Genomic DNA, 115343 nt, shown 5'->3' on the forward strand with positions numbered 1-115343 from the left:
GCTGCTTCTTCGGCAGGTGCTTCCTCTGCAGGTGCTGCCTCTTCTGCAGGCGCTGCCTCTTCTGCGGGCGCTACTTCTTCGGCAGGTGCCTCTTCGGCAGGTGCTGCTTCTTCGGCAGGTGCTGCTTCTTCGGCAGGTGCCTCTTCGGCAGGTGCTGTCTCTGCTTCGGCAGCTGCTGCGTCATCGACGCTCTCGTCCTGAGGCTGCCATATACTATCTTCAATTGATTGATTGGATTCTACTTGCTCGAACGCATCTTCTTCTGTAGAAGCTCGAACGCCGATACTGTTGTAATCAGACCCAAAGGTTGTCAACAGTACTACAAAAGCTAAAAATGCTGCAAGCTTTCTTGCGATGTTTTTTCGCATAGCACTTCTCCCCTCGATAAAAAAAATAGTTAATTATTGCAATATAAATTATTATATGAAATAAATTATCGAAAGTAACTACAGAATATGAAACAAATCATTCATAACTCGTACTTGACAATCATAATTATTCGTGATTTATACAAAAATTGTATAAAAAAAGAAGAAAAAAGAACCGCTTTGTGCGGTTCTTAAATCAATTAAATATTATTGTCTGATAATTCTTTTCTGGCTTTTTGAAAAAAACATTCAAAAGATGATTCTATTGCTTCCTATTCCATATATAGCCTATAGCAGCTCCTACAATACCACCAACAATATGCGCAGTGTTCGAGATGTTGTCGTTTAAAAACACCCCTTCAATGATCTGCTGCCCAATGAATATAACCGCAACAAGAATAAATGTCAGCGGGATTTCTCCATCCTTAAATCCTGTGAATGAAGTCATAATAATGAAAGCAAATACAATTCCGCTGGCACCGCATAGTGAAACGCTTGGGAAGAATAATGAATTCACGATACCTGTGATAAGGGCTGTTACAAGTATAACTATGAGAGTTTTTACCGAACCGAATTTTTCCTCAAGTGCAGGTCCAAGCAGAAGAATATATGACATATTGCCAATAAAATGTTCCCATCCACTGTGACCAAGCGCATATGTAAATAATCTGATATATGTAAGCGGTGACTTCAGGTCTGACCTATAGGTCGAAAAGAGCGCAGTTGTGCTGGCTCCTTTTGTGATTATTCCCAAAAGCAGCGCAATCAAGCTAAGCAGCGCGAAACAAAGTATAACAGGTGAATTGAAAGTAATCTTTAGTTTTTTCATTTGCATAGCCCCCTGAATTTGTCATCTATATAAATAATGATATCACATTTTAAGGTTGAAAAATCAGGTTTATGCTGATCCCCTGATTTTATGATGTCATAATCCATGCGCTACACCAACCATTGAATATAACTGAATTTTTCCGTAGAATAGATATTGCTTTGCATACAAAAAAATTATTATTTGCATGCTATAGAATTATTATAAGTGAGGTTTTTATATGAATATCAATCCTATGATCCTTATGGAATTACAGAAAAAATTCGGTACCTTCAAGCAGGAGCATCCCCGTGTGTTTCCATTTTTCAACGCCGTAAGGGATGATGCATTAACAGAAGGCACTATTTTCGATATGAAGATCACCACTCCTGAAGGTTCTTCCAAGCAGTGCAATATCAAGGTAACCCAGAACGATATTGAACTTTTCAGAACCATGATGGAGATGAGCAGACAATGAAAGCAGTAATTTTTGATATGGACGGTACTATTCTGAATAGTCTCGAAGACCTGAAGAATAGTATTAATCATGCACTTAAAGAAAACGGTCTGCCTGAGCGCAGCCTTGAAGAAGTCAGGCATTTTGTAGGAAAGGGAATGGTATATCTGGTTAATAAAGCTATTCCCGATGGAACTCCTTCTAATATAGAAGAATCAGTTCTTGAAAGTCACAAAACCTACTATCCTCTTCATTGTGCGGATAACACAAAACCTTATCCGGGAATCTGCCATTTACTTGCGGAGCTCAAGGAAGCCGGCATCAAAACTGCCGTTGTTTCCAATAAGGCTGACGAAAACGTAAAAAGACTTGTAGAGCAGTATTTTGACGGACTTTTCACAGTGTCTGTAGGCGCCCGTGATGGCGTTCCGAGAAAGCCCTCCCGTGAGCTTGTTGATATTGCTTTGGTTGAGCTTGGCATTGATAAACATGACGCCATCTATGTCGGCGATTCCGATATAGACGTGGCTACAGCCAAGAATTCAGAGCTTCCTATGATTACTGTATTGTGGGGCTTTAGGACAAGGGATGAGCTCGTGGCTGCTGGTGCCGATACCGAGCACTTTGCAGAGACAACTGAGGAACTCAAGAGCTTTATCTTTGGGATGTAACTTGCGGTTTTATATTCGGGATGTAACTTGCGGTTTTATAGCCTTCCCCCCAAGGGGAAGCCAACGTGATTTGCCAATTTTCGCAGAATCACCTTCACCTTCAAGGAGAATATATAGCATGAGTAAGCATGGAATGATAAAGGCAGTAGACACACACTTTGAATATGAGGATGGAACTATCTTCTATCCCTTCGGAACGACCATCTATGCCTTTGCGCATCAGACAGCTGAGCTGATTGAGCAAACATTTGAAAGCTTGAAAAACTCGCCCTTCAATAAGGTCAGGATGTGCGTTTTCCCAAAAGATTATACATATAATAAGAATGAGCCGGAATTTTATCCCTTCAAAAAGAAGGAAGACAGCTCTGACATCTGGGACGTAGACTCTCCATGCGACGATTTCTGGAATCACCTTGAAAGCATCATCGCTCGTCTTGATGACATGGAAATCCAGTGTGACCTTATCCTTTTCCACCCTTATGACAGGTGGGGATTCTCCAGGTTATCCAAGGAAGACGATCTTAAATACCTTCAGCTTTGCATAGACAAGCTCGGACATCTTGATAACATCTGGTGGAGTCTTGCAAATGAGTATGATCTTCTGCTTTCAGGAAAGAGCCTCGAGCACTGGTATGAGATTGAGGAGTACCTCGCATCCCACGATAACAGGCATCACCTCATCTCCAATCACAACTGCTTCATTCCCTGGGATACTTCAAGACCCAATATCACTCATGGTTCCTATCAGACCAAGAGATTTCCTGATGTTGCCGGTCTTGTGAGAAAATTCGGAAAACCAATTATGGTGGATGAATGCTGCTACGAAGGAAACATTCCTGATTTCTGGGGTTCAATATCAGGTGAAGAGATGACAGCAAGGTTCTGGCAGGTTATGGTAAGCGGCGCTTACTGTACTCACGGCGAGACCTTCCTTGATGATAACGACATTCTGTGGTGGTCCAAGGGAGGTCAGTTAAAGGGAACTTCTCCTGCACGCATCGCCTTTTTAAAGGAAATAGTAAAAGAACTCCCGGGACCCATAATGCCGCCAAAGGGAGGAATTCCCTATTTTTCGGAGCTCTCCGCAGACGAGAGAAAAGAGATGGAAAAAGATCCGGTATTTGTGAGCTTTATGAGCGCAATCGACAATATGACACCAGAGAATCGCCACATGCACTTCTACGCAGAACACTGCTATAGCGGCCACTGCAAGAATGACAGCGCCATCATTAACTACTATTATCTCAGATGCTGTGCAAAGGATACTCTTAACCTGCCTTCAGATAAAAAATATAACGTAGAAGTGATCGATACCTGGAATATGACAAGAGAGGTTATAGCTAAAAATGTATCAGGCAAGGTCACTATAGACCTTCCCGGCCACCCCTACATGGCCGTTATAGCAAAAGAAGTATAAAATATCTCTTTTACTTCTTACACCTCTTCCACATAGTTCACATAATCAAGTTCCTGCAATCTCTTGATAATGTCTCTGTGTGCGCGGCCTTTATTGCATTCAATATCGATAAGAAGAGCCACATCAGAATTCTGAAGCGTCTTCTCCTTGCTCTTGGTCATGCTGCTGACAGCCAGCTCTTCTTCAGCCAGGAACTTATTAAGCTTTGTAACACTTCCTTTATTGACCTCGATATAGATGCTAAGGTACTTGCTGTACTCTTCTACGATATTGCTGACATTCATGAGTACTACATTTGCAATAAGTACAAGCACGAAGCAGGTTATACCGACAATTATATAGCCTGCGCCAATCGCCATTCCCATACAGGCGGTTACCCACAGAGAAGCTGCAGTTGTAAGACCTTTAATCTGCTTTTTTCCGGTGATGAGAATCGTTCCGGCACCGAGAAATCCGATACCACTAACAACACCGGCCGGAATACGGCTCACATCCGCGTTTAACCCCGGAAGCATGGCAAGATAAACATTAAGAGCAGTCGCAACTGCGGACCCAAGACTTACAAGCGCAAAGGTCTTGATCCCGGCAGTATGTCCTTTCACAAAACGTTCCCATCCTATAAGGCTGCCACAAAGCGTCGCAACAACAAGCCTTAATACCACAGCCACTTCAGAATTACTCTTTAAAAACTCAAGTATTTCCATTCAGTGCCCTCCGCTTCCTACTAACATGTACTTCTCATTATCATTTTCAGGTGACAATTTCAAAATACAGCGCACTGTAATATCCTCTTATCTATATTATATATCGTTATTATCCCGGATAAATAAAATATATTATTGCCCTTCTGTTAAAACTATTTTTCATAAACACAATTTTCCACTTGTCAAGACTTGTAAAAGGGCTCTCAAAATCATTAAAATGAATTTTGGTGTGAAAAACAGGAGGAGTTTACCATGACTATTGATGCATACACAAATCCAGACTTTACCTTACCTAAAAAGTTTATCTTTTTTCTGGCTGCGCTTGCCGGAATAATCATCTGTGATTTTCTCATTCTCGGAGGCACAGAGATCGTTACGACCTGCCGCAACCGCGAAGAGCGCAAGCGTCTTATATCAGAGCGTTTTCACAATTCAGTTCAGCTTTTATATGAAATGATCATATCAGCTACATCTGTAATGTCCTTTGCATGCGCCTACGTTGTTTTGAATCACGTATATTCACTGATTCAGGGCACACATCAGAGCGGCATACTGGGGCAATTCATGTATGTCTGGGAAAACTGGAAGGATTTCGTACTCCTTCTTCTTATCTGTCTTTCCTGTGTATTAAACACGATTCTTGATAAGCTGATCATTCCTTTAAAACGGCTGTCCCGCGATGACATCGCATCCATCAGAATGCTCGGCATGTTTTATGTCATCCTTATCCTGATGTTTCTTAATGTAATCGGTGATGAGAGCGAATACAGCCCTGTAATGATGTATTATCTCGGTCTTATGATAGGACGCTTTGTTTATTTCGACGCATCCTTTAAGGATTTTCTACTGGCAATGAAGAACATTTTCATAAAGCTTCCCCTCTTGATGCTGGGACTTACTCTCTCAGGACTACTTTGCTTCTTCGGATTCGAAGCAGGCTTCCTTCTTGAGAGGAACTACTATATTGTAGGAGCTTTTTACACACATATATTTCTTCTCATTGCGGTATTTATTTTCCATCATAGTCACATTTTAAACCTGATAATAAAAATTGATAAAAACTCTGAAAAATCCGACCTAACTGATTCTCAGTAGCATTTAATGTGATAAAATATTAAATGGAGAACTAAGTTCCTTTTACAAAAAGTAACCTTATGAGAGGGCACCATGATAAACGGCAAGAAAATTATAGCCTTATGTACATACAGAATATACGACACTCAGGTCTTTGCTTTTATCGAAGCACTCAATGAGCTTTTAAAGAAATCAGACTGTCGTCTTTTCATATATGCAATGAATGCCGAGATTGGTAACATCGGCAATTCTCACATTGCTGAGGCATCAGTATTCGACCTTATTCCCTATGACAAAATTGACGCAATTGTTATCATGGATGAAAAGATCAAATGCAGAGAGCTTGTTCTTAGCATAATTGACAGAGCAAATAAGAACAACGTTCCATCTATCGTTATTGATGGTGATTATGAAAATGTTTCCCTTGTAAAATTCAACTACGCCAAGGGCTTTGAAGCCATTGTCAGACACGTCATTGAAGATCATAAGGTTAAGCGCCCTCATTTCATGGCAGGAAAGAGAAAAAGCGAATTTTCAAACGAACGTCTTGAAATCTTCAAGAAGGTCATAGAGGAAAATGGCTTTACTTTCGATGACAGCATGCTAAGTTACGGCGATTTCTGGTCAATCCCCAGCAGAACTGCTGCCAGAAAGCTTCTTGAGAGAGATGAGCTTCCCGATGCTATTATATGTGCCAATGATATTATGGCTATTAACGTCTGCGATGTCTTTAGTTCTGCAGGAGTGAATGCTCCTGATGATGTTATCGTATCCGGTTTTGATGGCATCGATGAGGCATTTTTATCAACACCCGGAATCACAACGGCTATATGCGACAGCTCAGAGCTTGCTGATACAGTAATGAATGTTGTCTCAGCTGTACTTCAGGGCGAGAAAAACTTAGTCAAATGGATAGTTCCATCCTTCATCCCGAATGAATCCTGTGGTTGTCCTCGCAAGCAGATAAATTGGGTATCAGCTGTTCACGGCTTCAACAACAGATTTTATCATCATCAGGATGATATATATATCATGCAGGACCTCACCTCCAACATCATGGCAAGTGACAAAATCAGTGATTGCCTTTGGCATCTTTCCAATTCAGTCACCAATTCGATCACCAAGAATATGTGCCTCGTTATGGAGGATGCCTGCTTCAACATTGAGCATAACTACTTCCTTGAGGATATGGAAAAGACCTCAAGGAGCGTCCTATATAACGGTTACAACGAAGATAATGTGATTTATCCGTACAAGGAGGAAGAGATACTCCCCCACCTTGACACGGTTATGGCAACAGGATATCCCATCATTTTCAATACCCTTGAGTACATGAGTAAAACTATCGGTTTTGTCTGCTATACCTTTAACAGGTACGATCTCATCGACTATTCAAGGACCCCGAGCCTTACTAACTGTCTCGGAATGGGATTTGGCGGTTATGTAACCATACGCTATCAGAAATACCTTCGTGATAAGATTCAGAAGATGTATCAAAATGATGCTCTGACAGGTCTCTACAACAGACTGGCGTTCCTTGCAAAGCTTGAGGAGCTTAAGGATGCGCCTCAGAACACAGGCCAGAAGCTTACGATCATCATGACTGACCTAAATGGACTAAAGCTTATAAATGATACACTGGGGCACGCTGCGGGCGATCGCGCAATAGCTACAGTAGCCAAGGTACTTAAGGCTGTCTGCCCTGCCGGTTCGCTGTGCGTAAGGTTTGGCGGTGATGAGATGCTTGCTCTGGTTCCCGGCGATTGCAACAGCCAGGATATCATAGCTTCAATGGAAGCTCAGCTTAAGAAAAAGAGCAAAGAGCTCGGCTATACCGTGTCTGCCAGCTACGGCGCTTATTCTACTGTATTTAACGAAGTTCTTGACCTTGATAAGATCATCGCTCTCGCCGACGAAGAGATGTATAAGATGAAAAAACAAATGCAAAATAATTCTCCCGAGCAGTAATACTGCCGGGAGATTTTTTTATCATAGGAAAATCCTTTCCTATGCCTTATTTATTTTACTTTTATCGTAATGGTTGCTGTCACTCCATTGTAGGATTTCACAGTGATCGTGGTAACACCTCTCTTCTTTGCCTTAATAAGGCCTGTCTTACTTACAGAAGCTATCTTTTTGTTTTTGCTTTTATATGTATATTTACTGCAACGCGATCCGCTGTTTACCTTAGGTTTCAACTGGTATGTTGACCCTTTCTTGAGGCTCTTGTTCTTAGCAATTTTCACCTTGGTAGGAGCCTTCTTGATATTCGCTGTAAGAGTTATGTTTACAACTCCGCTTCCTCTGTCCCAGGATGCAGTAACTGTGGCCTTACCCTTTTTAACACCTTTGATTTTTCCGGCTTTTGTTACCTTTGCAACGGATTTCTTACTGGATGCGTATGTACCCTGAACCTTGCTACTAAGATCATTTGTAAAAAGCGAAAACTCATCAGTTCTGGTGCTAAGGCTCTCGCCGGCGCCCATAATATAATCCCAGGGAATCTCGCATGTACCGTTACAGCTTGCCGTATCATCAACATAGATTCCATAAGGACAGTCATGTGTCAGTATGTTTCCGGACATATCGTAAACAATTCCGCCGTGCCTTACTGCAATGCTGGCGTCCTTCTCTCCGCTGAAAGTATTGGAGTTTAAGTTTGATGCCTCACCGCCACCCTGAATAAGTATTCCGTAGCTGTTGTTGTTAAGGGTGTTACCCGTTATTACGGCACCTTTTGTATATAAAGTGTAAACATCGGCAAACACATCGTCCGCCCTGTAGTTATTCCAGTCATTGTAACCATGAATGGTATTGTTACTTACTGTGAAACCGCTGGTTGTATAAAGTCCTCTGGGATAATCATCAGTCTCGTTATCGCTGTAATACCCGGAAAGCAGAATACCGGTCCTGATACTGCTGTCTCTGTCAGCTCCTCCAAGCGTTATTGTATTACCTGAAAATTCCGTATTTGAAACGTAGGATAAGCTATTAACATTCACCGTCTCGTCTTCCGTAGGATAGCCTGTGTACCAGGTGTATGTTGTAGTATCAATTCCTCTTCCGACATTAGTCAATACATTACCTGTTACCTTTGAATCCTTCCACATGGTACACATTACCGCTGTGTTGATGATGTTGGTAAATGTACAGTCATGAACATTTACATTGCTGTAATAGAAGGGACCAACAAGCGCTCCATGGCTTCCAAAGCCCCTGTACAGGTTTGAGAAAGTACATCCGGAAACCTCAACATCAGAACATGGATAATCATCATATACAGGGTCCTGATCGTAGGTAAATGAGCCTTCCTTCATAACATCAATCTGAAAAGCCTCAAGCTCATTGCTTCCATGCATTGTATCCTTAAATGTACAACCTGTCACTTTAACGCTTTTGCAGGCTGCAAGCTCCAACATATGGGGAGAAGCACCGCCCTGCAGTGTCACATTCTGAAGTTCAAGTCCTGTGAGATGTGCAAGCTTAATTAGTGAAGAGGTTGCAGAAACTCCTGCTCCGTCCCAGCAGCCGCCTATAAGCTTGATATTTTTGTAATCGTCATATTTTCCCTGAGCTTCAGCATCATTAAGCTTCGGAGCAACCAACATACGACCGTCTTTCTGGTTAATAATGGTCACATTGTCCATCTGAATAGTAGTATTGGAGCCGATATGAAGCGGGTTGGTATCTGCTTTTTTATAATAAGTTCCTGCAGGAATGATTATCCTGTAAAACTTCGTCTGATCAGTTTTAGTAACAGCCCAGGCTGTCTTTAACGCATCTTCCAGCACATTACGAAAATCTGCCGTAAGCTCACTCGTCATTCCCGTAAGGTTTATTACTGTCTCATTTCCCGAAACTGTTGTCCTGTCATCAAATGAATATCTTAAAGCATTGACAACAGCAAACTCAGAAAATGAATCTGTATCGAAGTCCAGGGTAATGTCCTGATAATATCCCTCAGGCTCTGAGCTCTCAAGAATTTTTGTCTGAAAATCGGCGCCATCCTTAAGCTGCTGCGTCTCAGGATCAATCATATCCTCTGAGACATATTTCTCAACTTCAGCTTCCCTTGGCATCTCAAGGTCTGAATCTTCCCTTGTAGCCTCGCTTGATAGCTCTTTTGGCTCCTCATCATGGATGTGAATAAGCTTAAGCTCTGTATCGCCTTCAAGCTCGCTCTGCTTTATTATCGCTTCATCTGAGAGCTTAAGAGAGATATGTACACTTCCCTCTTGGGGCTGAATCTCTGTACCCGCTTCGTCAAATAGTCTGATGTCAAATACATCTGCAGAAACAACAAGCTTATCAGTTGTCTCCTTAATTCTGTCGATCGCATCACTGTCATTATCAAGGAGCTCGATCTTTGCTGTTGTACCATCCGGAACTACATTCTCTTTTGCCGTCAGAGTGAAATGATAGCCCTCTGCATCCGCTTCGTAATGAAATGCTTCGCTTTTTAAAGGCTCCTTTTTTTCATCTTCAGCAGAAGTCTTTTCTTTATCTAAAGCTTCTTCTGACTCTTTAGCTTCTGAATTATCAGCATCCGCGCCATTACTCTCTGCGTCCTTAACTTCTGTATCCTCAGACACCTTGTTGTCAGTTTCCGAACCATTAGCCTCTGAATTATCAGCCTCTGTCTTATCTGTAGCTGCACTATCGGATGCAGAATTCGTATCCCTTGCGCTCTCGGCTTCAGAATTCTCAACGTCTGAGCTCTGATCTGTTGTCTCACTTGTTGCCGAGCCCTCCGCTGCCTGTTCACTGTCCTCTGAACTACCAGTCACCAAACCTTCATCCTCTGAACCAGCATTTTGAGCTGCACCATCAGAAGCCTGTCCTTCATTATCTACGCTTTCTGAAGTATTATTTCCAGTCGCTGTATCATCTGTAGCCTGCTCTTCATTATCTGAAGAAGCGTTATCAGAAGCATTTTCTTCTGAGTTTTCTACGAATTCACTATCAATCGACACATCATTAGTACTAGCCGCATTTACATGACTTCCGGAGAAACAGGTCGAAAAAGAGACCACGCCCACCAGAATCGCTGCAACAATCCGGTTATTAAATTTCATCTCATACCCTCCAAATAAAAAAATGCATGTTCTCATTTTACAAAAATTTAATGAGTATTAAAAGATTAAATAAAATTTCAGACTTTGTTAATTTCAATTATGATAACCCTTCGGTAAAATAATAATATTGATACTTCTCTACAATTTTGTGTTTTTCTATGAGAGGGGGTAATACTAAATGATAAAAAGATTGTCTATTACTTTATCACTTATGCTGGCTTGTATGATGATTCTGGGAACCACAAGCTTTGTATCCAAGGCTGAAGGTACATCCTATACCGTATCAAGCGGAGAAGAATTGAGGACGCTTTCCCATGAAATCGTTACAGGCATCAAAACGCCCGGAACAATCACGTTATCTCAGGATATCACCATAACTGCTCCTATATGGCTTTCAAGTGATACGACCCTTGATCTTGGCGGTCATACTCTGTCCGGAAATACCGGTAAATCCATGCTCTTTACAGATGCAGACTATGGCAATAATGTAGGTGGTTTTGAGAAGTACTCCAACATAACAATTATGAATGGCACCATAAAAAAAATCGACTCTACATCAACCGGCATGGTAATTTTTGGTCATGCCAATAACCTTAATGTCACAAACGTTACCTTCACCGGCGCTCAGAGCAACCATATGCTTGAGTTTGGTGCATGCAAAAAGGTAAACGTAACAGGCTGCACCTTTAAGGATGGCATTTATAAGGATGATAAGGATCTTGGTACCTATGAGGCTCTCAGCTTCGATATAGCAGGTGATCACTTCTCAGTAGCTCCCATTGACTATACGCCCTGCGAAGATGTCACCATCTCAGGCTGCACCTTCAATAATGTTCGCCGTGCACTTGGCGCTCACAGAATAGAGGGCAACAACCTTTTTAAGAACATGACTGTAAAGGGCTGTACCTTCACAAATATCACAGGTACTGCAATTGAGACCGTAGCATGGCAGGATGCTCTTATAGATGGCAATACTCTTAACGGAGTTGCATTTGGTGTAGACTGCAGAGTATCTGATCAGCAAATCTCAGGCAGCCCCTCTGCATACGATACAAGAATTACCATTTCTAACAATAAGATCAACCTGAACAATTCCAGCGGCAAAAATCCATGCGGTATCCGTATATCCGGTATTGGCAATACCAAGCTTAGCGGTTATACCGTTACAAACAATGAGATTAAGGGACCTCATGCCTACGCAATACATGCGGAAAATGTAAGGAACAGTACTGTTTCCGGCACGACATCTTCCGGTGCTGCAACTAACGGAATAAGAGTTGAAAAATGTGATGGCGTTACCGTATCCGGCAATAAGATAGATAAATCCAAGAGCCACGGCATTGCTGTCATCAGTAGTGAAAATGACATAATTAAAGAAAATACAGTAACAAATACCAAGGCTCATGGAATCTTCATTCAGGAGTCCAAGGGTACTGTAATTAGCCGCAACACCATCAAGAAAGTAAAGAAACAGGGCATCAGTGTCTACAAGAAGTCCGAAGTCGCTGAGATTTCCGAAAACACTATTGTTAAGCCGAAATCAAACGGCATCGATGTTCAGGACAAGAAGAGTAAGGTTTTGGTAACCTTCGGTAATAAGATTACAAAACCCGGCCAGAAGCCTTATGGTGGCTATGGTAAATACTTTGCAGCTGACAGCGCTCTCTTAACACTGAAAAAAGGTAAAACTGTATCAGTTAATACCTTTGGACAGAAGGGCAAAACGAAATGCAGTTCCGAGAATAGTTCCGTAGCAACCGTTGACAAATCAGGCAAGGTTAGTGCAAAAGGAAAAGGAACAACTGTATTGACCTTAAAGAGAGGAAAATTCTCTGCAAAGATAAAGGTTACCGTCAAATAAACCTCTTCTGAACAAGTATAAGGAATTTTAAGGATCATCTCTCTACATATGATTAAAAAAAACACCCCCGACCAGAAATCAATCATTGATTCTGTCCGGGGGTGCTGCATTATTCATCAATCTTTGTTCCGTGAAGTCTGGCATTTATATAACGAATCGGCCAGGTGACCTTCATTCCCACCTTATATGCAAATGAGTTTTTCATTCTTTCATATTTCTTCATAAGCCTCTGATACTTATCCTTATGGGTCAGGATAGTGTTGTCATAGGCTCCGATTTTGTATTGAAGATAATCAAAAAGATACACTTCATAGCTCTCATCTCTGATAGTACTATATTTTTCTTCCTTATCAGACTCATAAATATAGCCGGGCTCAAGATCATCAACTCCAAGCTTCTGCAAAGCCTTGTCTTTCATGTAATCAAATACAGCCTTGAAATTATCGATATTATTAAACTCGCACTGTTTTCTTAGACTGTAGAGATAACCCGTAAGAGCCTTATTCACGAATCCGCGCTTAACCTCTTCATAGATGCCCTTCTCTACCAGATAATCCTTGGCCTTTTCATAAGCATCAAATACATATAGAGGTGAAACATCAGTAGTTCTGGTGGTACTGGTTGCCTCATTTATTCTGTAATGAATGAGCTTTTCATTTACAATCGTAATACTCTTTGCAGCATACAGGGACACCAGTGAAAAATACGCATCATTTATCTTGGGCTGACTCTGGCACCTGATGTTATTCTCCATCAGGAAATCTCTTCTGTAGAGCTTATTCCAAAGCGGAAGTGCCGTCACAAGAATGAAATGATCAGGGTCGCTCTCATAATTGAACGGAACCTTCTCAGGGATCCACTCTTCATTGAGCTTTCTCGTGGTCTCCATTATTCTCTTGGTTGCGCCATCGAAATTATTGCCGTTGCACAGACAGATGTCGGCTTTGTCCATCTCAGCCTGCTTATACATCTTTTCAATGGCATCAAGCTCAAAGAAATCATCAGTATCCCAGAAGATTACATATTTACCCTTAGCAGCTTCAAGGCCTCTGTTTCTGGCATCACCTGCATTGGAGTGCTTCTGCTCGATAAGGCTGATCCTTTTATCCTTTTCCATATATTTTCGGATCTTACTTACCGTATCGTCTGTGGATTCATCATCCACAATAATGATCTCAATATTCTTAAAGGTCTGCTTTATTACAGATTTAAGGCACTCATCAATAAACTCGGAGACATTGTATGAAGGCATTACAATCGATACCTCAGGATCTGAACCGGCCTTCACATACTTTTGAATATCATTACCGAAGAAGTCCATGATAACTCGTTTTGTCGCATTACCATCACAGGATGCCATGAACTTGTTTCTGAACTCTCTGACAACGTTCCTGTCAAATCTCTCATCAATGTGCTTGATGTAATCTATCATCTCATCATTAGTAGAGAACACGGGACCCGGTGTCAGTTCATCGTAGTCATAGTAGAAGCCTCTCCAGTCAAAGTACTCATCAAGGTCAAATGCAAAGAATACCATAGGTCTTTCGAAGATTGAGTATTCAAATATAAGTGATGAGTAGTCAGATATGCAGATATCCGAGACGCAGAGCAGATCTTCGATTGAGAGTGAATCTGTTACATCAAAGGCAAAATCAGCATACTCTGCAGGAATCTGAGGCCTTTCGTGAGTAATCGGATGATGCTTGAACAGAAGGACATATTCCTCGTGGAAGTTTTCATAAAACTTTCCTATATCAAGCTCAGATGGTGAAAATGCCCACTTTGTTCTTCCTCTGAAGGTAGGCGCATACAGCAGGATCTTCTTATCCTTACTTGCAGGAACTTCTTTTGCTACATTCTCTTTTGCCTGTGCTATGAATTTTTCATCATAGAATACGTCTGTACGACTGAGTCCTAAGGGCTTAATGCACTCGGGCTTGTCTTCCTTGCCCATAGCCTCTACGTATGCCCAAACGATCTCAGGACTGCTTACGGTAACAAGATCGTAATCGGGATGTCCGGGATATCTGTCAGCAGTTTTTCCGGAGTCACCGAAAATCTTATCTCTTGTGCTTCTTCCAAACTTCTTGAAGGCACCGCAGCCATGCCATGTATTCATTATGTGCTGGCCTTCGCGCTTCTTTATTCCACCGGCTATATCAGAGCCTTCATTGAGGATGATATACTTGGAAGTCGCCGCATCCTTAAGAAAAGCGAATATCCTCCCGTATTTGTCCTTTCCTCTGGCGAATCCCTGCCTTATATAATGAACCTTGACGTTAAGGTCATATTTCTCAGTAAGCTCTTTATGAAGAAGCTGAAAATTATTGGAAAGATTCGGGAGTCTCAGCTCCATGAATGTGACCTTGTTTTCCTCAATTGGTGCTCTGGAACACATCCAAAAATAAATCTGGAAGATGATCTTTCTCGTTACAAACCTGAAAATGCTTCCATAAAGCTTTTTAAAAAATCTCATTTCATATTTTCCTTAAGATATTTTTTATTTAATACATCCGGACAATTCTTCTGCAGAATATTGATCGCAGCGTAGATCGCAGATGACTTCTCTCCCTCTTCAAGGATCGCTTCAAGTCTTGCTGCTTCCTTGTTGCTCTCCGCCTCAAGTCTTGCCTGCTCCTTTATATGATGCTCTGCTGCCATTTTTTTAATATCTTCTTCATTTTGAGGCAGCATCTTGCTCTCAAGGAATTCCTCATAGGCATCAAGATAGAGGTCTTTTTCATCGGTAAACGCTATCTGGTTACCGTGATCAAGCCACAATATTTTATTGCAAAGCTCTCTGACCTGGCTCACTGAATGAGACACAAGAATTCCCGTAACATCAGACTCAAGTATCTCCATCATCTTGTCCTTACTCTTTTTTCTGAAAGCGCCGTCACCGACACTCAAAACCTCGTCCAGAATGATGATCTCCGGCTGACACTGGCTCGCAATAGCAAAGGCAAGTCTACTCTTCATTCCGCTTGAGAGCTGTTTGAAGGTATAATCTTCAAATTTCTCGAGCTCAGCAAACTTTATAATATCCTCGTATCGATCATCAATATAATCCCTGGTGTAACCAAGCATTGCACCTCTAAGGTAGGTATTCTCTTTAATGGTCATCTCGGGATCAAATCCGCTGGCAAGCTCAAGGAAAGCAGCAATTCTTCCCTTAGTCTTTACTTTTCCCTGTGCAGGCTTCATGATTCCTGTAATAGCCTTAAGGATTGTACTTTTACCGGCACCGTTTGTTCCTATAATTCCAAGCATATCGCCCTTTTCAAGTGAAAAGGTTACATCCTTGTCGGCATAAAATTCCTTAACCGTAAAATTACCCTTAAGTCTTCTTACAACATATTCCTTAAGACCTATTGATTTAAAATCACCGGTCTTATATATAACACTGACGTTTTTACATTCTATAACTGACATATCCTACTCTCTCCAAATAACACTTACAGGTAGTATATAAACTCATTGTTGTACTTCTTGTATACCCATGATCCAAGCGCAAGATAGAAAAGTGCATAGAACAGACAAAGTCCATGATACTGTAAGGAAGGAATTGTCATATCTATAACTATTGTCCTGAAATACTTGATCATTACATATACAGGATTTAGTAAAAACATTGTCTGAACCTGAGTACTAAACCTGTCAACAGGATAGAATATCGCAGACAAATAGGTGAGAAGTGTCAGGAATACATCGTATAAATACCTGATATCTCTGAAAAACACAAATAATGCCGACAGAATCATTCCTATTCCTATATTCATTATAGTAAGACATACTATAGGGAATATGAGCATGAACATCTTCGGCGTAAACTGGATTTTATCCAAAATACAGAACAAGAAATAAACTATCAGCGTCAGCGCAAAATTTACCAACGCTGAAATATTCTTTGACAACAAGAATAAATACTTTGGCAGATTTATCTTTTCAATTATCTTGGCGTTCTTCATTAGTGAATCCATACCGTTTTTGGTAGCTTCCTTATAAAAAGCCATAACAAGGTTACCACTAAAGAGGTATGTTGTGTAATGCTCCATATTTCTGCTGAAAAACTTTGTAAATACAATCTTCATTACAAGCAGTGTAAGAAGCGGTGACAGTACGCTCCATGCCATTCCAAGAGAGGTTCTCTTATACTTCTGCGAGAAGTCTCTTTTTACAAGTTCACTGAAAAGGAACTTATACTGTCTTATAACTCTAATCCATTTTTTAAATAACTGTTTAATCATTTATTATCGCCTTTTTACCTAGCATAGGAACTTATATCAGGATTTAATCCCATTTTCCCATACTTTCTTATATCTTTCCCAAAAAATTCTCTTACTATTCTCTCAGTTGCATGCCCATCGCACGCACTCATGAATTTATTTCTGAACTCATGAATTTGTGATCTGTATTCAGAGTTTTCAAAATTATTTGTAAGCTCGCTTATAGCACCTATCAGCTCATCATTTGTCCTGCATACGGGGCCCGGTGTCAGACTGTCATAGTCGTAATAGAACCCTCTGTTGTCAAAATATGCATCAAGGTCAAATGCAAAGAAGACCATAGGTCTTTCGAATAATGAATACTCATATATAAGTGAAGAGTAATCCGAGATGCAAATATCCGCAGTGCAGATAACCTCCTCCGTAGTCAGAAACTTTGACACATCGAAGGCAAAGCTTTTGCATTCATCCGGAATTCGAATCTTATTATGAACTATCGGATGGTTCTTTATTAAAAGAATGTATTCATCAGAAAACTTCTCACAGAGCAGCTTAATATCAATCTCTTCCGGAGTATGTGCCGTTTTTGTCTCTCCCCTGAAGGTCGGCGCATATAGCATCACCTTCTTATCCTTTGATTCGGGGATAAGCTCATGGAGTCTGTCAAAAGCTTTGTCTATATAATCTTTTCTGTAAAAAACATCTGTCCTGCTTACGCCTGTAGGTCTGATGGATTCTTTTCTGTTTTCCTTACCCATGGCCTCGACATAAGCCCATACTACTTCGGGACTGCTCACAGTCACTATATCATAATCCGGATGTCCGGGGTACAATTTGGCTTCAATCCCGGAATCACCAAAGCCTTTGTCCTTGGTGCTAAGTCCGAATTTTTTGAAGGCTCCGCACCCATGCCAGGTGCAAAGCATATGTGCATTTTTCCGTTTTCTCATACAGCCGAATATATCAGCTGCCTCATTAAAAATGATGTACTTTGCAGTGGCTGCATCCTTTAAAAACGCGAAAATGCTTCTATATTTTTTTGAATTACTGTCAAAACCATGCCTAATAAAGTGTGTTTTGAGTTCAAGGTTATAGTTTTCATCCAGATAGTTATAAAGCTCAATAAAGCTGTCAGATAGCTCCGGAAGTCTCAGCTCCACAAAAACAACCTTATCATCCTGCAATGGTTTTATTGTATTCAGGTTATAGTACAGAGGAAAGACTATCTTCCTCGTACAAAACCTGAACAGCTTATGAAAAACTGACTTAAGCGCCGGCATTTTGATTTCTCCCGCTCATTATACTATCTGCTGATGATATAATCTCCGTTTGCGTTGAGTACAGCTGTATCAACCACTTCTCCTTTATCATAATCATACACTACTATATTAAGTCCAAATCTGTTCAGAGAATAATCTGTACCATTTATGACTATCTTGCAGTCATCACCTGAACGAAGGCCATTACTGGTAATTTTATACTCTGTTCCGTCTGCAAGCTTACCGGAAATATCATTTATACCTTCACTTGCAGGGCTCTCCTGAAGCATTTCAACCTCAGCCTGACCGTTACTAACTACAGCAGCATATCCGCATTCAGCAGCTCCTGCAAAATTTTCAGGCTCTGATAGTCCAAGTGCTTTAAGACCATTCTTTGCAGCATCATCAAGACCCTCAAGGCCACTTGTTTTGTCTGCCAGGATCACAGCGATGTTGTCCTTATTCTTTAAATAATCAAAGTACTGTGCCACATCATAATACTGCAGATATTCCAGAGATGACAAACTCTCTGAAACCCGTACCTTGCCTGTATCACCTTTAGAGTTTATCTGAAATTGAATCCTGTCACTCTTGAAGTTTGAAAGATCCAAAGTTGCAGTATAAATCTTAGTATCCGTGTTCAATGTCATTTTCTCAAAATTAAGAGTACTCTGATCAGCGGGATCGAAGAACTTTATAGAAGTATCATCTTTTCTATCCCACTTCCTGACACCTATAATCTTTGAAACCTCAACAGTAAGCTTCTTGCTCTCTTCGTCATATGAGACCATCTTAAGGTCAACATCGGTATCCTTAAGCTGTGTAACATAACCGTCACTACTTAGTATTCTGCCCTTTTCATTATCATAGATGAAGTAGTTGAAGCCGTTCCTGTTCCTTGTGTAATCCACACCTTCTACTATAATATGGCTCACACGTCCGGCAAAATAGCCTCCACTGTTGATCTTATAGCCAAGTCCGTCCTTAAAGCTTCCTCTGTACGTTAAGTAGTTACGATTAACCTTCTCGGTTACAGTTCCATTCTCTATCACACCATAAAAGCTCTGCATTTCAAGCGCAGAAAAATCAGTCTCAAAGCCAAGCTCATTCATGGCCTTCTGATCGTACTCCTTAAAGGCAGTGGATGATGCGGATTGGCTCGCGCACAATACGGTAATATCTTTTCCTTCATCCAGGTATTCCTTCACTTTATGAAGGAAGCTGAGATATGTCTCTGAAAGCAGATAAATATCTGTCTCCATATCAAGTATCGCAGTCGCGCCACCAAAGGACCCATTTGCTACTGCCTTCAAATGTCCATAATTGCCATCCAATTCCGAAGTATCAATGATGGTACTATATGTAGTAAAGCCATCAAAGTCCATGGTGTATTTCTTCGCCTCATCATCATTTCCGGATGAGATATACAGATCCATGGATTCAATGCCCTCTGCCAGGCCTAAGATCTTCTTTATTTCTACTCTAAGCTCGTTCTCTTTATCTGTCTTTGATACATCAATAACAGCATCGTAGGTTCTCTGGAACTTAACAAAATCCTTTTCACCTGTATCCATCAGTTCATCCAAAAATACGGACTTCTCCTGCAGATACGTATTGAAAGAGTTTTTACCATATTTCTCTAAAAGCGTCTCCTCTGAAGAAAACAGATTAGTTCCAAGACCAAGTCTGTCACCGGGAATCGTAGCGCCAAGAGATGCGATTGCGGTCGGAAACATATCAAAGGTTGAGTACTCTCTTCTGTCGTTGCGCTCGGGCTCTACAGCTGAATTTATAAAGGTCGTATAGACCTTTCTCTGATATGAAGAATCCACATTGTTGCAATAGTTAAGATCCATCGTGGGGTGGTCACCGACTATTACAATAGAAGTATCCTCATAAAAGTCCTGCTGCTGTACCCATTTAACAAACTCGCTTATCTTCTTACTTGAGCAGGCATATACATTTGAGTACTGATCGTCGAATTCATTTCCGCAATCCTCACATACATAACCGTCTTCGAAGTGGGTATCAACCGTGAGAAGTGTAAGGTTAAAGGGCTCATCTCCCTTAGCCAGCTCGGTAGCTTCCTCTTTTGCAAAATCGAAAAGCTTGGCATCCTCAAATCCCCAGAACACATAGTAATCCTTCGGAATCTTACCCTGATCCTGCATGTAGTAATAATCCTGCATTTCAAAATTTCCGTGATCCATGAAATATGTAGCTCTTCCGCCAAATACTACGGGCGATCCCAGCATGAATACCTGCTTGTAGCCATTATCCTCGAGCACATCTCCCATTGTGACAATATTTGGGAAAAAGCTCTCCATCGTAACCATTCCGTTTCGGCCAAGACTTGTCTTTAGGGGGAGTCCTGAAGTCTGACCAAAAATGGCTGCCATTGTCCAGGTTGTATCGTACAGTGCAACTCCTCCGTTGATGGCATTATCATCCCCGGAAAAATCTTCATTTTCCTGAGCAAGTGCTGTCAGCTCCGGAATTACATTCTGATCAAATGCTCCTCCGTTTTCCTTATCGGCAAAAGTAGTCTCTCCTGATTCCATAAAAATATATATGAGGTTTCTCTTTTTCTCAGGAAACTCAATATTTACATGGTCCGGATTAACGTAGTTATCAGCTATAAATGTTCCCGGGAACAGCTGCCCTCTAATATAAGGAACAACTCCCAGATTTCTGCAGGTTATGACAAACATCACAAGAAACAGTCCCACACATAAAATCGCGGAAACCGGCATTATGAATCTCTTTTTATCACTGTTTTTCAAAAAAACAAATCTGCAAAGAAGTATAACAACCAGAACAACAATTGTCGGCACAACACTATTTAACACATACTGAAGAATCATTCCGCTTCCTGTTCCTTCAAGTGAAGCAGTAAGCTGATATAATACCTCTTCGAAAGTAAGCTCCCCCCAAGTAGTCAGCATCCATCTGAGACTGAATCCAAAAAGGGCCGCAACTATTATAAGTACCCACAGCAGAGCTTTCCCTACTGCTTTCAGTCGTCCTCTATGTTTTCCCATAATAATATCCTCAAAAATCCTGTTTTATACAATCTAGTTATTTTATCAATAATTGCTATACAAAACAAGTCGACCAAAATAATAATGCAAATTGCATATTTCTAAACTATAATATTCTCACATAATAAATAAGGGGAAGCCTCTATAAATAAGTAAATAGAGCGAATTCAGAATGAAAAAATTCAAGAAAACAGTCAAGAAAGTAATCATGCCGTTATTTGGCATTTACGCAAAATCGCTTCGAAGCTCTCAAAACAAGACCTTTGATAAATACGCAGCAAAGCTCCAAGCAGATTCATCCGCAACCGGGCAGGAGTCCATCGCTCTTGTACTTATGCCGGGGTCAGATGTATCAGAACCTGCAATAAAGAGAATAACCGACCGTCTTTCAGGACAGTATAAGCTTAATCTCATTACTTTTCCCAAAAAAGAGCTTACCTTTAAAAAAATCAACGATGCTATCATAAGCTCTGATTCTGACTATGTATTTTTGCTGAACAACATATATGATGTCACTTCCGGATTTGATCTGTCTGTTATTTCAGAGCTAAAGAGCAGTGACAATATCGGAGTTATAGGTATTCCTTCCTATTATTCTCCTCTTTCAGGAATTACTCGTTCATACCTTGTAAAGCAGGAAGGTCTCTTTACTGAAAAACACACCAAAAAGAACAGCTCATTTTCTGAGTACTCAATAAAAACGAAAAACAATCAAAAGACTGATTGGCTAAAAAAGCAAGGATTCACTAATGAGCTTATTCCTTCAACGGATTTTCTTTTTATGTCCATGAATACATTTAAAGATATTGGAGCTTTTTCCATTTTTTATGATGTGAATTATCTTACGTTTCCTTTATCCGATCTGTGTATCACGGCAAATGCAAAGGGCTATGAAACAAGACTCTCAAGAGCTGCGGTATGTGCTGCCAATTCGGCAACTGCTGATGCAGACGCCAAGAAAACCAACAAAGAAGTTTTCCGCGGCAGATGGTATAGAGATTTATCTGAAAAATCTAAGGACAAAACAGGAGTAACACCTGTCAAAAGGCAAAGTTCCGATGCCTCCGATAATAATTGCGCGTTAGATCCAAAGAGCATAGATATCCTGGGACCTATGCCCGACAATGAAACAACAAAAAACTGGGGCGATTATCATTTTGCCGTAGCTTTGAAGAAATCCTTTGAGAAAAAGGGCTATAAGGCCAATATTCTTCCCCGCGAGCGCTGGTATGACAGATCAAATTCAAAATATGTCCTTGTTCTTAGAGGTCTAAGGCCTTATTACAAGAGCGCACTTGGTTATGATCAGGTTCTTATGTACTGGCCAATCTCTCATCCCGCTGAAATCAGTCACGATGAACTGAGGCAGGCTGACTACATATTCTACCCTTCCGAAAAAATGAGAGAACACTTTGAAGGTGACGTCTCTGTTCCATCCTGCATATTGCCTCAGTGTACGGATCCCGAGGTCATGAAAAATGAGGAGGGCTGTACTATGTCCCCCGAGCTTTTGTTTATCGGTAACAGCAGACATATTTTCCGCAGAATCCTTAAGGACCTCTTACCTACAGATCATGAGCTTAAAGTATATGGAAGACACTGGGATGATTATCCTCAGGTAAAAGAGCACCTTGTAGCCGAATACTATGATAATTCAAAAATCTCTACAGCGTACCACAATGCTGCGATACTTCTTAATGATCACTGGGACGATATGCTCGAATACGGAATCATCTCAAACAGAATTTTTGACGCTTTGTCAGCGGGTGCTTTTGTTATCAGCGATGAGGTTTCGGGAATTCACGAATTGCTGGGCGATAGCGTAGTAACCTATAAGGATAAACAGGATCTGCATGACAAGATAGAATACTACCTGTCACATAAAGATGAGCGAGATAAAATCGCCGCCAGCGGATATGATAATGTAATAAAGAATCATACCTTTGATAACAGAGCAGAGCTAATAATAGAAAAGATGGGTCAGTTTTGACCCATCTTTTTTAATCATTATAAGAACTTTTAGTTCTATTTGATCTAATCTTGCCTTATCAGCTTCATATTCTCTTATTTAGTCCAGCGTTCTTAAAACATCGATTGTTCTTACAAGTCCGCTCTTCATATCATAATCAGCCTTCCAGCCAAGTTCCTTAAGCTTTGCAGAATCAAGCATCGCCTTCGTAGCCTTGGAGTAGCCTGCTGCCTCTGTGGCATCGGGAAGCTCGAAGATTACCTTGGTACCCACATAGTCGGCTATGGCCGCAGCCATATCCTTTAGAGTGATATCGGATGCCGGATCTGCAATATTGTATGCTTCACCATTTTTACCATAGAATAGGCAGTACAAAAGTCCTGTCACAGCATCAGAAACATAGCTATATGAGTAAAGCTGATTGCCCTCTGACTTAAGGATAATATCCTCTTTATCGACGCCCTTTTTGATGAACTGTGAAATAGCCTTGGTATCTGTCTTAAGCATTGAAGGGCCATAGGTTCTTGAAAGTCTTGGAATGACCACATCAAGTTCCTTCTGCTTCTTATATGCCTGACAAAGAGCCTCACCTGCGCGCTTACTCTCAGGATAGCCAGCTCTCATTGTGTTGCAATCGATATAGCCGAGATAGTCCTCTGCGAATTTCTCGGTATCTCCGCGATTTTCGCCATAAATCTCAACAGATGAAGCAAAAACAAAACGCTCAGCCTTTTTATCAGCAGCGTAATCAAGCATGTTGCGAAGACCAATAATATTGGTGATGATCGTACCGATAGGATCTGTCGAATACTGAAGCGGATGCGTATTGCTTGCAAGGTGAAGAACAAAGTCCGCATCTTCCGCTAAAAGCTCAGGATTAAGATCATCGTTTACATCCTGTACAATTGCCTTAAATAGCTCTGTGTCTCCGGAAAAACCAAAGCGGCTATATATCCTCTCCTTGTTTCTTCCGAGAGCTATGATTTTAGTCTTACTATCTAATTCATTATTGCGGTAATTGAGTACATCTATCAGAAAGCTGCCGATAAGTCCCGTTGCTCCGGAAAGCATAATTGTTTTTCCGCTGAGCTTCTCCCAGGGGAGATCCATTGTTGCGACGCGTTTGATGTCTTCCTGATATAGGTTATTTTCCAGTAATTTCATGTGTCCTCAGTTCCCCTCATCCGGCACTTCGTGCCACCTGTCTCCGTTCCACTTCGGTCCGCGCAAAACAATCGTCCCCCGGACGATTTGCGCCCCCTAAGGGGGAAGGCATTTTTTTGTCGAAGCTACGCTTTGAGGTGTCGTTAATATTTTTGATTATTTCTAACTCTTTCAAATTACTTAAGCCAATTATCTTTATCTGCCTTGAGGTATGCCTTGAACATCTCAAGGTCATCCTTGGTTGTAAGCTTGATGTTCTTGTCTGATCCTGCAGCAAAATAGAGCTTTTCGCCAAGATCAACCATCATTGTGTTGGTGTAGGCACTTCCCTTGATTCCGATTTCCTTCTCAAAGGCTTCATGATATGCCCAGTCAAGCTTGCCGAACTTATAAGCCTGAGGTGTGGACACACGTCTCAATGTTTCTCTGGGGATATACTTTGTAGTTGTTCCCTCTTCCTCATTGTCCACAACAAAGATCTGCTCGTTATAAGGAAGTGATGTAACCGCATTGCCATGCTTTTTGCAGACAACTATTACATCAGAAAGAACCATCTCATCCACAAGAGGTCTGATTCCATCATGAATAATTATGATGTCGTCATCATTGGCCTTTCCTTCGAGGTTGTAAACGCCGTTTCTGATGGATTCCTGGCCGCTCTCGCCGCCGGCTACGATCCACTTCAGCTTAGTGATATTGAACTGCTTGGCATATGCCCAGACCATATCCTGCCATCCATCGATGCAGACAAGCTCAATAGCATCGATCTGAGGATGCTTCTGAAAGCCCTCGAGCGTGTAAATAAGCACAGGCTTATCATAAACATTGATAAACTGCTTAGGAATGTCCTGCTGCATGCGGTGTCCTGAACCACCTGCGATAATGATTGCAATATTTGCCATTTTTCAACCTCCTGATCCAAAATCAAGCTCTACTGCTGAATGTATTTCTCTGTCCTCTATAGGCGGAATATCCATATAATGCGGTCCGTAAAGAACTTCCATGTACCTCTCGGTTCCTTTTGGAATCCTGACCTTCATGCCTTCGAAAACCGCCTCGCGGGATTCGCACATATCTTCACGTCTGTACATCTCGCCAAAATAGTGCTTTCTTCCGCTTGGAATACATACGTATTTCGAGTCGTTATGACCACAGTAAGAATACCAATATCCAACCCTTTTTGCAACTTTGTCGAGGCTCCTCCACTTGAAGAGTCTGCCAATTTTCATCTTCTTTGCAAAGGCTTCCTTAAGCACTTCATTCACTGAAAGATAGGGCTTAAGCGCATCCCAGTCCTCTGCTGTTTTCCTGCAGGTAAGTATATATCCCTGCATCAAGCAAAAGGTCCCGTGGATTTTCCTTAAAAGCGCATTGTCATAGGTATTTTCAAGAACAAATATGTCTATGAATATTCCGGTATCTTCCATCGTTAGCTCGTTGAACGCCTTGTATACCGTGCCCTTTTTCTTGATCTGAACATGGCTCATTCCGTAGCCCCTTCCGAAATCAGGGCCGCACAGAACATATCTGTCTCCGAGTCTCTTATCAAATACTTCCTTTAGGCGATCGTAGTCCTTCCTTGGCATATTGATGTCTATATCATCGTCCCAGGGAATGAACCCCTTATGCCTTATGGCTCCAAGTACTGATCCGCCGCTTAAGGTGTAGAAGATTTTTTCCTCTTCAAACACTTCTATAAAGTCCTTAAGCATATCAAGAAGTGTTACCTGAAGCTTTTTCAATTGTTCGTCGCTAAGTTCAAATGTGCCCGGCGCTCCGCGAAATCCTGTTTTAAAAAAATGTCGCCTGTCATCGGCGCCTATGGCCTTACTATTTCCCATTCTCAAGTTCCTTTTTTACTTCATCCCAAGAAGCAACATCCGAATAGAATCCATCCACTCCCTCGGCAATATACTGCTTCATTTCCTCCGGGTCATTTATTGTATGCGTAAAAAGGATTCCTCCGTTCTTCTTTATCTCCTCAGCAAATTCCTTGCTTATAAAGCTCTTCTTGGCTGTCCATGCGATGAAATCATGATGCTTGGCTGCATATTCGATCGCTTCAGGAGTTCTCTCCTCCTCCTCGGTGCGATAGAGCGTGAAAATAATGTTTTTAAAACCCATAGCTTCCATCTCACCCGCTTCCTGCTCATGATAGACCTGAATTATAAAGCGGTCCATCATATCAGGGGCAGCCTCCGCAATGAGCTTTGCACCTTCTACATTATAGTCCTTTTTGATATCCGTCACGATATAGAAGTTCTCATGACCTCGTAAAAAGTCCACAAGCGTAGACAGTTCAAGCGGCGTAAACTCGCCTTCAATTTTACAGGACAGTGCCTTCTCTAAGGAAACCGCTTCAGTAAGGGCTTCGCCGTTATCATAAAACTGCTTCCAGGAATGTGCGCAAACGAGCTTTCCATCCGTAGTTTTAAGAAAATCCAGCTCGCAGAACATGTTTCCATTAGCGTAGCAGTTATTCAATGCTTCCACGCTGCTTGTATAGTTCACCGTTTCTCCGTCAGCCTTAGTTATAAATCCGGCGGCATGAACTATATGTCCCTCAGCAGCCAGAGCCTCGCGAACATATTCTATCTCGGCCCGGTCCTCATCTGAAAACTTCACGCCCGTTCCTATGCCAAAGGGAAAATTCGAGAAAACAAGAACTGCTACCACCAAAGCACCGATTACTACTACAGCAGCTTCTATGGCAACTCTTTTCTTTATATTATCCTTGGTGAAATGATTAGTCAGAGCAAACAAAAACGATAGCACATCGCTTTTTAAAAGCGATATGCCGTAAGATGATGTTAATGCGAATGTCGCAGCTTTTTCTGGTTTATTCACAATATATTTCTCACTTGTCCCCTAAAGTTAAAAACTGTGACCATATTTTTTATGAAAAATCTTGGCCGCAAGAAATGCTCCACCCTTTTTGATCCAGTTGACAGTCTCAATATGCACGCAAGGCAGCTCCTGTATCTGATATCTGGGAATAGAGCCTGATGTTATCTGATAGTCCAGCCAAACATTGAAAATAAGCTCAGCTATTCTTCCTACATATCTGCCCTGATAAGCTCCGAGATTTTTCTCAGGATATCTCTTCTCAACCTCAGGAAGTATGGTAAAGAGCCACTCACAATATTTGTCAAAGAGATCCTTGCGCATGACCATCATATTAAACATATGTCCCGAGGTCTGTGTCATAACTCTGTCAAATGACTCCATATACTCAGGAAAAAGTTCCTTTATGACCTTACCTGTCTCATCGAGCTGCTCTACATAATGTGTGTGGGCATAATGAGATTGCAGTGTCTCTATGTAATATCTTCTTTTTTTAGGGACAATAATACTGCTCTTTTGCAGAAGTCTCTTTACTTCCTCACCGCCAATGATTCTGTTGAACGGATCATCCTCTCCCCTTGATTCCGGAGAAGCAAAGTATCTTCTGTAATGAACAAGTCCTATATAATCAGCCTTGAGATTCTTCCACGCCCAATACATACCGGTAAGTTCACAGTAGCTACTGTTCTTTTCGGATATGTTATCACCCGTATTGTCTTTAGTATACGGAGTATTGGCCGCCTTTTTCATACCCGCTCCCACCTGCAGCGGCATATATATCGGATCATCAGGCATTCTGTATTTTTTTGTTGTCGCGATTATTATCTTGATATCGGGCATCCCCTGTTCCTTTTCCTTATACCAATATCTAAATGCTAATTTTACCGCACTTTGCCATCTTTGTCCACGAGTACCCACCCCGGCCAGTATTCATGCATCAGCTCGGGAGTGACAGGTTGATTGTTTCTCATAACCAGTGTCCTTACAGGAATCCTGTCCTTTCTCCTGTTAAGTCTCGCTCCCCAGAACGAAAACGTAGAATTCGCGCATATATTTCCCTTGCAATGACTCATTAGCTGAATATCAAGCAATGAGTACTTTCCGGTATTGTGATCCACTATCGTGTATCTTCCGGGATCGGAATATCTCTCCCTTGCATAGTCAGGATCATTTGTAAAAATATAGAAGTGTGTATCCTTATCAAGTGCTCTGAAATAGTCCATAGCACTGTCATAGTACTCATCTGTGGCTATATTTCCGAAAAGAGCAGCATTTTCAGGATCCAGATAATCTCCTCTTCGAATATGGACACTTACACTGGGAGTCAGCTCCATCTCATTCATAAGATCCATATTCTTAATATTTATCTCCGTGTCAGGATGAGTGGGAAATACAAACAGGTCCCGCAATTCATCCATAATGTCATCATAATATTTCTGACAGGCAAAATAGCCTTCGATATACTTATCCCTTAGCTCATAAATCTCAGGATGATACATACAGCTCTCGCTGAATGTCCTAGATGCGGAAGGAATCACCTTCTCAAAAACCTTCCTCGCGATACTTCTGTCTCTAAAATACGCTCTCTCCTCATCAGTGCATATATTCATGGGAAGATTCGTAAAATATGACAATTCAAGCTTTCTCTTTGCAAGCACTCCGCTCTGATTGGTCTCGTCAAACCAGCCTATATCCAGCTTAACATTTTTATCCGCACCGGCTCTTAACAGCTTCCTGTACATGGCATACTGCTGCATCTGGTTGCCCAGACCACCGGCTATCTGTATTATCAGCATTATCAGGTTAACTCCTTTATATATCGCACATTATCGGCAGCTCTTTTGCTGTACTCAGGCATGATTTCAGATAGTCTCATTTTGATCTCATCTTCCTTCGCTGCTATAAACTCAAAGGCTTTCACAAGATCATTCTCGGACTCCAGCTTCTGCACCGGCACAACATAGTTCTCATCAGTGCCGAAAAGGTCCGTTGCTATTCCTCTCGATTTTACGGAGTATCCAAGGACAAGTGTGGGCACGCATGTCGAATAGGCAGCAATCGTTGAATGTGTTCTTGCACCTATGAAAAATCTGCACGCACTTATTATTCCCTTAAGTTCCTGTGCGGAAGTATCTTCTATAAGTATTACCCTGCCTGTAGCCTTGAACTCTTCATATAGCTCCTGCAGGGGTTTCCTATCGTCGTTACTTTTCCAGACAACATGCGGTATCAGCGCAACCTTCATTTCACCAGGTATGGATAATACGTGCTTTATGAGGTTTTTATAGTTATCCATGGTGATACCGGGGCGTGATTCCTTACCCTGAACCATAGGACTCACATTAAGGCCTACAGTATTTCCTTTTTCAAAACCAGTAGGAAGCTTAACCTCTGCCCTCGGAAGTAAAAACGCAGGATCAGGGCACAGCTTCACCTTAGACTCTGGTATTCCGCCATCTATCATTCCCTTATAGGATATGGATTCTCTGACAGTTATAAGATCAAACTTCATCAGATCATCCTTAAGATCAGAAACGGTGTCGGGCTCGATGGAGCAGCCCATCAGCACCGATTGCATTCCTTTTTCAAGAAAAGCCTCATGGGCAAGCTTAAGATCGCCCACCATCTCGGGATAACAATAGTTGTCCCCGCCAATTGACACTGCGATGGGTCTTACAAAGTCTCCTGACTTTGTAAGAATATCCTTAAACTGATATCTGAGAAAGGAAACTGCATCTCCTGTTATTTTCCTGTATACATAATACAAAACATGAGGTATAAAATCCTCTGCTATATGTCTCTCTTCAATGATGCTGCACTCGCCATCGGAAACCCTCTTGCCAAGACCATAGCTTAAGTCCTGTTCCCTGTTGTTGGTGACGATGATAGGTGCTATTTCATTTTCTGTCCTGCCCACGATCCCCATTGCATGAAGCGTTGCATCTACTATGGCTTCGCAGCCGTGATTACCGCTTCCCGCGTGCATATAAAAAATCAGTTGTCTCTCCATTATTTCCCTCATCCGTCAGCTGCGCTGACACCTTCCCCCAAAGGGGGAAGGCATAGACTCTGTTCATCAGCTTCGCTGAAACCTTTCCCCAGTGGGGAAGGCATAGACTCTGTTCATCAGCTTCGCTGAAACCTTTCCCCAGTGGGGAAGGCATAGACTTTGTTCATCAGCTTCGCGTGTATCTTCTTAATCTAACCTCACGATGGTCACGCTATTCCTCTTCACCCCATATGTCGGGGTCGACTCCCATCACGGTTTTAAGTCCGTAGTACTCAGCAAGAAGCTGATTTATCCAATAGGTATCACCGTCGGTATCATCGGTGACATCACAGTTGTATGCTGCAGTATATCTGTTCCTGAACTGCGGATAAAGCATCGGAATATCCACATCCTCACAGCCCTCGGCTGCCTTCTCTTCAAGATAACTGTATCTCTCCTGCATCAGTCTGTTTATTCGTGCCAGGTTGGCACCGCACTCAATATAAGTAAAGGCCATATATATAAGCATTGCAGCTACTATTCCAAGCTTCATAGTCTCCAAGATCACATATCTTATTGATTCGGCATCCTCCTTTCCGGGATCTATATTTGCATATCCCTGAACCAGAGCAACAATAAGGAATATCCCGGGTGCAAAGAACACTCTATCCTGAGGCGTAGCCGTAAGAACCAGGCAGTAGGAAGTAGTAAAGAAAATGAATGTGAACAAAAGCATCTCTTTCATTTCTTCAAAGCGTTTTCCCTGAACCCACAGAAAGATCAAAAGAATAGCAAGTGCGATCAAAAGCACCATAAATTCTTCCTTTAAAACAAGCGTGATCTTTAGTGATCTTGCGGCTATAGCCATTATGCCTTCATGCTTTTCTTCCATGTACTGCATTCTGATCCTGTTACCGGGAGCCAGAACCATGAAAGCAAGCCCTGTAGCGCATCCTATAACAGCAGATATGGTCCATACGAAAACTCTCCTGTAGTAGCAGATAAGAATGATCATTAAAAGCAGCAACCCGCCGCTTGTATTCTCATTGCACCATCCGGATATGAGTCCCAATATGAAAAATCCAAGGGTTTTCTTTAATCCCGTGGCATTTTCACCGGAAATACTCTTTCTGTAAGCTCTGCGGAAAGCAGTCACCATGGCCATTACAATCGTAGTTGTAAAAAGGTAGTTACATGCACCATCTTCCCAAAGTACCGTCTCACCAAAGGATATGCCAAAGAGCCAAATCAGAAGCACTCCCAGTGCATAATTCTTAACGTTATACCGCATCTTGCTATCGATATTCAGATATACCAAAACAGTGAGAAGTGTAAATACCGCTGCTGCTATGAGATTGAAAAAGGCCCTTCCGCCAAGTGTATGCATATCAATATACATGCATACCCTGAGCATAAAATGGGCAACAGAGCGACCTATCCATGTCATATACTGATTATATTCCTGCGCAAACAGGTCGAAAAAGCTACCGGCTCTTCCAACCTCCCTGCTATATGGCAGATCATCCATGAGCATGGGTGTCAGCGTCTCATAGATAAAAATGGTCACAAAGCAGACTATAACTGAAAAAATGAACAGTCTTTTTCTTGTGTTTTCCTCTCTAATCATAAGCTCTTCCATTGTCCGTAAAGTTTCATATACAGATCAGGGCTAAGTGAAAATATAAATACCTTGATCTTATATCCAAAAGAAAGTCGTCCATATGCGCCCGAAGTTTCTTTGGCGTTGTCGATCATCCCGGAGGCCCTTGTGACAACTTCTTCTTTCATGGCCATAAGCATAGCTCTGTCCTTATTTTCACTCATATTAAGGATTTTCGCAAATTTGCCTACTACCAAAAGAGCAGCCATTATCTTTATAACAGAAAGGCGTCTTACCGTTTCAACCGATACCTCAGGAGTCATGGTGACAAGCAGCTCTCCTGCTCTCTCCCAGCAGATTATCTGATCCATATAAGAAGGCGTAAATGTCTTCAACATAGCTCCGTCATCATTAAGATTATAGTGATATCCGTTGCCCTCTATGCAACTTACGCATTTCCTGTCGCCTAAGGCAATAAGAAACTCCATAAAAAACAACATATCCTCACCGATGGTAATCCCCTCGGGAAAACGTATATGGTCTCCATTGATTATGAGATCCATTCTTCTAAAGAGTTTTCCCCATACATGTGTGTCTTCACAGAGAAGTCCGTCCTCAAGATATCGGCGCCCTGTAATGACATCATCTGTTACTATTTTCCCATCCATGATAACAAGTGCTGCATCGTTATCAATCGCACACTCCAAAAGGTCGGATATATAGGTCTCTGATACAGTATCGTCTGCGTCAACAAAAGCGATATATCTTCCGCTGGCATTCTCAAGTCCGAGATTCCTTGCTTTAGACACACCGCCGTTTTTAACATGAATTACCTTGATATAAGCATATTCTGATGATAATCTGTCGCAGATTTCCGCAGTTTTGTCTGATGAACCGTCATCGATTATGATTACCTCCATGAATGATCCGGAATGAGCAAGACAGGCCGAAACCTTTAAAGACACCTTCTGATTGCACACTGACAAGACACATTCTTCAATGTGATCCTGTGCATTATAAGCAGGAATTATAATGCTGATTAGTGGTAATGCCATGTAATTGTTCATAAAAGTGCCCCCGCTGTGACTCTGTCAAAGCTCTTTATTATCATCCTCGTAATAATCACCACCGGCGCTATAGGATGCTTCATACAAAAATAAATCAGCTTATTTGATTTCTCCGATACTGAAACCGGTGTATTTTTTATTAATGCTGCTATAGGATCCGTAGCGAAAATATCACGAGCCTTATTTATCAATCCGGGTACATCTGCCCTGAGCAGGTTTTTCATCACAACGAACAAAAGCCTTACATACTCCCTGTCCATCTGCTCCTTCCAGTTGCCGACGCCCTTGTCCTTCATAATTCCGGAAAAGGTTTCATAATTCAGTCTGAGGTTATCAAGAAGCCCGTCATCAAAGCCGTGGGCCATTGAATCGACCACGGTTCTGTAATGATAGAAAAATCCATCATTCACAACAGTAAGCCTGTCTACGTCAAGCAGGCATGGGAGCATAATATTTACGTCCTCTGCCATTCTGATGTCATAATTCAAATATACCATGTTATCCAGAATAAGCTTACGGGTTATGAGCTTCATACACCTGGACATTATCACAGGTCTGTTCTCCTCACCAAGGAGCCTTGACCTGATATCCTTAAGCTCATGCCCTGCGTATGTGCCGGAAGCAATAGGATGAGAAACCTTACGTCTCTCATTCTTTTTCTCGATGATATAATTGCTGCTGATTATCTCTGTAATCCCGGACTGCGCTAGTCCCTCATCTGCATATTCAAGGAGACTCTCTATCATATCCGTGTCGACCCAGTCGTCGCCGTCAATAAACATGACGTAATGTCCGGTTGCTTCCTTAACTCCGGTGCTCCAGGCAGACATAAGACCGCCGTTTGCTTTGTGAATAACACGGATTCTCTCATCCCTTGAAGCATATTCATCACAGAGCTTCTCACTTCCATCACTGGCCCCGTCATCCACAAGAATGATCTCTATGTCTTTATAGGTTTGATCTATAACGCTTTCTATGCAGTTGCTAATGTAATCCCGGATGTTGTATACAGGGATTATGACACTGACTAATTTTTCCGGCATGAAGTACCCCTCATCCGTCAGCTTCGCTGACACCTTCTCTCTGTGAACACCATCTTCCCAGAGAGAAGGCTATGTTTTGTTATCTCTTAGTGTGCTCCTCTTCCAAAAAGTACTACCCCGACAGTCTTTATAAGTATTCTTATGTCAAGCGAAAGTGACCAGTTATCAATATACTGAAGGTCGAGCTTAACAACATCATCAAAATCCTCAATATCACTTCTGCCGCTGACCTGCCACATTCCTGTAAGTCCGGGTGTCATGCTGATTCTTCTGCGGTAGTACTGATTATACTTCTCGAATTCATCCTCGGTGGGTGGTCTTGTTCCCACAAGGCTCATATCTCCCTTAAATATATTCAGAAACTGCGGAAGCTCGTCTATACTGGTCTTTCTTATAAACGCACCAACCTTGGTGATTCTGGGATCATCCTTCATCTTAAACATGAGACCGTTCATCTCATTCTGATCTTCAAGCTTTTTCTTAATCTCCTCGGCGTCAGTTCTCATGCTTCTGAATTTGTAGATCTTGAATCTTCTACCATTCCTGCCTATTCTCACCTGTGAGAAGAATATAGGGCCGGGATCATCAATCCAGATTGCAAGAGCCACAAAAGGAGTGACAATAGCTGTTATCAAAAGTCCGAAAAGCGACCCTATTATATCCATCAGACGCTTTATCATGAGCGCTCTGTATCTCTCTGTTCCGTGAATATATGAAATAACTGAATATGTACCGATATTGCCCACAGAGGTACTTCCCGCAATGTTAGGAAGTTCTACGCAGTAATGTACCGTAACACCCATATCTCCGAATGCCGCAATAGTCTCATTGAGCGCCTTCTGGCTGATGTTAGGAGTGTAGATAAAGATCTCATCCACTGCAAGAGAGGTTACAACATCAATAAGATTCTCCCTATTGGCGATAACCTTAACTCCCCTGATCTCATCGCCTTCCATATCCTCATCAAGACAAACTGCGCCCTCTATTGAATAGTTGAACTCCAGTCTGTGCTGAAGGTGTCTGATGGTAGGCATCATTATCTCTTTTTCGGAAACCACAAGAAGCTTGATGGCTGCATCTCCGCTCTTCCAATACTGCTTCAGGACAAGCTTCAAAAGCTGATGTAATACCAGCATCAATGCTGAATTGATAATGATGAAATATAGCATTACTAGACGTGAGAAAGGCTGCGCAAGCTGCAGAGCATAAGCGATGGCGATTGTTCCAAGAATTAGCACAAACTCAGACTTAAAAACAACCGTGCCCTCTTTCCACACCGTGCGCTTTAAAAATCCTCTGTTGGAATCAATAGCAAAGGTATAGACTGTGCATACCAGAACCATAACAATACACACATAAAAGTGTAATGCCTTATCCTCCATGTCCCTGAAATTCAGGAAACGGATATAGGTGGCAAGCACAAAAGAAACAACTATGGATACAATATCAGCTATCCATAGTATGTAATTTATCAGATACTTTGTTTTTCCCTGCACGATTTTCCTCCCATATATCGCCAAGCAGATATACCCCGGCTATGGGAAGCAGATAATTCCTCCCGATAAATGAAGAAACGAAGCTCGCTTCTACCAGAGTAAATAAGCTGATAGAGATTAACATGATCATCACCCCAAAATCTCTATTCAGATATAAGCGATATATTAAAAATAATACAACTAACAATATAAGGACAGCAGGTATTATTCCATACCAGTAAAACAGTCTGACCCATCCCATATCAAAGAATGAGTTTCCACTGAATTCATCCCCAAAAAGACTCCAGGTCTCAAGTGCCCCCTTATGCAGCTTAGTATCGTAATAAAGAGACTGTATGCGACCGGTTAATATCCTGTCCAATTTATAGTAAAACGGATATTCCTCATCTCTTGCAAATTTACTTATACTTGCAGCCCATACAGACACAGCCACTAAAGCTCCTATAAACAATGCTCCGAACATGTATAAAAGCTTTGACTCCTTAAGCACATCAAACTGATATACCAAAAATGCCAGTACTATAGTAAAAACCGTAAGCATAATTCCTGTCCTTGAACCTGTTACAAAATACACAAGTACGTTGAGGACAAGGATAATAGTCATTATAACATTTCTTTTGGTCTTATCATAATCTCTGATAAGATATATGAACAGCACAGTAATGGAAAAGATTACACTCTGCAGAGTGTTCGGATGTCCAAAGCCAAAGGTATATCTGACCTCGGAACCTGCCTCTCTTCCAAAATCATCTATAAGCTTTACATCGCCCGCTATACCAAGTACCGAAGCTCCTGCAATCACAAGGCTTCCGATAAGGGTCACCGCAAAAAAATAGCGAAGCATTTTCTTAAGATCCGCATCCTTACAAGCTACCACAAAGAGGGAAAACCTCAAAAGATCATTATTCCCTGTGATCTTATACCCTAAAACGCTGACTGCCACGGCAATGCCGATGAATATCCATTGCTTTACCGAATACCTCGTAAGCAGCACTGCAAATACCGTAAAAACGAAGCTGACACGAAATACAAGCTTAGGGCTTGAAAGAGGAAGCACGCTCCTCTCATAGATCATCAAAAGAAGCTCAATGGTAAGTGCCGCATATAAACATATATTACGTAGCTTTGTGATAAACGATCTTTCCATCAAGACTGGTCTCCACGATCTTTTCATCTCTGACCTCATAGATCATGTCGCACTTTTCAATGGTGTTAAGTCTATGGGCGATTATTATCATTGTCTTCTTGCCGTGGAAGCTGTTGATAGCCTCCATAACCGCTGCCTCTGTTTCATTGTCGAGAGCGCTTGTCGCTTCATCAAATACAAGGATCTCAGGATTGTGATAAAGCGCCCTGGCGATACCTATACGCTGTCTCTGGCCGCCGGAAAGTCTCACACCTCTGTCTCCGATCTTGGTATCAAGTCCCTCCGGAAGACTCTTAATGAATTCCGATAGCTGAGCCTCTTCACAAACTTTCCAGATTCGTTCTTCATCTATCTCGCTCGCATCAATACCAAATGCAATATTATCTCTTATTGACTCGTCGATCAGGTAAATGCTCTGCGGAATGTATCCGATCTGAGCAAGCCATGACTCATAATTACTGAAAATGTTTTGTCCATCACAGAGTATCTCACCCTTTTGTGCATGCAAAAGTCCAAGAAGGATATCCACAACTGTGGACTTTCCTGCTCCGGATGAGCCCATGATACCTACGGATTTTCCCTTCGGTATCACCATATCTGCGCCATTAAAGATGTTCTTATCGGAATCGGGATAAGCAAAGGTTATGTCCTTAAGCTCAATCCTGTCGTTAAGTTCAAGAGCAGGTCCTGCGATGGCACTTCTCTCAGCAGCCATCTTTTTATCAGACTTCATGGACTCGGAAAGATTATTAAACACAAAGTCCAAAGCAGGCATCTCATAAGCGATCTCTGTAACATAGGTATTTATACGTGTGGCACTGGGGATAAGTCTGACCGCAGCAACAGCAAATACAGTAAGTTGAGCCGCCAAAACCTTGGTATCTCCACCGCTTGATATAAACCAGATCATAAACCCGAAAATTGAAACCATGAATACTGTCTCAATAAGGGATCTTGGCGTGTTGTTGAGGAATGTATATCTTATGTCAGTCTCTGCACCAATCTTACCTGACTCATAGTAATTTCTTATAAAGAAATCCTCGCGGTTTAATACCTTAACTTCCTTTAAGCCATAGATTGCCTGAATTCTCCACTTGGCAATTCTTGATGCAATGGACTGGTTTTTCCTTCCAATATCATTCATTCTGGGCTTTAGAACCTTTGTGATAATAATCGTCATACCGCCTAGTACAACCATGATAAGAAGCGCCATCTTCCAGTTTTGATAAATAAGGAAAATGCCCAGGCATGTTGAAACAACCAGCTCTGTACAAAGATTAAGAAGGGCCAGCATAAGTGAAAAGGTCTTGGGGATATCTCCATCCGTTATTCGAAATACAGTCGGAATATCTGCTCCAAGATAATCCTCGTAGGGCCTGTTCAAAAACTCCCTCATTACGCGGGAAATCATATCGTTACGTGTTTTAGAGATAAAGCTGTTCTGAACATATACCAATATCAAAAGATATATGTTTTTAACTATGTAGATCGCGATCAGGAGTACCAATATCGCACATATAAGCTTGGCATTGGTATCAAGACCGAGAATCTGTGGCATCCTGTTCACAATAGGAACATTCTCGATCTTTTTAAATACCTCTTCGGGATCAAGAATAACCTCTGCAACAGGAGCCAGCATTCCTACTCCCAGGGTCTCGAAAAGACCGCCGATAATTATCATGATTCCCAGAACTACCAGCATTCTTTTCTGTTTTTTATCAAAAATATAATTGATCTTAGAAAGAAGATTAAGGCTCTCAGCCCTGTTCTCCTTCGGATTACTTAAACTCATAAAACTTCCTTTATCAGATACGCGTCATGCGATCAGTGTATATATCATCCATGGGCTTGGTGTTAAGCCACTTTTTAGGCACGATTACCGTCTTCTCCGGTGAATCATTCATCCATGCACTCCACCAGCTATAGCTTGAGTTTGCAAGAATATGATGCTTGCAAAGACTCATAAGAAGAAGATCAGCCGCATCATCGTTTTCCTCACGGGTATCCACTATGCGGAACTTCTTGCCGGATACATTTTTCTCGCACCACTCCTTATCGCTTGTGAATACATAGAAAATAGCATCCGGATGCTTCTGAACCATTGTGTCAATTGCCCGTTTATAATAATCGGTGTCACAGATTCCGCCAAAGGTCTCAACAGTTCCCGGAAGAAGATAATCTCCTCTTCTCACATGGATACTCACAGACTCTGTCTCACGAATCTGTCTGAAAAGCTCCCAGCTCTCCTCAGAAGTAAACACTTCATCAGGCATAAGAACAAACTCCTTGCGAAGCTGCGCGAGAACATTCTGATCCTTAAAGTACTTGTCACTTTGGAAATATCCATTAAGATAGGCATCTTCAAACTCGAAAACCGCCGGGTCGAAAATTCCGGTCTCCTCTATGTATTCCTTGGATTTTCTGCCAAACAGTTTTCTTCTGATCCTGCTGAAAATATCAAGATGAGAATCGGTTATATCAATAACCTCGGCATCCGTAGCCTTGTCGTAGGTGATGCCATACATCTCTTCTAGAACCGGATCTCTCTGGGGATCATCCCTGAATCCGTATACATCATCAATCTTAACTTCTTTACCCAGAGCCTTGAGCTGAAGGTAAAGAGCATACTGAAACATCTGGTTCCCCAGACCACCCATCATTCTTATTATTATCATTTTTCCCCCCATACCTTTTTATTATGTAAAATCATGCTGTTTAAATGTAAAAATGATCGTAGATGAAGCGATGCTCCAAAAATTTCTGCATTCGCTTTTTCTCCTTTGGATCCGCGATCCTGCTTTCATAAATTTTGTCAAAGGAGTCTCTCGCATCCATAATGCATGAAACAATATCCGGAAGATATTTATCCTTATCCCCTGTTTTATCGCGCTTTGCCTCCGAATAGTAATCAAGAAGCTGTTTATACATCAGATAATCCTGGGAATAGCAAAGATCCTCTCTGCCAATGCTGTTTAGATACGCTTTTGCACTTTTGAGTGAAGGGATCCATTCGGAAAAAATGCAGAAAAATCCCTCCTGTGTTTTGAGACCATCCTTTCTGTCTATTATATAATGATAAAGCGGTGTGTCAATTAACACAGCCTCTCCCGCATCATTAAGAACATGGAGCGTGAACAGCTTATCCTCATGGAAAAAAACAGCAGGAAAATCATTCCCCGCCAAAAGGCTCTTATGATAAAGCTTATTCCACACCATGCTTCCTGCAGGAAGATCCTCTGATTCCTCAACACATGCTGTAATCAGCTCGTCCTTGTCTACAATCCTTAAAGGATTGGCCCTCATGTTTTCAGTAAGCCTATGAAACTTTACGGGATCATCCTCGCCATTTTCAAAATAATGACATATTGCAAGCCTGCATCCAGATTCCAATATGGCACTCATCATGTATTCATAGGCGTATTTTTCAACGTAATCGTCACCATCCAAAAAGGCAACATAATCACCCTTTGCCATATCCTTCAGGTAGTTCCTGGCATTCCCGGGACCCTGATTACTCTGATGCACCACTCTGATCCTTGAATCCTGAGTTGTGTAATAGTCACAGATGTGGCCGGTTCTGTCTCTTGAACCATCATCTAATATAAGAATCTCCAGGTTTGTATATGTCTGCGCCATTACAGAATCTATGCATCTGGCTATATATTTTTCCATGTTATAACAGCTGATCGCTACTGTAATTAGCGGCTGCTGCTTTGGCTCTATTCCTTTGAAATAGAAGTGACTTATGTCCTTCATATATAAATCCTCATTTGATCAGTGAATTGTAATCAAAGCTATTTAAGAGCATTGCCTCCTCAGCAAGATATCTGTCTGCATTTTCCTTTGTTATTCTGTCAGATACAGAAAAGATATCCGTGTTTTCATAGCCCTTTTCATATTCCATTATAAGATCCATGATCATGCAGTTCACATTGTAATCGTAGTGTGCCTGATCTCTGTATCTGTCCAGGTCTGCGGTTATTTCAGTATGTGTCGTGAAGCTGTAGATGTGAATATTCTCACACTCCAGCATCTGCTCTATGGCCTGTGCCTTGAATGTCCTGATATTATCCAAAACGCCCTGCTCATAAAGATCACCCCAATAAGCCATGGAGTAAGGCGGGAAGAAATATAAAAAGGTGGTCTCAGGATGCATTCTTGCAAGTGCCACAACATTCTGCTCGATGTTTTCCGATAGCATCAGCATGTCTTCTCCTGAGGGAAGGTAATATTCTTCAGGCTCCTTAAAGCTTTTTCTCCCCAAAAGAACCCTGTCCTTTCCGTATATGTTGTTACCATCAGTATAACTGTACTCATCAAAGCTTGTATATCCCGGATTTTTGCCCTGAAAATATCCGATGACCGCTGGAAGCGCATAGCGCACCACAACATCCTTATTGAGAAGATATTTCACATCGTCCCATATGATATCGTTGGTTAGCCAGTAAGGGTATTCGCCCATGTCATCCCTGAGCTCGTCCTTATCCCTTACAAGAAGCGAATAATCAAGCGGTCTGAGAACATATCTTGGATGGTGACCGCTCTTGAAGGCCACCTCAAGGTTGTCGTTTATTTCCTTGTAAGTTGCCCCGGAGTAAGGCACCTTTATGGCATTTACGCTCAGCCCCTCATTAAACTGTGAAACGCTAAAGTTCTCAGCCATTGAGGTTCCCGTGATTATGGCATCATAGTCGAATTTTCTGGTAATGCCGTCATTTTGGGATCGCTGGTCGTATAGCTTATAAAACAGCTTCTTATTGGGCGCTCTGTAATGAAAAAAGGGGTCCACAAAAAACACCAGTCCTGCGATCAGGATCAGTGATGAAATTGTCAGTATTAAGATGGAGAAAAACCATTTTTTGGATGTCATAGGGCCTCAAAAATTAAAATATAAAAATGTTGAAATTGAGCTCATTGAAACGATGCACACCACAAGCAATACCCAGGTAAAGGCAAGGGATAATGCATTCGTTTTGTACTCTCTCTCGTAGTTGTTTTTACAGCAAAGGCAAACGATAAGTGCCGCGGCCATAGCAATGCCGCACCCTGTAAGGAGCACATTTAAATCCTCGGAGGGGAGTCTCAAAAAGGACAGAACATATCTGAATCTTGGAATTCTAAAGGTCTCCACAAGCTCAGATCTTACATCCAGATTAAGCACGAAAAGGCGCTTTAATATCTGAATCCACTGGCTTACACTGTCTGCCCTGAAAAGAAGCCACAGCACGTTTATAATTCCAAAGGTCAAAGTCCAGCTTACGGCTTTTATCACTGCTGCGAGCACCCTTCCAAGGGGACCCTTCTTAACAGAATCACACGCACGGACATAGCCTTCATGGGTGAGCTTATTAATGCACTGGAAGAAGCCGTGGAAGACACCCCAAAGGATGAACGTCCAGTTTGCTCCATGCCAGATACCGCTTACAAGGAAAACGATGAAAGTATTTATATAAGTTCTCACCTTACCCTTGCGGTTTCCTCCAAGAGGAATATAGACATAATTCGTAAGGAATCTGGTGAGCGTCATGTGCCAGCGCTTCCAGAAGTCAGCAATTGATATAGCCTTATAGGGCGAGTTGAAGTTCATGGGTATATCCAGGTTGAACATTGCACCAAGGCCCGTAGCCATATCGCTGTAGCCGCTAAAGTCAAAATATATCTGGAAGGTATAGGACAGCATCACTATGATGATCTCCGGTCTAGTGAGTGCTCCCTCTCCCACAGGGATAAGAGCAGCCTGTGAAAAGCCGAAGTCCACCGCTCTTCCGAACATATCCGCAATCAGCATCTTTTTACCGAGACCTCTTGTAAAGAGCATGATTCCCCGGCAAAGATTATCAAAGTTTACCCTGTGCTTTTTTTCATCACGAAACTGCGGAATGAGTTCTGAATGAAGAACTATGGGACCTGCCACCAACTGCGGGAAATAGGACACAAAAAGGGCATATTCCAGGAAAGAATAATCCCCCGTCTCACCTCTGTATGAATCCACAATAAAGGATATCTGCTGGAAGGTAAAAAAGCTTATACCAAGAGGCAGTACAATATGCTTTAAATTAAACCCTGTCCTGAAAACAGCATTAATGTTCTCGATAAAGAAGTCGTAATACTTAAAGTAGAAAATTAGTCCTATATTGAATAATAAGCCTGCAATGAGGCAGACTTTTTTTCTTACATTTGCAGAACCTTCCTCTGATCCCTTGGTTGCCATAGCTCTGGACAAAAGGAAATTCACTATTATACTGCTGCAGATTATCGCAAGATAATAAGGGTTGAAGTATCCATAAAACCAAAGTGACATGACAAGAAGCGAGCCATAGGCAAGCTTTCTTTTCCCAAGATCATGAAACAGGAAGTACAGGATCAGAGACAGCGGTAAAAAGCACAGTATGAAAATATATGAATTAAACTGCATCCACTGTCACTCCTACATCAATTCTTCAAAATAGTCACGCCACTTTTCGTTAATAGCACGGGGATTGTATTTTTCCCTTACTTCAAAAGCTGAAGCCGCCAATTTCCTGGCCAGCGGCGGATCATCCATAAGTCTCTCAAGTGCATGAAAAATATGCATCGCCATATTTACATCCGTATCCATCGGAATAAGAAGTCCGTTTCTACCTGTACTGATAAGGTCCGCCGGACCTCCGCAGGGACAATCCGTGGATATGCAACAAAGACCAAGAGCCATGGCCTCAATCAGCGCATTGGGCATACCCTCTGTCCTTGAAGTCAGAACGAAAAATTCCGCATCAGCTATTCTGTCAGCAATTTTGTCGACACTTCCCATAAAGGTAACCTTTCCGGGTTCACCTTTTCCGGATTCATCCAGAATACCAAGATTCCTGCAAAGCTTCTCCAGAAGACCCCTTGAAGGACCATCTCCGTAGAGCACAAGCCTGTATTCAGGATATTTCTTTATCGCATATGAAAATGCGTTTATAAGAATCTTCTGATTCTTGTTTTCATCAAGTCTTCCAACTGATACTATTACCTTTTTTCTATCGTCAAAGGGAATAATCTCGTGGTTCATGAATTCCTCATTGACCGCATTTGGCAAAACCTTACATTTCTGTCTGACAATAGGGCTAAAGAAATCCATCGCTCCGTTTGTCTGAACGACTACGCCTGCTGCTGCCGGAAACAGTACTCTCATAGCGAGCCTTAGTCCCCTTGATGCGTATTCCTCAGAAGGGGTCGCCCTTACTGAAACCACGACCGGTATATCAAGGCCTGCAGCTGACTGTATCGCCATCACATTATTTTTACCAAGGAAGGATAAAATAAGATCCGGCTTTATCCTCTCCCAAGTGTTTGTAAGCTTCTGAATACGTCTGTGGAAATTCTGCGCTCTGTTCCCCTGTTCATAGGGCATAAGGGCAGTGAAAACACGCCCGATTCCCATCGGTACTCCGCCCTTTAGATCGACATAGCGCTCCTTCTCATCAGGATTTAGTACCTTTGTGGCGTTCTCTTCATCTTCGCTCTTAACTACGCTCCACCCGGCGTTGGGAAGCACATACTCATCGTCCGAGAGATAAGTCGTCACAAGTGTAACCTTGTATCCGATACTGAAAAAGTACTCGGCCAAATTGCACATAACACGCTCAGCTCCACCCTTATTGAGTGAGCCTATATACATGGCAATATGCTTTTTCTTCAGCCTACGGCTATCTGTCATAAGTACTCCTCATACCACTGCTGAAAATTCAAAAAGCTCCAGGAAAGTCTTGAGAAATTGGCTCCGGTAGATGAACCGGCATCGCCTTTTTCAAGATAATTCCTGATAAATCTCGATGTGTAGCCGGGATCAAATATCCCCTGTTTTTTAAGATAACTCTCGTTACTAAAATCAAGGAGTCTTTCGCGAAGCGGTCCACGGAGCCAAGCGTCCATCGGAACGCTAAAGCCCTTCTTTGGCCGCTCTAAAAGTTCTCTTGGAATATAATCATAGGCGATATCCTTCAGGATATGCTTTTTATCGCCATCTGCATACTTAAATCTGTGTGGTATGGAAAAGCTGTATTCCATAACGCTTGTATCCATAATAGGGCATCTGCACTCAAGGGAATACTTCATTGAAGCCCTGTCCATCTTCACAAGTATGTCAGCAGGAAGATAGGTATCCATATCAAGTAGCATACGTCTCACCTGCCAGTCGGATACTCCGTAGGAGGACTCCACAGGATACTTACAGGGGAAAAGGCCGCTATCCCCAAACTGCCCATTTATATACTGCTCGTAGGTAAGCCTTTGGTCCGGCTGTTCATGTCCTGTCACAAATGCGTGGGCACAGCGGATATATAGAGGCGATGAAATCTGTGTCTTCGTCTCGGGATCTCTGTTTTCAGCAACTGACTGAACCTTTATCGGAAGCTTTCTGATAAGCTTATCACTTCCTGCAGGAATGTTACCTATTGCACTTACAATGCCTCCTGCAGCATCAAGTGCCTTAGCCTTTGCCACATGTTCATATACATTGTATCCGCAGAAAAATTCATCCCCTCCGTCACCCGAAAGGGCCACTGTCACCTTCTGCCTTGCAAGCTTGCAGACAAGCATGGTGGGAATATCCGACTCGTCCGCAAAGGGTTCATCGTAATACTTTGGAATGCTGTCAACGAGCTTAAGCATCTCGGATTCATCTATATACAGCTCTGTATGGTCAGTACCAAGATGATTGGCCACCTTTTTAGCATATTCAGCCTCATTATACTCAGGGACGTTAAAGCCTATACTAAAGGTCTTAACAGGCGTATCACTGTGCTCCTGCGCAAGGGCCGTTATCAGTGAGGAATCATAGCCTCCCGATAAAAATGCGCCAAGCGGAACATCTGCTATCATCCTGTCAGCAACCGACTTTTGAAGACGTGCCTTTAAGCCAGCCTTGGCTTCATTATAGTCCTCAATCTGCGTAGCTGAATTCTTCTTATAAGCTTCCTTGATATCCCAGTACTTGTACTTATTTATTTTTCCCGAATTAAAAATAAGAGCCTGACCGGGTTCCACCTGCCATACATTCTCGAAAATACTCTCAGGTGCATTTATATACTGCTGGTAGAGGTATCTCGGAATTATCGACTTTCTGATCTCTCCCTTAAAGCCCGGGCACTTCATAATAGGCTTAAGCTCTGAGGCAAATACAATGTTTTCACCTTCATCCCAGTAATAAAGCGGCTTTTTACCTATTCTGTCCCTTATAAGGAAAAGGTCCTCTGTTTCCCTGTCATAAAGTGCTATGGCAAACATTCCATGAATATGATCAGGGAGCGATTTTCCCCACTTTAGATATCCTGCAAGTATAACCTCCGTATCACATGTGGACTTGAAGGGATAACCCTTTAGTTCTTCCTTAAGCTCCAGGAAGTTATATATCTCACCATTAAAAACAACCGATATCCTTCCGTCCGGGGTGGACATAGGCTGATGTCCAAGAGGTGAAAGGTCGTTAATTGACAGTCTCCTCTGCGCGAAGCCAATGTTATATCCATCCTTTCCGGGATATATCTCCACTCCGCTATCATCAGGTCCTCTGTGGACCATGGTGTCATTCATTGCCCGCAGCTCATCTTCAGTTATTCTGTTTATGGAAAAGTATCCGCAGATTCCGCACATGGGCTGCTCCTTTTTACCCTCATCCGGCACTTCGTGCCACCTTCTCCCAAAGGGAGAAGGCCTAAAGCTCTTACCCCCATCCCCAAATTTGAGAAATCCATAAAGTAATCACTATGTTTTAAATCAAAACTTCCCCGTTAATAAATCAAAACTTCCCCGTTAAATAGAAGCTCTGCATACGCTGAGCCTGAGTTTTAACATCGAAGCCCGCAAGCTGAATCATCTCAGTGATAGGCTGTGATGATGCTTTTCTGTCTCCGATGGGAAGGGCGTTCTCATCCTCGCCCTCAGCATAATCACGAAGCATAAGATCATTAAGTATTTTTCTCGCCCAAACTGCAGGCTGCTCCTCAATACTCATTCTGCTTACAAGGGGTGTAATATCAACTTCGGGTGTTATCGAATCTGAAACAAGGCACTGTAGTCCTGCTGTCTGAGCCTCAACGACTGTTCCCGGAAGTCCCTCGTATCTTGAAGGGAAAAGGAAATAATCCATCGCCTGATAATACTCGTTGGCATTGCTCTTATTTCCGCAAAATATCACATGCTTTTCAATATGAAGGTCAGTAGCAAGCTGCTTCATGGTCTCCATAAGGGAGCCCTCTCCAAGCATAAGGAGTCTGATTCTCATTCCGTGAAGCATGCTGAAGGAATTGGAATCATCATGGCTTAAAATCCTCAAAAACTCAGCAAATACCTTAAGAAGATACTCGTGGTTTTTTGCATAATGGAATCTTCCCACATGCCCTATGATGATGGCATTGGAAAGCCCCAGTTCCTTCCTTATCTTGTTTCTGACTTCCTGATTATAGACAAATCTGGTTAAATCTATAGCGTTCGGAATAATTCTCACAAGGCCTTCGTCAGTGAGCGTATCTCCAAACACCGATCTTGCGGCATTTTCAGTGCAGGCAAATCTAAGATCACAGGTATCTCCCTTACCAAGGGGTCCTCTTATTATTCTGGTCACAACACCCTTAAGTCCCGGATCCACTCCGGCGCTTCTGGCATGGGCGATAGTTGTTCCTATTCCACAGGTCTTGGCAATCGGCAGATAAATGGCTGCGGTGCTTGTCATATGCCCCTGCACCATTTTCCACTCTCCCCTGTGCTGCATGAAAAACATTCTGATAGCGTTCTTGTAATCTTTTAAATTGGTTCCGTGAAATCTCGGAAGGGCATAGATGTTGCCCCCAAGCTTTTTTACAGTCGCGTCAAAATAGTCAGGCTCCCTGACTTTCATAAGCTCATCTGATGAAGGGCACTTTTTACCTGTGGCTTCCGGATCTGCGTGCACCAAAAAATCGAACTGCACACGTTCTCTGTCAATATGTCTGTACAGATCCATGATGCGGCTCTCCGCTCCTCCAAGTCCCAGTGTTCCAAATACATGTAATATTCTTATTGGTTGCGCCATTCTTACCACCTCTTATGCACGGCGATATATTTAAAGCGTGCCATGAGATACTCTTTAATTCCTTGAAAATCGGAGGCTTCCACCGGTTCCTCCAAAAGCCAGTCATCCCAGCTAACTACTTTTCCACTCTCAAACACCTTCTCATAGTAAGCAAAATCATCCCCATTCAAGGTATTTGTGTGAACAACAAAGGTTGTGTAGCCCTCGGAATCATCCTTCAAAACTGCATCCTTTTTAAATGAAATCGGGTAAAAGGTCATGTCGAATCTTCTGTATGCCTTTTTCCCAAAACCATCTGTTATTCGTCTAAAGCCGTTCTCCGCAAGGGCTGTCATAGTGTTCTTATCATAGCTGTGGCTCGGAGCCATAAAAAAGTCCGTAGCAATACCATGTCCGCCAAGGATCTTCTTTCCTTCAGCTACCATTTGAATCTGCTTCTCCAGATCAATTCCGGCAAACTCCGACTGTTTATTAAGAGGCAGCAGGCCGCCCTTCTTGGTGGTATATACATGGTGAAGTCCATGCATGGCTATGATCCACCCCTCAGTCTGAAGGTTTCTCACAAGATGCCAGAAGGGATAATCCTTTTCCTTTATCTTGTCATCAGGGATAGTCTCTCTTCCTTTGGAAGGGCCGGAGTCTGACTCCTCTTCATCCCTGTAGGAATCCAGTTTAGGATCCTGATTCTCCGGAACCACACCAATAAGAGGCTTTATATGATACTCATCAAGAAGCCTCTTAAATCGTCTAAATTTCCCCATATCCATTCCGGGAGAAATATCATCCAGTCTTATTACTATCTTCATACAATAACGCCGCCACTTTTAGGTGGCGGCATTCCCCCATTTGTTTTTTGCTTATAATCTCCAATAACTGAACTCTGATGAATCGAAGCTGTTCTTATCAAAGATTCCCTTTACATCAAGGAAAACTCTTCTCTTGTGTTCAGGGTTATACCACTTCTTGATATCCTCAGTAGTTATTCCAAGGAATTCCTCATGAGCTACCGCAACGATAACAGCATCCATATCCTTAAGATCACTCATGTTATCGAATGAAATGCCATAGAGACGCTTTGCCTCATCGCTGTCAGCTTCCGGATCCACAACGATAGGTGTGATTCCGTACTCCTTAAGCTCGTTATATATGTCGATTACCTTGGTATTACGGGTATCAGGGCAGTTCTCCTTGAAGGTAAATCCAAGGATTCCCACTCTCGCATGTCTTACGTTAAGATCCTGTGCAATAAGGTTCTTTACGCAGGACTCTGCGATATATTTTCCCATGTCATCATTGATACGACGACCGGAAAGAATTATCTGGCTGTGATATCCAAGCTCCTCAGCCTTGTATGTGAGGTAGTAGGGATCAACACCGATACAGTGACCGCCTACAAGACCCGGCTTGAAATTAAGGAAATTCCACTTTGTTCCCGCTGCCTCAAGAACGCTCTTGGTATCAATTCCCATTTTGTGGAAGATCATTGAAAGCTCATTCATAAATGCGATATTGATATCTCTCTGGCTGTTCTCGATAACCTTGGCAGCCTCGGCAACCTTGATGGTCTCAGCCTCATGAACACCTGCCAGAGCAACAAGCTTGTAAACATTTGCAACCTCTTCCAGGGTCTCCTTATCCATACCGGATACGATTTTTACTATAGTCTCAAGTCTGTGTACCTTGTCACCGGGGTTGATACGCTCAGGTGAATAGCCCACCTTGAAGTCAACTCCGCACTTAAGTCCTGATTCCTCCTCAAGGATCGGAACACAGATATCCTCTGTCACTCCGGGATAAACCGTTGACTCATAAACTACGATTGAACCCTTTGTGAGATATTTTCCAAGAGTTCTGCTTGCTCCCTCAACAGGAGTAAGATCAGGTGTGTGGTCATCATTTACGGGTGTCGGAACCGCAACGATATGGAATTTACACTCCCTGAGTTTTTCAGGATCAGCTGTGAAATCAACAGATGTCTCCTTGATAGCAGCGTCACCGACTTCCCTTGTAGGGTCGATTCCGTTTTTATAAAGAGCTACCTTTTCAGCATTAAAATCGTAACCCACTACTTTAATCTTCTTGGCAAATGCAACCGCGATGGGCATTCCTACATATCCAAGACCTACAAGTGAAAGCTTCTCCTCACCTGCGAGGAGTTTCTCGTACAAACTCATTTTATTATAATCTCCTACATCTCATTTTCTTAAAAGATATCAGCTTTGCTGTCGGATGGGGTCTTCCCATCATTACTATTATACATTCTTAAATCAAAGATTCAAGAATGCTGCAAATTGGCCATTAAAGGCGACTTCGTCGCAGGGCCAATTTGATTACTCAATCATATTCTTACGGAAACCGCAGTTAATGCGGTTTCCTGTTTTGACATCTACGATGCCATATACTCTTAAATCAAAGATTCAAGAATTCTGCGAATTCTCACTAATGCTGTCAAGTTCTGCCTTGTATGCATCTATTATGAGCTTTCTGTCAAAGTTGTTCTCGATAAACCTTCTTCCTGCTCTGCCCATTTTGGCACGCTCCTTCTCAGAAAGTGCAAGTATGCGCTCAATGGCAGCTACCAGAGCGTCCGTACTTTTGGGTTCAAAGGCAAAGCCATTTTTCTCCCCGTCAAGAGCCTCTATGCAGCCGTGAATATCCGAACACAGAATAGGTCTGCCACAGGCATCCGCCTCAAGGAGCACATTAGACATACCCTCATGATATGAAGGGTGCACCACGATATGACATTTATCCATGTAGGGCTCCACATAATCCACATGTCCGTGATATGTGAGTATTCCCTCGTTTTCAAGCCTTGTAATCCAGGGCTCATAGAATGCCCTCTCGTCCTCTTCGTATTCACTCACAAGGTCGAAGTGCACATTGTCGTGTGTTTTGGCAATTCTCTCAGCCGCTTCAAGGTACTCGGAGGTTCCCTTATCCTTCATAACTCTGATAACCGCAAGGATATGGATTCCTTCATTCTCCAGGGGATACCCTCTGAAAGGATGCTCATCGAGATTAACGCCTGATCCCGGCAGAAGCCCGCTATTTTTAACAGCAACACCTCTCTCCTGCATGAACTTGCGATTTCTCTCGTTCTGGAAAAAGACCCTTCTTGCATCCTTCGTCGCACCTCTGTAAAGAGCAACCAGAATTTTACTCATTATGCCGCCGTTCTCAATGCCCATTCCAAGCCCCGTAATATTGCAGATATACGGTATTCTCTGAAGTCTGGCCGCGCATCCGCCGTAAATATTGGGCTTTACAGTGTAGGTCAGCACCACATCGGGCTTAAGCTCCTGTAATAGCTTATAGTATCTGTGAAACAGATCAATGTCCTTGAAAGGATTGATGCCGTGTCGCTCAAGATGCGTATCAATAAGCCTTGTGCAGTACTTTTCCAGCTTTTTGCAATTTTCATCGTAAGGCACTGAAATGAGTACGATATGGCCTGCATCCATAAAGGATTTGAGCAATTCCTTTCTGAAAAGCCATAGCCCATTTGCCCAGTTTGTCAGAACCAGTATTTTCATTCTTATACTTCCTGCATACGATTCTTGAGATTGGCGAGTTTTTCAATTACAACGCTGTCATACATAAGCATGCAGACGTCTTCATCATATTGCCCGATGATCTCATCATTGGCTTTTTTCTCAATTACATTTTTGTATATAAGTGAAGGAAAATCAACTCCGGCTCCAAAGGCATGAAGATACGCACCACCAAAGCGGGGGTTTATCTCAGACAGATAATACTGTCCATCCTTGTAAAAAAGATCCATGTCCAGAGGTCCATTGAATTTGAACACCTTCATCGCATTTTTCACAAACTCAAAGAGCGCATCGTCCTTGAAAGAGATGGTCTTATTGGCACCACCTATGGTTGTTGAAATCTTCTTCTTGGAAAAGATCGCAACCGGCTCATGTGTGATGGTATCTACGTAAATATCCGCATCCATATCCTTGCCATCCATGAATTCCTGAATAATAAGCGAAGAATCTCTGGCGGTAAGTTCCTCTAAAAGCTCGATATTTTCAACCTTCCTGGCACCAACGCTTCCGCTTCCGGTTCTGGGCTTAACAAAGACAGGAAAACTTATCTCTCCCTTGTCAAAGCTCTCCTTGAAATCAGCAAAGCTTCCAAATGTAAGAACGGTGGGAATGCCATTTTTACTGAGGTATTTAAACATCTCATATTTGTCAAAGCACAGATCCGCAGTCTCCTTGTAGGGTGCAAGCACGGTAACGCCAAGCTCTTCAAACTTATCTCTGTTATCCGCAAGAATTGAAATCTCAGGATCAATAAGAGTTGTTATGGCATCTATTTTTTCCTTTTTGCAGATCTCAAGAATCTTGGGTATGTAATCCTCATGGTTTATAAGCGGAACTCCATATACCGCGTCAGCAAAGGCAGGTGCAGGAGCAAAAGGGCTGTTGTCCGTTACGACCATCCTCACCTTATCCCCAAGAGCCTGTCTAAAGTCCTTTAAAAGCTCACAGCGTCTACCAACACTTGTAAAAAGTATATTCATTATAAAAATCTCCTAAATAATATTGCTAATAATATCTGACTGCATCCATGTGTTATTTTTCATTCCGGACGCATGCTATCTTTACTGTTCGTCTTTGGGAGGTGTACCCTTGAAGGCCTCCATTGTAGCATCTGTAGCACTGTTTATGTCATCATGCTTGAATACGACAGCTACTGTCATAAAGATTATATTCAGATCCAACAGGAAAGACTGATGATCCACATAGTAGACATCTTTCTCAAACTTATCCTCCCAGCTAAGAAGATTCCTTCCATTTACCTGGGCCCAGCCTGTGAGACCGGGGCGAACATCATGACGTCTTCTCTGTTCATCGTTATATAACGGAAGATATTTCACAAGAAGAGGTCTTGGTCCGACAAGGCTCATATCACCTTTTAAAATATTGAATAGTTCAGGAAGCTCATCAAGACTTGTGGCACGAAGCTTTTTACCAAACTCGGGAAGTCTGTCCTCATCGGGAAGGAGATTACCGTTTTCATCCTTCGCATCAGTCATGGTCCTGAATTTATAGAGATTAAAGATCTTCTCATCCTTACCTGGTCTTGGCTGCTTGAAAATAACCGGACTTCCAAGCTTAACCCTTACGAGAATGGCAACTATAGCATAGAGCCAGCAAAAGCAAACAAGTACCATTAGTGACAGCAATATGTCCAGAAGTCGTTTGATGAAAAGGACATAAATCCCTTTATTATTCTTTTTTGTCATATATCACCCGTTATGAATAATTTATTTAATCGCGCACGCATTTTACGTGGCTAAATGAATGTCCAAGAATAAGCAATCGCACAAACAGCGCACGCTCAGAACGCTTGCTAAGCCTTGTTACAATAATGTATTATAACCTATAGAAGTGTTATTTCAAATATGGTTTTGTAGGGAGTTTACTATAATGAAAATAGAATTAAGAAGAGGCGGCATAAGACTGATCGTAGTATTGTTTGCTGCTTTTTTGATGGCTCTTAATATTCAGACCTTCGTAAATGCAGGCGGACTGTATCCCGGCGGTGCTCAGGGTATTACCATCATCATACAGCGTATTGCGCTCAAGTACTTTAATACGCGCATACCTTACACCCCTATAAATGTCATCCTGAACATAATTCCCATTTATATCGGTTTTCGTTATATCGGTAAAAAATTCACATTATATTCCATGATAATGGTGCTCTCAAATGGTTTCTTTGTTGATATGATTCCGTCCCATGTTATCACCAATGACCCTTTGCTTATCGCGATTTTTGGCGGTCTTCTCTCAGGTGTTGCACTGTCCATCTGTCTGATGGTTGATGCCACAAGTGGAGGAACGGATTTTATCTCAATCTTTTTATCTCAGCAAAAGGGAATTGATGCCTTTCCCATTATACTGGCGGGCAATTGCGTGATCCTTACGGTTGCTGGTTTCCTGTTTGGTTGGGACAAGGCTCTTTATTCAATCATTTTCCAGTATGTTGCAACTCAGGTTCTTCACATGATGTACAGAACCTATCAGCAGCAGACTCTTTTCATTATTACTGATAAGCCCGCCGAGGTCTGCGAGACAATTTATAAGATTGCCAACCACGGCGCTACTCTTATGCATGGTGAAGGTTCCTTCGAGCACAACAACAAGATGGTGGTCTACTCTGTTGTAAGTGCCTCCGATACACGTAAGCTCATCCCTGCCATCAAGGATATTGATCCCGGCGCCTTCATCAACTCTATCCGCACCGACCGTGTCCAGGGTAACTTCTACCTTAAGCCGAGGGATTGAGGATATGGGAAAAGGTATGCTTTTCGGTTAATCCGTGTCTTGACGATCTTGATGAACTTCGCAGTAGCAAGTTGTCGGAATTCTTGCAGGCATCTATAAGCTTTGCTCCAACACCCTGACTGCGCATTTCCTCCGAAACATCAAGATCCTGTAAATAAAGCACCTTTTCATTTTTTAAACACGGAACCTTTTTTTGTTCAATAATCATAACATGAGCAAAACCAATTATTTTTAGTCTCCACCATAATATAATCTAAGGCAATATAATGCGCCTATCATCCTGCGATTTATCAATTGATCATATTATAAAATCATTACACAAAGTGAAAAACATTTCTATTTAATGCCAATCTTAATTTTATATAGCTATCATAAATTCATATTATGCTTCCAATTCTGGTTTTCAGAAGCCTCTTTCTAAGGTCATTGTTCAGATAATATATGTTTTCTGATTCCTCATACGCTTCGAGGCAATCGTCTGGCCAACCATATCTTTTGCAAAGAGCCTTATTGAAATCATAGTGGGAAACCGGTTTTTCTTCTGAAACGTTTATTATTCCGATATAATCACTATTTGCCAGTTCAATAACTGCATCAGCAAGTTCGTTCACTTCCACAACACTAAATATTATGTTACTTGCTCTGATGTATTTTTCTCCAGAATCCACATGCTCTTTTAGTAAGCGGCTTCTCATATCCATTTCACCATAAGGATCGGTTCCATAGATGCTGCCAGGTCTCACTATGCAATAGTTTTGCATAGTCTTGATCACATTTTCAGATTTTATCTTCCCATTGAAATAGTGATAATTGTACATATCCTCTGATCTGAGATAAGGCTGCACATCCTCAGACATGTTTTTCTCATATGCAACAGAAGTAGACATAAAAATAAACCTGATATTCCCTATTGTATCGCGGATGACAGGCATTACCTTTTCTGCTATTTCTTCTTCAAGCTCATGATTCATGACAGTCCAGATGATGACATCGGGGTTATAGTCTTTTATTAGCTCAATCAGCCTACCCGTATCCAAAACATCAAGCTTCACATACTCGCCTTGTTTCTTTTGACTACTGTATGTCCCCAGTACATTCACTCCAATATTATTCAGTTTGTAATAGATTGTTCCGCCCAGAAATCCACTGGCTCCTATAATAAGTGCTCTTTTCATTTAATTCTCCAAGCTGGAATTGACCGAGCTCTTTAGAGCGAGGGATGCTTCTTGACCGTAAGGTCAAGAAGATGGGCTCAACTCTACAACTCAAATTTATCTCTTTGCTAACTGTTTCTTTAGTCGTTCATTTTCAGATCTAAGTTCTTCATAATTAACTAACTGTATAATATGTTTCTCTTGTCCAAATTGCTATCAAAACACTAAAAGACAACAAATCAAAGAAATCCATAAGAATTGTTGTCAAATTCCCTATGAAAAAAATTAGAGTGGCAACAAATCAATACTCCTTAAGCATTTTTATTGCTCAAGCGTTTTAAAGTGCGTGTCAATTCTCATATAATACAGTTATTATCTGTGAATATCAAGAATTTGTTGACTACTTGACTTTCAAATATCCATACAAGGCAACAACAATTTTACCTAATGACTAATTTGTTGCCGTACTATTTTTCATGAGCTTCTTGTTGGCAACAAATGTCATCCTTTACACCTGATTTGTTGCTTATAGTCTGCCTACCTTTTTCACAAGCTCCTTGTTGACCTCAAGTTGGCAATAAACTTTAGCCTATATACTACTTTTGTTGCTTATCATTATCTTACATATCACAAACCATCATCAGCAATGCATAAACTTTCCACAACAAGCCATAAACCATCATCAAAAAGGCCTATCCCATCAGCAACAAGACATAACCCACCAACACCACCAGCAACAAGGCATAATAAAACCCGCAGGCCACAACTGTAGCCCGCGGATCAATATCTCAAGTACCCCACGCATAACAAGGAATATTTTATTTTGTCTGCTCGCCTTCCGGGAAGATAATCTTGTTAATCCCTCCCGAAGATTAAGAGTCATATTGGGAAAAGGCTGTTTTTACTCGCTTACTTTCCTATCGCACTTCTTTTATATTATTCGGTTGATCTAATGAATATTCCGATGTTTGATGCGTACCGTGATGCAGTTCTTGCACTGGCGATAATACCATCACTCCCGATCCTGTATGATCTTTTCGTAACTACAGTTGAGTCCTACGAGGAGCAGAGAAAGCTTGATATTGCCCTGACTGAGACCAAGGCCCAGATCTACAGATACCGCTATTCCCTGGAGATTGAAGAACGCATAAAAAAAGAGCGCCACGAACTGAAGAACAACTATCTTCTGATTCAGACACTCTTACATGAAAAAAAATATGATGAATTATCAGCTTATCTTAATGAATCTATCGGTGAAAAAATGGATAACATCTCCAATGTCTCCACCGGCAATATGATGATAGATTATATATTGAACAGGAAAATATCAGAAGCCAAGAAACAACATATCAAAATTTATACTGAAATAACAATTCCAAATAATCTTACTGTTAATGATGAAAGCTTCTGTACTATTTTCCTAAATCTGTTCAATAATGCCATGGAAGCCTGCCAGAATGTGAGCTATCCGGATATTCACATACTTCTAAGAGTCGTGCATGATTACCTTTGCTGTGAAATAAAAAACAAAGCAAACATGGACAGTGTGCTGTCAAATCCGGAGCTTGCAACCACAAAATCCGACAGTGAAAATCATGGGCTTGGGCTTAAGATAGTTAAGGAAACTATCTCGCACTGCGATGGAATCTTCCAAACCTCTGTTGAGGGCAATTATTTCATCGCCAAATTTATGATACCTACCATTGATATAAATAAGTAAGATCAAATTGAGGCCTTTTCAAGAGCCTCGTCGATATGTGCTGCAAAGTTCTCTCTGCCGACTCTGTCTACAAATCCGTCCTTTTCCATAGTTCTCATGGGCTGCTCATTAACGTGTGAGAAAATGACTCTGACACCCTTCTTCTTGCAGTCCTCAAAGAGCATCTCAAGTGAGCGCATTGCTGTAGCATCAAGTGCAGGTACGCTTCTCATTCTGATTACCAGACACTTGGTGAATTCCTTGGTCGTGATGTTAGCAAGAGCATCTGCATCGCCAAAGAACATGGGGCCGCTTATCTCATATACTCTGACATGCTTGGGAACTACCTTAAGATCAATGCTGTCAGGATCCTCAGTATCCACATCATCAGGATCGATATAAGTCCATCCGCGAACAGTTGATTCCTCGCTCATTCTCTTCATGAAAAGGAGACATGCAAGAATCATACCAACCTCGATTGCAACAACAAGGTCAAATACAACTGTGAGAATGAATGTTGTAACAAGAACTATAATATCGCTCTTAGGTGCAGTCTTGCACAGATGTGCGAAGGGTCTCCACTGACACATGTTATACGCAACCTGGAAAAGGATTGCGGCTATAGTGGGCATGGGGATAAGTGCTGCATAAGGCATAAGCACTACAAGCACAAGGAGAAGAACGATTGAATGTACAATACCTGCGATAGGTGTTCTTCCGCCATTTTTAATATTAGCTGCTGTTCTTGCGATAGCACCTGTTGCAGGGATACCGCCAAAGAGAACTGATCCGATGTTACCACAGCCCTGAGCAATAAGCTCCATGTTTGATCTGTGGTGTGAACCGATCATTCCATCAGCAACAACGGCTGAGAGAAGTGATTCGATCGCAGCAAGAATAGCGATTGTAAATCCGTTTGAAAAAGAACCTCTGATCAGCTTAAAGCTGATAACCGGAGCATGGAACTTAGGAAGTCCTCCGTTAATTGTGTAAAGGTCTCCGATTGTATTAACCTTAAGGCCAAGAACCTTTACCATAACAATTCCGGCGATAACGGCTACAAGGGATGCCGGGATCTTTTCAAAGAACTTAGGCCATATAATAAGGATTGCAAGGCAAACCACTCCGACTATCACAGCCTGGAAATTGATGGTCGAGATGTTTTTGGCGATTGCCTCTACCTTCTCAATTGTTTCAATGGTCACTGTTCCCTTGGGATAAGTAAGTCCCAGGAAATCCTTGATCTGTCCGATAAGGATTGTGACAGCAATTCCCGCAGTAAAACCTGTTGTAATTGTATAGGGAATGAATTTAATAAGACTTCCGAGCCTCAAAAGTCCCATCAGGATCAGAAGAATTCCGGCTATGATGGTAGCCATCATAAGTCCTTCCATTCCATCCTTGGCAACGATTCCTGCAACGATTGTTGCGAAAGCCGCTGTGGGACCTGCTATCTGAACTCTGCTTCCTCCGAGGAATGAGATTATAAAGCCTGCAACAATAGCTGTGTACAGACCCTCCTCAGGACCGACGCCCGATGCAAGCGCAAGAGCAATTGACAACGGAAGCGCAATAATAGCAACGATGATACCTGAAATGACATCAGTAGTGAACTGCTTCGCCGTGTATTTTTTTATCACGGAAAAAAGCATTGGCTTAATTTTATCCTTTTTCATAATAAACCTCCTGAAAAAACCGACAAAATTATAGCACAGTTCGTCAAATCACAATATTATCTATTTGTAGAAATCTGACATATTATCAAGCTCAGTCTTGTACTTTTTGACAACAGAAGCAGGTGCGGTTATTTTTACCGAATCGCCAAGTCCAAATATCCATCCGAAAAACTGGTCACTGACAGCCACCTCAACTCTTGTCTCAGTCCAGCCCTTTTTCTTGGCAGGTTTTATTGCAATATCCTTACCAAATCTGTCAATGATCACACCGATCATTTCGTCCTTAACAGAAAGAGTAACCATAGTGGAGTCTTCACTGCCGAACATTCCGAAGGTGCGATTCTTATATGCAACAGGATCAGCCTTAAAGTGTTCTTTTCCTTCTCTCTTCTCATCCAAAATGGCGATCTTTTCCATTTTATCTACGCGGTAATGTTTCATCTTACCTTCTTTGGAATCAAAAGCTATGAGATAGTAGTTTTCATCGTTCCATGTAAGTCGCCATGGACTTACTACATAAAGCTCTTCCTTCTTGGGAACCAGCTTTTTGTTGGTATCCCAGGTCATATATCTGAAGCTGATCTTTTTATTCTGTGAAATGGCGTTGTGAATATCATCTACAGAGTAGTAGATGCTTTCGTTCATAGTCTTTACACGGCCCTGGACAGAGATCTGTCTCTCAAGCTGTGAGGCTTCATACTTACTTGCAAGAGTTGTAAGCTTTTTGATAAGCGCGTTTGACTTTTTCTCTGTAATGAATTTGAATGACTGAATAGCATCCACCAGGAGCTTTAGCTCCGCCAGCTCAAATTGTCTACTCGCAACATGATAAACATAGTACTTTCCGCTCTTTTCTCCGACAATATCATAACCAATGTCATTTAGGGCCTCGATGTCATTGTAGATACTCTTTCTGTCGGCCGTGACATCGTACATTTCAAGTTCTTCAATTAACTCCGGCATGGTGAGTCCATGCTCGTCATCTGTCTGTTCCTTAAGAATTTTAGCAAGATAGTAAAGCTTTAGTTTTTGATTAGTTCCTTTTGGCATAATCGATAAACTCCTCCCACTCTCTGCATATTTTGTCTGGCTGCACTTTATCAGTAATCTTCAAAGCATTCCTTGAAAGCTTATCCGAAAGCTGTTCATCAGAAAGAACTCTGTCCATCGCATCTGCGAGCGCATCTGCATCTCCAACGGGAACAAGAATCCCAGAGTCCTCCTGTTCCATTAAAAGTCTTGATCCTCCACATGGACAATCAGTTGATATTGATGGAATACCCAGGGCCATCGCTTCTATCAGGGAATTTGGCATACCCTCAAAATCCGAAGAAAGAACAAAAAGGGCTGCATCACTGATCTTCTCTTTTAGCTTATTTGTCGGAGGCATTATTACGACTCTGTCATTAAGTGAGTTCTTTTCAATATATGAAGTGATTTCATCTAGAATGTCCTGCTCTTGAAAATCACCGTAAATCTCAACCTTATAATCGGGATATTTATCAGCTATCTTTTTAAAGGACTTTAGCAATAACAACTGATTCTTTTGTTTTGATATCCTGCCTACATTAACTATTCTCTTTGAGCGCGCGGAGGCTTCAGGCACCATATCAGCAGATATGTTTAAATATTCCTCATCAAGCGGATTAAATATGATTCTGGACCTTTTCTGAAAATCTTTTGAGAAGAAACTCATGGCATCCGGGGTCTGAAATACACAACCACATGCTTTCTTTTCCATATACCGGGTAGCGATTCTGTGCCCTGCGTAATCCTCTACCGGATTGTTCCTTACAGATACAATGAGAGGAGTATTCATTCCAAAGAGACTGAATGCACTCCTGAAATTAGCCTTTGCACAAAAGGAAATGACAAGATCGGGCTTTTCAACTTTAACGCAATCCCTTAGTCTGAAAAGTCTCCTAAAAGCTTTGCTTACTCTTCCCGCCTTCTCATCCTCTTCTGTCAGGCCCACATTTACCCTCTTTACTTTATCTCCAAGGGGATATTCATTTTCCGAGTACCACTGGGTTGCAACAATAACATCATGACCGTTCTTCGAAAGCTTTCTCGACAGAGTGCTAACTACATGCTCTGCGCCACCTCTCCCCATGCTGTTTAAGTGGAATAATATTTTCATAACTGTAGTTATTTCCTTTTTGCTGTTTTTCAGTCCACTAATTTTGTCAGAAATTCTTCATACCATCTGACAAGCTGCTCCAGGTCATAGCCGTGCTCCCGGATGTTCTCGCGCTGGCAGATTCTATGAGGACTCTTTGTATCGGTAGCATTTTCAATGCTTTTAGCAGTACCTTCTGCAGTATCTTCCTTATTAGCATCATTCCTTAACTGAATAGCTGCTTCTGCCCAGCTCTCCGCTGAATCCTGAATCGATTTGGACTCCACAAGTCCTTTTGTAACAATAACATTTGGTGTGATTGTATCCGACATCAAAATCGGAAGAGAGCTCACCTGGGCCTCTATAAGTGTCAGAGGCAATCCCTCAAAAAATGATGGAAATACCATAACATCAAAAGCTGACATGAAATTCTCAGCATCATGCCTTATTCCGGTAAAGATTACCTTATCACCGATTCCGAGATCTTTTGCCTTTTGCATAACTTCAGGCTTCAGATCCCCTTCACCGAGGCATATAAAAACAGCCTTTTCATCAAGCCTTGCTATTTCCTTGAATATCTCCATTAAAAACAGATGGTTTTTTGAAGCAATAAAGTTTGCGATATGGCCGTAGATATGTTTCCCTTCAAGATGAAACTCATCTATTACCTTTTGCCTTTTTTCAGCCTTATACTCAAACTTATTAAGGTCAATAGCATTATTGATCACCTCAAAGCTCTTATCACCATACATCCATTTGCCTGCATTTTCAGAGCATGCAAGCCTCACATCAGTATTGGGAAGAAGTAGTAGCCTTCCGAGAACATGTGCTATTTTTTTAGGATCGGTCTCGTTGTGAGAATGGCATATTGTGATGGCTCCCGCTTTTTTAGCTGCTAAGAGCTGCGGTGCTACAAGCGCATTTGCCGTATGCCTTACGACAACATCGTAGCCTTCTTCCTTAATATGTCTCCCCAACTCCGTCATGTTTTTAATGGGGTGCTTGGTCATTCTGGGAAGCAGGAACACTTTCCCACCAAGCTCTTTGATTCTCGGCTCGTAGCCGTTTTCCTTTATATCATGAACAGCAAAATCAAAAGAAAAGCGCTCCCTATCGATGTTTTCATAGATATTCATTATGAAATTTTCCATTCCGCCGGGATACATTGCGCCTACGATATGTAGAACCTTGATCTTTCTGCCCATTATTTCCTCTGGTTATATATTTTTCATCTACTGACGTAGAGATATTTTATCTGCTCATGGCTGACCACACAGATACAATCCTATATGGTAAATCATATCGTTAATAATATCAAACGATATCAATTGGTGCGAGTTCGTCTGTCCATTGCAGGATTAGATTCATAGAAACGCTTTTTGTCAGCATACATATCTTCATCAGCTTTTCTTAAAGCGGTTCTGATTTCGCGATAGTCATCCACAACGCAGCTTCCTATAGCGAAATTCACATTCCCATATTCTTTAGATAACTCGCGTATTTTTAAAACCTTACTTAGAATCTCTTCTTCCGATGTGGAAGTCATTATCACACAGAACTCGTCACCACCTGCCCTGTAGACCTGGTCATCGCCAAATACATTAACAAGCAGATCAGCAGCATTTTTAATCAGGTTATCACCAGCCACATGACCTTCTGTATCATTTATAGCCTTTAAACCATTGAGATCCGCAAAAACAATTCCAAGAGAATCGCCCTTCTTATCGGGTTTCTCAGATAGCTTAGCCACAACATTATTCATGATGTTACGATTTAAAACACCTGTAAGCATGTCTCTGGAACTCAGAATCTCCATCCTATCCAGAAGTAGATAATTACTTATTTCAGATCCCAAAATAAGGGTTGTTATTCTAAGAGTTTCTTTTATCCTGTCTGACTTTTCAGGATCAAAATTGTCTGCCCAAATATACCCTATAACTTCATCACCGGTTTTTAACGGGAACAGTACCAATGAAAAGATCCCTTCATTTTTCAATGATTCATACCAAGGCAGGTTCTTTTCCTTGAGGTAACCCATGTCATTCTCATTTTTGATGATCAGACAATCGCTACCTGCAATTGTATCCTTCCATGTAGAAACGATATCGTAAAAGCCCATGTCAAGGTGATTTCTGAAGGATTTAAGCTTTGTCGCCTCTGTTCTATCCTCTCCCAAAACTCTGCAGTTGTGGTTCTCGTGATCTACCAAAAGAACCACGCACATCTCCGCAACGCACATTTTTCTGATGGATTTTACGACATCATTCATTGATTTCTGAAAATCATTGTTACTCCTAAGAACAACACAGGTTTCCAGAACCTCACTCGCAATGTCTCCTGAAATCTTAGAAAATGCTTCGTAATCTGCTTCAAAATCCAGCTCCATGGTATACATGCAATAGCATATATTTCCCTCATCGCACACAAGGGGCATAAAAACCATATTGATCCATACATCATGCCTTTCAGGCATTACATATGAATGAATCATCTTTTTCTTTACTGCAGCCTGATAACATGCAGTCTCAAAGTTCATATCTTTTGGCAAATAATCAGTATATAAAGAATTGGGAATAAAATGGCGCTTCTCCAGATTAAGCTCATCCACCGGATTTTCAACGTTATCAATATATGCCTTATTACCGCTCACAAGGCGGATTTCACCATATTCTCCATTTGGAAGCTTTTCAACTGATATGACGCATGTCATAGCGCCCATGCTATTAGCAATCGCATTAAAATCCATAGCCATGTCACCCTCATAGAAATGTTTTGTTTTAGAAATCAACAGGAAAACATTATTATTTTAATTATATCAAATGGATAAGAATGAGGGTGGATTTTTTTACGGGATCAGACATTAAACAGGGGGGCAGCCCTACACGAGAACAAAGAGTCGCTCGCGACTCTTTGCGCGCTGGTGCGCGCAAGCTTTAGCTTGCAAAATTCATCTGCGCACCAGTCGCATCCTTAGCGGAGCGCTTTTTATTCAATAGGAAATCCAAAGGAATTTCCTATTGAACAAAAAAGGAGGCCGAAGCCTCCTTTAAAAATCAATCCTCGCGAAGCACTGTGACTCCATAGGAATTACAGCAGATGTGCTCTAAGCTCCTCGCCGCTCTTATCTGACAGATAAGCCGGAGGAATATCAAGCATTGTCTTGCAGCCTGTCTGACCTTCCTTCTGCATGCGGAATGCTGCTCTTGCAACAGCTACAAGTACGCTTGTTGTGAACTCGGGGTTAGAATCAAGCTTTAAGCTGTACTCGATGATGTGATTGTGCTCCTTGTCAGCACCTGTCTTACCGCTTCTGAATACGAAGCCGCCATGTGCCATTCCGCTGTGATTCTTGAGAAGCTCGTCCTCGCTGATGAAATGAACTGTTGTGTCATAATCAGCAAAGTAGTTTGGCATCTCCTTGATTTCCTTCTCAACCTTTGCTGCGTCAGCGCCATCCTCAAGGACAACGAAGCATTCTCTTGTGTGCTTATCTCTTGTTGTGAGCTCGGGATTTTTACCGCTTCTTACAGCTTCAAGCGCGCTCTCTACAGGAATTGTGTACTGCTTTGCATTCTTAACGCCTGCGATTCTTCTGATTGCATCAGAATGCCCCTGTGATACACCTTTTCCCCAGAATGTATAATCATTTCCGTCGGGAAGTATTGCATTTGAATATACTCTTGCAAGTGAGAACATTCCGGGATCCCAGCCACAGGAGATAACAGCAACCTTGCCTGCTTCCTTAGCTACCTTATCTACGTTAGCAAAGTGCTCCGGAATTCTTGCGTGTGTGTCAAAGCTGTCTACTACGTTGAAAAGCTTACCAAACTCAGGTGTCTGCTCCGGAAGATCTGTTGCGCTTCCTCCACAAAGGATCATGACATCAACCTTATCCTTCCAGTCTGCAACATCCTTAACAGAAACCACAGGAACACCTGCTGTCTTTATTGATAATGAAGCGGGATCTCTTCTTGTAAAAACTGCAACCAGCTCCATATCAGGTGCTGCCTTTACAGCGAGTTCAACGCCTTTACCAAGATTTCCATATCCGATAATACCGATTCTAGTGCTCATACTTCCTCCTTTTCTTAAACAAAAACTCTTAATGGGCATTATACGCTTAAACTGGTGAAAAAATCCACCCTCATTAGAATAAGTCTATGAAATTAAATACTTTTTCAAAATACAAATCAGGATCCAGATACATCGCCTGTCCATGTCCCGCACCCTCAACTACATAGATATCCTTCTGTGTGGGGCAGGCATCATATAACTCGTAGACCATATCTGCATTAACAAAGTTATCCTTTGACCCATGAATGAACATAATCGGTATCTTTGTCTTCCTTACCTGATCTATGGCCGAAGCTTCCCAAAACGTGTATCCGGCCCTTAGCTTGCTGATCAGGCTTGCTGTGTGCAGAATGGGAAACTGTGGTATGTGGAACAGATATCTTGCTTCATCGGTGAACTCATCCCACACTGAAGTATAGCCGCAGTCATCAACGATTGCCTTCACATTTGCTGGAAGTTCTTCACCTGACACCATCATGACGGTCGCGCCGCCCATGGATACTCCGTGCAATACAATCTCTGCTTCAGGGTCAATATTCACAATGTAATCAATCCATAGTTTTATGTCGTCCTTATCAAGCCAGCCCATTCCGAGCATTTTGCCTTCGCTCTCACCGTGAGCCCTATTGTCCGGAGCGACCACGTTATAGCCTCTCTTGGCATAATATCTTGCATAGGGATACATATGCTGGCGCTTACTTGTATAGCCGTGAACAGCTATGAGCCACTTATGGCTGCTCTTATCCGTATTAAAAACGTCCCCTACAAGCTTAAGCCCATCCTTAGACGTTAATGATACTGTTTCCTTTTCAGCAGACTCTACCCATTCATCAGTAAGAGAGCTTATACTCTTCCACACTTCATCGACTTTATCCTGCGTATCTTTTGTTGTTACCGGTTCTGGCGCCACATCAACTCCTGATGCCGATGAACGCATAAGTGCAAATGAAACAAGATAATTTCCTGCTATGATATCAAGGATAACCAGTACTGCAGCTATGATGATCAATATACGCTTTACGACTGTGCCCTTATTCTTTTTTGTACCACTTTTCATATGCCTTAATTCACTTTCTTAAAATAGTTCGTGTTGAATCTTTTACTATTTAATTGCTTTCAATTTTATATTCTCTTTTGCCTAATTTGTCAAGCCCACTATGTTATTATCGGCACATCTTAAATATTTTTTTGTATAATAAATTTATATTTTCTGAATATTAAGACTTGGAGGTTTTTGACTATGAAAATTCTTGTGATAAACGGATCCCCAAAGGGCGAAAGCAGCATAACCTATCAGACCATGCTCTATATTGAGGCATTTTTCGAAAAACATGACTACAAAGTCATCCATGCCGGCGAAAAAATAAAGCATCTGGAAAAAGATTTCCAAGGCGCTGAGGAAATGCTAAAGTGGGCAGACCTCCTGGTCTTCTGCTATCCTGTCTACACATTCCTTGTTCCGTCACAGCTCCACAGATTCATTGAAATAGTAAAAGAAAAGAAGATTGACCTTTCCGGGAAATATGCGACTCAGATTTCGACTTCAAAGCATTTCTACGATACAACGGCTCACGAATTCATTAGAGAGAATTGCCTTGATCTGGGTCTGTCTTATATAAGGGGACTAGCCGCTGATATGGATGATCTTCTGAAAAAGAAGGGACAGTACGAAGCGAAAGCTTTTTTCAAGCATATCTTATGGTCAGTTAAAAATGATCATGCAGAAATATCAGCTAAACATGAGAATACCGATCCTCTATTTACAGCTACGCATGGTAATCATCCTGCCCCAGAAGTAAAAGATCAGCACATTGCTCTGGTAACCGATTGTGGAGAAGATGATATCGTTCTAAAGTCCATGATTGATAGGTTTAAAGAGACTGTTCCGTATCATGTGGATATAGTAAATCTCAAGGATTTTAACTTTTATGGCGGATGCCTTGGCTGCTTTAACTGCGCTGCTTCAGGCGAGTGCATATATAAAGATGGCTTCGATGTATTTCTGCGGGATAAGATTCAGACGTCAGCTGCAACAATCTATGCTTTCAGGATAAAAGATCACTCAATGGGATACAGGTTCAAGTTGTATGATGACCGCCAGTTCTGCAATGGCCATCGTACAGTTACCATGGGTAAGCCTGTAGGATACCTAATTGACGGGCACCTTTCATGTGAGAACAACTTGAAGACACTTATTGAAGGCCGCTCACAGGTTGGAGGAAATCCTCTGGCCGGAGTAGTATCAAACGAGAAGGACGTAGACAGACAAATTGACATACTTTGCTCAGAATTGGACTACCTTCTCACAAATAAATACATTCAGCCCGCAAACTTCTACGGAGTAGGCGGCATGAAGATTTTCAGGGATCTCATCTACAAGATGCAGGGCATGATGCGCGAGGATCATCGTTTCTATAAGGAGCATGGATTCTACGACTTCCCGCAAAAGGACAAAGTCACAATCCTAGGCATGTATCTTGTCGGTGCTATGATGAAGTCAGGTTTTGCAAAAAAGAATACAGGCAAAATGACACAGGGAATGCTGATGCCATATAAGGAAGTGATAGATAGTGCAAAGAAGAGAACCTAACGTACTTGCGGCCGCAATTGTCTCTTCTAGCTGTTTGCGGCTGCAGAATTGACTTTCCATAACTAAAATCAAAGAGAATTTCATTGCAAACCGCGGCCGCATTTATCTCTTCTTGCACCTTTCGGCCGCGGAATTGTCTTTCCATAACTAAAATCAAAAAGAATTTCGTCGCAAACCGCAGCCGCATTTTTCTCTTTAACCCTTTGCGGCCGCACATTCCATTGCACAGCAACCGTTGCGCAACAACATTCCCCCAAAACAACTGCCCAATATGACTTCCACAAAACAGAGGCTGCCATACAGCAGCCTCCATCAAATAATCACTCTATATCAAATTATCATCATTTATTAAACAATCATCATTTATCCATCATCTAATATCATATACACTTCTAAGTCTCAGCTTCGAAGCATCTCCTGAGATCACCTCCACAGTAACCTCTCCGGCATTCATGTCGAAATAGTTGTCGGAAAGAACCAGGTCCTCATTTTCATTCAGAATCTCGACGCCTCTCGCGTAAGCCTCGGCCTTAACCACAATTTTATTTCCATCAACCTTAGCGGTAAGATTAGGATTCTGATACTTGAAGTACTTCGGCATTGTAAAGATAACTGTTCCTGATGAAACAACCTCTCCATCAACCACAGCCTGATAGCTTACATAATTACTGAATCTGTCAGCATCCTCAAAGGTAACCTTCTGTGTCCATACACTTGTAAGTGCAGGAACATCAAGCTCCTCACTGCCTTCTCTTATAACCTCTGCCTTGGCATTTCTAAGCTGCCACTTAACCGTAGCTTTGATAGCCTTTCTGGTCTCGTTCGCCACATTGAACACAGCCTCCTGCTTAACCTCTCTGGGAAGCCAGTTAAGCGGTACTCCGCAGGTCATCTCGCCCTCCTCCTGACAGGAAACGAGGATAGGTGCGAAGAACCTCTTCTCAGCATAGTGCAGAGCCTTAAGCCTTCCGCTGTAATCAACACTTGCCCAGGAAGCAACCGGCCAACAATCGTTGAACTGCCATACTACAGCTCCCATGCAGCGACCACGGTTTCTTCTGAAATGCTCTACGCCGTAGCGGATCGCATCAGCCTGAAGCATCTGGGATGCATATATTACTGTTGAAAAATCGTTCGGATACAGATATGTCTGCTGCATATAGTTCATGATCTTACCGTTTGCAGCGCCGTTCCTCTGATGCCTCTCCATAATATATGAGAATACATTCTTATCCGCAGGATCATCCGTGAAGCTCTCAACAGTCTTCTCAGCAGGGAAGGACTGGAATCCAAACTCTGAAAGGAACCTGAAATAGAACTTCCTATATTCAGAGAAGGGCTGATTACCATGCCAAACCTCCCAGTAATGCACATCTCCGCGGTTTTCATCATTGGGCTCATCGAAGCATCCGCCTGAAGAAGGTGATGCAGGCCAGTAGTATACGTCAGGCGCATACTGCTTCATCATTCCGGGAATGATGTACTCGTACATGATTGTGTAGTCGCGCTTCTCAGACTTCTTGGATACCCAAACGCCATAATCAACGAACATCTCCATCTCGTTATTACCGCACATAAGGCCAAGAGATGCGTGATGGCGAAGTCTTATAAGGTTGTCTTTAAACTCAGCTCTGATATTTTCCTCAAAATCAGGTGTAAGATCGTAAACACCACATGCGAACATGAAATCCTGCCATACGAGGATTCCGTATTCATCACAGATGTCGAAGAACCAGTCGTCAGGATAATAGCCGCCGCCCCAAACTCTTATGGAGTTGTAATTAGCAAAAACAGCTTTATCCAGGAGCTTCCTTGTAACATCGGGATTCACTCTTCCAAGAAGATGATCCTCAGGAATATAGTCAGCTCCCATTGCGAATACTTTAACACCGTTCACAACGAAGCAGAACTCACTGCCCCACTCGTCCTTCTCTGTACTTACAGTACAGGTGCGAAGTCCGATTCTGCGCTCCCAGGTATCAAGAACTTCTCCGTTTTCACCTTTAAGAGTAACCTTAACGTTATATAACGGTTGTTTCCCATAACCGTTAGGCCACCAAAGCTGAGGGTTCTCTATGCTGATACTCAAAGAAGAATCATCTTCTCCTGACTGAGCAAGGTTCTCCTTGCTACCCTCAAACACCTTTCCGTCGGGGGATTCAATTCTTACCTCATATGAAAGTCCCTCAAGATCCGATTCCGAAATAACAATCTCCGGATTCCACGCATATCCGGTTCCACCGCTGATCTCTTTTCTTCTGAAAATATGATTCATATCAGCAATTTCAGGTGTTATCTTAAGTTCTACTGTACCTGTCTCATTTCCGTCAGCATCAATCTTCACATTGTCATGATTCTGATTTATAAGCACAGAATCCAGCCTTGCCCTGTTATAACATCTGATTGAAATCGGTCTGAAAATTCCGGCATCGGGAAGATGTGCGCCCCAGTCCCATCCAAACATGCAATGAGCTTTTCTCAAATAGGTAAAGCCCTGCATAGCGTCCTCACTTCCCTTGGAAGGAAGCTCACGGCTCTCGAAGGCCTCTTTGATAAACCTTGTGGGAGAATGGAAATAAACCTTGAGCTCATTATCAGCCTTCAAGGCTTCCTTAATGTCAAATTCCCAGGTTCTGTGCATGTTATTCACATTGCCAAGGAGTATTCCGTTAAGGTACAGATCAGCTACGGTATCAAGACCATCGCAGTGAAGCATCACCACATCGAAATTCTCTGCGTCAGCAGGCGCTGCAAAATTGCAGACATACTCATAGTCGTTATCCATGAGTGCAAGCGCCTTATCCTCATTGTCCTTAAAGAAGGGATCTTCCATCTCTCCCTCTCTCAAGAGATCCGTGTAAACAGATCCCGGGACAACTGCACTTATAAACCTGTCTTCTCCGACTTTGCGCAGCCTCCAATTCTCATTCAGTTCAATTGTTTTCATACTATACTCTTCTCCTTTTAAATATATTGTTTTGACATAAATCCCCAATATGCCAAAAAATAACGCCCTCTCTCTTATTCAAAACAAGAGAGAAGGCGTATAAATCACTTCAGTACCTTTTTAATCTCCCGGATCACGATCTTCAATGCCTTTAATCTGGCATATTTCTTATCGACCGACTCAAGAACGTACCAGGGCGCGAAGGTAGTGCTGGTCTTCGCGATCATCTCATCAATAGCCCCCTCGTAGAGATCCCACTTCTCACGGTTTCTCCAGTCCTCATCAGTTATCTTCCACTGCTTCTCAGGAGTGTTCTGCCTGTCCGTAAAGCGCGCAAGCTGCGTATCCTTGTCTATCTGCACCCAGAACTTGATGATAACCGCTCCCCAATCCGAAAGTTCCTTCTCAAACTCATTTATTTCATTATACGCTCTTTGCCAATCATTTTCAGAACAAAATCCTTCTAATCTTTCAACCATTACACGACCGTACCAGGTTCTGTCAAAAATGGTAATATGCCCGGTCTTTGGAAGTCTTGTCCAGAATCTCCAGAGATAATGCCTTGCCTTTTCATGGGGCTCAGGACTCGCAATGGGCTCCACAACATAATCTCTTGGATCAAGAGCAGCTGTTATTCTTTTAATATTACCACCCTTACCGGCAGCATCCCAGCCTTCATAGGCAATGATAACAGGTATTTTCTTTCTATAGACCTTATTTCCAAGCTCCCTGAGCTCCTTTTGAAGCTTTTTAAGCTCTAGCTCATATTCCTCATCTGTTACGAATTTATCCGACAGATCGATATCAGAGAGCTTCTGAACCTTCTCCATAGGGAAAGTGTTCTGCAAAATCGGGACATTGAGGGAATGATTCTTAAGGGCAATATCTATGCCCTGATTAAGAAACTGAAGCACCTGAAGCTCTGCCCATTTCTTGTCGGAGGCATCAATTATATACCAGGGAGTTCTTGACTCATTGGTATCACTCAGATACTTATCATAGACATCCTCTATTTCCTCATAATGCTTATTCTGTTTAAGATCCGCATCGGTTACGCGCCAGCTTGTATCCTTGCTGTCAAGAAGGTTGTCCAGACGTTTCTTCTGCTCCTTCTTTGATATATTCATGAAAAACTTCACCACAAGATAGCCGTTGTCACAGAGCTGACGTTCTATAGTATTTATGGAGTGCACACGCTTAGCGTAGGTTTCTTCATCCATTGTGCCCTGAAGAACACCGTCAACTATCTCCTCCATCCAGCAGGTATCGAAGAACCTGAATTTACCTGCCTCCGGTATCTCCTTGATATATCTGTATAAAAACGGATAGCGCTTTTCTTCATCGCTGGGCTCGCGATCAAGCGTTGCCACCTTAAAAAATCTCGGATCGATGTTTCTTATAACTTTGCCGATAACAGCTCCCTTTCCCGCTGTATTCCACCCTTCAAACAGCACCATTACAGGCAGTCCTGCCTCTTTTATCTTCATCTGGGACGCTGACAGCTTTGCTCTCTCTTCCTTAAGCTTTTCCTTTAGTTCTTCCTCTGCCGGTATTTCAGCAGCAACAAAATTCTTAAGCATAATAAACCCCCTTTAAAGTGAAAAAACACCGTATATGGTCATAATACCATATACGGTGCTCACTTTAATATGTTTAGAAAAGTTTAATTATTATCGGCTTTTCGAATTATTATATTAGCTTGCAATGTTGTTGAAGCTTACGCCACGGTTGATATCACCCTGGTAATTCTCACCGAATTTGTAATCATTTCCGGGAAGGATTGCATTAAGCACGATACCGAAAATAGCCGCAAGAGCAAGTGATGTAAGTGTTATTGATGTCTCACCGATCTGGAATGTAAATCCGTTTGAGAAACCAAGACCTGTTACAAGAATAACTGCTGCTACGATAAGATTTCTTGACTTTGTGAAGTCAACCTTATTCTCAACTACATTTCTTACGCCAATAGCTGAGATCATTCCGTAAAGCACGAAGCTGATACCACCGATGATAGCTGTTGGCATTGTACCGATAACATCTGCAATCTTGGGAATGAAGCTTACAACAACTGCATATACAGCTGCGATTCTTACAACCTTGGGATCATATACCTTTGAAAGCTCAAGGACACCGGTGTTCTCACCGTAAGTTGTATTTGCAGGGCCTCCGAACAAGCCTGCAAGTGCTGTTGCAAGACCGTCTCCCATAAGAGTTCTGTGAAGACCGGGCTTCTCGATAAAGTTATTACCTGTTGTAGCTGAGATAGCTGAGATATCACCTACATGCTCCATCATAGTAGCGATTGCGATGGGTGCCATTACAAGAATAGCTGTGATATCGAATTTAGCAATTACAAACGGAGGAAGCCCCACGAGGCTTGCTGATGCGATAGGTGCAAAATCAAGGATCGCACTTCCGTCTACGTTTGTCATTCCTGCAAGGTGCATTACAAGAGCAACCACGTAGGAAATTACAACACCCATAAGAATAGGTATGATCTTCCACATTCCTTTTCCCCAGATGTTAAAGATGATAACAACTGCAAGTGCGATGATAGCAAGAAGCGGATTAACAGCTGCATTGCTTACTGCTGAAGGAGCAAGTGAAAGACCAATGCAGATGATGATAGGTCCTGTTACTACCGGAGGAAGGAAATGCATTACCTTCTTTACTCCAACAACTTTTACGAAGAGTGCCAACACGAGATACAAAAGACCTGCAACTACGATACCTCCGCAGGCATAAGGAAGCTTCTCACCATATGTCATATCAGCGAATTTTCCGGTATTAAGCTCTGCGACGGTAGCAAAACCACCAAGAAATGCGAATGATGAACCAAGAAATGCCGGTACCCTGAATTTAGATAAAAGGTGGAACAAAAGTGTTCCTATTCCGGCAAAGAACAATGTTACCTGAACTGAAAGCCCCTCACCATGAAAATAACTGTTTACCAGAATCGGTACCAGTATCGTTGCTCCAAACATTGCAAACATGTGCTGCAGTCCAAGAATCAGCATCTTCGGTTTGCCAAGCGTTGTAGCGTCATAAATTGCCTGTCGTTTTTCTCCCATTACCTTCTCCTCCGTTATGGTTTGTAGAAATATTAATACATAAAAAAAGCTCCTGGGGATTTCCCAGAAGCCCTAATGATTATATCATGCAAGCGTTTGTAATTAAAGAAATTAATCATTATACATTAGCATTTTTTTCTGATTTATCTGAAGACCCTCCAAACAGGATCATTGCAATCAGCGGAGTAATTGTACCGGTGTACAGAGGATCAAGCTCATGTCCGGTCTTGTTGCAGAAAATATTAACTACTACCAGAACTACCAGTATTCCTAATGATATTGCCACTGCTCTAATAATGTTTTTCATAACATTTTTCCTTTCGTAGACAAATCATACCGCCCACAGGTTTGCAGGCGGTATGTATATGATCAGCTCACCGAATTAGCACTTGGATGTGCACTTAATTGTGGGGCAAAAAGCTGTAGAAGCTGCGATTATGATCGGAACTACAGGTGCTACACCACCAGCCTGCTCTGCGTTTGTAAGTTCCTTAAGTTCCTGCTCGTTTACCTCACCCTCGGGTGCGTTTTTGATTTCGTTATTAAATTCTCCCATTTTTCCTTCTCCTTTTTCCAGTAATTGATTTCCTCTTAATATTCAGTTGTCAAATTAGTTGCAGCAAGCCTGACACTCTTTTGTGATTGTGCAGTAGCTGCCTCTGTTACCAAGTGAAGCACTGAGGTCTGCATACCAGCCTGCGCCTGCAAGGGCTTCCATATCCTGCTCTGTAAGCTCGATAGATACACTTGCCTTAGGATCTGTAAGAATCTCCATCTTCTGTCTTAATACTGGATCCTTGATGTCCTTTACGTTTGCCATTTCTTTTTTCTCCTTCTCTCTTAAAAATTTGTTTGTGTGTTCCTTACAAATACGATTATATGCGACTTTTCACCATTTCTACGTTTATGTAACCAATCGTTATTTTTATGTCCTTGCCGTAAGTTATTCGTTTCAAATAATACGTTTATGAATAATAAGCGTTATGTTTTCTTTAATTACAATGTGCATTACAGTCTCTGGTACATGATATGTATCTTAAGTCCCTATGCCCAAAGAAGTGCTCCAGATTTCCATACCATCCTGCTCCTGAGAGAGCTTCCATATCCTGCTCTGTAAGCTCAGCGAATACACTCTCCTCCTGCGCCTTCATTACCATATCCAGCTTGCTTCTTATCTCCGGATCAATAATTTTCTCAAAACTTGCCATACCTCTTTTCTCCTTTCCAGAATTGTTATTGGTTGTTATAGCCTAATTTTAGGATGGCAGCGGTATTTCCCCGGTATTCGATAGCAAAACATCATTTGATAGTCATTCTCGTTATTTTCCATCTCTTTTACACGTTCGTGAAATCGTAAACGTAACGCCTTATATTTTTCCTTCACATTAAAGAAACACTTGCTATAAAATAAGACAAAAAAAGGACCAGACTATACAGTCTGATCCAAAGGAGTGATATATGTATAAATGTTAATTTGCTTTCTTAAAAAAGCCCCTAAGCCCCTTGGCCTGGCGATATGACAATAGGCACTGATCCCCATTTACCATATAGATAACATTATTCTGAAGGTCTACCTCCTTAATGTTATCCTTATTTACCAAAAAGGCCCTGTGACAGCGATAAAATCTGTCATCAAGTTCTTTCTCTATCTCTTTTATCTTTCCCAAAAATTCCATCTGCCTGTTTTTGCAATGAAGAATAATCTTGTGCACATTAGCCGAGGTCTCAAAGAAAAGAATCTCGTCGTAGTCCACAGTATATACTTTATCCGCAACCTTAATGGAATAGTTGGTCTGAACCTTATTATTTGCAGACGCAAACCTCTGATTGGCCTTCAGAATACACTCATATATCCGCTTATCCATATCATCCGGTTCGTCCTTCAATATGAAGTCAAGGGCTTCCAACTTAAACATAAATGTCATATAGCTCATCTCGGAATGAGTCGTGACAAAAATGATAAAGCCCCTGGGATCGTATTTCCTGATTTCCTGCGCCAAAACAAGTCCTGTCATATCGGAATTCAAATCTATATCCAGAAAATATATTCCTACATTTTCCGAAACCTTAACCTTCTCAAGAACCGTATGTGGATTCTCTGTGACACATTCCAGCTCCATATCGTAATCTTCCATCAGAACTATGTTCTCGATCACTTTCTTGATATGATTCCTCTGTTCAGTATTATCTTCGCATACATATAGTTTAAGCATTACACGTTTTCCCCTAACAAAACTGTATAGTTCCCCCAAAGCATAATATCATTATTATTATATTGAGCCGTACTGTCAATATAATGCATGTTATGCTCTCATCAGTTCAAGGAACGTATCCTCAAGGGTCTCGCATGCCTCGTACAAACCGGTCATAACGATCTTATGCTTATAGAGAATCCTTGCTATGTCGTTCTTCTCATTGGCACCGATCTTCACCCTTACCTCATTTTCATTCGAAGAAATGATATTATATCCGGCTTCCTTAAGAATTGCTGCCGTCGTTTCGGTATCAAGAGTTTCAATAACAAATGTAATTTGTCTTTTCTTCACATCATTTGCAAAATCCATCACTTGGATGACTTCGCCCTTTTTGATCATGATCGCTCTGTCACACATTTTTTCCAGCTCGCCCAGAAGATGGCTTGAAATAAGAACAGTGATATTCTTCTCACTGGCAATTCTTCTGATATATTCGCGCACCTCATAAATACCCTGAGGGTCCAGACCATTAGTAGGCTCATCAAGAATAAGAACATCAGGATCCTTAAGAAGTGCCTGCGCGATTCCAAGCCTCTGTCTCATACCAAGCGAATAGGATTTTACATTTTTATTTGCAGCATCGGAGAGACCCAAAAGCTCCAGAAGCTCTTCGACCTTCTTACTTCCCACGCCGTTAAGTCTGGCAAAATACATGAGATTCTGATAACCGGTGTTATAAGGATAGAAATTAGGCGTTTCGATCATACTTCCGATATCTCTTACTCTGCTAAGGTCAACTTCCCCGGTGTAATTGCGTGTCAGGCCCACAAGTATTTTCATAATGCTGGTCTTACCTGCTCCATTTGGTCCGATGAGGCCGACAATTTCACCTCTTTTAAGCTCAAAAGAGACATTCTTTAATATCTGAAAATCCTTTACCTTCCTATTAATATTATTTACCTTTAATACATATTCCATACCATTCACCTCACTACTCCAAATCCAAAATAAACGGAACCTCATCAGAAAGCTCTGAAAGCAATGAATACCCTATTCCGCTGAGTCCCAACATTAGTCCATAGGGCAATAACGGTCGTTCTTTTATATATTCGGGTATAATAGCTGCCATCTGCTTATAAGTGCATTCACACTCCTTTAGAAGTTCATCATCACGGACTGTACGTGCGATTCTACGAATCAGCTCAATATTACCGATGTCGCCATGGCAATAGCATATGTTATTGCCGACAGCATTTTCCTTCATATGCTTTAGATCTCTAAGGAAGTCTTCCCTCTCAAACCTGCTCATACTATGGTACCGGCTAATCCTGCCATACAGTACTCCGGGAGCTCCATGACACCACGCATTGGAAAATGCGTCCCTGCCCATGATGGTCTTCCAGTTACTTACCTTCTTTACGTACATCTTTTTTATGAAAACATCAGTGTCTTTAAGAACTTCTTTGATCTCCTCGACGTGATACTTTTCATAGACATCGTATAAAACATCCTCTATTCCGCTGCACCCGTGTGCATACCCGGTATAAACCACGCCATTTATTCCGGCTCTCCAGGCTACGCCGCCATCCTCAAGAACAATCTTATTTCTAAGAAGATGCTGCGTAAGGAGCATTACAAGCTCTTCTGCCTTACTTCGTATCTCCCCTTCGAAGTTTTCTATAAGGCTAAAGCAAACCTTGATCGCACCGGCAGATCCGCTAATTACATCGAAGTTCGTATCCCTGAAATAAATCTTCTTCATTCTGGACAATCCATCTTCTATGAGTTCCAACATCTCCTCATCTTTTGTAATAAGATAGAACTTACTCATAACATAGATGTATCCACTAAGACCATTGAAGGGTCCAATCAGATAGCAGGAATCTTCGCCTATCCTTTTCATCTCTGCAATAACATCATCCATACATGCATATGCAGCATCCAGATATCGCTTATTTTTCGTCTCTCTCCACAGATACAGGAAAAACAGCCCTATTCCTGATGTTCCGCTATATAAATTGCCCACAACCGGGGTGTACTCATAATTTATCTGATCATCTCCGATAGGAGTAAAATTAACCCAGGAAAGCTGCTGCCTTCCGTTAACTTCAGATCTATAGGCCTCCCTAAGAATTTTCTCGCCTATATCCTCAGCCATCTTAAGGTACTCATCTCGTCCCACGTCAGAGCCACTCTTAGACCACTTCGTATGTGTCATGCACAATTCTCTGTAGTCCTCCATGAGCTTGGACAAAAAGGAGTTTTCTATAATAAGCTTCTGGCTCTTAAGATCCTCATAGCTGAATCTGTCTATTTTTTCTTCGGCCTTCTCAAAGGGCGTCATCTTAAAACTGATAGGTAAAAGCTCACCCTCTGAATTTTTCATCTCTCCGGAGTGTATGCCCACCTCGAAAAATGGCACATCTCCTCTTAAAATATCCCTGATCTCGGAATCTACCACCGTTTTTTCCACTGCCTTTACCTTATAAAAAAGGCGATGCAGCAAAATATATCTATGAACCTTCTCTCTCATAAAATCCGGATGGTTGCTCGTAAACATGAGCTTCGTATATATATATGTAGGTCTGTAAATGATCCTGGTGCTCATTTCCCCAAACCATTCTTTTAATCCGCATTTCAGCTCTGACTTATGCTCCATGATATAGATGTATGCATCATCAAAGCCCTTTATAATAAATTCCTTATAATCAGTGGCGTTAGCTGCGCGTCCTTTATATTTAGCAACATTCTTCTGTGGCTTGATAATATATGTAGATTTTTCAAAACAGATCTCATCCGTATCCCTGTTCTGAATCATCAGCACCTTAAAAGGTGACACCTGCTGCTCGGTTCCGCCAAATCCGCTGATATCCACAGTTCCGTTCTCTTTATCATAGGGATTTGTCAGCTTCATAGATAAAAGCCCTATTGAATAAACGGAATCCTCTATGCTCTCCAAGGCTACTTCATAAGCTGTTTTATCACTGTTAATGCCCTTGTGCTCCAGCCTGCAATGAAAAAGCGCCTCGAGATCGATCATCACCGGATACTCACCATGAGATATCATGTTCTCATGGTGTATATCCTTTGCATTTAGCGAATACAGCATTGCCATTATTACGCCCGAGCGATAATAATATCTCTGAAGCTGCTCCCTGGTAGTGCATTCTTCCTGGGTTATATACTCGATAAAACCGTAGTCATCATGTGTTATGGCCTTTATCTCATACAGCGCGGCATCTCGGAGGATAAGACCCTCGCTGATAGCCTTGGAATAAGCTGCGAACCCTATTTCAGCATTTAGATTCCTGGGCTTGTATATAACCTTCTCTCCACTTGAAAACACTACCAAAGATACTGTTCTTCCTAAGCGATGAGAATCTCCAAGTCCCGTATGAAGTTCACTTATCAGAGGCTCTCGTCCCTTAGCATCTATCATATTCACAAGGTCCTGATAGTTCTCGGCAATCCTGTCTATCATTTCCCTGATTGACTTATAAGCATTATCAAAAATGATAAGCTGCATATTAAGTAATTCTTTGTACTCTGAGTAGAAGCTACTCACATACTCTCTTTTTGCCCAAATGTTATCCGTATAATAGAGGTATCTTTTGTTTGAATCATCGCCTTTAAGGTTGCCGCGCTTTTTCTCAATTTGGATTTCCCCGATGAGTGTCCTTATTGATATTTCCCGCAGCCTTAGGCAGATGTCCTCTAAAATATCCTCATAGATTTTCTCAGGGTCCAAAAACAGTTGGCTCTTTTCAATAATCCCCTTAAGCTCATCCATTCTATCCTTCTCAAAAAGAAATAGTGGAAAAAAAGCTCTGTTCATATGGTTCTCATCATCAGACGTGCCCCACTCCGTTTCCGGATAGAAGACATCGTTCTGCATTTCAAGCCAGTTCATGAACTCATGATTATCTGTTTCCTGCGATTTCCATATTTTCAAAACATCTCCATCACAGAGCCCCTGAGAGAAACCTATCATGCTCTTTATTTCATCTTCCCTCTTAACTTCAGGAAACAATGTCTTCCAATATTCCCAAATGTCTTTCTCCGATACGTTGTCGTAAACCAGCATAAGTACCCCCATTAACCGGATTTATTTGTCCAGCTCAAGTTCCTTTGCTCTCTCCCTGTCAAGCTTCTTTAGACATTCAGGCCTCTCCACCTCATGGAAAAATATAAGTGCGCATTCATTCGGATTTTCAGCCTTCTTAATCAAAGCATCCCCAAGCATCTTAGCAATTTCTTTTTTCATTCCTACTGCTCCTTCCCATTTGAAAAAATTGTTATCAGTTCCCCCCTGTGTGAGTATACTATATTACATTTTTATCTCATATTTTTTTTCATGTCTTAAACGACGTTTTTCATAGCATAAACGTCATTTTACCTTTACTGGTTTACATATATAATTTATAATCACATCTATAATTGACGTACAAAAAGAGGTACTCCTATGCTGGAATATTGTATATTTAACTCACTTTTTACTTCCATTCTTCTTACAACAGGATTGTTTGTGCTTTTTACCCGAAGAATAAAGATCATTAATTATCTCTTTTTCTTATGCGTTTCTATAATATCCACATTTTGTTCCACATATAATGATAAAAACTATTTAATCCTTGTCTTTTTAGGCCTTGCTTCAATATACATTGCCTGGGTCACAAAGCAAAAGGAGACAATAATTTCTATTTTTCTTATTTACATAATAGACTGCATATCACTTTACATTGTGATTTATATATTTAATAAACTGTTTAATTATTCTGTTCAGGATGTAAATTCAGACCCTTCAATTGCAATTAGAGTAGTCATACCTTCTATTGTTATATCATCCTTGCTTATTCTGGCACTTAAATATCTGGGCCGGAAGTATTTAACAATGAACATAGACGCTATCAGTAAAAAGGTATTGCTTTTCATTTCTCTGTTGTTTATTTCATGTGCTTTTCTAATCTATGAAGTATTAATCACATACGGCAGTAATATCCAGTCATCTCACTACGTTCCACTGATTACGCTGATCGTTCTCTTCTTTTTGCTGACAACAATCTCAGCCGTTTCAATACTTATCATCACCAAAAAGAATTATGAAAATCAGCAACAGTTAAACAACCTTAGAACTCTGCAGGAATATACCGATAATCTGGAGGCCACCTATAACTCTCTTCGTTCATTTAAGCATGATTACATCAACATCCTATCCTCTATATCACTTTATATAGACGATAAACGATACGATGAGCTGGCTGATTTCTTCCACGACAAGATAATGCCAATGAAGGATGAGCTGACACACAAAAACGCTGCACTTGCAAATCTTTCCCGTGTAAAAAATCTGGAGATCAAAAGTATTCTCTACACCAAGTTTTTGATGGCCATAAACCAAAACATAGACGTAACCATAGATATTGCTGATGAAATAGGAACTCTTAAGATTGATTCAATAGATCTTACAAGAATTTTAGGAATTTACCTTGATAATGCGATTGAAGCAGCTGTTGAAACAGAGCATCCTGAAGTATGCTTCCATTTAGGAGTTACAAATAACAGTACTGTTTTCATTATTTCCAACTCCTATGTTGATCACGGTCTGTCCATATCGCAGATGTCGCAAAAGGACGTATCTTCTAAGGGCAGTGATCATGGCCTTGGACTGTACAACGTATCAAAAATCCTTAGCAAATATGATAATATCTTCACTGATACCTCCACGCATGAAGGTTCATTTATCCAGCAGCTTCAAATAGTGTAAGATAAGAAAAAGCTTCCCACACCACCTTAAAAGCATTTAACTTTTGGCAGTGTGGGAAGTTTTTTCATTTATTTAAAAAGGGCAGAATTGTAAGTGATTCAAGTGTCGCTCCAACAACAGCACATTTTCCATATGGATTCGGAACTATAAAAAACAGTACTGCCGCAATGCAGACAACTATTATGCTCTCCCATTTTCTGATAATCTTATAGCGCTCTGTTGTGGGCATATTATCCGTAACCTGAGGGGAAAACATATCGTTCAATATAATATCAGCTATTATCATCAGAATATATATGCTATCGGGAATGTCTACATAATGTACCAGCATTCCCCCTGATATTATGGTAAACGCCGAGAGAACCGCACATCCAATAGCGCTCTTTAGGTGGAAGCCCCCGGCAAATGTACGCAGTACCATGAAGGCCACAAAGCAAATTATTGATTCATCAAAATTTCCGATAAGCTTACAAAGTATAAATACTGCGATCAGAATAAAGTATCGTGATATTGTTCTCTCTATCATATACTCTATCTTGATACAATCCTCTTCCGATCTTTGGTATATTGAATTCAAGAAATTTGTGATCTTCCTGGATATTCGTTTTGCAATCATTATATGTCTGTTCCTTTATGCACTTTTTTTGTTAGCCTGATACAACTTAGAGTATATTCCTCCCTGTTCCATCAGTTCATCATGGCTACCAATTTCCCTTATCCTGCCATGATCCAGCACTACTATCTTATCCGCATCTATAACGGTTGACAACCTGTGTGCTATTACTATTCTTGTGCAATCCTTCTCTCCAAGATAATCGCTTATCTTTCTCTCATTTTCATAGTCAAGAGCACTTGTAGCTTCATCGAGGACTATCAGATTATTATCATGCACAATAGCTCTTGCCAGTGCTATTCTCTGCCTCTGTCCGCCGGACAAATTCATACCCATATCGGAAACCATCGTGTTGTATTTCATGGGCATCTGCTCAATCTCTCCGCGGATCTGAGCAACCTCTGCTGCCTGCTTGACCTCATCGAGTCCAAGATTTTCCTGACTCATCCTGATGTTCTCATAAATACTCTGGTTGAACAGCACCATATCCTGAGGGACAACACCGATCTGCTTTCTTAGCTCGTTCTTGTTTATATCCTTTATGCTGACTCCGTCATAGAGAATATCTCCCTTTTGCGGCTCATATAGTCCAAGAATGATCTTCGCCAGCGTACTTTTTCCTGAACCTGAGGTGCCGACTATAGCCACCTTTTCGCCCTTCTTTATATGAAGGTCAATATCTGAGAGCACCTCCTCAGAGTTCTGAGTATATGCGAAGGAAACATGATTTATATCAAGATCACCTGATACCTTCACAGTTACAGGCTTCTCGGGATTCTTCTCATCCTCTGCATCAATTATGTCATGCAGTCTCTCCATGTAGGCTCCTGCAACAACAAAGTCGTTCCAGAAATTATAAAGCGATATACCGGTGGAGAAAAAGCTTCCTGCCAGTGAATAAATGGCCATGCTTTCACCAAGTGTCATCTTTCCCTTCGTCGATATATAAATACCAAGTCCCAGTAAAAACAGAGGCGCAATGTTTTGAACAAAGGACAGGACAGATGTATATAGGTTAATTACACAGTTTTTTCTTCTAAATGACTGAAGACACTTATCATAAGCCTTTTTCCAGGTATTCCATGTCTCTGTCTCCATTCCTGCTGTCTTGATTGTGAACATAGAATATACTGTCTCAACCTGGACTGTCTGAAGAATGGTGTTTTTCATCATTTCATCCTGATTTACTTCAGTGATCAGAGTTTTCATCGCCATGATAAACACTCCTGAAACCAGGAATATCACACCTGCAACAACGGAGATTGTCACTGATTTCATAAGCATATAGGCGAAGATAAATACCAGAACTCCGGCCTGCATCACAGTATGTATGAATTGTTCTGACAGAAGATCCCTGATATTTCTTACGCTGTACATCCTAAAAAGAATATCTCCGGGGGCCCTTCCTTCAAAATACTTATAAGGAAGCCTTAGAATCTTGGAAAACACTGACTTTGATAAATGAAAATCTGCGTCAATCTGCAAAATTATCAGCTTTCTGCCGCGCAAATAATTTACCAGTCCAAGAAGTCCCGCAAGTACCATAACGATTCCGCCACTGATGTTAGTACTTTCAGAATCAATAATCTTCTGGATCATAATAGGTACGCTCATCTGTAATCCATAGACAACAAGCGACATAATGAATATCTTAAACAGCAGCATCTTATTCTTTTTAAGCTGCTCAGTTACTATGCTCCAGTTATTCACCTTATCGGTGATAGGCTCAAACTCCTCCGTAGGCATGATAACCATGACAACTCCGGAATAGCTCTTTTCCATTGTCTCGCGGTCCACCTTCCTTCTTCCAAAGGCAGGATCCACAATACTAGCCATTCCATCATTTATTTTTTCAAGGACAACAAAATGCTCATTATCCCAGAAGATAATTGCAGGCAACGGCAGCTTTTTCAAAGCATCCAGCCCCGCCTCGTATATCTTTGTGTTCATGCCTCGCTCTTCGAGATAGCCTGCTATGTATGACAGCTTCAGACCGTCACGTCCTGCCTCAAGCTTTTCCCTGATCCTGGATATGCTTTCCCTGCTTTTATAGTAATTCAAGATCATGGTAGCACAGCATAATCCACACTCTGTCTGTTGCATCTGCTCCACATAAGGAACATATCTTCTATGCGTCATGTTTCCCATATTTCCTCACATTCATATTATTTGTTATAGTGAGCGGCAAATTTCTTGGCGCTTACTAAAGCTCAAACTATTTCAAGTGACAATACTAAAGGCAGACCCTTCGTTATCTGCCTAAGAAGTCCATAGCCGATTCCCGGCATTCCAAGCATAAATGACATAGACCTCTTAAGCTGCGGTATTCCATATACTGCGCCTTCCCTTTTTAGCTGCTGCTCCTCTTCCACAAAGAGCGTTCTGCACAGAGAAAGTAATTTCCTGTCACCAATGTTTTTGGCTATTGTGCTTAGCGCATCAAGATTACCGACTCTCCCATGACATAAGCTGTCATTAAAAGTACCCCTGGTATAAATGTTTAAATCCAAAATGATCTTATGTATAACTTCCCTATATCTGCTGCGGAACAGATTTTTCTCCATAAAATAGCTTCTCGCAAGCAGTATCCCCGGAGCTCCGTGGCACCAGAATGAACAGCAATTCTTCTGATCATCCCTCAGATCCAGCCAGTTTCTTTGGTGTTTATTGAAAAATTCATCCTCCAGCTGCTCCATCTTTTCCGCATATTTCAGATACTTAACTTTTTTGGTCGCTTCAAAGGCTTTTGTAAATGCATATTGATAACCTGCATAACCATGCGAAAAGCCTGTCCAGAGAGTCTTATTTTTTTTGACGCTTCTGTTAAGGTGACTTGTGTATCTCTCTATCATCAACAGTAACTTGTCGCTTTTTTCATACTTATATATATTGGAAAGAACTATTATTGCCCCTGACACGCCCGATATCACATCAAAATTGTTCTCACAGGTCACATCATACTCATAAATCATGTCCAGAGCTTTCTGATATTTCTGAAAATACATGGCGTTTCCGGTCATTCTATAAAGGTTGAAATAAAGATAGATGTATCCGAAAAATCCCCCAAACACCGACGATGAAAGTGCTGCCTTCTCCAATGGAGCGATTTCCTCCATACCTGCCAGAGCAGCCTCCGCAAACATCATGTCCTCATCATCTTTTGTGAAAAGCGCATAGGCAAATAGAAAAAGAATGAGACCAAGTCCGTCGTACAGCGTATATGAGATTACTCCGATATGAGGATTCTCGCCCACGTTAGCATCCATAAAGGTGCACGCTGTCTTTTCCGAATTCCAGACTGCACTGCATTTTATATCTTTTGCTATATCCCTTATCAGATTTGCCCTGCTGCCACTTTCTGTAACCCTTTCAGGCTGCAAAACGTCATCCTTCATAAGCTCTTTACCGGCAATCCTTACCCCGTTATGTATAAAGGATAGCTGCCTTTTCTTATCTTCAGGGCTAAGCTCATTTACGTTTCTGGTTATTTTTTCATATATAGACTCTTCAAAGTAATCCTTCTCAACCAACGCATTTCCCGAATACAGAGCCTTGTCATCGAATTTCGCATAGAAATACGGGACATCGCAATTTGCCATCTGTTTGATTTCCGAATCACTCTGGTTACACTTTGTGGGACTTATTATCTCAAGGAGCCCACGGACCTTATCGTCCGATACGCAATACTTAGGATGGAGCGAAGCCTTTATGAATCTGGCATATACAAAGGTTCCCCTAAGAATTTGCCTGTAAATTCCTCCTCCAAAGTACCCGGGAAGAATTGTTATGAGGTACTCCTTTTTTTCCATAAGTACTTCATATGCTTCATCAAATCCCTTCTCTATATCTTCAAGATAATCCGAATAACGCACCTCTTCGCCATTTAGTCTAAGTGTGCCCGGCATCTCCTCTGTAACAAAATACTTTTCTTCGTAGTGAATATTGGTGGTTCCTTTATCTTCCAGCACCAGGCACTTAAGTCTGTTTGATTTCTGGCCTGCAGTCGCACCAAGACCACTCATATCTATATCAAGCTTGTTGCCTGCAAATACGCAGGGCAAAAGATTTGAAGTAAAAACAGTATGCTCGAATTCCTTGTAAACGTTATATATAAGGCTTCCTTCCTGAGTGTTATCTTTTTTCCTCGGTGCATATGTCAAGGACTCAAGATCCACAAATATCGGATATTCCCCATGCGGAATTATATTCTCAGCGTGTATATCCGTAGTGTCCAGAATATAGAACAGCGCCATAGATCTTCCAATCCTGCGATAGTAGCTCCTTACCTCTTCTACCGTTCTGCACTCTTTAGACTCAATAAATTCCTGGAAGCCATATCCATCTCTAAGTACCAGCCCCGGATTTATCAGTTTGTAACCAAAGAGCCATTCATTAAGCAATTTGCTAAGACTTACAAATGCATTTTCCGGGTGCATATCCCTTGGCTTAAAGACCAGTTTTTTATCCTTATCAAATGTGAGAATCGCTACTGTTCTTCCGCCGTTATGAGTATCGCCTTCCCCAAAGTCGATACTCTTTATATTCATGACTTCAACCCCAAATGTATTTCTTATCTCATACCTGCATTCAAGGAGTGCAGCTCCTATCTCCCGTATGTTTTTTGCAATACTTTTTACTTTTTTCTCAAGTCTTTTATATAAAACCGGATATTTTCGATATATCATGTCAGGATCATTTGCGATGCTTTCACAAAACTCTTCATATTCCTGACCACTTCTATTAAGCTCATATATCAAAATCCTGGCAGAATACTCCATAAGGTTTTCCTTGGCATATCGCAGGATATCCTTCCTTATATCAGTAATAAGGGGTATTTTGATTTCGTTCTCAATCTTGTCCAATGTGTCTTCTAATTCAAGTAAAATAGGATTATAAAACTCATCAAACACCCCTTCATTACCCAGTTGTACTGTCAGCGGATCTGACCTGAGACTTTTAAATATACCCATTTCATTCCCCATTAAGACCTTCTCTAAAAATTAAGATGCAACATTTTTAGAATATTCTTGGTTTCCCTAAGCTTTACGTCATATTCGGTATCCCATATTTGTTTGGAAGTGTAATATCCGGTTGCAGCAATCTTATCCACTTCCTCAAAGGACATCTCCCTAACCCCATCGATTTTTCCCAAATCAATTGTCTTGCCTTTACGCATACATCCTCTTCCTCTCATTTTTGCTGTTATACAGTTCCGTATAATACCCGTTCCTCCTCAAAAGTTCGTCGTGTGTTCCCTCTTCAACAATCTCGCCGTTATCAAGCACTATGATCCTGTCCGCATCCTTAATAGTTGAAAGTCTGTGGGCAACAACCACCTGTGTACATCCATTTCCTGCAAAGAAATCAGATATCCTCTTTTCATTTAAGTTATCAAGCGAGCTTGTTGCTTCATCCAGAATCATAAACTTATTCTTAGATACAATAGCTCTGGCAAGGGCTATCCTTTGCCTCTGTCCACCTGACAGGTTCATTCCCATATTTGAAACCACGGTGTGGTACTTCATTGGCATTGCATCTATCTCATCATGAATCTGGGCAATTTTCGCCGCATGTATTACTTCATCCAGCGAAATATCCTCATTGTTCATCCTTATATTCTCAAGGATGGATTTATTGAAAAGGTATATATCCTGAGGAACAATACTTATGCTCCTTCTGTATTCAACCTTCTTCACCTTCTTAAGATTCAGATCGTTCACCAGAATCTCACCATCACTGGGATTGTATAAGCCCATCATCAGCTTTATCAGACTGCTCTTTCCGGAGCCTGATTTTCCGACAATTGCCACCTTTTCTCCCTGCTCGATTTTCAGGTTTATATTCTTTAAAACAGGCGGTGTGCTCTTGGAGTAAGCCATGGTCACATTCCTGAATTCTATGGTGTTAACCTCATTTATAGAAAGACCTGTCTGAATATCCTTCTCTTCTTCAGCGTTCAAAATATCATTTACTCTGTCCAGATATGAATTGGCGATGGTAAAATCATTCCACATGTGGAACAATGAAACCGCTGAAGCAAAAAACGTTGTAGACAGTGAATAGCAGGCAACTGCCTGACCTAATGTCATACTGCCGGCTTTTATCAGATTAAGTCCCACCCACAATACCAGAAAGGGGCCTACTACCTGAAACAAAGTAAGTACTGTTGAATAAGTATTAAATATCTTATTCTTTACCTGAAAAGCTCTCATACCTCTGCAGTACTTGCTGAGCCAGTTTGAAAAAAACTGCTGCTCAATTCCCGCAGTTTTTATATTAAAAATCGACTGTACGGTTTCCACCTGAAGAGTCTGAAGCTTTGTGTTCTCTACTATCTGAATCTGGTTTGCCTCAATGATCTTTTTTCTCATAAATACGATAAACAAACCGTTTAACACGAAAATAAATAATGAAGTAAGTGCAAGATACACTGAGTGAATCGCCATGTAGGCCATGATCACTACAATGAATCCGCATTGAATAATGCCATTCATTACATTGTCAGATAGAAGCTCCCTAATTACCGGCAGGCAATTCAGCCTAAAGAGCAGATCTCCGTTAGTTCTTCTCTCAAAAAACTGATACGGAAGTCTTAGCATTCTTTCAAAGGTGCTCTCAGTCAGATGTCTATCGATTTCAACCTGCAATCTTATCTGGCTCTGTTTTCTTATGAATGTAGTAATGGCAAATACCATTCCCACCGCGACTACCAACATAAGATAACTATCCAGGCTCTTCATCTCATAGCTTCCTGCACTATTATCAAAGATCTTCTGCACAATCACAGAAAGAAGCAGCTGTAAGCCATATGATACAAGTGATATCAATGTCGTTATATAGAACAGTTTTTTCTTTAAAACCGTTTCTTTTAGCATATTATTCCACTTATGATCCTTCTTCTTTAAAGGAACAAATTCCTCAGTCGGAACCAGAATCATGACTACGTTGGAGTACCCATCAGCGAAGTCATCATAGCTAAGCGGAAGTCTTCCTGTGGCAGGATCGACTATAGTGATCTTTTTATCAGTAATTTTTTCAAGCACTACATAATGCTGATTGTTCCAGAATAATATCGCCGGAAGAGGAAGTTTTTTAAGTCCGCTGATTCCGCAAGAGAATACTTTGGATGAAAACTTTCTGTTTTGAGCATATGTATACATCTGAGATAATTTCAGCCCATCACGTCCTACATCGATCTGCTCGCGGATCTCTGTCAGCGTTTCCTGGCTCTTGTAATACTGGAGTACCATCGCCAGGCAGCAGAGACCACATTCAGCCTGCTGCATCTGCTCTATGTAAGGCACTTTGGACAAATGTGTTTTTGCCAAAACTTCTCCTCCTTATAAATCCTTCTTTTCAATGATTCCAACTGCTGCTACGGAAAATATAATACCTGTTATCACAAACACCAGAACATTTCTGGTGCTCCAATCCTGATACATAAGAAACTGATCAGCCACACAAAAGATCACATATTCCAGAACAGATCCCAGTATTGTTATCTTTTGAGATATCATCTGAAGAATTCCGGGCATTACCCAAAACAACACAATACTGTATATAAAAGGTGTGATCGTATTTGGCTGCAGACAGGTAATCATTATCGCGATAGCCCCGATTGCAAATCCATATAGCATGTACACCAGGATTTCATCGCCAATAGTTGTAAAAAGTGATGCAAAAGTCCATGGCTGCTTGCAGATGACAAGTGCAACATCATACAGGATTCCGCCGAAGAATCCGATTATCATATTGATAAGAACAAGACTGATTATCTTAGCTACAATAATCTGGCTTCTACTGCTCCTTGATGTAAACAAAAAGGTTTCAGTTCTTAGGTCAAACTCCTCGCCAAGACTCTTAGCTGCCAAAAACATAAGAAGAATACTTGCAAAGTTTCCATAGAAGGCAATGACGTTATGGGTTCCGAAGCTATCCGGAAATTTGTATGCGCCATATACCATACCGCCGCCCATGACAAGCACCATCAACAAGCCAGCCATAAACTCTTTCTTTTTGAGTAATTTAAATAATTCCAATGCTGTAATACTAATTATTCTCTTCATCTCCGTGCGTCTCCTTTCGCGTTAGTAAAATTATAAGTGCTAATGGCGGCTGCATATGTTTTGCTCGCAAACGATATTTAAAATGTCTTAAACGCAAAAAAGGACCTTCAGTCATTAACTGAAAGTCCTTCCTGATTTATCCTTATTTGATTTTCACATGCCATCATGGACGGAGCTAAGAAAACGGCCCATTATCCATTTAATTCTTGAAAGTCCAATAGATTCCATAGCATTCCTTATACTGATTAAAGTGTGTCGTAAATACCAGGTCTCTATCCGTCCCCTTAAGGTCAAATTCCATCTCACCCGATCTCTTTATAAGATGAGAATCAATATCCTTCATGAAATCATCCACTGAAATATCATCAGTAATTTTTATATCATCATTCTCCACAGCTCTCTCAGCAGGTACAGACACCTGGACGCCGTGGAACTTCGTCTTCATCTTTGCGGTTCCAAGTCTTGCTGACAGAAGGTATGGCCCATATAAGAAAGCATATGTATTTTTTCCGTCAGGAAGATTCTCATAATGAAGTCCCATAGGAAGTGCCAGCTCAATCTCTCCGCCGTTTTCTATCAGCTCTTTGGAGACAACAATGAATCCACCCGAAACACTATTATCTTCATTAAGAACATCTCCATTAACTCTTACTTCCGGAAATTCCTTTGCCCACTCAGGAATTCTTAAATAAATATCGTCAGTTATCTTTTTGCCGCTATTCGGAGTGATTGTTATTTTAACCTTCTCGGAATCGGTGAGGTCACACACCTGCACCAATCTATAATCATCAGTCTTAAGCTCTGATGCAAGGTAGAGTGCAACTAACAGCTTACCCTCTTCTCTGTAATAAATTCCTCTCTGGAGCTTTGTAAAGTTCTCATAGCCTGTTCCTGTGCAGCACCAGAAATTCCCATCCAGAGTATTAAATACCTTGTGATACCCTGTTGCCATCGGCTGGAAGTATGTTGTAAAGCCTGTCTCGTGATTCTGAGATGCCATTATGGCATTTATAAGTGTGCGCTCCGAATAATCCAGATATTTCTTATTTCCTGTTGCAGCAAAGAGTCTTCTTGAAAACTTCAGCATGTTATAGGTATTGCAGGTCTCGTTATTCACATGAGTTCTCTCCGCATCAAGGATATTATCCTTACCGAAGTGCTCATTTTCACTGTTACCGCCTGTTACATAGGTATGCTTTCCTACCACCATATCGAAGAAGCTCTCAGCATATTCAAGATATTTAGTTTCAGAAGGATCAGCCTCATATCTTGCAAGGGCTCCTATAAATTTCGGAATTGTTGTATTCGCATGAGTGTTATCGAGAACATCTTTTTCTCCCGATAATATCTTCTCAAAGAGCTCCACCTCATCAAACCTGTGAGCGGCATTAAATATTCTCTGAGGATCATCCACCGCCAGTTCACTGCCCTCATCCTTAAGCTTCTTATTAATCAGATACAGCTCATAAAGGCAGTCATTCATTCCGCCATATTCAATACCAAGCACTATTTTATTTGTTTCCTCAGACCACCCTTCAGTACGTCTTGCCGTCCACAGCCCCAGGCCATTTGCAAGCTTAAGGGCAGACTCCTTACCTGCGATTATGTATGCCGCATTCAGTCCTGTAAATATCTTATGCATGGTGTACCACGGAACCCATGACTGTGTAAAAATCTCTCCAAGTCCTTTTTCAACATTATCAAACTGAAGGAGGAGATTATCAGAGAAATCTTTATTGGGAAAATCTGATCCGAAGATATATCCCTCAAGCTCTGTTCCCTCTGTGAGTTCCTGGCAAACAGTAAGCGCCTCCAGAACATAATCAAGTCTCTCGCATACAGCCTTTTGCTCCTCATCGCTAAGCCCCGGGTTCCCTGCTGCCTGAGCAAGCGCTGTAATATAATGTCCCATGGTATGACCGCCAATAAGTGAGTTTTCCCATCCACCGCCGTAGCGCTCTTTGTTTTTCATGAATTCGCGCTTGGCTTCCGGAGTCATCCCTGCAATAATAGCAGCCGTTTCTCTAAAGCCCGCAAGCAATCTGTCCGCATCCAGAGCGAGCATATTCTTCACATCGATGTGAAGTGCTTCATCGTAATACTTATCAGTAACCTTTACTGCATCGTGTTTAACCAAGGTCCAATTATCCCTCATAGCATCCTCCTTTGATAACATTAGTTTTTAATTAAATCCATAAGACTACATTTAATAACAACCACTTTCCTAACAGTGGGTTTCTTATTCTGCTTATTTAAATGCAAGCTGTGCGAAATTGTAGAAACCAAGGTACCATACCTTAAAGTCATGTACGCCCTTTACTTCCTGCCACATATAATTCTCATCAGGTGTTATCTTTTCACTGAGTGCCGGTACAGTCTTTGCTGCGGCAGAAGCAGCTGCATACGCCACCTTATCCTCTGTTCCGCAGATATTATAAAAATACCCTATATCATACTCACTCTTATCAATTGAATCTGCAACCTGAACCGCTTTATTACTTGTGGGTGCAGCTGAAAATACCCCGAAGTAATCAAACAGATCCATGCACTCACAGATTCCGATATTGATTGTCTGCATACCGCCCATTGAAAGACCTGCCATAGCGCGGTGCTCTCTTGTGGCAGCCATATCGTATCCGTCCTCGCTGTAATCCGCATAGGTGCTGTAGTTAGCTTCTATATAAGGAATAAGATCATTCCTTAGCTCCTTCCCAAAGCAATAAAATGAATTATAATCTGAACCCTGCGAGGCATGATTCTCAGCGGAACGTCCATTGGGAGTAACAACGATAAAGGGATCGATGTCACCATAATAACTAAGGTTATCCATTATATTCTTAACCCTTGAGTCAGCCTTCGAAAGTCCCCATTCATCCTCATCGCCGCCGATTCCATGCATAAGATAAAGCACGTTATATTTCTTATCCTCGCTGTAATCTGCAGGAAGATATACATTTGCTTCCTTCTCGATTTCTTTTCCGTCTCCGAAGTAATCATGAGCAGTGTAGGTGATTCTTTCAACCTTACCGCCATCCTTAACTCTCATGCTCACATATTTTCCGGGAATGATATCGCTTGATATCGAAGCAGTAGGAACTCTCTCCTCATCCTCTGATGCAATCTCGGAAGCCTCATCTACATCTGATGTCTCCTGAGCAATTGCCTCCTCTATTCCCCCATTCTTAATCTCTTTATCTTCTGCCATTTCTTCTTCCCCATTTTCTTCTTTGCTTTCAGAAGTCTCTGCTTCCTCTTCATTTTCAGTCTTCTCGCTGGCTTCTTTGTCAGCATCATCTACTTCCTCAGTAGTTTCCACCGCTGCAACATCGGCATCACCGGACTTCTCTGCCTCCTGGCCGGCACATCCGCTTACCGTCATGCCTGCTATCATAAGCCCCATAATAATTCCCAATACCCTCTTTTTCATTTTTTCCTCCAAAATTAAAAGTGTGCTATTCTCATCCTCTGAGTAATAGCACACTTTCACTATAAATTCTTAATTCAACCTATTCTATTCGAATATTGCTTAATTCTTCTAATTTTTTGCTTTAAATATCATTGCGCATTTACACTAAGTTCATCCCTGTATTGACTGGCGCTCATATCATAGTACTTTTTAAATGCCGATGAAAAATGCTCAACCGAAGAATACCCAAGCTCATCAGCTATTCTGGTAACAGTTATATCAGGGGATCTAAGCATAATCGCTGCAGCACTCATCTTGGCTTCCGTCCTTTTGCTCTGGAAATTCATACCATAATGCTCCATAAGAAGCCTCTGGGTCTGCCTTGTACTAAGGCTAAGCCTGCCTGCCAGAGTCGTCAGCGTAAGTGTGGCATATTCATATAGGAAGGCCTCCTCAATTGTGAGATACTGATCGTCATTTGACTTAAAGCCCTGATAATCCGTTTTTCCCTCATTAACCGCATAATCCCTGACGCAGGCAACAATTATCTGCTTAATAAGAGACTCCACAGACTCCCTGTAACCGATATTCTCATCCTTAAGCTCCCTGAACAGAGATTTCATAAGTGAATTGATCCCATGCTTATCCTTGCCATACCAGATTTTTGTAGCTCGGAAAATTCTAAGCGGCGACAACATCCTCTTATCATTCTTTAAATCAGGCGAGAGCTTTAGGTAAACACAATACTCAGAAAGCGGATCCTTTTTATCCGGAATCATGGAGTGCTTTACCTTGGGACCTGTAATGTAAAGTGTCCCCGGGCCTGTTTCATATTCCTTCCCGCTTATCGTAACCTTCCCATATCCAGAAGAAATATAGTGTATCTCGTAGCTGTTATCAGAATGGGCATGCAAAGGAATCGATCTGTGGAAACACTCATACACAATATTTCCAACGAAAACCGATTCCCCTTCCATCATGAAACCGATATTTCTATCATGGTATGCAATTTTATCTATGCTATTTTTTTCTTCCATTCCAGATATATTCCCCATTTTCGGTAATCGAAGCAAAGTTTTAAGCTTTTCAATTAAGGAATGTCCTCATGCGATAATAGTAACACATTATATGCGCTAATACGACATTTCATGTCCTAAATTGTCATCAAAATCTCTTATTTTAAAATTCCGCCAACCCTATAATTTTCTTAAGATAAACAGTCTCGACCATGAAAGGAGGAGGAAATCATGGCTGTTAAAATGAGAGGTGCTATTCTACCGGGTAATTCAACTGTTGAACTTAAAGACTTTGAGGTTCCAAAGCCTGGATTCGGCCAGGTACTTATCCGTACAAAGGCTACAACCATTTGCGGAAGCGACATACGTTGCATTTACAGAAAGCACACAGGTAAGGGGGCTGAGGGATATATCCCCGGAATGATCGCAGGTCACGAGCCCTGCGGGCTTATTATTGAAGAGGGAGAAGGACTTAAGCGCTTTAAAAAGGGCGACAGAGTCATTGTTTACCACATTTCTGGCTGCGGTGTCTGCAACGACTGCAGAAGAGGATATTACATCTCATGTACGAGCAAATTCCGCGCAGCATACGGATGGCAAAGAAACGGCGGTATGGGTGAATACATCCTCGCTGACGAAAAGGATCTTATTGCCCTTCCCGATGAACTCACATATAAAGATGGCGCGCAGGTTGCCTGCGGTTTCGGTACTGTCTATGAAGCTATAGAAAAAATCGGCGTAAGCGGAAATGATGCTGTTCTTGTAACAGGTCTTGGCCCTGTAGGCCTCGCCGCACTTATGCTCAGCAAGGCACTTGGAGCAAACATGCTCATTGGTGTCGAGATGAACGATTACAGAATAGATCTCGCTAAGAAGCTTGGCCTTGTAGATTACGTATTTAAGCCGGGCGATGATACTCTTGATGAAATCTTAAAACTCACCAGAGGACAGGGCGTTGAAAAGGCCATCGACTGCTCAGCCTCCGATCCCGGAAGGCAGCTTGCAATAAGGGCAACCCGCTCCTACGGTAAGATCGCATTTGTCGGTGAAGGCGGAACCTGTACCTTTAATCCCAGCCCTGATATCATCCACGGACAAAAGACCATCTACGGCTCCTGGGTAACTTCTCTTTGGAAAATGGAAGAGCTTGTAGACAAGCTTGTTCGTTGGAACATCCACCCCGACAAGCTGATCACACACGAATTCCCTCTGGATCAGGCTCCCGAGGCCTATGCTCTCATGGCATCCGGAGAATGCGGCAAGGTAGCTGTTGTTTTCGGCGATCAGGATGAAAAGTAGGAGCTGCAAACTGTACTATCCGGCTCCTGTCAGATAGTAAACTCTATGAGGAGAATGACAATATGAGTGAATTTATATCCGGTGTACCTTCTTATACCTTGAATACCGGTGCAGTCATGCCTGCTGTGGGCCTTGGTACCTTTGGTTCCGATAAGTACTCGGCAGATCAGATCGCTGCTGCCGTGTCCGGCGCTGTAAAGGCAGGCTATCGCATGCTGGACTGCGCATCCGTCTATCAGAATGAGGATCAGATAGGAAAAGTGCTTGATGGATTATTTAAGGAAGGCGTCGTGAAAAGAGAAGATCTTTTCATCACTTCCAAGGTCTGGAACGACCAGCACAGAGAAGTAAGAAAAGCCTGTGAAAAGAGCCTTAAGGATTTAGGTCTTAATTACATCGACCTCTATTTTGTTCATTGGCCTTTTCCCAACTATCATGCTCCCGGGTGCGATGGTGATTCCAGAAATCCAGATTCCAAACCATTTTCAGTAGATGAGTTCATGGATACCTGGGAACAGCTTGAAGAGCTCTACGATGCAGGTCTTGTAAAAGCAATCGGAATGTCTAACATGACTATCGCAAAGCTCGAAAGAGTTCTGCCCTTATGCAGGATCATGCCTGCTGCCCTTGAGATGGAATGCCATCCATCCTTCCAGCAGCAGTCACTGTTTGACTACGCTAAATCAAAAGGGATTGTCCCCATCGGCTTCTGTCCTATCGGCTCTCCCAGTAGACCGGAGAGAGATCGCACAGACACTGATGTTGCAGACACAGAACTCCCGGAAGTAATTGAGGTAGCAAAGAATCACGGTGTCCATCCCGCTCTTATCTGCATCAAATGGGCAGTACAGCGCGGAATGTGCACAATACCCTTCTCTGTAAAAGAGCCTCAGTACATCTCCAACCTGAAATGCACAACCGAGGATCCTCTTACAACTGAAGAAATGGAACTGCTAAAAAAGGCTGAACGTGACTGTCGTCTGGTAAAGGGTCAGGTCTTCCTATGGCCCGGCGCGAAAGACTGGACACAGCTATGGTCTTGCTGATTGAACTTAGCGAGGTTCTTTCGAGCTTAGTTCAATCGTGTTCTGGCGAACGAAGTGAGAGCAGAACTTCCTTAATATAACTTGGCGAGGTAGAAAAAATGCTAAAAGGAATACCAAAAATATTATCACCGGAACTACTTAAGGTTCTATGCGAGATGGGTCACGCAGACAGAATTGTCATATCAGATGGCAATTTTCCTGCCGAATCCATGGGGAAAGATGCGATAGTTATCCGTCTCGACGGCCACGGTGTACCCGAAGTCTTAGATGCAATCCTTCAGGTCTTCCCCCTCGACACCTATGTGGATCATCCCGTAAATCTGATGGAAGTAATGAAAGGTGATCCCGTTGAGACTCCGATTTGGGACACCTATTCAGATATTATCAAGAAGCACGACGATCGTGGAGACTCAACTATTGGTCACATTGAGCGCTTTGCATTTTATGAAGAAGCTAAGAAAGCCTATGCCATCGTAGCAACAGGCGAATCCGCCCTCTATGCAAACATAATGCTTCAAAAGGGCGTTGTAATCTGACGCTTCTAACTTCAAGTAAGTAAATTAACTTTTGCTCCCATAACATAACCACTTTCTCTATATTATTAAAGCAGGCCTCCAATCGTTAGTCCCATAATCTAACGATTGGAGGCCTGTAATTTATGCCAGAATTCAGCATCCCTTTCCATCTACTCTGCAGGCAGCACCTGCTTCTCTGGGCTTTTCTACCGCTATTCCCTGTTCTGTAAAATAGCTCTCCCAATCAGGACACATTCCACTTCCATATACTTGCAGCATATTACACCTCAAATCTTTCTATAATCGTATCAACTACAAAATCAGCCTTTAGCTCGCCAAGCCTTTTATAATGAGGCTGCTGACCATGCTGCGTTATGGCATCAGCGTTCTGCCATTTTTCAACAAGAAGTACTTCATCACTGTCAGCTACAGGTAAATAGTACTCATACTTGACGTTACCCTCTTCTGCTCTGCTTGCCTCATCAATCCCTTCCTTTTGGATAACATCCAAAAAATCATTTCTTTTTCCGGCTTTACATTTGTATGTCACATTCAAAACAATCATTTTTGCCCTCTTTACTTGATGATATATGCGTCAACTATTTCACCAACATACATGGTATGAAAATCCTTTATAGTTTGGATTTCTTCGTTCTGTCTTAAACGCAAGTTAAATAGCAAGCTCATACACATAGCTGTCGTATTCAATGTTCATATGATACTTCCTGAACTTTGTTTCTTCCTTTACCTTGAACCCTAACTTTCTTAATAGTCCACAGGAGGCCTCGTTTTCCTTTGCAACTTCTGCGGTTACAGTTTTAACATTATGTTCTTTTGCCCATTCAATAAGTTTTTGCACTGCTTCTGAGGCATATCCGTTGCGCCAGTACTTTTTGTTTATGCAGTAGCCGATGTCGATATTGCTCCTGTCCTCATTAGAGAAAACACAGCAGCTTCCTATGCTTTTCCCTTTTTCTTTATCATCGATCACAAGGTAATAGCCATCTTCATTGTCTTCCATTTCATCGATAGCACTCCGGTATACATCATCAACGTATTCCTCTGTCGGATCGCTGAGATACGTGCCGTTTTCTTCATCGAACCACATTCCTGTACAAAACTCTTTATCAGATATCTTATAATCCCTAATCAGAATTCTCTCGCAAGTTAAATCATTCCCAAGTCGCATTTTTTCAAATCTCCTCAATCTCTGTTGCTAAAACTGTATTCCAAAATAAAATGAAGAACCACTTCTCACACGAGAAATGGTCTATTTTGCACCGATTTATCTATTTAAAATTTTCCTCAAACTATTCTTTTGATTTATGCCGTAATTAAAATCTTCTATAAAGAATCAACTACATATCTCTTTCTTCATACCATCAAAAGATATGACATAAGAACTTGCTTTAGGCTCCACAGAAACTCCATTCCAGCGAGGCTCCGCAAGACCAAGTTCAGCCGGTGTTACCGACTCATAATCACCATTCATACCTTCAATTTGTATCACACCCGAATGCTTTCTGTCAGCATCACTCTCTATCGTTACTACTGCACTCAGTGCTCTATCATAAGGCACATAACCGTGGAGATACTCATACTTTTTCATCAAAGCTCCATCATTGTTCGGAAAACCGATCCAAGGTGCGTAAGCAGAATTCATCGTATAAAACGGCACCTGATCAATTATTTTAAAGTCATTCCCATGGTCATGTCCATTCATGCAAAGAAGGATATTTTTCCCTTTAAACAGCTCAAAGACATCCTGTCTATTTCTGACAGCACGATTCCGGAATTGATTCGTAAAACTATGATGAGAAAAAATCACATAATCCTTTTCATCCTCTAATTCTTTTTTTAACCACTCCAGTTCCTCCCGTGGAATAATCGGTGTGTCCACACCTTCACCTTTTATCTCAGGAAAGGAATGTTCCTCATTTCCCTGCCTATAATAACAAGAATTCAAAACCAGGAATTTAATTTCGCCATGTGTGAAAGAATAATATGGTTCCTCAAGCCCCAGGAATTCCATAGTCTGATGCAGGTCCACTTTAACATCATGATTTCCAAGTACTTGATAGAATGGAACCCCGCAGCTTTTCACTTTTTCAATCACATGGCTATATTGCTCGAATGGAGCCGTGATATCTCCCAGAGATACAACAAAGTCAACTTCTTCACTCTTTGCTCTGCTCACAAGCTGTCTGATACGTTCATCACCTTGAGTAGCATAATCGTAGTGTAAATCTGTGAACGCCAAAAATTTGATCATACCCTACTCCTCTTTCCTCTTTGAATAGTATACGAACCCTCTGTCCCGTTTTATTTCCGTGTATCCCAGTTTTGTATAAAAAGAATTTGTTCTTATATTCCATTCGGGTGTGTCCAGGGTAAACTCTTTTACTCCGGTAAACATTGATTCTATTTCTTGCATTATATAAGATCCATAGCCCTTACGGAAATGCTCCGGCGCAACAAAAATCCTGCCGATGTTCAGTGCGTCTCCTTGCAAAAACAGAATTGCTCCACCCACAATCAATCCATCTTCTGTCAATTTATACAGATGCCCTTGTCTTGCCATCTTCGTATGAAATGAAACCGACATATACCCGGGCGGACCTCCTGCCGATGGTCCTCCAAAGGAAACATCACTGTCAAATGCACGCTTTGAAATCCCGTTCAGTGTCAATGCATCTGATGTACCCGCTTTTAATAACTGTAAACCCATAATCTGCACCTTACTTACATGCTATATAAACATCCATGTTCTCACCATCCGTTTCAAAACATGGTATCACTTCATTTCCTGCCCGTTCGAGGCCATTGGTCCTCATGAAATCATTCAGTGTTTGATAAGCGCCCGGTATTGTAACGAATGGATTATCAAATGGTCTTTCTATATGGATCGCAACATATTTATGAGTGGGTTGCTCTTTAATCTCATGATTAGCAGGTGTGCTATCTTCCGGGAGTATCAACGCAGCCGTATATCCATGCATATTAAAGACATTCATCTGCTCAAGTGACAGATTAGGGAAATCCCAGCCAATCACTCTCGGGTTATCGATGTTGTTTTCCTTTGCAATTCTATACATTCGACCTATTGCATCACTTTCCGGCTCCGTACTGATCACTGTATGCTCTATGTACCGAAATCCGACAACTTCTTCTACTCGCAGGTTTGAATATGCATCACTGCGCTTATCCATCTCCTCCCTGAAAAGATTATCCAGAGAACAGTTAAAAATCTTACATATCTCAAGTGCCTTATCCATTTCCGGATTTGCCGCATCTACTTCCCACTTTGAGATAGTCTGACGACTTACACCAAGTTTTTCCGCCAAAGCCTCCTGTGTCATATCCTTGCTAAGTTGGCGTAAATACTGAAGGTTCTTCCCAAAACTCATATCATTTCTCCTTTTTCATCGACATTTGCTTTTTGCCCCGTGTTGCAAATACAGAATACCTACCAAATGAGTATTTCTCCACCAACCCGAAAGTGCTTTTTATATGAGATTCGCAACTATAAGTAGCAAGATAATTCTCTTCCCTTAAGGCCTATTTTCTAAAATCATTTACTCTATTTGTTCTGGGATACACGATCTTTTATAGATTTATTCTTTATGACGTGTATTACTTCCCTCCAGAATCGGCCTTGGATACACGGCCTTTTATGAATTTGTGTCTTATGACGTGTATTACTTCCACTTAAAAATGGTTAAGAATATGCCTTGGATACACGGCCTTTATGGATTTTGGCCATATGACGTGCCGTACTCACCTCCAGAATTGCTAAAGTCTACACGACTTTTGAGGATTTTAGCCTTATGATGTGTTGTACTTCTGAAAATAGCCTGGACTACTTGTCTTTATATTAATCTATACCTTTTGACAAGTAGTAATCCTAATTAAAAATCAGCCTATATACTTGCTTAATATTGATTTATACCCTCTTCACTGCGGACATCCGCTATTATTCTGTTAGCTTTTTCTTCTATAGTCATAGATTAGGTTCTCCGTAATTGTCATATAGTGTCAACTTATCCTCTGCAAAATTCCTGCTACATCAACACCGGGATGAGTAAGATACATTCTGCAGATACTTTCTGCCAGTTCTTCTGATATCCTGAGTTTCCTTGCAATCTCGCCCGGTGTCTTACCCTTGTCAGTAAGAGCCATCGTTTTAGATATGATTTTGTCGATATCTTTTGGTAGCTTTGAATCCGGACCTGCATTATCAATCACCTTCTTTTTAAACTCGAACTCCCCTGATCCCGATATCTCAAGAAGAGCATAAGACACTTCCTGTCCGGGTTTCCTTTTACCGCAGCATCCAGGATTAAACCACGTCTGTCCGTTTTTCTCTAAAAGGCTGTATTTATGACTATGGCCATATATGATTATCGATATATTATTAAGGTCATCACGGATCTTCCCTCTGTTGTGAATGACATATATCTTATTCCCCATGAACTCCATGGTTGCATTTTCCGGTAGATAGTTAGCCCACTCTTTATCCGCATTTCCTCTGACCACCGTCACAGGCGCAATCTCTTCAAGGCGATCAATCACCGACTTATTGTCTATATCTCCGGCATGAATGATATGATCCACGCCCTTTAGTCCGTCAATCACTTCCTGTCTTAACAATCCATGTGTATCTGAAAGGATTCCTATAAGCATAAGTCTTTTTACCTTTCCATTATTATCAGATAAATCCGATTGAAGCACTATTTCACTTTTATTCTTTATCATAAAAATCCATATTGTTAAGTATATCACGCCCCAAGCGTGGTTGAACTATAGATCGCCGATTCGCCCCAAAACAAAAACGGCCCGATCCTAAGATCAGGCCATAATAATCTTGTTAAACTATTAAAAGGTTTGATTTCCCTTCAAATGCTGATATAGCGATGTATCCATTTTCAACAGAATACGCATTTCTTTGGCAACAATTCCCCTCTCAATTCCCCTCAATCTTCCTCAAGCAAAATCGCAACTGCATCAAAGGCTTCCTCAAACTCCACTATCAGCTCTCTGCCTGAGACAGCAGCATTATGATCCCCTGTCTCGTATTTGTCAGCAATCCTGTAATCACCTTCAAGCGGCACAACTACTCTTTGCACACCATCATGTTCAAAGGAATGCACCAGCACGAGCACCTTCCCGTCCTTGCCATACCTTACGCTCGCCTGATAATCCTTGAGCTCTCTGTTTGATTTCTGAAAAGGTCCAAATCTCTCCGACAGACCATCCACAATAACAGGCGAAACCTTCTTATAGAAATCCACACCCTTAAGTGCAAACTCCCACTGCTCATCGGTAAGATCAAACACATCTCCTGAAATACACAGAACACCATACATTCCTGCGCAAACCGAATACGCGATTCTCTTAAGCTCATCTGTTTTCCTCAGAACCGCCCATATCTGGCTCTTCTGTGCCAGCACGAGATGCAGCAGATCAGCCGCTATAACAGGAATTTCTTTCTCTTCATGTGCATCCGAAAATGACAGATAATCAGCGCATTCCATAAACGAAGGCTCAAGCCTGTGTCCACCGGATGAGCAAACCTCAATAGCAATTCCAGGCACCTTCTCCCTGATCTTCCTATAGAATTCCTTTGTGGCATTTACTGATGCTCTAAGGCCCTCGCCCGGGCTGTCCGCGCCATCACACCCAATTCCAATCGTATCGTTGTAATCAATTTTGATGTATTTAAAACCGTTTTCATTAAGAAAATCGATGACCTTCTTACTAAGATATTCCGTCACCCACTCGCTTCTCATATCCCAGAATCTTCTGGTTCCGGACACGATCACCTTACCATCGCGAGTGAGAAGATGCGCCTTATCACTTACCCTGTCAGAATCCTTGCCGACCACCTCAAGCTCGAACCAGATACCTGCCTTCATGCCGGCATTATTTATCATCTCAACCGTTTTCTTAATACCACCGGGGAAAAGATCATCCGCAACGATCCAGTCTCCCATGTTGTCCTGCCACCCCTTTACAGAGTCCGCGTACCAGCCCGCATCGATCACAAAATAACCAAAATCCTTACCGGTTATCTTAGGAAGAAGTCGACCAATCACTTCCTCTCCGGGATTCCCCCAGGTAGTGCAGTACTCATTGAAAAGAGCAGGCAGCTCAGATACCCTCTGCTCAGGAAGAAGCTTACTTCTCTGCACGTCGAGAAGTCTGTCACAGGCCACATTGAATTCGCACTTACCGGTCGTTAGATAAACCTCCGGCGTAGTGAACTCCTCGCCTGCCCTCAAGGTCTTCCTCCAATGACCGAACTCATAATCCGCAATGCCTGCACTTACGCTAAGTCCCTTGTCTATTCTCACCGCCTCTATCTGCCATGATGAAGAGCATGCACAGGAAAGTGCCCAGAATACTCCGGCTTCCTTGTCCTCTATCGCCACAAACGGGAAAAATCCCCTGACAGGCATTGATCCTATCGCGCCAAATTTCTCGCATCTCACACTAAAATTAGCCCATGAAGGTTCAAGCAGAAGATCTTCAATGCTTCTTACCTCATGCCTTCCCTCAGCACTCCAGCGGCTTCTGAATCTGTGCAGCAAAAGTCTGTCTCTTCCCACATCCTCAGTGTAGGGTGTAAGCGTACTTAAGTTTACAGAAGAAATTGCCTCTATGGTGACAGCTCCGTCCCCACTTTCTGCTGCCGAATTACCTGCATTAGCATCCTCACATCCGCCATTACCCGCTGCGCCTGAATTATTTATCACTCTGGTAAAAACTCTCAGTCCCCTGCAATTTTTTGTTGCGATAAGAACATGCTCCGCCCTTATTCCACCAGCTCCCTCAACAGTAGTAGTAATCTTCTTTTCTTCCTCTGTCTCCACAATATCCTGAGACACATATTTCATTGCCATCGTCATGGCACTGTTATGTCTTGTCTCCCCGGCTTCAAAGCCCACAGATGTAGCATCTCCGGTGCAGGATATCTGCACCATGGGACTTGCTCCGCATTTTTCAAAATAAAGTTCATCACTCCCCGCAGGTACTACAGTAAATGAAACCTGCTCAGCCTCATTTATGATATAGACAGCCTCCATATCATTCATGATTTCTCTTATTATTCTTACTTTTTCCATTCCATTATCCCCTTTGTTACATGTATAAAATAATAGCTTCCCCCTCATCCGGCACTTCGTGCCACCTTGTCTTCGCTCCGCTTCGGTCGGCGCAGAGCAATCGTCCCCCGGACGATTTGCGCCCCAAGGGGAAGGCTATTGAAGGGGAAGCCATTTTCATGAACCACTAAATGTTTAAACCCTTATATTTCATTTTTCCTCACGTTCTTACCTATTCCTCCATTTACAATTTTCCCCCCGATGTTGCGATACCTTCAATGAACTGCTTCTGGAAGAAGATATAAATAATGATCATCGGTACGCAGGAAATAAGTGCCGCCATCATCAGCTCAGGATATTTTTGCTGATACTGACCATTCATCTTTGCAAGGGCACTGGCCAGCGTCGTAGCCCTGTTATCAGGGCATACGATCATGGGCCACATAAGATCCTTATACGCAAACACTGCAGTGAAGATACCCAGTGCCACCATGGAGGACTTGGTAAGCGGCGCCATAATATAAAGGAAGGTCTGCGGGATATTGCATCCGTCAAGTCTTGCAGCCTCCTCAAGGTCTCTTGGCAACTGCATATATGCCTGCCTCAGCAGAAAAGTTCCGAATGCGGACACAATACCGGGAAATACCAGTCCGCCGATCGTATTTGTAAGATGAAGCTTGCTGACCATAACATACTGCGGAATTATGAAAATCTGAACCGGGATCATCATCTGCAAAAGCACTAGGGCAAACATGAAGTTTTTACCCTTGAAATTCAATCTTGCAAATGCATATCCGCTCAAAGTAGCTGTAAGTACCGCAAAGAGAATACGAAGAGCCACCATGCCGAGAGTATTGGCATAAAGTCTCACAAAATCCATTGCCTTTATAACATTTCCAAAGTTCTGAGTCTGCCATACCTTTGGAACTATTACAAAGGGATCCACCTGCATTGTCTCAGCTACTGTTTTAAAAGCAGTGAGGAACATCCACAAAAAAGGAACCAGCATAGTGAACGAAACCAGAATAAGTATGATGTACATTAACGTGTTGTAAATTGTTCTCTTCATCGCCGCTCCTTTCTATTCGTAATGAACCCATTTCTTCTGACCGATAAGCTGCAGAATAGTAAGCATCAAAATAACAGCCAAAAGAACAACAATTACGGTTGCACCATATCCCTTCTTACTTTGTTCAAAGGAATATTTATAGAACAGGAACACCAGAGATTCCGTCTTTTTCCATGCGGGATTATTAAGATCTATTAGCATATAGATAAGATCGAAAACCTGCATTGCCGCAATTATCCTCGTAACAAGTACAAAGAAAATTGTAGGGGAAATCAGCGGAATGGTTATATTGATAAGCTGCTGCCATCCACTGGCACCATCAAGCGCGGCAGCCTCGTAATAGTCCCTTGGAACCTCCTGCAGACCCGCAAGAAACAGTACCATGTTATAACCGATAACAGACCATATACCTATGACTGCTATTGAATAGATAGCGATCTTGGGATCGGAGATCCAGTTAACCTTTATATGAAATGTGTTGTTTATCAGTCCAAAATTCGAGTTATACAGCCACTTCCACACCATCGCTATAGCAGCAGGAGCTACTACCATCGGCAGGAAAAATATCGTCCTGAAAACATCACGACCCTTTATTTTTTTATTAAGCATTACTGCAAGTAACAGAGCTATAACTATTGAGAACGGCACCTCAACGATGGCATATTTAACAGTATTCCAAAGAGCCTGCCACACCTCGCTATCCCCAAGTACCTTCTCATAGTTCTTCAATCCTACGAAAACATTGCCTTTTCCGAAATCACCGGTCTTATAAAAGCTCTGCCTGATCGTGTCTATCATAGGATAGATGTTTAGCACAATGAGGCCCAGCATTGTAGGAAGTATAAAGATCCAGCCCCATATAAATTCACTTTTCTCCCTCGATGAAGCTTTTTTCTTCACATAAACCTCCTTAACTAATCCATTTTTCTTAAAAAGGCACACCCAGGGATAATCCCTGGGCACGCCCTTACTCTTAACTTTTAATTGATTTATAAAGAATAATTACTCTTCTGCCAGGTCAGCATTCATTTCAGCAGCGATATCCTTGCAGACATCCTCAACAGGCTTCTCGCCTGTCCAAGCATCCTGAAGCTTCTCGATCATCATGTCTTCCCAAACTGTTGTATCTCTTGAATAAGGTCTGAAAACGAGCTTAGCATCAAGCATCTTCATATGACCGTTAAGATCAAATGCGGGTACACTGTTAACCCATGCATCAGATGTTCCCATATAAGCTGACATTGTTACACCGAGCTCTGCCTGCTTGATCTGAGCTTCCTTGGAACCAAGATACTCAATAAGTGACCATGCTGCATCTGTATTCTTTCCGTTTGCAGCTGCTGCCCATCCAAGTCCGTTGTAGATAGATACACGGTCAGCGGGTGTGCTTGTGTAAGGAAGAACTGCTACGTCACAGTTTGCTGCTGCATATTCGTTGTCACGATATCCTGCAAGCATCCATGAACCGTTGATTGACATTGCAACCTTGCCTGCGCAAAGAAGCTCGTTGGGAGCTGTCTCGGATACAGTTGCAAGATCAGGGCATGAACCGTCAGCTATCATATCTGTGAAAAGCTTAACTGCCTTGATACTGTTAGGATCATCCATACCGGATGTCTTCTTGTCTTCACTGATTACATATCCGCCCATTGAGTAGATAGTGTTGTAATAGCCTTCCTGGTTATTACCGGGAGCAATTGCATATCCCCAGTGATCATCATTTGTAAGCTTCTTTGCATTTGCTGCGAAATCTTCCCATGTCCATGTATCATCAGGATAAGGAACGCCCATCTCATCAAAGATTGTCTTGTTATACCAAAGAGCAATTGTATCGATATCCTTCGGTACTGCATACTGTTTTCCGTCAGACTGATACAGCTTTACAATACCATCGTAGTAATTAGCCATGTCGATCTTATCGCTTGCTGCGATCTTATCGGTGAGATCAAGAAGAAGATCATTTTCCATGTACTTCTGAGCAACATTTGAATGCATCCAGAATACATCGGGAAGCTCTCCGCCTGTAGCACCTGCTTCAAGAAGTGTCCAATAATCATTCCAGTCAACCACCTGAATTGTAGCCTTAACACCTGACTGTGCACTCCAGTCGTCGATGATTTCCTGAAGTCCGGGTCTTTGTCCTTCATCCCATATTGTTACGGACAATTCACCTTCAACACTCTTACCGATGGACTGCGGAGCTTCTTTCTCAGCAGAAGCTTCTTCAGCAGCGGGTGCCGGCTCCTCAGCTACAGTCTCTGTGTCCCCTGCAGGTGCTGCAGCGCCACCGCCACATCCCATCATAGACAGTACCGTAAAAGCACTCAGCATAATGGCAACTACCTTCTTTTTCATAACAAGTGACCTCCTTTTTTTAAAAATACCTTCTCTTTTTGCAACCTTAGTTTCTACCCCAAAACCGATTACGATCATAAATTAATCATAATCAAAGTATCGTTTTTTTGGCATGGTATTTCGTGCACTCTTAATGTCAAAATGTGATATTCCATCCGATTAGCACATCTCTCATATTGCTTAAGCCTCTTTTATCACCTCAACATAAGATACAAAATCCTGCCCTGTTGTCATTCCGTCATCCTTAAGCTTCTTAAGAGTAATACCCATGTTCATCAGCTCATCCCCATAGTATTTCTCTCCCAAAAGCTCATACTCTGTATTTTCATCAAGCCCCGCAAGCCTTATAAAGCCAGGCAGTTGGTTGACGTTTGACCTCATGCAATAGAACCCGAAAATAGCTTTCTTTTTGTCCTTTGAGACAACAATCCACGAAGCCTGATCCTTTTCAAAAGGTGACCTCAGCCTGTAGAAGGTTCCAAACTGCAAAAGTTCTCTATTTTCCTTCATGAATACTATCTGTTTCTTAACCTGTTCAAACTCCTCATCAGTTATGTGGTTAAGATCCAGTTCATATCCAAATGTCCCGAAATACGCCACGTTCGCTCTCGTAGTTATTGAAGCGCTGCGCCCTGTCTGAAGGTTCGGTACCGCCGACACATGCGCGCCAATTGAGGAAACAGGATACCCATAGGAAGTTCCATACTGTATCCTTATTCTGTCTATGGCATCGGTGTTGTCTGAGCACCATGCCTGGGGCGCATAGTAGAGCATACCTGCATCAAATCTGTTTCCTCCCGAGGAGCACGACTCGAACAATATCTCAGGAAAATCGTTCCTTAATCTTTCATAAAGGCTGTAAACGCCCATTATATATTTGTGGTAAACCATCCCCTGTTCATCAGCGGACAATTCCATGCTGAAGACTTCGGTAAGAGACCTGTTCATGTCCCATTTGATGTAACTTATCGGTGCATTCGTCATCACCTTTTTCAACATACCGTATACGCAATCAACAACCTCTTCCCTTGAAAAATCAAGTACATACTGATGTCTGCCAAGCGACGCCTTTCTACCAGGAGTAGACAAAACCCATTCGGGATGCCTTCTGAATAGATTGCTATCAGGATTTACCATCTCTGGCTCAATCCAGAATCCAAACTTCATCCCCAGGGCATTCACTTTTCTTGCAAGCCCAAGCATTCCCTGCGGAAGCTTTTTCGGATTCTCAATCCAGTCTCCAAGTCCTGCGTAATCATCGTTTCTCTCGCGGAACCATCCGTCATCCAAGACAAACATTTCAACCCCTGCCTCTTTGGCCTTCGATGCTATCTGAAGAATCCTCTCCTCATCAAAATCCATAAAGGTAGCTTCCCAGTTGTTTATCAGGATAGGTCTCGGTGTATTTTTCCATTTTCCTCTTACAAGGTGATTATTGTATAACTCATGATATGTCTGGCTAAGAGCATTAAGGCCTTCATCCGTCCTCGCTATTACCACCTCGGGGGTTTCAAATGAATTCCCCTTCTTAAGAAGCCAGGTGAATCTGTCGGGATTTATACCCATGAGAAGCCTTGTCCTTCCAAAGGTGTCGCACTCAGCCTGGGCGATGAAATTCCCGCTGTAAACCAAAGACATACCTATGGCCTCTCCCATGAAATCATCGGTCCCCGGTCTTTTCACGATCACAAAGGGATTCTGATTCGCACTTGATACACCGCGCTTACTCTCTATGGAAACAGAGCCCGCGGAAATCTTCTTAACCTCAGGAATCCTCTCCCTTGCCCATGCCCCAGAAAACTGCATCCACTCATAGTCCTGATCCGGCAGATCAATGCATGCACTAAGTGCCCTGGTTAGCTTAATATCTGCTGTGCAATTATTTGTAAAAACAGCATGCCTCGTTATGACAGAGTACTTATCAAAAATGGTGTATGACAAAGTAAGTGATACCTTTGCAACCTCATCCTCGAGATATACCTCCAGGGTCATAGCCTCGTCTTCTGTCGCATAAGTCGCAGGAAGTCCATTAAGCTTCGCTTTTCCCTTAAATATCTTATGATCCTTGCAAATAAAAGAGCTCACTCTCGATCCATTTACCAGTTCGATCTCATAGGCCTGAGTTCCGAAATCAGTTATGCCAAAGGAAGGATATTCCTGCCTGTTCAGCTCCATGGAATATGACTCGGTATCCGGATCCACAACTATATTCGGCAGACCAAAACGGTTTACAACGTATGACATGTCCTCTTTATCATGAATACGCTTGCCAAAATATATGCTTCCCAGATCACCAAGCGGAGTGACGCCCATAATATAGCTGATCTTATCGTTATACAAATGATACTGTTTTGATTTGCTGTGCCAAATAATATTCATTCGTAAACCCTTTCGCTACTGCTTGCACCTTGCGGTGTGAACAGTAGCTCCTTTTCAACTATCCGTTAGCAGTTACATATAATCGGTTTAGGTTGATTTAAGTATATTCGAATGTTTATCGCCTCTTGAATGGCAATGTTTGATTTTGAAATGTCATAATGTGACTTGCGCTTAGATAGATTGTGTAATATATAATTAAGTATGAGGGGATGTCACTTTTTAAATAGCAAGCTTCAAAAACATATGTCGTTTACTGTACATGGGTGGAGGGATTGGTATGGCAGATAAACCAGATAAACTTGAAGGCTGTGATTTTTGCAAGTTCGTTAATTACGAGGATTCCGATGATTTCTATCTCTACGAGGTTGGCAGAAACAAATGTGAGCCTCTGTACTCTTATGAGCATTTCGTAAGAAATCGCATCATCCTGCATTTTGTACTAAAAGGGAAAGGCATCCTGCGCATCAATAACCGACAGTATGACATTCATGAGCATCAGATCTTTTTGATTCCCGAAAACACCAAATGTTTTTATCAGGCCGATGAAGAAAAGCCCTGGGAGTATATCTGGGTTCACATCGGCGGCCCTAAAATTCCGCTTATTTTAAAGGAGGCAGGACTTACTCCCGAGCATCCGGTTTTCACACTTTACGACAGCTACAAAAAAATCGAAGACCTTGCCATGGATATTCTCAAGCACTACAAGAGGCAGTACTACTGCATCGGCACGATATATAAAATCTGTGACTACATAATAAAGAACTCCCCTGCAAAGGAAGAACGGGAACAGAATAACTCTCTGTTATATGTGAAAAATGTCATCTCATACATCCAGCTGAAATACGCCGAGCCTATCAAAATTGACAGTATCGCAATCTCTCTTGGGCTTAACAGAAGCTACCTCACGAGGCTGTTTAAGGATGCCACCGGCTATTCTCTGCAGCAGTACCTTCTCACCTACAGGATGAAGGTTGCAGTCAAGCTCCTTGCAGATGATTCGCTTAACGTTAACCAGATTGCAGCACGGGTTGGCTACAATGACACCTTTACCTTCTCCAAAGCGTTCAAACGCCACTTTGGAAGCTCACCTTCAGATTACAGGAAAATTCATGCTTCATGATAAAGACATAAGGGAGCCACTTTTTGACTTCCTTGAAGAAACATACGGAAAAATAAGAATAATCGAAGAAAAGACCATGGGGAAATCCCGGGCTGATGTTGTCATGGTAACCGAGGACAGCATCATTGGACTAGAGATAAAAAGTGATGCCGATACCTATGCCCGCCTTGGAAGGCAGGTAAAGGACTATGACAAATACTATGACCGCAATATCGTTGTAGTCGGTACAACACACGCCCTGCACACCCCGGAGCATGTTCCCGATTACTGGGGAATCATCACTGTTGAAGTTGTTGATGGGGAGCTGGATTTTTACTTCTTTAGAAAACCCGGTATCAACCCTAAATTAACCCTGAAGAACAAACTCAGAATCCTCTGGCGACCTGAACTCTATGAACTTCAACAGATTTTCGACATGCCAAAGTACAAAGACAAGAGCAAGGATTTCGTCATCCCAAAGCTTGCAGAGCGCGTTCCCGATAAAATCGATCCTGACGAACTCTCTTTTCACATGTGCAGAATCCTCTTCGAGCGTGACTACACAACCATTGGCTCCACCCTTAAGGAATATCGAAAAGGCGAACTTCAAAAGGCAATTGAATCAGAAACCGATCCTCAAAAACGCCTGGAACTTATGATGGAGCAAGCAGAGAAGGGACAAAGCTTTAAACGAAAAAAGCATTTCTAAATAATTTACACAAATATCCTGTGACAATAATAGGCGGCCTCCCGGTTAATGGGAAGCCGCCTTCTAACCATCCGTCAGATGATGATACGACATATTATTTATAGACTATCTTAACTTTCTTGTTAGCCTTCTTTGCAGCTTTTTCGATCTGCTTTGCAATCTTGGAACCCTTTTTGACTCCTGTGATAGTAACCTTCTTTAAATTCTTGGCACCCTTAAAAGCCTTGGCATTAACCTTCTTCAGATTCCCTGCAGCTATGGTTACATTTTTAACCTTATTACCTGACACTGATTTACTCTTAAGTTCAGTTACAGGATATTCTTTTCCATTGGCTGTTACAGTTGCTGCTATCTTAACTGTCTTTTTGTTTGAAGTCTTCTTTACAACAACAGAATCTCCTTTGGCAGATACTACTGCAGTAACTCCGGATTTATCCGTAACTTCCTCGTTTGCCTTGAGCCCTGTCTGAACCTCAGGTTCAGCTGCAGGCTGTGTTTGATCTGCAGGAGTTGCAGGATTAGAAGGTGTTGTCGGATTCGTGGGTGTTGCAGGATCTGTAGGTGTTGTAGGATCCGTGGGTGTCGCAGGATCTGTGGGTGTTGTTGGTTCTGTGGGTGTTGTTGGATCTGTAGGTGTTGTCGGGTCTGTGGGTGTTGTTGGATCTGTAGGTGTTGTAGGTTCTGTGCCGGACTGTGTATCACTCCATATTGCATACAGAATTCTTTCCTCGCCCTCATTTCCCAGATAAGATACGCGTCCAATATCTGCCTCATCCTTATACTTTACAGGTCCATTTTGACTTAATCCCCAACCTAAAAATGTAGCACTATTTGATTTTGAAAACTCATTCTTCGGTAGTCTGATAGTTCCCTTAACATAAGCAAATGTATCATCCATCGTTCCACTACCGCCATTTGCGTCAAACCTGATCTTTACCTTTCCGAAATTTCCTGCAAGAAGATCAGCAATATTCATTGACATGAGAGGTCTTCTCATACCAATAGCTATGAACAAATCGCTCTTACTGTCTGCTGAGAAAATCTGTTGCCAGGAAGATTCCGGCATTTCACTTATATTATAATGGTAAAAATCCCCGGTCGGATATGCAGTCAAGCCGGAAATCACAGGAGCTATTGTGTAATCACTGCCGGGAGCAATTACCTGAAACGTCCTCGTCACTGTCCCACCTGTAATCTCTGGAACCTCCTCCATTGCCGGTGTTGAATAGCATGTAGATAGATTTGCAAATGTGCCTCCTGAAATCTTTGCTGCTTCCAAACTAACTGCCTCAAATGTTCCACCTGTAATCTCTGAACGCTCATTAGCCTGCACCTCTCCAGTAAAAGTGCCTCCTGAGATTTTTGTGCCATACATCGTAACCGTGCCAGGAAAAGTTCCATCCTTGATTTCACCGCCGGATCCCCAGATCACATCTGTAAAGTTTCCACCTGAGATTATTCCATCATCCCACAATTCAACCTTTTTAGAAAAAGTACCACCCTTGATTTCGCCACTAGCACATGTTACCTTCCCGTTAAAAGTTCCATTTATAATTTCAGGATTACTAGAGAATGCTATACCAAGAGAAACCTCTCCGCTGTAAGTTCCACCTGTGATTTTCCCACCACCAACTTTAAATTCCCCGGAAAACTCACCACCGGCGATCTCGCCACCACTTATTTCACCAGGCCCGGAAAAAGTTCCACCTGAAACTTTTCCACTACGTACATCTATTTTATCTAAAAAAGTTCCGTCCTTAATCTCACCTTGCCAAAGAAACACTCCCTTTTTAAAGGTTCCACCTTGAATTGTAGCAGCACCATCAAAGTAGATATAATTCGAATATGTTCCTCCGGTTATAACATCCCCATCATATAGTGTTATTTCCTCATCGCTTCCGGCATTGTACTCCTTTGCATCCGCAGTAATATGTACTGTTGTAATTACTGCTAATGCTGCCAGCATAGTTAATAGATACTTTGGTTTCTTCATACCCTTCCTCCTTGATTCTGAATATCCGATATCTCTTATTTGAAAATATAAGAGTCCCTTAATAATCAGTATTATAACATTTTCTTTTTGCTGTTTCACTTATGATTTTTCGTTTATTTTCGAAGTTTTTATCCCTAAATAACATTTACTTTATATCATTTTATTGCTAATATAAAACCCGAGGGAACGCATTTAAAATGCAAAAAGAAAAAAGTTAAAAAGGGGAAATCAAATGAAGAAAATAAGACTCAGTTTTTTTAAGGTCATGGCACCCTTGGTGCTTATGATAATCTTATTTGGATGCTCATCCATAGTTTCCAATGCAGCTACTACAAAAAAGGTTAGACCGGCACACGATATTCATACCGACAAGAAATGGCTTACGTATACCAGTGGATCTGCCGGCTACTACACAGAGCTTCTTGTTTGCAATAATGACACTCTGAAAGATAAGGTAATAGACTGCATTTCGCTCAGAAAGCTTGGTTCAAACGAGCCTGTTCATTTCTGGAACGGCGGTATTGTTTGTAATTACAGATACATCGGCAAATACACATTTTATGTTATTCATTCTCCCGTAAAGCTGCCCGATTCATATGATACGCTTGAAGAATTTAAGAATGATGACAGATGCACCTTTGCTTCCCGAACCTACAATGTAACAAAGCGTGAAAAAAAGCCCAAAGTTAACTCAAAAGCAATCAAGAAAAAGAAGAAGCCTTATTACAGATTGAGCTGGAAAAACGGTGATTATGATATTATGGTTCAGGATCCGGAACATAACAAATGGTTCAGATCTGGTTCCTGCATTAACTCAACATATTATGATATAGAACAGCTGGATTATGATCAGAACATTGAAATATACACGATGACCAGCAACCTGGCTAAGTTTGCAGCCTCCGAACCAATTTACATAAAGGTTCCCGGCCTTAAAAACGACAATGGCGGTTCAGGTGGTTCCGGTGGCGGTTCAGGCAGTGGCGGTTCAGGTGGTTCCGGTGGTGGTTCCGATAGTGGTGGTTCCGGCGGTTCTGACAATGGTGGTTCTGGCAGCTCAGGTGGTTCTGATAATGGCGGCTCCGGCAGCTCAGGCGGTTCCGATAACGGTGGTTCCGGCTCCGGTAGTGACAATTCCGGTACAGGCTCCGGTGCTTCAAATACCACACCTGCTCCAACAGTATCCGAAGCCAAGCCCGCTCTTCCTCTTACAACAACAGTAGATGGAATTACATACTACATCGACATCAATGGTAATGCTTCAGTAAAGAATATCAGCAATACCAAAAAAGCTTCCATAAACACTGTTACTGTAGAAGGCAAAACCTACCCTGTTACCAGCATTTCATCAAAAGCCTCTAAAGGTAACGGAAATCTATCTTCACTGACAGTAGGCTCTAACGTTACAAACATTGAAAATAAAGCCTTTTTCAAATGTAAAAAGCTAAAGAACGTCACAATAACTTCAAATGCTTCCCTCAAGATTGGCAAAAATGCATTTGGAAAAATAAATAAAAAAGCTGTTATCAAGGTTGATGGAGTAAAGGGAAAGTCCAGAAAGAAACTGATTAAAAAGATTAAAAAACAAACTAATGCAAAAGTAAAATGACAAGCTTCACTAAGCCCAAGAATAACTCGTAATACTATACTCAATCAATTTAGGCGGCCGCATATCTATAAATATGCGGCCGCCCTTTCTTTTCGTATTTGTAGTTATTTAGCTGCAAAATTTAATTATTCAATTTTCTCTGCTTTCATCTTTCTTCTGG

The 115343-nt window shown here is 41.8% G+C and carries 94 protein-coding genes (1 of these 94 running past the window's edge); 17 read left to right on the forward strand and 77 right to left on the reverse strand.

Annotated elements, in window-relative coordinates:
* The coding region (locus G586_RS26710) for a hypothetical protein (protein ID WP_196811648.1) at window positions 1–368 on the reverse strand (368 nt) is incomplete at its 3' end.
* A gap of 262 nt (window positions 369–630) precedes the next feature.
* Entirely contained in the window at window positions 631–1197 is a 567-nt protein-coding gene (locus G586_RS0118725) for a rhomboid family protein (RefSeq protein WP_026528935.1), read from the reverse strand.
* A 220-nt stretch (window positions 1198–1417) separates the two neighbouring features.
* Here G586_RS0118725 and G586_RS0118730 point away from each other — a divergent pair, with 220 nt between their 5' ends.
* The 3 genes from G586_RS0118730 (at window position 1418) to G586_RS23890 (ending at window position 3721) form a co-directional block, all read left to right on the forward strand.
* Complete coding sequence (locus G586_RS0118730) at window positions 1418–1654, forward strand: hypothetical protein (protein WP_026528936.1); 237 nt, start codon at window positions 1418–1420, stop codon at window positions 1652–1654.
* On the forward strand, window positions 1651–2304 hold the full coding sequence (locus G586_RS0118735; RefSeq protein WP_026528937.1) for an HAD family hydrolase: 654 nt from the start codon (window positions 1651–1653) through the stop codon (window positions 2302–2304). The genes G586_RS0118730 and G586_RS0118735 overlap by 4 nt, the downstream gene beginning before the upstream one ends.
* Window positions 2305–2422: 118 nt before the next feature.
* Window positions 2423–3721: a DUF5605 domain-containing protein gene (locus G586_RS23890; RefSeq protein WP_051204924.1), complete on the forward strand. Its 1299-nt coding sequence runs from the start codon at window positions 2423–2425 to the stop codon at window positions 3719–3721.
* A gap of 17 nt (window positions 3722–3738) precedes the next feature.
* Here the strand turns inward: G586_RS23890 and G586_RS0118745 are convergent, their stop codons facing one another.
* Entirely contained in the window at window positions 3739–4425 is a 687-nt protein-coding gene (locus tag G586_RS0118745; RefSeq protein ID WP_026528938.1) for an MgtC/SapB family protein, read from the reverse strand.
* Between the two features lie 252 nt (window positions 4426–4677).
* Here G586_RS0118745 and G586_RS0118750 point away from each other — a divergent pair, with 252 nt between their 5' ends.
* Both G586_RS0118750 and G586_RS0118755 read left to right on the forward strand, forming a co-directional pair.
* The gene (locus G586_RS0118750; RefSeq protein WP_026528939.1) at window positions 4678–5520 is read left to right on the forward strand and encodes a hypothetical protein; all 843 of its coding nucleotides are present in this window, start codon (window positions 4678–4680) and stop codon (window positions 5518–5520) included.
* 72 nt (window positions 5521–5592) lie between these two features.
* Window positions 5593–7467, forward strand: coding sequence for a diguanylate cyclase (locus G586_RS0118755; protein WP_026528940.1), 1875 nt, complete (start codon window positions 5593–5595; stop codon window positions 7465–7467).
* 50 nt (window positions 7468–7517) lie between these two features.
* Here G586_RS0118755 and G586_RS0118760 read toward each other — a convergent pair whose 3' ends face one another.
* A complete protein-coding gene (locus tag G586_RS0118760; RefSeq protein ID WP_026528941.1) occupies window positions 7518–10574 on the reverse strand; it encodes an Ig-like domain-containing protein in 3057 nt (1018 codons plus the stop codon).
* Window positions 10575–10752: 178 nt separating this feature from the next.
* Here G586_RS0118760 and G586_RS0118765 point away from each other — a divergent pair, with 178 nt between their 5' ends.
* Window positions 10753–12435, forward strand: coding sequence for a right-handed parallel beta-helix repeat-containing protein (locus G586_RS0118765; protein ID WP_026528942.1), 1683 nt, complete (start codon window positions 10753–10755; stop codon window positions 12433–12435).
* Window positions 12436–12544: 109 nt separating this feature from the next.
* Here the strand turns inward: G586_RS0118765 and G586_RS25320 are convergent, their stop codons facing one another.
* Genes G586_RS25320 through G586_RS25325 form a run of 5 tightly spaced genes read right to left on the reverse strand, consistent with a single transcriptional unit; the run spans window position 12545 to window position 20961 of the window.
* The gene (locus G586_RS25320; protein ID WP_051204925.1) at window positions 12545–14911 is read right to left on the reverse strand and encodes a CDP-glycerol glycerophosphotransferase family protein; all 2367 of its coding nucleotides are present in this window, start codon (window positions 14909–14911) and stop codon (window positions 12545–12547) included.
* A complete protein-coding gene (locus tag G586_RS23900) occupies window positions 14908–15867 on the reverse strand; it encodes an ABC transporter ATP-binding protein (protein WP_081674470.1) in 960 nt (319 codons plus the stop codon). Before G586_RS23900 ends, G586_RS25320 begins: the two co-directional genes overlap by 4 nt.
* 23 nt (window positions 15868–15890) lie before the next feature.
* Window positions 15891–16682, reverse strand: a complete 792-nt coding sequence (locus G586_RS0118780) for an ABC transporter permease (RefSeq protein WP_026528943.1) — start codon at window positions 16680–16682, stop codon at window positions 15891–15893.
* A 14-nt stretch (window positions 16683–16696) separates the two neighbouring features.
* Window positions 16697–17941: a CDP-glycerol glycerophosphotransferase family protein gene (locus G586_RS23905; protein WP_051204926.1), complete on the reverse strand. Its 1245-nt coding sequence runs from the start codon at window positions 17939–17941 to the stop codon at window positions 16697–16699.
* A gap of 23 nt (window positions 17942–17964) precedes the next feature.
* On the reverse strand, window positions 17965–20961 hold the full coding sequence (locus G586_RS25325; protein ID WP_051204927.1) for a sulfatase-like hydrolase/transferase: 2997 nt from the start codon (window positions 20959–20961) through the stop codon (window positions 17965–17967).
* 172 nt (window positions 20962–21133) lie between these two features.
* Here G586_RS25325 and G586_RS0118795 point away from each other — a divergent pair, with 172 nt between their 5' ends.
* Entirely contained in the window at window positions 21134–22951 is a 1818-nt protein-coding gene (locus G586_RS0118795; RefSeq protein ID WP_026528944.1) for a CgeB family protein, read from the forward strand.
* A 78-nt stretch (window positions 22952–23029) separates the two neighbouring features.
* On the opposite strand, the gene G586_RS0118800 is transcribed toward G586_RS0118795, so the two are convergent.
* The 25 genes from G586_RS0118800 to G586_RS0118920 form a co-directional block, all read right to left on the reverse strand.
* Window positions 23030–24094, reverse strand: coding sequence for an NAD-dependent epimerase/dehydratase family protein (locus tag G586_RS0118800; protein ID WP_026528945.1), 1065 nt, complete (start codon window positions 24092–24094; stop codon window positions 23030–23032).
* Between the two features lie 176 nt (window positions 24095–24270).
* Entirely contained in the window at window positions 24271–24996 is a 726-nt protein-coding gene (locus G586_RS0118805) for an IspD/TarI family cytidylyltransferase (protein ID WP_026528946.1), read from the reverse strand.
* Between the two features lie 3 nt (window positions 24997–24999).
* Window positions 25000–25935, reverse strand: coding sequence for a LicD family protein (locus tag G586_RS23915; RefSeq protein WP_051204928.1), 936 nt, complete (start codon window positions 25933–25935; stop codon window positions 25000–25002).
* Complete coding sequence (locus G586_RS0118815; RefSeq protein WP_026528947.1) at window positions 25925–26941, reverse strand: glycerophosphodiester phosphodiesterase family protein; 1017 nt, start codon at window positions 26939–26941, stop codon at window positions 25925–25927. Before G586_RS0118815 ends, G586_RS23915 begins: the two co-directional genes overlap by 11 nt.
* A 27-nt stretch (window positions 26942–26968) precedes the next feature.
* Window positions 26969–27856, reverse strand: a complete 888-nt coding sequence (locus G586_RS0118820; protein ID WP_242832062.1) for a DUF4422 domain-containing protein — start codon at window positions 27854–27856, stop codon at window positions 26969–26971.
* The gene (locus G586_RS0118825) at window positions 27820–28734 is read right to left on the reverse strand and encodes an alpha-1,2-fucosyltransferase (protein ID WP_026528949.1); all 915 of its coding nucleotides are present in this window, start codon (window positions 28732–28734) and stop codon (window positions 27820–27822) included. Before G586_RS0118825 ends, G586_RS0118820 begins: the two co-directional genes overlap by 37 nt.
* Window positions 28735–28736: 2 nt before the next feature.
* On the reverse strand, window positions 28737–29948 hold the full coding sequence (locus G586_RS0118830) for a polysaccharide pyruvyl transferase family protein (RefSeq protein WP_026528950.1): 1212 nt from the start codon (window positions 29946–29948) through the stop codon (window positions 28737–28739).
* A gap of 211 nt (window positions 29949–30159) precedes the next feature.
* On the reverse strand, window positions 30160–31554 hold the full coding sequence (locus G586_RS0118835) for a DUF3329 domain-containing protein (protein WP_026528951.1): 1395 nt from the start codon (window positions 31552–31554) through the stop codon (window positions 30160–30162).
* Window positions 31551–32594 (reverse strand): glycosyltransferase family 2 protein, encoded by a 1044-nt coding sequence (locus G586_RS0118840; RefSeq protein WP_026528952.1) that lies wholly within the window; start codon window positions 32592–32594, stop codon window positions 31551–31553. The genes G586_RS0118835 and G586_RS0118840 overlap by 4 nt, the downstream gene beginning before the upstream one ends.
* Window positions 32591–33637: a glycosyltransferase family 2 protein gene (locus tag G586_RS25330; RefSeq protein ID WP_026528953.1), complete on the reverse strand. Its 1047-nt coding sequence runs from the start codon at window positions 33635–33637 to the stop codon at window positions 32591–32593. The genes G586_RS0118840 and G586_RS25330 overlap by 4 nt, the downstream gene beginning before the upstream one ends.
* Before the next feature lie 86 nt (window positions 33638–33723).
* Window positions 33724–35133, reverse strand: coding sequence for a sugar transferase (locus G586_RS0118850; RefSeq protein WP_051204929.1), 1410 nt, complete (start codon window positions 35131–35133; stop codon window positions 33724–33726).
* Complete coding sequence (locus G586_RS0118855; RefSeq protein ID WP_026528955.1) at window positions 35084–36280, reverse strand: hypothetical protein; 1197 nt, start codon at window positions 36278–36280, stop codon at window positions 35084–35086. The genes G586_RS0118850 and G586_RS0118855 overlap by 50 nt, the downstream gene beginning before the upstream one ends.
* Window positions 36249–38072, reverse strand: a complete 1824-nt coding sequence (locus tag G586_RS0118860; protein ID WP_026528956.1) for an ABC transporter ATP-binding protein — start codon at window positions 38070–38072, stop codon at window positions 36249–36251. Before G586_RS0118860 ends, G586_RS0118855 begins: the two co-directional genes overlap by 32 nt.
* Before the next feature lie 13 nt (window positions 38073–38085).
* Window positions 38086–38955, reverse strand: a complete 870-nt coding sequence (locus G586_RS0118865) for an alpha-1,2-fucosyltransferase (RefSeq protein ID WP_051204930.1) — start codon at window positions 38953–38955, stop codon at window positions 38086–38088.
* Between the two features lie 40 nt (window positions 38956–38995).
* Complete coding sequence (locus tag G586_RS0118870; protein WP_026528958.1) at window positions 38996–40036, reverse strand: glycosyltransferase family 2 protein; 1041 nt, start codon at window positions 40034–40036, stop codon at window positions 38996–38998.
* A gap of 10 nt (window positions 40037–40046) precedes the next feature.
* A complete protein-coding gene (locus tag G586_RS0118875; protein ID WP_026528959.1) occupies window positions 40047–41150 on the reverse strand; it encodes a hypothetical protein in 1104 nt (367 codons plus the stop codon).
* Window positions 41151–41156: 6 nt separating this feature from the next.
* Complete coding sequence (locus G586_RS0118880) at window positions 41157–42695, reverse strand: MBOAT family O-acyltransferase (RefSeq protein ID WP_026528960.1); 1539 nt, start codon at window positions 42693–42695, stop codon at window positions 41157–41159.
* A 12-nt stretch (window positions 42696–42707) separates the two neighbouring features.
* On the reverse strand, window positions 42708–43961 hold the full coding sequence (locus G586_RS0118885; protein WP_035773635.1) for a glycosyltransferase: 1254 nt from the start codon (window positions 43959–43961) through the stop codon (window positions 42708–42710).
* Entirely contained in the window at window positions 43958–45925 is a 1968-nt protein-coding gene (asnB, locus tag G586_RS0118890; protein WP_242832063.1) for an asparagine synthase (glutamine-hydrolyzing), read from the reverse strand. The genes G586_RS0118885 and asnB overlap by 4 nt, the downstream gene beginning before the upstream one ends.
* A 115-nt stretch (window positions 45926–46040) precedes the next feature.
* Window positions 46041–47312, reverse strand: a complete 1272-nt coding sequence (locus G586_RS0118895) for a glycosyltransferase (protein WP_026528963.1) — start codon at window positions 47310–47312, stop codon at window positions 46041–46043.
* Between the two features lie 2 nt (window positions 47313–47314).
* A complete protein-coding gene (locus G586_RS0118900; RefSeq protein WP_026528964.1) occupies window positions 47315–48118 on the reverse strand; it encodes a DUF2334 domain-containing protein in 804 nt (267 codons plus the stop codon).
* A gap of 51 nt (window positions 48119–48169) precedes the next feature.
* On the reverse strand, window positions 48170–49486 hold the full coding sequence (locus G586_RS0118905) for a nucleotide sugar dehydrogenase (protein WP_026528965.1): 1317 nt from the start codon (window positions 49484–49486) through the stop codon (window positions 48170–48172).
* Between the two features lie 243 nt (window positions 49487–49729).
* Window positions 49730–50848: a glycosyltransferase family 4 protein gene (locus tag G586_RS0118910; RefSeq protein WP_035773638.1), complete on the reverse strand. Its 1119-nt coding sequence runs from the start codon at window positions 50846–50848 to the stop codon at window positions 49730–49732.
* Between the two features lie 2 nt (window positions 50849–50850).
* Window positions 50851–51846 carry an ATP-grasp domain-containing protein gene (locus G586_RS0118915; RefSeq protein WP_196811649.1) on the reverse strand — a complete coding sequence of 332 codons (996 nt, stop codon included), beginning with the start codon at window positions 51844–51846 and terminating at the stop codon, window positions 50851–50853.
* 81 nt (window positions 51847–51927) lie between these two features.
* Complete coding sequence (locus G586_RS0118920; RefSeq protein WP_196811650.1) at window positions 51928–52572, reverse strand: sugar transferase; 645 nt, start codon at window positions 52570–52572, stop codon at window positions 51928–51930.
* A 184-nt stretch (window positions 52573–52756) separates the two neighbouring features.
* Here G586_RS0118920 and G586_RS0118925 point away from each other — a divergent pair, with 184 nt between their 5' ends.
* Window positions 52757–53617: a YitT family protein gene (locus G586_RS0118925; protein ID WP_026528969.1), complete on the forward strand. Its 861-nt coding sequence runs from the start codon at window positions 52757–52759 to the stop codon at window positions 53615–53617.
* Here the strand turns inward: G586_RS0118925 and G586_RS0118930 are convergent.
* Both G586_RS0118930 and G586_RS0118935 read right to left on the reverse strand, forming a co-directional pair.
* Window positions 53601–53870 (reverse strand): GNAT family N-acetyltransferase, encoded by a 270-nt coding sequence (locus G586_RS0118930; RefSeq protein ID WP_330363300.1) that lies wholly within the window; start codon window positions 53868–53870, stop codon window positions 53601–53603. The genes G586_RS0118925 and G586_RS0118930 overlap by 17 nt on opposite strands.
* Window positions 53871–53994: 124 nt before the next feature.
* Complete coding sequence (locus G586_RS0118935; RefSeq protein ID WP_026528971.1) at window positions 53995–54792, reverse strand: NAD-dependent epimerase/dehydratase family protein; 798 nt, start codon at window positions 54790–54792, stop codon at window positions 53995–53997.
* 931 nt (window positions 54793–55723) lie between these two features.
* Between G586_RS0118935 and G586_RS0118940 the strand changes: the two genes are divergently transcribed.
* The gene (locus G586_RS0118940; protein WP_081674471.1) at window positions 55724–56491 is read left to right on the forward strand and encodes a sensor histidine kinase; all 768 of its coding nucleotides are present in this window, start codon (window positions 55724–55726) and stop codon (window positions 56489–56491) included.
* 2 nt (window positions 56492–56493) lie between these two features.
* Here the strand turns inward: G586_RS0118940 and G586_RS0118945 are convergent, their stop codons facing one another.
* The 7 genes from G586_RS0118945 to G586_RS0118975 form a co-directional block, all read right to left on the reverse strand.
* The gene (locus G586_RS0118945; protein ID WP_026528973.1) at window positions 56494–58146 is read right to left on the reverse strand and encodes a SulP family inorganic anion transporter; all 1653 of its coding nucleotides are present in this window, start codon (window positions 58144–58146) and stop codon (window positions 56494–56496) included.
* A 60-nt stretch (window positions 58147–58206) separates the two neighbouring features.
* Window positions 58207–59196, reverse strand: coding sequence for a helix-turn-helix transcriptional regulator (locus tag G586_RS0118950; RefSeq protein ID WP_026528974.1), 990 nt, complete (start codon window positions 59194–59196; stop codon window positions 58207–58209).
* On the reverse strand, window positions 59180–60286 hold the full coding sequence (locus tag G586_RS0118955) for a glycosyltransferase (protein ID WP_026528975.1): 1107 nt from the start codon (window positions 60284–60286) through the stop codon (window positions 59180–59182). The genes G586_RS0118950 and G586_RS0118955 overlap by 17 nt, the downstream gene beginning before the upstream one ends.
* A 29-nt stretch (window positions 60287–60315) precedes the next feature.
* A complete protein-coding gene (locus tag G586_RS0118960) occupies window positions 60316–61470 on the reverse strand; it encodes a glycosyltransferase (protein ID WP_026528976.1) in 1155 nt (384 codons plus the stop codon).
* Window positions 61471–61589: 119 nt separating this feature from the next.
* Window positions 61590–63017 carry a sensor domain-containing diguanylate cyclase gene (locus tag G586_RS0118965; RefSeq protein WP_051204931.1) on the reverse strand — a complete coding sequence of 476 codons (1428 nt, stop codon included), beginning with the start codon at window positions 63015–63017 and terminating at the stop codon, window positions 61590–61592.
* 335 nt (window positions 63018–63352) lie between these two features.
* Window positions 63353–64339, reverse strand: coding sequence for a diaminopimelate dehydrogenase (locus G586_RS0118970; RefSeq protein ID WP_026528978.1), 987 nt, complete (start codon window positions 64337–64339; stop codon window positions 63353–63355).
* A gap of 73 nt (window positions 64340–64412) precedes the next feature.
* Entirely contained in the window at window positions 64413–65396 is a 984-nt protein-coding gene (locus G586_RS0118975) for an alpha/beta hydrolase (RefSeq protein ID WP_051204932.1), read from the reverse strand.
* 183 nt (window positions 65397–65579) lie between these two features.
* On the opposite strand from G586_RS0118975, the gene G586_RS0118980 reads away from it, so the two are divergent.
* Window positions 65580–66929, forward strand: a complete 1350-nt coding sequence (locus G586_RS0118980; protein ID WP_026528980.1) for an NAD(P)H-dependent oxidoreductase — start codon at window positions 65580–65582, stop codon at window positions 66927–66929.
* A gap of 370 nt (window positions 66930–67299) precedes the next feature.
* Here the strand turns inward: G586_RS0118980 and G586_RS0118990 are convergent, their stop codons facing one another.
* The 11 genes from G586_RS0118990 to G586_RS26410 all read right to left on the reverse strand — a co-directional run bounded on the left by G586_RS0118990 (window position 67300) and on the right by G586_RS26410 (window position 79406).
* Complete coding sequence (locus G586_RS0118990) at window positions 67300–69876, reverse strand: beta-mannosidase (RefSeq protein ID WP_026528982.1); 2577 nt, start codon at window positions 69874–69876, stop codon at window positions 67300–67302.
* A 104-nt stretch (window positions 69877–69980) separates the two neighbouring features.
* Window positions 69981–71456, reverse strand: coding sequence for a polyphosphate:AMP phosphotransferase (pap, locus tag G586_RS0118995; RefSeq protein ID WP_026528983.1), 1476 nt, complete (start codon window positions 71454–71456; stop codon window positions 69981–69983).
* Between the two features lie 114 nt (window positions 71457–71570).
* Window positions 71571–72947, reverse strand: a complete 1377-nt coding sequence (locus G586_RS0119000; RefSeq protein WP_026528984.1) for a uracil-xanthine permease family protein — start codon at window positions 72945–72947, stop codon at window positions 71571–71573.
* 118 nt (window positions 72948–73065) lie between these two features.
* A complete protein-coding gene (locus tag G586_RS0119005; protein ID WP_026528985.1) occupies window positions 73066–73254 on the reverse strand; it encodes a hypothetical protein in 189 nt (62 codons plus the stop codon).
* Between the two features lie 75 nt (window positions 73255–73329).
* Window positions 73330–73503, reverse strand: a complete 174-nt coding sequence (locus tag G586_RS26715) for a class II lanthipeptide, LchA2/BrtA2 family (protein ID WP_196811651.1) — start codon at window positions 73501–73503, stop codon at window positions 73330–73332.
* A gap of 54 nt (window positions 73504–73557) precedes the next feature.
* Window positions 73558–73767 (reverse strand): plantaricin C family lantibiotic, encoded by a 210-nt coding sequence (locus tag G586_RS23925; RefSeq protein ID WP_035773641.1) that lies wholly within the window; start codon window positions 73765–73767, stop codon window positions 73558–73560.
* Window positions 73768–73939: 172 nt separating this feature from the next.
* Window positions 73940–74155: a hypothetical protein gene (locus G586_RS0119020; RefSeq protein ID WP_026528986.1), complete on the reverse strand. Its 216-nt coding sequence runs from the start codon at window positions 74153–74155 to the stop codon at window positions 73940–73942.
* A 261-nt stretch (window positions 74156–74416) separates the two neighbouring features.
* Window positions 74417–75160 carry a LytR/AlgR family response regulator transcription factor gene (locus G586_RS0119025; protein WP_026528987.1) on the reverse strand — a complete coding sequence of 248 codons (744 nt, stop codon included), beginning with the start codon at window positions 75158–75160 and terminating at the stop codon, window positions 74417–74419.
* A gap of 90 nt (window positions 75161–75250) precedes the next feature.
* Window positions 75251–76120: an ABC transporter ATP-binding protein gene (locus G586_RS0119035; RefSeq protein ID WP_026528988.1), complete on the reverse strand. Its 870-nt coding sequence runs from the start codon at window positions 76118–76120 to the stop codon at window positions 75251–75253.
* A 13-nt stretch (window positions 76121–76133) separates the two neighbouring features.
* The gene (locus tag G586_RS0119040) at window positions 76134–79226 is read right to left on the reverse strand and encodes a type 2 lanthipeptide synthetase LanM family protein (RefSeq protein WP_026528989.1); all 3093 of its coding nucleotides are present in this window, start codon (window positions 79224–79226) and stop codon (window positions 76134–76136) included.
* A gap of 21 nt (window positions 79227–79247) precedes the next feature.
* The gene (locus G586_RS26410) at window positions 79248–79406 is read right to left on the reverse strand and encodes a hypothetical protein (RefSeq protein ID WP_155834294.1); all 159 of its coding nucleotides are present in this window, start codon (window positions 79404–79406) and stop codon (window positions 79248–79250) included.
* Window positions 79407–80033: 627 nt separating this feature from the next.
* Between G586_RS26410 and G586_RS0119050 the strand changes: the two genes are divergently transcribed.
* Window positions 80034–80906 (forward strand): sensor histidine kinase, encoded by an 873-nt coding sequence (locus G586_RS0119050; protein ID WP_196811652.1) that lies wholly within the window; start codon window positions 80034–80036, stop codon window positions 80904–80906.
* A gap of 64 nt (window positions 80907–80970) precedes the next feature.
* On the opposite strand, the gene G586_RS0119055 is transcribed toward G586_RS0119050, so the two are convergent.
* From G586_RS0119055 to G586_RS23935, 9 genes are all read right to left on the reverse strand, one after another.
* A complete protein-coding gene (locus tag G586_RS0119055; RefSeq protein WP_026528991.1) occupies window positions 80971–81522 on the reverse strand; it encodes an accessory gene regulator ArgB-like protein in 552 nt (183 codons plus the stop codon).
* Between the two features lie 15 nt (window positions 81523–81537).
* Window positions 81538–83667, reverse strand: coding sequence for a peptidase domain-containing ABC transporter (locus tag G586_RS0119060; protein WP_051204933.1), 2130 nt, complete (start codon window positions 83665–83667; stop codon window positions 81538–81540).
* A gap of 62 nt (window positions 83668–83729) precedes the next feature.
* Window positions 83730–86489, reverse strand: a complete 2760-nt coding sequence (gene lanM / locus G586_RS0119065) for a type 2 lanthipeptide synthetase LanM (protein WP_207640730.1) — start codon at window positions 86487–86489, stop codon at window positions 83730–83732.
* Window positions 86490–86512: 23 nt separating this feature from the next.
* Complete coding sequence (locus G586_RS0119070; protein ID WP_026528994.1) at window positions 86513–86695, reverse strand: hypothetical protein; 183 nt, start codon at window positions 86693–86695, stop codon at window positions 86513–86515.
* Window positions 86688–88847, reverse strand: coding sequence for a peptidase domain-containing ABC transporter (locus G586_RS0119075; protein WP_026528995.1), 2160 nt, complete (start codon window positions 88845–88847; stop codon window positions 86688–86690). Before G586_RS0119075 ends, G586_RS0119070 begins: the two co-directional genes overlap by 8 nt.
* A gap of 12 nt (window positions 88848–88859) precedes the next feature.
* On the reverse strand, window positions 88860–89585 hold the full coding sequence (locus tag G586_RS0119080; protein WP_026528996.1) for a hypothetical protein: 726 nt from the start codon (window positions 89583–89585) through the stop codon (window positions 88860–88862).
* A gap of 199 nt (window positions 89586–89784) precedes the next feature.
* Complete coding sequence (locus tag G586_RS23930; RefSeq protein WP_051204934.1) at window positions 89785–91740, reverse strand: beta-L-arabinofuranosidase domain-containing protein; 1956 nt, start codon at window positions 91738–91740, stop codon at window positions 89785–89787.
* A 93-nt stretch (window positions 91741–91833) separates the two neighbouring features.
* Window positions 91834–93012, reverse strand: coding sequence for an alpha/beta hydrolase (locus tag G586_RS0119090; RefSeq protein WP_026528997.1), 1179 nt, complete (start codon window positions 93010–93012; stop codon window positions 91834–91836).
* 128 nt (window positions 93013–93140) lie between these two features.
* Window positions 93141–94028 carry an AraC family transcriptional regulator gene (locus G586_RS23935; protein ID WP_035773644.1) on the reverse strand — a complete coding sequence of 296 codons (888 nt, stop codon included), beginning with the start codon at window positions 94026–94028 and terminating at the stop codon, window positions 93141–93143.
* 210 nt (window positions 94029–94238) lie between these two features.
* Between G586_RS23935 and G586_RS0119100 the strand changes: the two genes are divergently transcribed.
* The 3 genes from G586_RS0119100 to G586_RS0119110 all read left to right on the forward strand — a co-directional run bounded on the left by G586_RS0119100 (window position 94239) and on the right by G586_RS0119110 (window position 96888).
* Window positions 94239–95306 (forward strand): zinc-dependent alcohol dehydrogenase family protein, encoded by a 1068-nt coding sequence (locus G586_RS0119100; protein ID WP_026528998.1) that lies wholly within the window; start codon window positions 94239–94241, stop codon window positions 95304–95306.
* Between the two features lie 62 nt (window positions 95307–95368).
* On the forward strand, window positions 95369–96352 hold the full coding sequence (locus tag G586_RS0119105; protein ID WP_026528999.1) for an aldo/keto reductase family protein: 984 nt from the start codon (window positions 95369–95371) through the stop codon (window positions 96350–96352).
* A gap of 98 nt (window positions 96353–96450) precedes the next feature.
* On the forward strand, window positions 96451–96888 hold the full coding sequence (locus G586_RS0119110) for an RbsD/FucU family protein (protein ID WP_026529000.1): 438 nt from the start codon (window positions 96451–96453) through the stop codon (window positions 96886–96888).
* Window positions 96889–97020: 132 nt separating this feature from the next.
* Here the strand turns inward: G586_RS0119110 and G586_RS27260 are convergent, their stop codons facing one another.
* From G586_RS27260 to G586_RS0119170, 12 genes are all read right to left on the reverse strand, one after another.
* Window positions 97021–97146, reverse strand: a complete 126-nt coding sequence (locus G586_RS27260; protein ID WP_255346266.1) for a hypothetical protein — start codon at window positions 97144–97146, stop codon at window positions 97021–97023.
* Between the two features lies 1 nt (window position 97147).
* Window positions 97148–97432, reverse strand: a complete 285-nt coding sequence (locus tag G586_RS23940) for a putative quinol monooxygenase (RefSeq protein ID WP_051204935.1) — start codon at window positions 97430–97432, stop codon at window positions 97148–97150.
* Window positions 97433–97537: 105 nt separating this feature from the next.
* Window positions 97538–98056, reverse strand: coding sequence for a GNAT family N-acetyltransferase (locus G586_RS25335; protein ID WP_051204936.1), 519 nt, complete (start codon window positions 98054–98056; stop codon window positions 97538–97540).
* A gap of 165 nt (window positions 98057–98221) precedes the next feature.
* Window positions 98222–99139, reverse strand: a complete 918-nt coding sequence (locus G586_RS23950) for a metallophosphoesterase family protein (protein WP_051204937.1) — start codon at window positions 99137–99139, stop codon at window positions 98222–98224.
* A 3-nt stretch (window positions 99140–99142) separates the two neighbouring features.
* Window positions 99143–99595, reverse strand: coding sequence for a GNAT family N-acetyltransferase (locus G586_RS0119135; protein ID WP_026529001.1), 453 nt, complete (start codon window positions 99593–99595; stop codon window positions 99143–99145).
* Window positions 99596–99605: 10 nt separating this feature from the next.
* Entirely contained in the window at window positions 99606–100274 is a 669-nt protein-coding gene (locus tag G586_RS0119140) for a helix-turn-helix transcriptional regulator (protein ID WP_026529002.1), read from the reverse strand.
* A gap of 628 nt (window positions 100275–100902) precedes the next feature.
* Window positions 100903–101622 carry a metallophosphoesterase family protein gene (locus G586_RS25340; RefSeq protein ID WP_051204938.1) on the reverse strand — a complete coding sequence of 240 codons (720 nt, stop codon included), beginning with the start codon at window positions 101620–101622 and terminating at the stop codon, window positions 100903–100905.
* A gap of 218 nt (window positions 101623–101840) precedes the next feature.
* Window positions 101841–103991 carry a glycoside hydrolase family 36 protein gene (locus G586_RS0119150; RefSeq protein WP_026529003.1) on the reverse strand — a complete coding sequence of 717 codons (2151 nt, stop codon included), beginning with the start codon at window positions 103989–103991 and terminating at the stop codon, window positions 101841–101843.
* A gap of 223 nt (window positions 103992–104214) precedes the next feature.
* On the reverse strand, window positions 104215–105039 hold the full coding sequence (locus G586_RS0119155; protein ID WP_026529004.1) for a carbohydrate ABC transporter permease: 825 nt from the start codon (window positions 105037–105039) through the stop codon (window positions 104215–104217).
* 12 nt (window positions 105040–105051) lie between these two features.
* Window positions 105052–105939: a carbohydrate ABC transporter permease gene (locus tag G586_RS0119160; RefSeq protein ID WP_026529005.1), complete on the reverse strand. Its 888-nt coding sequence runs from the start codon at window positions 105937–105939 to the stop codon at window positions 105052–105054.
* 102 nt (window positions 105940–106041) lie between these two features.
* Window positions 106042–107394, reverse strand: a complete 1353-nt coding sequence (locus tag G586_RS0119165) for an ABC transporter substrate-binding protein (RefSeq protein ID WP_026529006.1) — start codon at window positions 107392–107394, stop codon at window positions 106042–106044.
* 180 nt (window positions 107395–107574) lie between these two features.
* Window positions 107575–109773: an alpha-galactosidase gene (locus G586_RS0119170; protein ID WP_026529007.1), complete on the reverse strand. Its 2199-nt coding sequence runs from the start codon at window positions 109771–109773 to the stop codon at window positions 107575–107577.
* Between the two features lie 277 nt (window positions 109774–110050).
* On the opposite strand from G586_RS0119170, the gene G586_RS23960 reads away from it, so the two are divergent.
* Both G586_RS23960 and G586_RS23965 read left to right on the forward strand, forming a co-directional pair.
* Window positions 110051–110893, forward strand: coding sequence for an AraC family transcriptional regulator (locus G586_RS23960; protein WP_051204939.1), 843 nt, complete (start codon window positions 110051–110053; stop codon window positions 110891–110893).
* Window positions 110883–111581, forward strand: coding sequence for a sce7726 family protein (locus G586_RS23965; RefSeq protein WP_051204940.1), 699 nt, complete (start codon window positions 110883–110885; stop codon window positions 111579–111581). Before G586_RS23960 ends, G586_RS23965 begins: the two co-directional genes overlap by 11 nt.
* A gap of 94 nt (window positions 111582–111675) precedes the next feature.
* Here G586_RS23965 and G586_RS27120 read toward each other — a convergent pair whose 3' ends face one another.
* The gene (locus tag G586_RS27120; protein ID WP_026529008.1) at window positions 111676–113574 is read right to left on the reverse strand and encodes a hypothetical protein; all 1899 of its coding nucleotides are present in this window, start codon (window positions 113572–113574) and stop codon (window positions 111676–111678) included.
* Between the two features lie 232 nt (window positions 113575–113806).
* Between G586_RS27120 and G586_RS25350 the strand changes: the two genes are divergently transcribed.
* Window positions 113807–115183 carry a leucine-rich repeat protein gene (locus G586_RS25350; protein ID WP_051204941.1) on the forward strand — a complete coding sequence of 459 codons (1377 nt, stop codon included), beginning with the start codon at window positions 113807–113809 and terminating at the stop codon, window positions 115181–115183.
* 125 nt (window positions 115184–115308) lie between these two features.
* Here G586_RS25350 and G586_RS23980 read toward each other — a convergent pair whose 3' ends face one another.
* Window positions 115309–115343 carry the 3' portion of an Rpn family recombination-promoting nuclease/putative transposase gene (locus G586_RS23980; protein ID WP_051204942.1) on the reverse strand. The gene runs 802 nt beyond the window's last position, so 35 of the gene's 837 nt are visible here — the last part of the coding sequence; its start codon lies beyond the right edge, outside the window; its stop codon occupies window positions 115309–115311.

Source organism: Butyrivibrio sp. VCD2006 (genome assembly GCF_000423925.1).
Lineage (GTDB): Bacteria > Bacillota > Clostridia > Lachnospirales > Lachnospiraceae > Butyrivibrio.

What these genes read in the sequence shown, in the direction of transcription:
- G586_RS0118725 (WP_026528935.1), bottom strand. Translation starts at nt 1,197, where the DNA reads ATGAAAAAACTAAAGATTACTTTCAATTCACCTGTTATACTTTGTTTC.
- G586_RS0118730 (WP_026528936.1), top strand. Translation starts at nt 1,418, where the DNA reads ATGAATATCAATCCTATGATCCTTATGGAATTACAGAAAAAATTCGGT.
- G586_RS0118735 (WP_026528937.1), top strand. Translation starts at nt 1,651, where the DNA reads ATGAAAGCAGTAATTTTTGATATGGACGGTACTATTCTGAATAGTCTC.
- G586_RS23890 (WP_051204924.1), top strand. Translation starts at nt 2,423, where the DNA reads ATGAGTAAGCATGGAATGATAAAGGCAGTAGACACACACTTTGAATAT.
- G586_RS0118745 (WP_026528938.1), bottom strand. Translation starts at nt 4,425, where the DNA reads ATGGAAATACTTGAGTTTTTAAAGAGTAATTCTGAAGTGGCTGTGGTA.
- G586_RS0118750 (WP_026528939.1), top strand. Translation starts at nt 4,678, where the DNA reads ATGACTATTGATGCATACACAAATCCAGACTTTACCTTACCTAAAAAG.
- G586_RS0118755 (WP_026528940.1), top strand. Translation starts at nt 5,593, where the DNA reads ATGATAAACGGCAAGAAAATTATAGCCTTATGTACATACAGAATATAC.
- G586_RS0118760 (WP_026528941.1), bottom strand. Translation starts at nt 10,574, where the DNA reads ATGAAATTTAATAACCGGATTGTTGCAGCGATTCTGGTGGGCGTGGTC.
- G586_RS0118765 (WP_026528942.1), top strand. Translation starts at nt 10,753, where the DNA reads ATGATAAAAAGATTGTCTATTACTTTATCACTTATGCTGGCTTGTATG.
- G586_RS25320 (WP_051204925.1), bottom strand. Translation starts at nt 14,911, where the DNA reads ATGAGATTTTTTAAAAAGCTTTATGGAAGCATTTTCAGGTTTGTAACG.
- G586_RS23900 (WP_081674470.1), bottom strand. Translation starts at nt 15,867, where the DNA reads ATGTCAGTTATAGAATGTAAAAACGTCAGTGTTATATATAAGACCGGT.
- G586_RS0118780 (WP_026528943.1), bottom strand. Translation starts at nt 16,682, where the DNA reads ATGATTAAACAGTTATTTAAAAAATGGATTAGAGTTATAAGACAGTAT.
- G586_RS23905 (WP_051204926.1), bottom strand. Translation starts at nt 17,941, where the DNA reads ATGCCGGCGCTTAAGTCAGTTTTTCATAAGCTGTTCAGGTTTTGTACG.
- G586_RS25325 (WP_051204927.1), bottom strand. Translation starts at nt 20,961, where the DNA reads ATGGGAAAACATAGAGGACGACTGAAAGCAGTAGGGAAAGCTCTGCTG.
- G586_RS0118795 (WP_026528944.1), top strand. Translation starts at nt 21,134, where the DNA reads ATGAAAAAATTCAAGAAAACAGTCAAGAAAGTAATCATGCCGTTATTT.
- G586_RS0118800 (WP_026528945.1), bottom strand. Translation starts at nt 24,094, where the DNA reads ATGAAATTACTGGAAAATAACCTATATCAGGAAGACATCAAACGCGTC.
- G586_RS0118805 (WP_026528946.1), bottom strand. Translation starts at nt 24,996, where the DNA reads ATGGCAAATATTGCAATCATTATCGCAGGTGGTTCAGGACACCGCATG.
- G586_RS23915 (WP_051204928.1), bottom strand. Translation starts at nt 25,935, where the DNA reads ATGGGAAATAGTAAGGCCATAGGCGCCGATGACAGGCGACATTTTTTT.
- G586_RS0118825 (WP_026528949.1), bottom strand. Translation starts at nt 28,734, where the DNA reads ATGCTGATAATACAGATAGCCGGTGGTCTGGGCAACCAGATGCAGCAG.
- G586_RS0118830 (WP_026528950.1), bottom strand. Translation starts at nt 29,948, where the DNA reads ATGGAGAGACAACTGATTTTTTATATGCACGCGGGAAGCGGTAATCAC.
- G586_RS0118835 (WP_026528951.1), bottom strand. Translation starts at nt 31,554, where the DNA reads ATGATTAGAGAGGAAAACACAAGAAAAAGACTGTTCATTTTTTCAGTT.
- G586_RS0118840 (WP_026528952.1), bottom strand. Translation starts at nt 32,594, where the DNA reads ATGAACAATTACATGGCATTACCACTAATCAGCATTATAATTCCTGCT.
- G586_RS25330 (WP_026528953.1), bottom strand. Translation starts at nt 33,637, where the DNA reads ATGCCGGAAAAATTAGTCAGTGTCATAATCCCTGTATACAACATCCGG.
- G586_RS0118855 (WP_026528955.1), bottom strand. Translation starts at nt 36,280, where the DNA reads ATGGAAAGATCGTTTATCACAAAGCTACGTAATATATGTTTATATGCG.
- G586_RS0118860 (WP_026528956.1), bottom strand. Translation starts at nt 38,072, where the DNA reads ATGAGTTTAAGTAATCCGAAGGAGAACAGGGCTGAGAGCCTTAATCTT.
- G586_RS0118865 (WP_051204930.1), bottom strand. Translation starts at nt 38,955, where the DNA reads ATGATAATAATAAGAATGATGGGTGGTCTGGGGAACCAGATGTTTCAG.
- G586_RS0118870 (WP_026528958.1), bottom strand. Translation starts at nt 40,036, where the DNA reads ATGAAGGACATAAGTCACTTCTATTTCAAAGGAATAGAGCCAAAGCAG.
- G586_RS0118875 (WP_026528959.1), bottom strand. Translation starts at nt 41,150, where the DNA reads ATGACATCCAAAAAATGGTTTTTCTCCATCTTAATACTGACAATTTCA.
- G586_RS0118880 (WP_026528960.1), bottom strand. Translation starts at nt 42,695, where the DNA reads ATGCAGTTTAATTCATATATTTTCATACTGTGCTTTTTACCGCTGTCT.
- G586_RS0118885 (WP_035773635.1), bottom strand. Translation starts at nt 43,961, where the DNA reads ATGACAGATAGCCGTAGGCTGAAGAAAAAGCATATTGCCATGTATATA.
- G586_RS0118895 (WP_026528963.1), bottom strand. Translation starts at nt 47,312, where the DNA reads ATGGCGCAACCAATAAGAATATTACATGTATTTGGAACACTGGGACTT.
- G586_RS0118900 (WP_026528964.1), bottom strand. Translation starts at nt 48,118, where the DNA reads ATGAAGATAGTAATAAGACTGGATGATATTTCTCCCGGAATGGATATG.
- G586_RS0118905 (WP_026528965.1), bottom strand. Translation starts at nt 49,486, where the DNA reads ATGAGTTTGTACGAGAAACTCCTCGCAGGTGAGGAGAAGCTTTCACTT.
- G586_RS0118910 (WP_035773638.1), bottom strand. Translation starts at nt 50,848, where the DNA reads ATGAAAATACTGGTTCTGACAAACTGGGCAAATGGGCTATGGCTTTTC.
- G586_RS0118915 (WP_196811649.1), bottom strand. Translation starts at nt 51,846, where the DNA reads ATGAATATACTTTTTACAAGTGTTGGTAGACGCTGTGAGCTTTTAAAG.
- G586_RS0118920 (WP_196811650.1), bottom strand. Translation starts at nt 52,572, where the DNA reads ATGACAAAAAAGAATAATAAAGGGATTTATGTCCTTTTCATCAAACGA.
- G586_RS0118925 (WP_026528969.1), top strand. Translation starts at nt 52,757, where the DNA reads ATGAAAATAGAATTAAGAAGAGGCGGCATAAGACTGATCGTAGTATTG.
- G586_RS0118935 (WP_026528971.1), bottom strand. Translation starts at nt 54,792, where the DNA reads ATGAAAAGAGCACTTATTATAGGAGCCAGTGGATTTCTGGGCGGAACA.
- G586_RS0118940 (WP_081674471.1), top strand. Translation starts at nt 55,724, where the DNA reads ATGAATATTCCGATGTTTGATGCGTACCGTGATGCAGTTCTTGCACTG.
- G586_RS0118945 (WP_026528973.1), bottom strand. Translation starts at nt 58,146, where the DNA reads ATGAAAAAGGATAAAATTAAGCCAATGCTTTTTTCCGTGATAAAAAAA.
- G586_RS0118950 (WP_026528974.1), bottom strand. Translation starts at nt 59,196, where the DNA reads ATGCCAAAAGGAACTAATCAAAAACTAAAGCTTTACTATCTTGCTAAA.
- G586_RS0118955 (WP_026528975.1), bottom strand. Translation starts at nt 60,286, where the DNA reads ATGAAAATATTATTCCACTTAAACAGCATGGGGAGAGGTGGCGCAGAG.
- G586_RS0118960 (WP_026528976.1), bottom strand. Translation starts at nt 61,470, where the DNA reads ATGGGCAGAAAGATCAAGGTTCTACATATCGTAGGCGCAATGTATCCC.
- G586_RS0118965 (WP_051204931.1), bottom strand. Translation starts at nt 63,017, where the DNA reads ATGGCTATGGATTTTAATGCGATTGCTAATAGCATGGGCGCTATGACA.
- G586_RS0118970 (WP_026528978.1), bottom strand. Translation starts at nt 64,339, where the DNA reads ATGAGCACTAGAATCGGTATTATCGGATATGGAAATCTTGGTAAAGGC.
- G586_RS0118975 (WP_051204932.1), bottom strand. Translation starts at nt 65,396, where the DNA reads ATGAAAAGTGGTACAAAAAAGAATAAGGGCACAGTCGTAAAGCGTATA.
- G586_RS0118980 (WP_026528980.1), top strand. Translation starts at nt 65,580, where the DNA reads ATGAAAATTCTTGTGATAAACGGATCCCCAAAGGGCGAAAGCAGCATA.
- G586_RS0118990 (WP_026528982.1), bottom strand. Translation starts at nt 69,876, where the DNA reads ATGAAAACAATTGAACTGAATGAGAATTGGAGGCTGCGCAAAGTCGGA.
- pap (WP_026528983.1), bottom strand. Translation starts at nt 71,456, where the DNA reads ATGCTTAAGAATTTTGTTGCTGCTGAAATACCGGCAGAGGAAGAACTA.
- G586_RS0119000 (WP_026528984.1), bottom strand. Translation starts at nt 72,947, where the DNA reads ATGGGAGAAAAACGACAGGCAATTTATGACGCTACAACGCTTGGCAAA.
- G586_RS0119005 (WP_026528985.1), bottom strand. Translation starts at nt 73,254, where the DNA reads ATGAAAAACATTATTAGAGCAGTGGCAATATCATTAGGAATACTGGTA.
- G586_RS26715 (WP_196811651.1), bottom strand. Translation starts at nt 73,503, where the DNA reads ATGGGAGAATTTAATAACGAAATCAAAAACGCACCCGAGGGTGAGGTA.
- G586_RS23925 (WP_035773641.1), bottom strand. Translation starts at nt 73,767, where the DNA reads ATGGCAAACGTAAAGGACATCAAGGATCCAGTATTAAGACAGAAGATG.
- G586_RS0119020 (WP_026528986.1), bottom strand. Translation starts at nt 74,155, where the DNA reads ATGGCAAGTTTTGAGAAAATTATTGATCCGGAGATAAGAAGCAAGCTG.
- G586_RS0119025 (WP_026528987.1), bottom strand. Translation starts at nt 75,160, where the DNA reads ATGCTTAAACTATATGTATGCGAAGATAATACTGAACAGAGGAATCAT.
- G586_RS0119035 (WP_026528988.1), bottom strand. Translation starts at nt 76,120, where the DNA reads ATGGAATATGTATTAAAGGTAAATAATATTAATAGGAAGGTAAAGGAT.
- G586_RS0119040 (WP_026528989.1), bottom strand. Translation starts at nt 79,226, where the DNA reads ATGCTGGTTTACGACAACGTATCGGAGAAAGACATTTGGGAATATTGG.
- G586_RS26410 (WP_155834294.1), bottom strand. Translation starts at nt 79,406, where the DNA reads ATGAAAAAAGAAATTGCTAAGATGCTTGGGGATGCTTTGATTAAGAAG.
- G586_RS0119050 (WP_196811652.1), top strand. Translation starts at nt 80,034, where the DNA reads ATGAACATAGACGCTATCAGTAAAAAGGTATTGCTTTTCATTTCTCTG.
- G586_RS0119055 (WP_026528991.1), bottom strand. Translation starts at nt 81,522, where the DNA reads ATGATTGCAAAACGAATATCCAGGAAGATCACAAATTTCTTGAATTCA.
- G586_RS0119060 (WP_051204933.1), bottom strand. Translation starts at nt 83,667, where the DNA reads ATGGGAAACATGACGCATAGAAGATATGTTCCTTATGTGGAGCAGATG.
- lanM (WP_207640730.1), bottom strand. Translation starts at nt 86,489, where the DNA reads ATGGGTATATTTAAAAGTCTCAGGTCAGATCCGCTGACAGTACAACTG.
- G586_RS0119070 (WP_026528994.1), bottom strand. Translation starts at nt 86,695, where the DNA reads ATGCGTAAAGGCAAGACAATTGATTTGGGAAAAATCGATGGGGTTAGG.
- G586_RS0119080 (WP_026528996.1), bottom strand. Translation starts at nt 89,585, where the DNA reads ATGAAGAGAATAATTAGTATTACAGCATTGGAATTATTTAAATTACTC.
- G586_RS23930 (WP_051204934.1), bottom strand. Translation starts at nt 91,740, where the DNA reads ATGAGGGATAATTGGACCTTGGTTAAACACGATGCAGTAAAGGTTACT.
- G586_RS0119090 (WP_026528997.1), bottom strand. Translation starts at nt 93,012, where the DNA reads ATGAAAAAGAGGGTATTGGGAATTATTATGGGGCTTATGATAGCAGGC.
- G586_RS23935 (WP_035773644.1), bottom strand. Translation starts at nt 94,028, where the DNA reads ATGGAAGAAAAAAATAGCATAGATAAAATTGCATACCATGATAGAAAT.
- G586_RS0119100 (WP_026528998.1), top strand. Translation starts at nt 94,239, where the DNA reads ATGGCTGTTAAAATGAGAGGTGCTATTCTACCGGGTAATTCAACTGTT.
- G586_RS0119105 (WP_026528999.1), top strand. Translation starts at nt 95,369, where the DNA reads ATGAGTGAATTTATATCCGGTGTACCTTCTTATACCTTGAATACCGGT.
- G586_RS0119110 (WP_026529000.1), top strand. Translation starts at nt 96,451, where the DNA reads ATGCTAAAAGGAATACCAAAAATATTATCACCGGAACTACTTAAGGTT.
- G586_RS27260 (WP_255346266.1), bottom strand. Translation starts at nt 97,146, where the DNA reads ATGCTGCAAGTATATGGAAGTGGAATGTGTCCTGATTGGGAGAGCTAT.
- G586_RS23940 (WP_051204935.1), bottom strand. Translation starts at nt 97,432, where the DNA reads ATGATTGTTTTGAATGTGACATACAAATGTAAAGCCGGAAAAAGAAAT.
- G586_RS25335 (WP_051204936.1), bottom strand. Translation starts at nt 98,056, where the DNA reads ATGCGACTTGGGAATGATTTAACTTGCGAGAGAATTCTGATTAGGGAT.
- G586_RS23950 (WP_051204937.1), bottom strand. Translation starts at nt 99,139, where the DNA reads ATGATCAAATTTTTGGCGTTCACAGATTTACACTACGATTATGCTACT.
- G586_RS0119135 (WP_026529001.1), bottom strand. Translation starts at nt 99,595, where the DNA reads ATGGGTTTACAGTTATTAAAAGCGGGTACATCAGATGCATTGACACTG.
- G586_RS0119140 (WP_026529002.1), bottom strand. Translation starts at nt 100,274, where the DNA reads ATGAGTTTTGGGAAGAACCTTCAGTATTTACGCCAACTTAGCAAGGAT.
- G586_RS25340 (WP_051204938.1), bottom strand. Translation starts at nt 101,622, where the DNA reads ATGATAAAGAATAAAAGTGAAATAGTGCTTCAATCGGATTTATCTGAT.
- G586_RS0119150 (WP_026529003.1), bottom strand. Translation starts at nt 103,991, where the DNA reads ATGGAAAAAGTAAGAATAATAAGAGAAATCATGAATGATATGGAGGCT.
- G586_RS0119155 (WP_026529004.1), bottom strand. Translation starts at nt 105,039, where the DNA reads ATGAAGAGAACAATTTACAACACGTTAATGTACATCATACTTATTCTG.
- G586_RS0119165 (WP_026529006.1), bottom strand. Translation starts at nt 107,394, where the DNA reads ATGAAAAAGAAGGTAGTTGCCATTATGCTGAGTGCTTTTACGGTACTG.
- G586_RS0119170 (WP_026529007.1), bottom strand. Translation starts at nt 109,773, where the DNA reads ATGAATATTATTTGGCACAGCAAATCAAAACAGTATCATTTGTATAAC.
- G586_RS23960 (WP_051204939.1), top strand. Translation starts at nt 110,051, where the DNA reads ATGGCAGATAAACCAGATAAACTTGAAGGCTGTGATTTTTGCAAGTTC.
- G586_RS23965 (WP_051204940.1), top strand. Translation starts at nt 110,883, where the DNA reads ATGCTTCATGATAAAGACATAAGGGAGCCACTTTTTGACTTCCTTGAA.
- G586_RS27120 (WP_026529008.1), bottom strand. Translation starts at nt 113,574, where the DNA reads ATGAAGAAACCAAAGTATCTATTAACTATGCTGGCAGCATTAGCAGTA.
- G586_RS25350 (WP_051204941.1), top strand. Translation starts at nt 113,807, where the DNA reads ATGAAGAAAATAAGACTCAGTTTTTTTAAGGTCATGGCACCCTTGGTG.